Annotated in this window: 95 protein-coding genes and 2 pseudogenes (1 of these 97 running past the window's edge); 33 read left to right on the forward strand and 64 right to left on the reverse strand. The window is 60.6% G+C overall.

Annotated features, from left to right (window positions below):
• Positions 1-621: 621 nt before the first annotated feature.
• The 21 genes from EKH49_RS01790 to EKH49_RS01885 all read right to left on the reverse strand — a co-directional run bounded on the left by EKH49_RS01790 (position 622) and on the right by EKH49_RS01885 (position 23,440).
• Positions 622-1,227, reverse strand: a complete 606-nt coding sequence (locus EKH49_RS01790) for a TetR/AcrR family transcriptional regulator (protein WP_161567421.1) — start codon at positions 1,225-1,227, stop codon at positions 622-624.
• Between the two features lie 151 nt (positions 1,228-1,378).
• The gene (locus EKH49_RS01795; RefSeq protein WP_161567422.1) at positions 1,379-2,269 is read right to left on the reverse strand and encodes a MaoC family dehydratase; all 891 of its coding nucleotides are present in this window, start codon (positions 2,267-2,269) and stop codon (positions 1,379-1,381) included.
• A gap of 141 nt (positions 2,270-2,410) precedes the next feature.
• Positions 2,411-2,743 (reverse strand): hypothetical protein, encoded by a 333-nt coding sequence (locus EKH49_RS01800; RefSeq protein WP_236640979.1) that lies wholly within the window; start codon positions 2,741-2,743, stop codon positions 2,411-2,413.
• A 296-nt stretch (positions 2,744-3,039) separates the two neighbouring features.
• Complete coding sequence (locus tag EKH49_RS01805) at positions 3,040-4,527, reverse strand: MFS transporter (RefSeq protein ID WP_161567423.1); 1,488 nt, start codon at positions 4,525-4,527, stop codon at positions 3,040-3,042.
• Between the two features lie 116 nt (positions 4,528-4,643).
• Entirely contained in the window at positions 4,644-6,110 is a 1,467-nt protein-coding gene (locus EKH49_RS01810) for an aldehyde dehydrogenase family protein (protein WP_128469433.1), read from the reverse strand.
• Complete coding sequence (locus EKH49_RS01815; protein ID WP_066142220.1) at positions 6,107-6,541, reverse strand: Zn-ribbon domain-containing OB-fold protein; 435 nt, start codon at positions 6,539-6,541, stop codon at positions 6,107-6,109. The genes EKH49_RS01810 and EKH49_RS01815 overlap by 4 nt, the downstream gene beginning before the upstream one ends.
• A gap of 18 nt (positions 6,542-6,559) precedes the next feature.
• Positions 6,560-7,765 carry a thiolase family protein gene (locus EKH49_RS01820; RefSeq protein WP_066142225.1) on the reverse strand — a complete coding sequence of 402 codons (1,206 nt, stop codon included), beginning with the start codon at positions 7,763-7,765 and terminating at the stop codon, positions 6,560-6,562.
• A gap of 45 nt (positions 7,766-7,810) precedes the next feature.
• Positions 7,811-8,623 carry a VOC family protein gene (locus EKH49_RS01825; protein WP_128469434.1) on the reverse strand — a complete coding sequence of 271 codons (813 nt, stop codon included), beginning with the start codon at positions 8,621-8,623 and terminating at the stop codon, positions 7,811-7,813.
• 49 nt (positions 8,624-8,672) lie between these two features.
• Complete coding sequence (locus EKH49_RS01830) at positions 8,673-9,278, reverse strand: TetR/AcrR family transcriptional regulator (protein ID WP_128469435.1); 606 nt, start codon at positions 9,276-9,278, stop codon at positions 8,673-8,675.
• Positions 9,279-9,359: 81 nt separating this feature from the next.
• Positions 9,360-11,528, reverse strand: coding sequence for an acetate--CoA ligase family protein (locus tag EKH49_RS01835; RefSeq protein ID WP_128469436.1), 2,169 nt, complete (start codon positions 11,526-11,528; stop codon positions 9,360-9,362).
• A 120-nt stretch (positions 11,529-11,648) separates the two neighbouring features.
• Positions 11,649-13,856, reverse strand: coding sequence for an acyl-CoA dehydrogenase (locus tag EKH49_RS01840; protein ID WP_128469437.1), 2,208 nt, complete (start codon positions 13,854-13,856; stop codon positions 11,649-11,651).
• Positions 13,857-14,289: 433 nt separating this feature from the next.
• Positions 14,290-16,374 carry an ABC transporter ATP-binding protein gene (locus EKH49_RS01845; RefSeq protein ID WP_128469438.1) on the reverse strand — a complete coding sequence of 695 codons (2,085 nt, stop codon included), beginning with the start codon at positions 16,372-16,374 and terminating at the stop codon, positions 14,290-14,292.
• On the reverse strand, positions 16,375-18,108 hold the full coding sequence (locus EKH49_RS01850) for an ABC transporter ATP-binding protein (protein ID WP_073706950.1): 1,734 nt from the start codon (positions 18,106-18,108) through the stop codon (positions 16,375-16,377). It lies immediately after the preceding gene.
• Between the two features lie 256 nt (positions 18,109-18,364).
• Positions 18,365-18,769, reverse strand: a complete 405-nt coding sequence (locus EKH49_RS01855) for an MFS transporter (protein ID WP_330857398.1) — start codon at positions 18,767-18,769, stop codon at positions 18,365-18,367.
• A 64-nt stretch (positions 18,770-18,833) separates the two neighbouring features.
• Positions 18,834-20,072 carry a M20 family metallopeptidase gene (locus EKH49_RS01860; RefSeq protein ID WP_236640980.1) on the reverse strand — a complete coding sequence of 413 codons (1,239 nt, stop codon included), beginning with the start codon at positions 20,070-20,072 and terminating at the stop codon, positions 18,834-18,836.
• 145 nt (positions 20,073-20,217) lie between these two features.
• The gene (locus EKH49_RS01865; protein WP_128469440.1) at positions 20,218-20,868 is read right to left on the reverse strand and encodes a 4a-hydroxytetrahydrobiopterin dehydratase; all 651 of its coding nucleotides are present in this window, start codon (positions 20,866-20,868) and stop codon (positions 20,218-20,220) included.
• 166 nt (positions 20,869-21,034) lie between these two features.
• Entirely contained in the window at positions 21,035-21,262 is a 228-nt protein-coding gene (locus EKH49_RS01870) for a hypothetical protein (RefSeq protein WP_128469441.1), read from the reverse strand.
• 196 nt (positions 21,263-21,458) lie between these two features.
• A complete protein-coding gene (locus EKH49_RS01875) occupies positions 21,459-21,707 on the reverse strand; it encodes a hypothetical protein (RefSeq protein ID WP_128469442.1) in 249 nt (82 codons plus the stop codon).
• Positions 21,708-21,734: 27 nt separating this feature from the next.
• Entirely contained in the window at positions 21,735-21,890 is a 156-nt protein-coding gene (locus EKH49_RS16480; RefSeq protein WP_161567424.1) for a hypothetical protein, read from the reverse strand.
• A gap of 25 nt (positions 21,891-21,915) precedes the next feature.
• Positions 21,916-22,182, reverse strand: a complete 267-nt coding sequence (locus EKH49_RS01880; protein WP_128469443.1) for a DUF7218 family protein — start codon at positions 22,180-22,182, stop codon at positions 21,916-21,918.
• 163 nt (positions 22,183-22,345) lie between these two features.
• Positions 22,346-23,440: a hypothetical protein gene (locus EKH49_RS01885; RefSeq protein ID WP_128469444.1), complete on the reverse strand. Its 1,095-nt coding sequence runs from the start codon at positions 23,438-23,440 to the stop codon at positions 22,346-22,348.
• Positions 23,441-23,690: 250 nt separating this feature from the next.
• On the opposite strand from EKH49_RS01885, the gene bcp reads away from it, so the two are divergent.
• Entirely contained in the window at positions 23,691-24,167 is a 477-nt protein-coding gene (gene bcp, locus EKH49_RS01890) for a thioredoxin-dependent thiol peroxidase (protein ID WP_128469445.1), read from the forward strand.
• A gap of 82 nt (positions 24,168-24,249) precedes the next feature.
• Here bcp and EKH49_RS01895 read toward each other — a convergent pair whose 3' ends face one another.
• The gene (locus EKH49_RS01895; RefSeq protein ID WP_128469446.1) at positions 24,250-25,626 is read right to left on the reverse strand and encodes an NAD-dependent succinate-semialdehyde dehydrogenase; all 1,377 of its coding nucleotides are present in this window, start codon (positions 25,624-25,626) and stop codon (positions 24,250-24,252) included.
• 256 nt (positions 25,627-25,882) lie between these two features.
• Here EKH49_RS01895 and EKH49_RS01900 point away from each other — a divergent pair, with 256 nt between their 5' ends.
• The 3 genes from EKH49_RS01900 (at position 25,883) to EKH49_RS01910 (ending at position 28,782) form a co-directional block, all read left to right on the forward strand.
• Positions 25,883-27,277 carry a cryptochrome/photolyase family protein gene (locus EKH49_RS01900; protein ID WP_128469447.1) on the forward strand — a complete coding sequence of 465 codons (1,395 nt, stop codon included), beginning with the start codon at positions 25,883-25,885 and terminating at the stop codon, positions 27,275-27,277.
• Positions 27,278-27,700: 423 nt separating this feature from the next.
• The gene (locus EKH49_RS01905; protein WP_128469448.1) at positions 27,701-28,111 is read left to right on the forward strand and encodes a DUF4383 domain-containing protein; all 411 of its coding nucleotides are present in this window, start codon (positions 27,701-27,703) and stop codon (positions 28,109-28,111) included.
• 227 nt (positions 28,112-28,338) lie between these two features.
• Positions 28,339-28,782 carry a hypothetical protein gene (locus tag EKH49_RS01910; protein ID WP_128469449.1) on the forward strand — a complete coding sequence of 148 codons (444 nt, stop codon included), beginning with the start codon at positions 28,339-28,341 and terminating at the stop codon, positions 28,780-28,782.
• A gap of 60 nt (positions 28,783-28,842) precedes the next feature.
• Here EKH49_RS01910 and EKH49_RS01915 read toward each other — a convergent pair whose 3' ends face one another.
• Complete coding sequence (locus EKH49_RS01915; protein ID WP_128469450.1) at positions 28,843-29,904, reverse strand: 2,3-butanediol dehydrogenase; 1,062 nt, start codon at positions 29,902-29,904, stop codon at positions 28,843-28,845.
• 189 nt (positions 29,905-30,093) lie between these two features.
• Here EKH49_RS01915 and EKH49_RS01920 point away from each other — a divergent pair, with 189 nt between their 5' ends.
• The 7 genes from EKH49_RS01920 to EKH49_RS01950 all read left to right on the forward strand — a co-directional run bounded on the left by EKH49_RS01920 (position 30,094) and on the right by EKH49_RS01950 (position 37,981).
• The gene (locus EKH49_RS01920; RefSeq protein ID WP_128469451.1) at positions 30,094-30,624 is read left to right on the forward strand and encodes a very short patch repair endonuclease; all 531 of its coding nucleotides are present in this window, start codon (positions 30,094-30,096) and stop codon (positions 30,622-30,624) included.
• A gap of 74 nt (positions 30,625-30,698) precedes the next feature.
• Positions 30,699-31,982 carry an MFS transporter gene (locus EKH49_RS01925; protein WP_128469452.1) on the forward strand — a complete coding sequence of 428 codons (1,284 nt, stop codon included), beginning with the start codon at positions 30,699-30,701 and terminating at the stop codon, positions 31,980-31,982.
• Positions 31,983-32,198: 216 nt separating this feature from the next.
• Positions 32,199-33,743, forward strand: coding sequence for an ABC transporter substrate-binding protein (locus EKH49_RS01930; RefSeq protein ID WP_128469453.1), 1,545 nt, complete (start codon positions 32,199-32,201; stop codon positions 33,741-33,743).
• A 1-nt stretch (position 33,744) separates the two neighbouring features.
• On the forward strand, positions 33,745-34,698 hold the full coding sequence (locus EKH49_RS01935) for an ABC transporter permease (protein WP_236640981.1): 954 nt from the start codon (positions 33,745-33,747) through the stop codon (positions 34,696-34,698).
• Positions 34,691-35,542, forward strand: a complete 852-nt coding sequence (locus EKH49_RS01940) for an ABC transporter permease (protein WP_236640982.1) — start codon at positions 34,691-34,693, stop codon at positions 35,540-35,542. Before EKH49_RS01935 ends, EKH49_RS01940 begins: the two co-directional genes overlap by 8 nt.
• Complete coding sequence (locus EKH49_RS01945; protein ID WP_128469455.1) at positions 35,535-37,073, forward strand: ABC transporter ATP-binding protein; 1,539 nt, start codon at positions 35,535-35,537, stop codon at positions 37,071-37,073. Before EKH49_RS01940 ends, EKH49_RS01945 begins: the two co-directional genes overlap by 8 nt.
• 68 nt (positions 37,074-37,141) lie before the next feature.
• Entirely contained in the window at positions 37,142-37,981 is an 840-nt protein-coding gene (locus tag EKH49_RS01950) for a transporter substrate-binding domain-containing protein (protein ID WP_201739537.1), read from the forward strand.
• An 88-nt stretch (positions 37,982-38,069) separates the two neighbouring features.
• On the opposite strand, the gene EKH49_RS01955 is transcribed toward EKH49_RS01950, so the two are convergent.
• The 5 genes from EKH49_RS01955 to EKH49_RS01975 form a co-directional block, all read right to left on the reverse strand.
• On the reverse strand, positions 38,070-39,143 hold the full coding sequence (locus EKH49_RS01955) for an alkene reductase (protein ID WP_128469456.1): 1,074 nt from the start codon (positions 39,141-39,143) through the stop codon (positions 38,070-38,072).
• A gap of 144 nt (positions 39,144-39,287) precedes the next feature.
• Positions 39,288-40,682 carry an ABC transporter ATP-binding protein gene (locus EKH49_RS01960; RefSeq protein ID WP_128469457.1) on the reverse strand — a complete coding sequence of 465 codons (1,395 nt, stop codon included), beginning with the start codon at positions 40,680-40,682 and terminating at the stop codon, positions 39,288-39,290.
• Positions 40,679-41,437, reverse strand: a complete 759-nt coding sequence (locus tag EKH49_RS01965; RefSeq protein WP_128469458.1) for an energy-coupling factor transporter transmembrane component T family protein — start codon at positions 41,435-41,437, stop codon at positions 40,679-40,681. The genes EKH49_RS01960 and EKH49_RS01965 overlap by 4 nt, the downstream gene beginning before the upstream one ends.
• Before the next feature lie 7 nt (positions 41,438-41,444).
• Positions 41,445-42,251, reverse strand: a complete 807-nt coding sequence (locus EKH49_RS01970; RefSeq protein ID WP_128469459.1) for an ECF transporter S component — start codon at positions 42,249-42,251, stop codon at positions 41,445-41,447.
• A 116-nt stretch (positions 42,252-42,367) separates the two neighbouring features.
• Complete coding sequence (locus EKH49_RS01975; protein ID WP_128469460.1) at positions 42,368-43,426, reverse strand: nucleoside hydrolase; 1,059 nt, start codon at positions 43,424-43,426, stop codon at positions 42,368-42,370.
• Positions 43,427-44,085: 659 nt separating this feature from the next.
• Here EKH49_RS01975 and EKH49_RS01985 point away from each other — a divergent pair.
• Complete coding sequence (locus tag EKH49_RS01985) at positions 44,086-45,129, forward strand: DUF3320 domain-containing protein (RefSeq protein ID WP_269088411.1); 1,044 nt, start codon at positions 44,086-44,088, stop codon at positions 45,127-45,129.
• A 36-nt stretch (positions 45,130-45,165) separates the two neighbouring features.
• Positions 45,166-47,508, forward strand: a complete 2,343-nt coding sequence (locus EKH49_RS01990) for a HelD family protein (RefSeq protein ID WP_128469462.1) — start codon at positions 45,166-45,168, stop codon at positions 47,506-47,508.
• A 127-nt stretch (positions 47,509-47,635) separates the two neighbouring features.
• Here the strand turns inward: EKH49_RS01990 and EKH49_RS01995 are convergent, their stop codons facing one another.
• From EKH49_RS01995 to EKH49_RS02030, 6 genes and pseudogenes are all read right to left on the reverse strand, one after another.
• On the reverse strand, positions 47,636-48,964 hold the full coding sequence (locus tag EKH49_RS01995; protein ID WP_128469463.1) for a hypothetical protein: 1,329 nt from the start codon (positions 48,962-48,964) through the stop codon (positions 47,636-47,638).
• A gap of 3 nt (positions 48,965-48,967) precedes the next feature.
• Positions 48,968-49,867, reverse strand: coding sequence for a hypothetical protein (locus EKH49_RS02000; protein ID WP_128469464.1), 900 nt, complete (start codon positions 49,865-49,867; stop codon positions 48,968-48,970).
• A gap of 5 nt (positions 49,868-49,872) precedes the next feature.
• Entirely contained in the window at positions 49,873-51,831 is a 1,959-nt protein-coding gene (locus tag EKH49_RS02005) for a hypothetical protein (protein WP_128469465.1), read from the reverse strand.
• 47 nt (positions 51,832-51,878) lie between these two features.
• The gene (locus EKH49_RS02010; RefSeq protein WP_128469466.1) at positions 51,879-54,578 is read right to left on the reverse strand and encodes a Z1 domain-containing protein; all 2,700 of its coding nucleotides are present in this window, start codon (positions 54,576-54,578) and stop codon (positions 51,879-51,881) included.
• A gap of 315 nt (positions 54,579-54,893) precedes the next feature.
• Positions 54,894-56,469: pseudogene (locus EKH49_RS17140) on the reverse strand (IS1634 family transposase); the annotation flags it as partial.
• Positions 56,470-56,711: 242 nt separating this feature from the next.
• Positions 56,712-58,340: a hypothetical protein gene (locus EKH49_RS02030; protein ID WP_128469470.1), complete on the reverse strand. Its 1,629-nt coding sequence runs from the start codon at positions 58,338-58,340 to the stop codon at positions 56,712-56,714.
• A gap of 410 nt (positions 58,341-58,750) precedes the next feature.
• Here EKH49_RS02030 and EKH49_RS02035 point away from each other — a divergent pair, with 410 nt between their 5' ends.
• On the forward strand, positions 58,751-59,713 hold the full coding sequence (locus EKH49_RS02035) for a DNA cytosine methyltransferase (protein ID WP_128469471.1): 963 nt from the start codon (positions 58,751-58,753) through the stop codon (positions 59,711-59,713).
• A 1,324-nt stretch (positions 59,714-61,037) separates the two neighbouring features.
• Here EKH49_RS02035 and EKH49_RS02040 read toward each other — a convergent pair.
• The 4 genes from EKH49_RS02040 to EKH49_RS02055 all read right to left on the reverse strand — a co-directional run bounded on the left by EKH49_RS02040 (position 61,038) and on the right by EKH49_RS02055 (position 64,200).
• Complete coding sequence (locus tag EKH49_RS02040; RefSeq protein ID WP_128469472.1) at positions 61,038-61,844, reverse strand: alanine:cation symporter family protein; 807 nt, start codon at positions 61,842-61,844, stop codon at positions 61,038-61,040.
• Positions 61,845-62,028: 184 nt separating this feature from the next.
• A complete protein-coding gene (locus tag EKH49_RS02045; protein ID WP_128469473.1) occupies positions 62,029-62,721 on the reverse strand; it encodes an MFS transporter in 693 nt (230 codons plus the stop codon).
• The gene (locus EKH49_RS17025; protein ID WP_128469474.1) at positions 62,658-63,143 is read right to left on the reverse strand and encodes an MFS transporter; all 486 of its coding nucleotides are present in this window, start codon (positions 63,141-63,143) and stop codon (positions 62,658-62,660) included. Before EKH49_RS17025 ends, EKH49_RS02045 begins: the two co-directional genes overlap by 64 nt.
• A complete protein-coding gene (locus EKH49_RS02055; protein ID WP_128469475.1) occupies positions 63,115-64,200 on the reverse strand; it encodes a carboxylate-amine ligase in 1,086 nt (361 codons plus the stop codon). The genes EKH49_RS17025 and EKH49_RS02055 overlap by 29 nt, the downstream gene beginning before the upstream one ends.
• Before the next feature lie 420 nt (positions 64,201-64,620).
• On the opposite strand from EKH49_RS02055, the gene EKH49_RS02060 reads away from it, so the two are divergent.
• Complete coding sequence (locus EKH49_RS02060; RefSeq protein WP_128469476.1) at positions 64,621-65,415, forward strand: PRC and DUF2382 domain-containing protein; 795 nt, start codon at positions 64,621-64,623, stop codon at positions 65,413-65,415.
• 222 nt (positions 65,416-65,637) lie between these two features.
• A complete protein-coding gene (locus EKH49_RS02065) occupies positions 65,638-66,105 on the forward strand; it encodes a DUF4383 domain-containing protein (RefSeq protein WP_128469477.1) in 468 nt (155 codons plus the stop codon).
• A gap of 357 nt (positions 66,106-66,462) precedes the next feature.
• Here EKH49_RS02065 and EKH49_RS02070 read toward each other — a convergent pair whose 3' ends face one another.
• Both EKH49_RS02070 and EKH49_RS17030 read right to left on the reverse strand, forming a co-directional pair.
• Positions 66,463-67,017 carry a type 1 glutamine amidotransferase domain-containing protein gene (locus tag EKH49_RS02070; protein WP_083586724.1) on the reverse strand — a complete coding sequence of 185 codons (555 nt, stop codon included), beginning with the start codon at positions 67,015-67,017 and terminating at the stop codon, positions 66,463-66,465.
• A gap of 131 nt (positions 67,018-67,148) precedes the next feature.
• The gene (locus tag EKH49_RS17030) at positions 67,149-67,283 is read right to left on the reverse strand and encodes a hypothetical protein (RefSeq protein WP_256370181.1); all 135 of its coding nucleotides are present in this window, start codon (positions 67,281-67,283) and stop codon (positions 67,149-67,151) included.
• A 42-nt stretch (positions 67,284-67,325) separates the two neighbouring features.
• On the opposite strand from EKH49_RS17030, the gene EKH49_RS02075 reads away from it, so the two are divergent.
• Positions 67,326-68,132 (forward strand): Na+/H+ antiporter NhaA, encoded by an 807-nt coding sequence (locus tag EKH49_RS02075; protein WP_236640983.1) that lies wholly within the window; start codon positions 67,326-67,328, stop codon positions 68,130-68,132.
• A gap of 51 nt (positions 68,133-68,183) precedes the next feature.
• Here EKH49_RS02075 and pstS read toward each other — a convergent pair whose 3' ends face one another.
• On the reverse strand, positions 68,184-69,326 hold the full coding sequence (pstS, locus tag EKH49_RS02080) for a phosphate ABC transporter substrate-binding protein PstS (RefSeq protein WP_236640984.1): 1,143 nt from the start codon (positions 69,324-69,326) through the stop codon (positions 68,184-68,186).
• A 179-nt stretch (positions 69,327-69,505) separates the two neighbouring features.
• Between pstS and EKH49_RS02085 the strand changes: the two genes are divergently transcribed.
• From EKH49_RS02085 to EKH49_RS02100, 4 genes are read left to right on the forward strand one after another with little or no spacing between them, the layout of a single operon-like run.
• Complete coding sequence (locus EKH49_RS02085; protein WP_128469480.1) at positions 69,506-70,222, forward strand: ATP-binding cassette domain-containing protein; 717 nt, start codon at positions 69,506-69,508, stop codon at positions 70,220-70,222.
• Entirely contained in the window at positions 70,219-70,893 is a 675-nt protein-coding gene (locus EKH49_RS02090; protein ID WP_128469481.1) for an ATP-binding cassette domain-containing protein, read from the forward strand. Before EKH49_RS02085 ends, EKH49_RS02090 begins: the two co-directional genes overlap by 4 nt.
• A 42-nt stretch (positions 70,894-70,935) precedes the next feature.
• Entirely contained in the window at positions 70,936-72,456 is a 1,521-nt protein-coding gene (locus EKH49_RS02095; RefSeq protein ID WP_128469482.1) for an ABC transporter substrate-binding protein, read from the forward strand.
• A gap of 14 nt (positions 72,457-72,470) precedes the next feature.
• Complete coding sequence (locus tag EKH49_RS02100) at positions 72,471-74,276, forward strand: ABC transporter permease subunit (RefSeq protein ID WP_128469483.1); 1,806 nt, start codon at positions 72,471-72,473, stop codon at positions 74,274-74,276.
• Positions 74,277-74,285: 9 nt separating this feature from the next.
• On the opposite strand, the gene EKH49_RS02105 is transcribed toward EKH49_RS02100, so the two are convergent.
• From EKH49_RS02105 to arsB, 3 genes are read right to left on the reverse strand one after another with little or no spacing between them, the layout of a single operon-like run.
• Positions 74,286-75,722, reverse strand: a complete 1,437-nt coding sequence (locus EKH49_RS02105) for an FAD-dependent oxidoreductase (protein WP_128469484.1) — start codon at positions 75,720-75,722, stop codon at positions 74,286-74,288.
• Positions 75,723-75,764: 42 nt separating this feature from the next.
• Positions 75,765-76,178 (reverse strand): arsenate reductase ArsC, encoded by a 414-nt coding sequence (locus tag EKH49_RS02110; protein WP_128469485.1) that lies wholly within the window; start codon positions 76,176-76,178, stop codon positions 75,765-75,767.
• An 11-nt stretch (positions 76,179-76,189) separates the two neighbouring features.
• On the reverse strand, positions 76,190-77,245 hold the full coding sequence (arsB, locus tag EKH49_RS02115; protein ID WP_269088412.1) for an ACR3 family arsenite efflux transporter: 1,056 nt from the start codon (positions 77,243-77,245) through the stop codon (positions 76,190-76,192).
• Positions 77,246-77,401: 156 nt separating this feature from the next.
• Here arsB and EKH49_RS02120 point away from each other — a divergent pair, with 156 nt between their 5' ends.
• A complete protein-coding gene (locus EKH49_RS02120) occupies positions 77,402-77,776 on the forward strand; it encodes an ArsR/SmtB family transcription factor (protein ID WP_128469487.1) in 375 nt (124 codons plus the stop codon).
• 45 nt (positions 77,777-77,821) lie between these two features.
• Here EKH49_RS02120 and EKH49_RS02125 read toward each other — a convergent pair whose 3' ends face one another.
• Together EKH49_RS02125 and EKH49_RS02130 are read right to left on the reverse strand one after the other, a co-directional pair.
• Positions 77,822-78,037 carry a CDGSH iron-sulfur domain-containing protein gene (locus EKH49_RS02125; protein ID WP_128469488.1) on the reverse strand — a complete coding sequence of 72 codons (216 nt, stop codon included), beginning with the start codon at positions 78,035-78,037 and terminating at the stop codon, positions 77,822-77,824.
• Positions 78,034-79,080 carry an iron-containing redox enzyme family protein gene (locus tag EKH49_RS02130; protein ID WP_201739538.1) on the reverse strand — a complete coding sequence of 349 codons (1,047 nt, stop codon included), beginning with the start codon at positions 79,078-79,080 and terminating at the stop codon, positions 78,034-78,036. Before EKH49_RS02130 ends, EKH49_RS02125 begins: the two co-directional genes overlap by 4 nt.
• Positions 79,081-79,411: 331 nt before the next feature.
• On the opposite strand from EKH49_RS02130, the gene EKH49_RS02135 reads away from it, so the two are divergent.
• Both EKH49_RS02135 and EKH49_RS02140 read left to right on the forward strand, forming a co-directional pair.
• Positions 79,412-79,846 (forward strand): hypothetical protein, encoded by a 435-nt coding sequence (locus tag EKH49_RS02135; RefSeq protein WP_236640985.1) that lies wholly within the window; start codon positions 79,412-79,414, stop codon positions 79,844-79,846.
• A 229-nt stretch (positions 79,847-80,075) separates the two neighbouring features.
• A complete protein-coding gene (locus EKH49_RS02140) occupies positions 80,076-81,296 on the forward strand; it encodes an MFS transporter (RefSeq protein ID WP_236640986.1) in 1,221 nt (406 codons plus the stop codon).
• Between the two features lie 88 nt (positions 81,297-81,384).
• Here the strand turns inward: EKH49_RS02140 and EKH49_RS02145 are convergent, their stop codons facing one another.
• Both EKH49_RS02145 and EKH49_RS02150 read right to left on the reverse strand, forming a co-directional pair.
• Positions 81,385-82,428 carry a hemolysin family protein gene (locus EKH49_RS02145; RefSeq protein ID WP_128469490.1) on the reverse strand — a complete coding sequence of 348 codons (1,044 nt, stop codon included), beginning with the start codon at positions 82,426-82,428 and terminating at the stop codon, positions 81,385-81,387.
• On the reverse strand, positions 82,425-83,771 hold the full coding sequence (locus tag EKH49_RS02150; RefSeq protein WP_128469491.1) for a hemolysin family protein: 1,347 nt from the start codon (positions 83,769-83,771) through the stop codon (positions 82,425-82,427). Before EKH49_RS02150 ends, EKH49_RS02145 begins: the two co-directional genes overlap by 4 nt.
• Positions 83,772-84,122: 351 nt before the next feature.
• Here EKH49_RS02150 and EKH49_RS02155 point away from each other — a divergent pair, with 351 nt between their 5' ends.
• Positions 84,123-85,355 carry a glutaminase gene (locus tag EKH49_RS02155; protein WP_128469492.1) on the forward strand — a complete coding sequence of 411 codons (1,233 nt, stop codon included), beginning with the start codon at positions 84,123-84,125 and terminating at the stop codon, positions 85,353-85,355.
• A 10-nt stretch (positions 85,356-85,365) separates the two neighbouring features.
• Here EKH49_RS02155 and EKH49_RS02160 read toward each other — a convergent pair whose 3' ends face one another.
• Positions 85,366-87,252 (reverse strand): glycerophosphoryl diester phosphodiesterase membrane domain-containing protein, encoded by a 1,887-nt coding sequence (locus tag EKH49_RS02160; protein ID WP_161567426.1) that lies wholly within the window; start codon positions 87,250-87,252, stop codon positions 85,366-85,368.
• Between the two features lie 284 nt (positions 87,253-87,536).
• Between EKH49_RS02160 and EKH49_RS02165 the strand changes: the two genes are divergently transcribed.
• Both EKH49_RS02165 and EKH49_RS02170 read left to right on the forward strand, forming a co-directional pair.
• The gene (locus tag EKH49_RS02165) at positions 87,537-88,703 is read left to right on the forward strand and encodes a YkvI family membrane protein (protein WP_128469494.1); all 1,167 of its coding nucleotides are present in this window, start codon (positions 87,537-87,539) and stop codon (positions 88,701-88,703) included.
• Between the two features lie 309 nt (positions 88,704-89,012).
• Positions 89,013-90,452, forward strand: a pseudogene (locus EKH49_RS02170) (IS1380 family transposase).
• Positions 90,453-90,634: 182 nt separating this feature from the next.
• On the opposite strand, the gene EKH49_RS02175 reads toward EKH49_RS02170, so the two are convergent.
• From EKH49_RS02175 to EKH49_RS02210, 8 genes are all read right to left on the reverse strand, one after another.
• Positions 90,635-92,602, reverse strand: a complete 1,968-nt coding sequence (locus tag EKH49_RS02175; protein WP_128469495.1) for an acetoacetate--CoA ligase — start codon at positions 92,600-92,602, stop codon at positions 90,635-90,637.
• Positions 92,599-93,207: a cupin domain-containing protein gene (locus EKH49_RS02180; RefSeq protein WP_128469496.1), complete on the reverse strand. Its 609-nt coding sequence runs from the start codon at positions 93,205-93,207 to the stop codon at positions 92,599-92,601. Before EKH49_RS02180 ends, EKH49_RS02175 begins: the two co-directional genes overlap by 4 nt.
• Positions 93,207-94,223, reverse strand: a complete 1,017-nt coding sequence (locus EKH49_RS02185; protein WP_128469497.1) for a fumarylacetoacetate hydrolase family protein — start codon at positions 94,221-94,223, stop codon at positions 93,207-93,209. Before EKH49_RS02185 ends, EKH49_RS02180 begins: the two co-directional genes overlap by 1 nt.
• Before the next feature lie 83 nt (positions 94,224-94,306).
• A complete protein-coding gene (locus EKH49_RS02190; protein ID WP_161567427.1) occupies positions 94,307-95,137 on the reverse strand; it encodes an ABC transporter substrate-binding protein in 831 nt (276 codons plus the stop codon).
• Positions 95,134-96,165: a fumarylacetoacetate hydrolase family protein gene (locus tag EKH49_RS02195; RefSeq protein WP_128469499.1), complete on the reverse strand. Its 1,032-nt coding sequence runs from the start codon at positions 96,163-96,165 to the stop codon at positions 95,134-95,136. The genes EKH49_RS02190 and EKH49_RS02195 overlap by 4 nt, the downstream gene beginning before the upstream one ends.
• Positions 96,166-96,194: 29 nt before the next feature.
• On the reverse strand, positions 96,195-97,133 hold the full coding sequence (locus EKH49_RS02200; protein WP_128469500.1) for a VOC family protein: 939 nt from the start codon (positions 97,131-97,133) through the stop codon (positions 96,195-96,197).
• A gap of 59 nt (positions 97,134-97,192) precedes the next feature.
• Positions 97,193-98,698 carry a bifunctional 3-(3-hydroxy-phenyl)propionate/3-hydroxycinnamic acid hydroxylase gene (locus EKH49_RS02205; protein WP_128469501.1) on the reverse strand — a complete coding sequence of 502 codons (1,506 nt, stop codon included), beginning with the start codon at positions 98,696-98,698 and terminating at the stop codon, positions 97,193-97,195.
• 102 nt (positions 98,699-98,800) lie between these two features.
• Positions 98,801-100,177 carry an aldehyde dehydrogenase family protein gene (locus EKH49_RS02210; protein WP_128469502.1) on the reverse strand — a complete coding sequence of 459 codons (1,377 nt, stop codon included), beginning with the start codon at positions 100,175-100,177 and terminating at the stop codon, positions 98,801-98,803.
• Between the two features lie 171 nt (positions 100,178-100,348).
• Between EKH49_RS02210 and EKH49_RS02215 the strand changes: the two genes are divergently transcribed.
• Both EKH49_RS02215 and EKH49_RS02220 read left to right on the forward strand, forming a co-directional pair.
• A complete protein-coding gene (locus EKH49_RS02215) occupies positions 100,349-101,362 on the forward strand; it encodes an ornithine cyclodeaminase family protein (protein WP_128469503.1) in 1,014 nt (337 codons plus the stop codon).
• A gap of 40 nt (positions 101,363-101,402) precedes the next feature.
• Positions 101,403-102,422, forward strand: coding sequence for a dihydrodipicolinate synthase family protein (locus EKH49_RS02220; RefSeq protein WP_128469504.1), 1,020 nt, complete (start codon positions 101,403-101,405; stop codon positions 102,420-102,422).
• A gap of 258 nt (positions 102,423-102,680) precedes the next feature.
• Here EKH49_RS02220 and EKH49_RS02225 read toward each other — a convergent pair whose 3' ends face one another.
• Together EKH49_RS02225 and EKH49_RS02230 are read right to left on the reverse strand one after the other, a co-directional pair.
• Positions 102,681-104,042 (reverse strand): MFS transporter, encoded by a 1,362-nt coding sequence (locus EKH49_RS02225; RefSeq protein WP_128469505.1) that lies wholly within the window; start codon positions 104,040-104,042, stop codon positions 102,681-102,683.
• A gap of 12 nt (positions 104,043-104,054) precedes the next feature.
• Entirely contained in the window at positions 104,055-105,314 is a 1,260-nt protein-coding gene (locus EKH49_RS02230) for a substrate-binding domain-containing protein (protein WP_113607300.1), read from the reverse strand.
• A gap of 158 nt (positions 105,315-105,472) precedes the next feature.
• On the opposite strand from EKH49_RS02230, the gene EKH49_RS02235 reads away from it, so the two are divergent.
• The 4 genes from EKH49_RS02235 (at position 105,473) to EKH49_RS02250 (ending at position 111,046) form a co-directional block, all read left to right on the forward strand.
• Positions 105,473-106,948, forward strand: coding sequence for a sugar ABC transporter ATP-binding protein (locus EKH49_RS02235; protein ID WP_128469507.1), 1,476 nt, complete (start codon positions 105,473-105,475; stop codon positions 106,946-106,948).
• The gene (locus tag EKH49_RS02240) at positions 106,945-107,904 is read left to right on the forward strand and encodes an ABC transporter permease (RefSeq protein ID WP_128469508.1); all 960 of its coding nucleotides are present in this window, start codon (positions 106,945-106,947) and stop codon (positions 107,902-107,904) included. The genes EKH49_RS02235 and EKH49_RS02240 overlap by 4 nt, the downstream gene beginning before the upstream one ends.
• A complete protein-coding gene (locus EKH49_RS02245) occupies positions 107,901-108,920 on the forward strand; it encodes an ABC transporter permease (RefSeq protein WP_128469509.1) in 1,020 nt (339 codons plus the stop codon). Before EKH49_RS02240 ends, EKH49_RS02245 begins: the two co-directional genes overlap by 4 nt.
• 797 nt (positions 108,921-109,717) lie before the next feature.
• A complete protein-coding gene (locus EKH49_RS02250) occupies positions 109,718-111,046 on the forward strand; it encodes an NADH:flavin oxidoreductase (protein WP_128469510.1) in 1,329 nt (442 codons plus the stop codon).
• A gap of 128 nt (positions 111,047-111,174) precedes the next feature.
• Here the strand turns inward: EKH49_RS02250 and EKH49_RS02255 are convergent, their stop codons facing one another.
• The 5 genes from EKH49_RS02255 to EKH49_RS02275 form a co-directional block, all read right to left on the reverse strand.
• Positions 111,175-111,600 carry a hotdog fold thioesterase gene (locus tag EKH49_RS02255; RefSeq protein WP_128469511.1) on the reverse strand — a complete coding sequence of 142 codons (426 nt, stop codon included), beginning with the start codon at positions 111,598-111,600 and terminating at the stop codon, positions 111,175-111,177.
• On the reverse strand, positions 111,597-112,817 hold the full coding sequence (locus EKH49_RS02260) for an acetyl-CoA C-acyltransferase (protein WP_236640987.1): 1,221 nt from the start codon (positions 112,815-112,817) through the stop codon (positions 111,597-111,599). Before EKH49_RS02260 ends, EKH49_RS02255 begins: the two co-directional genes overlap by 4 nt.
• Positions 112,818-113,082: 265 nt before the next feature.
• Positions 113,083-113,664, reverse strand: a complete 582-nt coding sequence (locus EKH49_RS02265; protein WP_128469512.1) for a TetR/AcrR family transcriptional regulator — start codon at positions 113,662-113,664, stop codon at positions 113,083-113,085.
• 126 nt (positions 113,665-113,790) lie between these two features.
• On the reverse strand, positions 113,791-115,026 hold the full coding sequence (locus tag EKH49_RS02270; protein WP_128469513.1) for an NAD(P)/FAD-dependent oxidoreductase: 1,236 nt from the start codon (positions 115,024-115,026) through the stop codon (positions 113,791-113,793).
• Positions 115,027-115,034: 8 nt separating this feature from the next.
• Positions 115,035-115,343, reverse strand: the 3' portion of a protein-coding gene (locus tag EKH49_RS02275) for a 2Fe-2S iron-sulfur cluster-binding protein (RefSeq protein WP_128469514.1). It continues 9 nt past the right edge of the window; only the last 309 of its 318 coding nucleotides appear in the window; its start codon lies off the right edge, out of view; it ends in the stop codon at positions 115,035-115,037.

The following is a 115,343-nucleotide window of genomic DNA, read 5'->3' on the forward strand; positions in this document are numbered from 1 at the left end:
GGAGACCTGGAAACCGGAGCACGGATTCCTGATTCCGATCTCAAATCAGTTCCGCTCAGCACGGCGCGGGACTGGGATATCCAGGGAACAGAAACTAGAACCTTATTCCAATTCAATCGCCATTTGGCAGGGATTTCCCGGCGTGAGCGGACGCGGGTGGCGACCTTTGCAGCAATCCAGGAAACAGGACTTAAGCCTGCTTCGACCACACTTCAGCTCGCGAACAAAAGGCACTGCCGCGAGCGAAGAATCGAGAATCTTCCAGCGTCGACGGGGTGTGAAAACCCAGCGGAGCACGGTGAATGCGACCCCACGGGAACATTGCAGTCCCGGCCACTGGGACGAAAAATCCCCCGGAAATTTTTCCGGGGGAAGATCGGTGGCAGAAAACTGCCGAAACTAATGGATCGAGGGGGGTTGTCCTCGTAACAAACCCGTCGATTCGAGCCTTCGGGAGGCGGTCCGCGTTGCTCCTCGGACGAATGCCGGCCGTTGGTTCCCGCTGGCTGGCCATGAGCTATTTCTTGGTTCCATGAGTGCATGTGCCGGCCAGCGGTTCGGCAGTTTCATTTAGCCACGCAAGAGCAGCGCCCTGGCCTGCAACATGGCTTGGCCGTGGGGTCAGCGGGTTGCTGCGGCCCCGTCGAGCGCTTCGCGGATGAAGCCGTAGACGATCTCGCGGCGCCGTTCGGGCGTCATCCCGGGAACCACCATGCGGTCTTCTGTGAAAACGATCTCCCGGTGCAGCACATCCATGAGCAAAATTGCTTTCACCTGCTCTTCGTCACTCATCTCCGGGAGCATGGCCAGCTCTATGGTGCGGCGGCGATGGTAGTCGATCCGTTCCTTGATTTCCTGCGGCAGCCAGATGTTGCTGCTGCTGATCCCCAGCACGGCCACGGCATGGGAGTGCGAGAGCAGGACCTGCGAGTAGTTATAGAGGAATTCCCAGCGCTGTTGCGCGTCGGGGAACCTTTCGGGTGCCTGTTCCAGCAGCCCGTCAACCGCATCCAGCAGCGGAGAAAGTATCCCGGAGAGGATATCGACCTTGCTCTTGAAGTGGTAGTACAGCGCCGCCTTGGTGAAATCCAATTGTGCGGCGATGGCGCTGAGCGGTGTCCCCGCATAGCCGTGTTCAAGGAACAATTCGGTGGCTACTTCAAGGATCTTTTCACGGCTGCCCTGCTTTTCGCCGGACGCCTTCGTGCTGCGCTGCTCAGTCTTCACGTTTGTGGTTCCTATGCTGTGGACTCTCAACCCGATCATATCGGGTGCGTTCCGTGAAACTGAGTCGTCGATTCTCCCGTAAAAATAATTCGCCGCACCCGGCCCGCCATCATCGGCGGCCGGGTGCGGCGTTAGGTCCAGGCACTGCAAGCTAGTTCGCGGCAGCATCTTGGAGTTCGGCGGCGCCTTCCGCAACAACGGCGGCAGAGGTGGCAACACCCCGGTCCAGCACGATCTTCCCGTCGGCGAGCACCTGGAACAGCGCACCGTCAGCGGTGTTCCAGATGCGCGTTTCCAATACCTGTCCCGGGAAGACCGGAGCGGCGAAGCGTGCGGTGATCGAACCCAGGCCGCGCTCGGACAGTTGCTTGTTGCCGCGCAACAGCGCGAGGGCGGCCATGCCGTAGGTGCATAGGCCATGCAGCACTGGCTTCGGGAAGCCAACTTTGCTGGCCATCACCGGGTCCGAGTGCAGCGGATTGCGGTCGCCGTTCAGGCGGTAGAGCAGTGCTTGGTCGACGCTCGTTGCCTGCTCGATGACCGACTCGGGCTCACCCTCAGGCCACGTCCAGCCACCGGCGGCCTCCGGGCGCGGGCCGTAGCCGTTTTCGCCGCGGACAACCATGGAGGTCACGCTGGTGGCGAGCAGTTGGCCCTCGGGATCCACCAGTTCGGTGGTCAACTCGATGATGGCGTTCTTGCCTTGGTCGTAGACGGCACTCATGTAGCTGCGCGGGGTGACAATTCCCTGCGCAGTGAGTTCGCAGTGCAGGACCAGCGACTGGCCCCCATGGAGGATCTGGTGCAGCTTGAAGTCGCCGAGATGGTCCATGGACCCACCGCTGCCGCCGAGGATGACGGCGAAGGTCGGGAAGACCTTTTGCTGGACGCCAAAGGAGTTCTCCGTCGTGTACTCAATGCCATCGGTGGCATCGGGACGCCCAGCGCCGATGCTCAGCGCGTAGAGCAGTGCCGCGTCCCGGTCCCAGCTGACGGGTTCCCCGACGCTGACCTTGCCGATGTTCTCAGTAAAAATTGCCATGCTGTTGCCCTTCCGGCCCATTGCTCTATGACGCGTGTCACTTATTTCTAACAAGACTATAACTAGATTCTAGTTTTCGTCTATGGGTTGAAAGGAATTCAGGGCATCGGCATCGGGCCACTTGGACGGCGAGCACGGACCTCAGCCCAGGACGCCGGCACGGCGGGTCCTGCCGTGCACGATCGCCAATACCGTCCACAACAGCACGGGGACCACCGCAAGCTGCATCGCAACAGACTCAGGAAGCCGCATGGCAGCGGTGGACACGGCCAGCACCGCAAGGAAGGTCGTGGTGCTGGCCGCGATGCCCACGATAAATCCGGCCGAGTTCGGTCCGCGGCTCACCCGCGCGGTCGCCACGATGCCGATAGCTACCGCAGCGCCGGCAGCTATCCACGAAGCAATACTCGCACCGAAGGCGCCCAACGCCACAGCACCGGCGGCCACGATTGCCGCCATCAAGATTTTCGTCATCACCGACATGCCTACTCCGCTTCCCGCGCATCTGATCTATTCGGCCGCTTGGGCATCCATCCACGAGTTGGAACATCCCTGGATTTGCCTTGCCTTCACAATGTATCTAACTTGGTTGGTTTATTCCAGATCAGTTCAACTGTGTTTTCAGCTTTACCCTCCTACTTAAGTAGGATCGCGCTGACGCCGGGGATTTGGTATGTCCGCATCAGGTGGCGCACAACAAAGACCGGCCCAGCTCCGTTGCGAAACAGAGCTGGGCCGGTCAGGTTCGAAAGTGCAGCGGCTAGCGGCGGCTAGACCAGATCATCAGCTGGTTCTGCCTGCTTTGGCAGCTGCATGGCGGCATCCTGCGGCACCCAGACCTTCGGGGTGCGACTGAGCATGAACGCGAGCACCAGTGCGGCCAAGCCGAAGATGGCCACGAAGCCGAAGGCCTCGAACACTCCCTGCTCCCCCACCGCAGTGGTCACCGGATCCTGGTGGCGGGCCAGCAGGTAGGCGCCGACAGCGGTCGCCACGGACTGGCCGATATTGCGCACCATGGTGTTGGTTCCGGCGCTCTCCGAAGTGTGCGTCTCCGGGACCGCCTCGATCAGCACGTTAGGCAGGGCACCGAAGGTCAGGGCAATGCCCACCGAGTTGACCGACATGGCCACCAGGAAGACCAGCAGGTTGCCCAGGAAGAACATGATCGCGGCGACAGCAGCCAGCATCAGCAGCAGGCCGGTGATGAACACGAAGCGGGCATTGAACGCCTGGGCGAGCTTGCCGCCCAGCGGGGAGAACAAGTACCCCAGCAGTGCGGTGCCGCCGCTGAACAGGCCCGCTGCGGTGGCGGAGAAGCCCAGTCCGAAGCCCATTTCCGCCGGGTACTGCAGCACGTACTGGCTCGGCACCGCCATGCCGCCGATCGGTCCGACCGCGGCCAGGAAGGTGGCGGCCATCGCCAGGGCGATCTGGCGGTTCTTGAACATCTGCAGGTTCACAATCGGGCGGTGGCAATGCAGTTCCCACCAGACCCAGACGGCGACAACCACCAGGCCGCCGAGCAGCAGCCCGCCGCCTTCCAGCGAGGCCCACCCGGCCTTGGAGCTGTTGGACAGGCCCAGCAAGACGCCCGAAGCACCCATGGGCAGCAGCAGCGCGCCGGCGATATCCAGCCGTCCGGCGGTGGTTGCGCGCGGCTTGTCCCTCGGCAGCACCACGAGCACCGCGATGACTGCCAGCACCGCCAGCACACCGGCGAACAGGAAGATCCCATGCCAGGAGAAGGTGTCGATCATCAAGCCGGCAATCAGCGCACCGCCGGCACCTGCGATCAGCGCGGAGGCCCCGATCATGGAAACGCCCACGGGCAGGCGCTTCTCTTCGAGGTGCTCGCGAGCCAGGCCGAAGGCCAGGCCCATGACGGCACCGGCCGCACCCTGGATGCCGCGGCCGAGGATGATCATTTCAAGGCTGCTGCCGACCAGCGAGATCAGCGAGCCGATGGCGGCCAGGGCCAGCACCACCACCATCACCCGTCGTCTGCCGTACAAATCGCCGAAGCGCCCGCCGAGCAGCGCCGCCGACGCGGACACCAGAAGGTAGATGGTCACGACCCAGGCCACGGCGTTGGCATCCACATGGAAGTCGGCCATGAGCGTGGGGAGGGTTACGTACATCATTGAGAGCTCGAACGCTGAAACAATCTCTGTCAGCACCAGGACCGCGACTACCGCCACGAATCCCGGAGCCGATGCACTTCTCGCACTCAGCTTTGGCTCTTTAGCCTCAGACATCATTGTCCTGCCTTATCCGCGCCCAGATGGCGCTCTGAGGGGTCACCTAGGCACCCTCCGGACAGGACGCCCGGGCAAGGCCATGCGGTGATGTTCTTGCCCGAGCGGGCAGCTGCTTAGCGGGTTGCGATACCCACCGACTTGGTCCAGAAGAACTCTTCCAGACCTTCAAGTCCGCCTTCGTTGCCGATGCCGGAGTGGCCGATGCCGCCAAAGGGGCGCTCGGCCGTGGCATTGAAGGCGCCGTTGACTGCGATCTCGCCGGTCTCCATCGACTCGGCCAGGCGCAGCCCCCTTCCCAGATCCGAGGTCCAGATGTACCCCGAAAGTCCATAATCCGTGCCGTTGGCAATCTCCAGCGCATGCTCCTCGTCGCGGAACGGGATCACCGCCAGCACCGGGCCGAAGACCTCGTTCTGCGCCAGCGACCCGTCGGGGTCCACGTCAGCCACGATGGTTGGCGGGAAGTAGAAGCCGTCGGCCAGTTCCCCGCCCAGGCGCTGTCCGCCGGTGACCAGCCGGCCACCTTCTTGAAGTGCCCGTGCGACCATCGAGTCCATGCGGTCGATGGCGGCCTGGTTGATGACCGGCCCGCACATGGTGTATTCGCCGGACGGATCCCCAATCGGGAACTGCGCGGCTGCCTGCACCACCTTGTCGATGAACTGCTCGTATACCGATTCCTGCACCAGCAGGCGGGTGGGCAGCGCGCAGGCCTGGCCGCTCATCATGCCGAAGGCGAAGAACGCCGCGTGCCCGGCGGCCTTGTCCAGGTCGGCATCCTCGAAGACCAGGTTGGCGGATTTGCCGCCCAGCTCCAGGATCATCGGCTTGAAGGTCTTGGCGCAGGAGGCGGCGATCGACTGTGCGGTGGCCGGTCCCCCGGTGAAGGTGATCTTCTTGACCAGGTGGTGCTCGACCAGCGCGGCGCCGGCGGCCGGGCCGCCCGGAACGATGTTGATCACGCCGTCCGGGATCCCCGCCTCGCGGGCCAGGTCCGCGAAGACTGCCGGGGTGAACGGGGTCAGCTCGCTGGGCTTGATGACCACGGTGTTGCCCGCGGCCAGCGCGGCCGGGACCTTCATCGCTAGGGACATCAGCGGGGCGTTCCAGGTGATGATGGCGCCGATGACTCCATAGGGCTGGCGCAGTGTGTGGCCGAAGGATCCGCCGGCTCCGCCGTTGCTGGTGATCCGGCCCAGCGGCAGCTTGTCAGCCCAGCCGGCGTAGTAGCGGGTCCACTCCACCGCGGCGGCGACCATGTTGCCGGCGGTGATGCGCGGAGCCCCGTTATCGGCCATGCCGGCCGCCACCAGCAGTTCGGTGTTCGCCTCCATCAGCTCGGCGAGCTTCATCAGCTGGCGCGAACGCTGCCCGGCAGGCAGGGCCCGCCATTCGATGAACGCCGCATGGGCGGCCTGCACGGCTTGGTCGATCTGCCCGGTCGAGGCCATCGGCACCAGGCCGTTGGCCTTCCCGGTGGCCGGGTCGATGTGCTCGTGGGTGCTCTCGCCGTCCGTGATCACCTGCGCGCCGATGCGCAGGGACGGGGAAGGCAACTGGATGCCAGTTTCGATGCTCATGATGAGGCCTCCGGTTCGTAGCGCAGCATGGTGATGTCTCCCTCGGGGTGGTCGCAGAAGACCGGGCTGACTCGCATGCCGATCTGAAGCTGTGCCGGGTCGGCGTTGATGATTTCGGTGGAGAACTTCGGTCCCTCATCCCACTGCACGATGGCCAGGATCATTTGACCGGCCGAAGCGAAGTGCGCCGCCGGCGGTCGGGTGGCCACGGTGTAGGAGTACAGCGTGCCGGCACCTGAGATCTCGCGCCATTCAAGGTCGTCGGCCAGGGTGCGCGGGGCCAGCGGACGCGGGTAGAAGATGTATTCGCCCAGCGACGGCGAGTACTGGATGCGGATCTTGCGCTCGGCCAGGGCATCCCAGAACGGGCGGGTCAGCGGGGTCGGAACCGGCAGCGGCCGGGACAGGGTTTCCGGGGTGTAAGTGGTCATTGTTCTGTTCTTCCCTTTCTAGTCGCCCTGCAGGATCAGTGCGGTCTGCTCGCTCATGATGCCGCCGTTGCCGCTGACGAATGCGCGGTTGCAGTCGGCAACCTGGGCGGCGTTGGCGCGGCCCATGATCTGGCGCGCCCCGTCGATGACGTGGTGCATGCCGCCTGCCACGCCGGCCTGGCCGAAGGACAGCTGCCCCCCGGCGGTGTTCATTGGGAAGTCTCCGCGGAAGGTCAAATCGTGGTTGGATACGAAATCCATGCCCTTGCCCTTGGGGGCGAAGCCCGCGTCTTCCAGGCTCATCAGCACCGTGATGGAGTAGCAGTCGTAGATGGAGACCATGTCCACCTCGGAGCGGGTGATGCCTGCCATGGAGAACGCCTGCTCGGCGGCGTGCACCATCGGGGAGGTCATCAAATCACGCGCGTAGGTGGGGGTCTTGTACGGCACGCGTTCGCCGAAGCCGGTGATCCATACCGGGCGGTTCTTGGACTTGCGTGCCAGGTCCGCATTGCCCACCACCACTGCCGCACCGCCCTGGCAGGGCATGACGATTTCAAGCATGTGCAGCGGGTCGGCAATCATCGGCGAGTTCAGCACATCAGCCACGGTGATCGGCTGGCCGTGGAACACCGCCTCCGGGGTGGCGCAGGCGTTGGTGCGCTGGTCCACGGCGATCTTGGCCATGGCCCGCTCGTCGTAGCCGAACTCGTAGCCGTAGCGCTTGGCGATCTGCCCGTAGGGGCCGTTCTGCCCGAGGTTGCCGTAGGGGATCTCGAACTCTGCCTGCGGGGAGCCGAAGGCGTTGGAGGATGCGCCGAAGTGCATCTTGTCATCCATCACGAACGGCTTGCGGTCATCCATCGGGAAGTGATGAGTGCCCGGGAAGGTCACCAGCACCGCGTCGCACAGGCCCAGCTCCACGGCTGCCGCCGCACGCCAGATGCCGGCGGCGGATCCGGCGCCGCCCAAATCCACGATCTCCGCGAAATTCGCATCGATGCCCAGGTATTCGGTGACGGTGGACGGCACGAACATGTCCGCCTCGCCGATCATCGGGGTGACCACGCCGTTGACGTCCGTGGCCGACAGCCCGGCATCATCCAGCGCTGCCTTGGACAATCGCGCCCACTGTTCCAGGTTGAACGAGGGTTCGCGGGTGAGCTTTCGCTGCGGTGGAAGTTCGCAGTAGCCGAGGATGGCTGCTTCGCCTCTCAGTCCCATGGGGTGACTCCTTAGTGCTAATTCTTTGAAAGTGAAGTTCTTGTGTCAGGCGGCGTGCGCGCGCTGGCCGGTGAGGATGTCCAGGCCCAGGGCCTCGAATCGGCTCCCGGAACCGTGCAGCGCCTGCAGCAACCCGGCGTCCAGGATCGGTACGGGTGTTGACGGGTCGGTGAAGGACAGCTGCTGCAGGCCCGGCGGGATGCTTTCGTTGACTCGCAGCACCAGACTGGAGCCCAGCGGCCAGGAGAACAGCTGGGTCTTCGGATCGTCTTCCAGATCCGTGATCTGAGCGCCGAGCACCGTGCCCAGCACCAGCCGGGCTTGGACCGCGTCGTGGATGCTGCCGGTAATGAAATCAAGGCGCTGCGCCGGATTCTGCTCTGCGGGCTGCTCATCCCAGGGGCAGTCGACCGCGCCGGGTGCGGTGACCTCGTCGTTGCCGTCCAGGGCCAGTTCGGTCTGCACCAGCTGTACCAGGAATCCCAGTCCGGTGTCCTTGGGGTGCAGGAACAGTTCCTTCCACCACTGGTTCTCCAGGTTTTCCAGGATGGTGCGCACCCCGGCGGAGCGGGCGAGATCCTTGGCGGCATGGATATCCGCGACCTTGAAGGTGATGTGGTGCGGGTTGGCCGCGCCTGCGCTGCGGGCCAGGTGCTCGGCGATAAATCCGCCGCCGCCGGCCGGTGGCTGCAGCAGTTCCAGACGCATGCCCTCGGCCAGTTCCAGCTGGCAGGGGCTGAAGGAGCCCTGGTGGAACCCGGAGACCCAGCGCGCGCCGAGCGTGCGGTGCACGCTGTGGCCGGCGGATTGCCAGGACGGCACGGCAAAGGCCACATGGTCCAGTTCGTGGGCGCTCATGAGGCACCCCCGGCCAGGGGATCAGTAAAGTAGGGGAAGGGGCCAGCCCCTAGGCTTCGGCCTGCTCCAGACGGTGCTGGATGAGCGCCACGAAGCGGTCGAGCACCCCGTAGGCCTGTTCCATGGTCTTGTCCTGCAGGATCACCCGCGAGACGACGTCCAGCAGCAGCGCCCACACCATCACGGTGATGTCCGCGGCTTCCGCATCGTCCAGCACGCTCATTTCCGCGCGGATCGGTGCTTCCAGCGCCTCGCCGAGGCGAGCCATGACCGGTGCGACGTCCGGTGCGGTGCTGCTGCGCAGCTGCAGGATCGCCTTGTAGAAGTAGGGGTGCTTCTCGAAGCTGCTCAAGGCATTGCGCAGCCGCAGCGCGATCGCTTCCATGGTGGACAGCCCGGTATCCGTGTCCACCTTGCGCTGGGCGAAGGGCAACGCCCAGTCGTAGACCACGTTCGCGTACAGGTGCTCCTTGGAGTTGAAGTACCGGTACAGCGTGCCCAGTGCGACGTTCGCCGCGGAGGCCACGTCGCGGATCTGGATCGAGTCGTAGTCCTGCGCACGCAGCAGCTCCTTGCCCGCATCGATGATGCGCTGGCGCCTGACGGCCTGGTAGACCGGAAGCTCTGTCTGCTCCGTGGAAATGGTTCCTGCCATGTTGTGCCTCGTAAGTGGTGTGTCCCGTGGAATCCAACGGTATCACCAAGTTTTGGGCGAATTGACTGCCACCAGTAATCATTACCGGTCCTTCCAGCGGATCAGCGCGTCCAGCGCCTCGATCTGGTTTCCGGCAACCCGCAATGGATTGATTTCAAGTTCTTCCAGCTCCTCGCCCAGAGATTGGGCTACCTCGGTGATCTGGAAGATCACCTGAGCGAGCTCGTCAAGGTCGGTGGCCTCGCTGCCGCGGAAGCCCTTGAGCAGCTCGATGCCGCGCAGCGAATCGAGCATGCGGCGGATCTCGGCGGGGCTGACCGGCAGCAGACGCAACGCGGAGTCCTTGAGGATTTCCACCAGCACGCCGCCGAAGCCGACGGCCAGCACCTTGCCCCACTGCGGGTCGGTGATGATGCCCACCAGCAGCTCGTTGCCTGCAGGACGCATTGGGGAGACCGCCACGCCCTGGACTTTCGCGTCCGGTGCCAGCCGGGCCACCGAGGAGACGATGAAGTCATAGGCTTCGGACACCTCGGCGGCGTCCTTCAGCATGAGGCGCACGCCTCCGACCTCGGTCTTGTGGGCGATGTCCTCGCTGGCGACCTTCAGCACGACTGGGTAGCCGATCTCCTTCGCGGTCGCGACAGCCTGGTCTGCACTGTTGACCACGCGGCCCGGTACATAGGGCACGCCGTGCGTGCGCAGGAAGTCGCCGGTCTGGATTTCGGTCCACTGCTCGGCGCCGGCGGGCTTGGCGATGGCGTCCGGGGCCTGCAGCTGCGGTTCGGCGGCCAGCTGCGCGGTGCGCTGCCCCCACCAGACGCTGTGCCCAGCGGCTTCGATGCCGCGGTCGAAGGAGTCCGAGGCGTGCGGCAGGCCGTGCCCGGCAGCGAAGTTGCGCGCGAATTCGTTGACTTCGGTGGGAAGGAAGCTCATCGCCACCACCGGCTTGGCCGAGTTCTTCAGCTGGCGGTGCAGCCCTTCCTGGGTGGGCTTGCCCAGATCCACCATGAACTGGTTATTCGGCCAGGAGGTGTTCAGCACGACGAAGTCGAAATTCTCGTCATTGATGAACGCGTCGCCGGCCTTCGTGAGGATCGAGGGGTCCACCGAGATGTAGCCGGTGGTGTCCATCGGGTTGTTCACCGCGGCGAATTCCGGCAGGCCGTCCTCGCGCAGCTGGCGCACCGTGGATTCGGCAGGGGTGGGCAGCTGCAGTCCGGAGGCCTCGGCCTTGTCGGCAACCAATGCGCACATCGCACCGGATCCGGTGACCACGCCGAAACGCGGGCCGGGCAGCGCGCCGTAGGATTCCAGGATGCCTGCGGTGGCGACCAGGTCCTCGATATTCGCCACGCGGATCACGCCGAACTGCTTGCAGACCGCGTCGAAGATCTTGTCGTCCCCGGCCAGCGAGCCGGTGTGGGCGGCGGCGGCCTTGGCCGAGGCCTCGGAGGCGCCGGCCTTGAAGACCACAATTGGCTTGCCGGCTTCGCGGGCGCGGCGGGCCACATCCAGGAACTGCGCGGTGTCGGTGACCTGCTCCAGGTAGGCGGCGATGACCTTGGTGTTCGCATCATTCACCAGCATCGACATGACGTCGATGGCGGAGATCATCGCTTCGTTGCCCACGGTCACGGAAATCGAGGTGCCAACCCCGCGGCTTGCCATGTACGGCAGCAGGTAGATGGCCAAGGCGCCGGACTGGCTGGCCACGCCCACCCCGCCGGCCACCAGCGGCAGCTCGGTCATGTGGGCGAAGGCCGCCACCTTGGCGTGGGCGTTGATGAAGCCCAGGTTGTTCGGGCCCAGGATCAGCTGGTCGGCTTCGCGGGCGCGGTCCACCAGCTGCTGCTGCAGCGCTTGGCCTTCCGGGCCTGCTTCGCCCAGGCCGGAGGCCAGCACGATCAGGTTGCGGATGCCGCGGGCGATGCACTGCTTCTGGATCTCGGGCAGCGAGTTGGTGCCGGTGAGCACGATGGCCAGTTCCGGGGCTTCGGGAAGCTCCGCGATGCTGGCGTAGGAGGCCTGGCCGTGGCATTCTTCGGCACGGCGGTTGACCAGGTACAGTTCCCCGGTGAATCCGGCGGCCCTCAAATTCGAGTGGGCGAAGTGGGACCAGGTGGATTTCGTGTTCGCACCGATGATCGCGATGGAACGTGGTTCCAGCAGCTCGCGCAGGCGCTCCGGCGAGAGCGTCTTTGCGGTGAAGCTGTCATCGGTGATCAGTTCATTGGTCACAGCGGTCATGCCTTGGGTATCCTTTCACGGCGCGCTCCGTCGTCATCGGCGGGCGCATTTCGGGCTGGAAGCGCTCAAAGGGATAGTTGAGTCTCGGGTTTGCGGGGTAGGTGCGATAGCGGGCTGCGCCTAGCTGCGTGGCAGCCCCAGGATCCGCTCAGCAATCACATTGAGCTGGATTTCGATGGTGCCTCCGCCGATCAGCGCGGACGGGACGGAGAGCTGCGAGTTAACGGCGGCGGCCGGTGCGTGGGCGAAGAGCGCGGCGGGTCCAGTGAGCTTCAGCAGGTCCCCGGCGGTCTGCCGGGCCAGCCGTCCGTGGGCCACCTTGGCCAGCGAGGATCCGGCGCCCGGCTGCAGGCCGTTGACCTGGCGCAGTGTTTCGCGCAGGTTCATCGCGCCGATGGCGGTGCTGATTGCGGCCGCCCGTCCGAGCACCTCCAGCGCGTTCTTCCGGGTTCCGGCGAAGTTCTCTCCCGAGATCAATTCGCGCAACCCGTCTTCGGTGCCTACCGAGACGCCGGAAGAAATCTGGGTGCGCTCGTTCTGCAAGGTGGTGGCGGTGATCCGCCATCCCTGGCCTGGCTCGCCGAGCAGGTAGTCGTCAGCGACGAACACGTCATCGAGGAACACCTCGTTGAATTCGGCTTCGCCGGTGGACTGGCGCAGCGGGCGCACGTCCAGGCCGGGAGCCGACATGTCCACCAGGAAGTAGCTCAGGCCCTTGTGCTTGGCGACCTCGGCATCGGTGCGGGCCAGGCAGATGCCCCAGTGGGCTTCGTGCGCCCCGGAGGTCCAGACCTTCTGGCCGCTCAGCTTCCAGCCGCCGTCCACCTTGACGGCACGGGTGGACAGGCCTGCCAGGTCGCTGCCCGCTCCCGGCTCGGAGAACAGCTGGCACCAGATCAATTCTCCCTTCAGCGTGGGCAGCGCGAATTGTTCCTTGATGGCTTCGGAGCCGAAGGCGAGGATGGTGGGCATGGCCCATTCGCCGATGACCGAGGAGGGCTGGAGCATGTCGCGGCGGGCGTATTCCTGGGAGATGATGACCTGTTCGGCCGGGGTGGCACCCAGTCCATAGGGGGCCGGCCAGTGCGGGGCGGCCAAGCCGTTCTCGGCAAGGAAGCTGCGCCGCGAACCGCGCGAGTACCAGCGTCCGGCTTCGTGCTCGTTGCGCAGTCCGGCAGCGGTGTCCAGCAGGGCGGCGATGCGCGTGCGGAACTCGGGGTCCTGCTCGTCCAGTTCCACCTCGATCTTTCGTTCGGTGTGCAGCGCGGCCCCGCCGGCCGCTTCCAGTGCACCGGAGAGCGGGGAGTTCAGCGCGTTCAGGCTAATCGCGCGGCGCCAGTACAGGTGGGCGTCGTGCTCCCAGGTGAAGCCGATGCCGCCGAGGATGGTGATCGCTTCGGTGACTGCTTCAATGGATGGGACAATCGCTGCTTCCAGTGCGCCGGCGGTGGCCAGGTGCTGCTGGGCTTCGTCCTGCCCCACCGAGACGACGGCGGACCAAGCGGCGGAGGTGGCCATTTCGGCGGCGATGGCCAGGTTGGCGCACTTGTGCTTGATGGCCTGGAAGGAGCCGATGGGGGTGTTGAACTGTTCGCGGATCTTGGCGTACGCGGTGCTTTCCTCGCTGGCCCAGCGCATGATGCCGGCGGCTTCCGAGCCGGTGAATCCCGCGTGCAGGGCGGCGATCTTGCTGGCGCTGGCATTGCCCAGCACCGCGTCGGCGAGGATCACGACATTGTCCAGGACCAGGGTGGCTGCGTCGCGGCCCAGGTCGGTGCCTTCGGCAGGGACCAGCGAGACCCCGGCGGCTTTCGCTTCGATGACCGCGTAGCGGGTGGTGTCTTCGGCGGTGAACCCGAGCACCAGGTATTTGGCGGCCAGTGCGCCGATGACCTGAAGCTGGCCGGCGACGGCCCAGCCTTCGGAGATCTGCACGACCTTGAGCTGGTCGGTGGCCAGCACCAGGGTTCCGGTGGCTCCTTCTGCGAAGTCCTCGAGAAACGGCTGGTTGTAGGCGTTCGGTTCGGCCAGGGTGACTGCTGCGCTGGCGAGCACGGTGGGCAGGAACGGTCCGCCGACATAACGGTGCCCGAATTCCTCGATGACGATGGCGGTTTCCACCAGCGTGCCGCCCTGGCCGCCGAGCTGCTCGGGGATGTGCAGGGCATGCAGGCCGGTCTCCAGCAGTTCGGTCCAGAAGCTTGGAAGTGCACCGGTGGCCAGTTGCTCGTGCTCGTCCCGAGTAGTCAAGGTGTCGACGCTGCGGCGGGTGAAATCAACCACGGCCGACGCGAGATCAATCTGTTCCTCGGTCAACGACAATGCCATGTCCAGTGCTCCAATCAGGGGACTTCGCTCCCCCGTTCGGAATGTGACCGGGGTTACTTATCTTTAATAACTGAAACTAGACTCTAGTTTAAGTTTGTTACCTAGGCAACACCTTTCCGGAAGAAAAAACTCCTTGACATTTGCGGGAACTCGAGGGGCCTTCGCGAAGATGATTGTCCACGCGCCCCGGGCCGCTACGGCACGAGAAAACTGCCTGTGCATTCCGTCGGCTTTCGCAAGAAGCACTGCTTCAAGGCTTACCGAAATCGCTGCTACCGTTGGATCCCGCGATGCGTTCGCACATCCTCCCGACGCCATGAATCCGGATACAGAAAATGGGTACGGAAAAGCCGCGGCCGGATGGACTTGAGTCCATCCGGCCGCGGCTCTCATGGCGCCGTTGCCAGCACCAGTTGCCAGCTGCCGCTAGTTCCTATGAGTCGAGGTTCGCCCCTGGCTCGGGAACCGGCGCATCGGTCAGCGGCATTCCGCCGGTAGCAGGCACCGCAGCCGTATCCGGGTTCGCATCCACGTCCTCGGCCGGGCCGGCAAACTGGGACTGGTACAACCGGTAGTAGGTGCCCTTCGTTCCCAGCAGGTACTCGTGGTTGCCCTGCTCCACAATCCGTCCAGCCTCCATCACCAGGATGGTGTCCGCATCGCGGATCGTCGACAGACGGTGGGCAATCACGAAGCTGGTGCGGTCGCTGCGCAGCGCGGCCATGGCCTGCTGCACCAGCAGCTCGGTACGGGTATCGACCGAGCTGGTCGCTTCGTCCAGGATCAGCAGCGACGGGTTCGCCACGAACGCGCGGGCGATGGTGATCAGCTGCTTCTCGCCGGCCGACACGTTGGTGCCTTCCTCGTCGATGATGGTGTCATAGCCATCGGGCAGGGCGCGCACGAAGCGGTCCACGAAGGTCGCCTTGGCCGCCTCGATGACTTCCTCATCGGTCGCATCCAGCCGGCCGTAGCGGATGTTCTCCATGATGCTTCCGCCGAACAGCCACGCATCCTGCAGCACCATGCCCACCTTCGAGCGCAGGTCGGCGCGCGAGAGCTCGGTGATGTCGCGGTTATCGAGCATGATCTTGCCCGAGTTCAGCTCGTAGAAGCGCATCACCAGGTTCACCAGCGTGGTCTTGCCGGCGCCGGTCGGCCCGACAATGGCCACCGTGTGGCCAGGATCCGCATCGAAGGACAGGTTCTCGATCAGCGGCTTGTCTTCGCTGTAGGAGAAGGACACGTTCTCGAAGGAGACATGGCCATCGGTACGGGCAGGCAGCGTGTCCTGCGCGCGGTCCGGCTCCTGCTCTTCGGCATCCAGCAGCTCGAAGGTGCGCTCGGCCGAGGCCACGCCGGACTGCAGCATGTTGGCCACGCCGGCAATCTGGCCCAGCGGCTGGGTGAACTCGCGCGAGTACTGGATGAACGCGGTGGCATCGCCCAGGCTCATGGTGCCCGAGGCCACGCGCAAGCCGCCCACCACAGCGATGCCCACATAGGCCAGGTAGGAAACGAAGTTCATCACCGGCATGATCATGCCCGAGACGAACTGGGCGCCGAAGCTGGCTTTGTACAGCTCCTCGTTGCGTGCGGTGAAGCGCTCTACCATGTCCTCTTCACGGCCGAAGACCTTCATCAGCTCGTGGCCGGAGAAGGATTCCTCGATCTGACCGTTGAGCGCACCGGTGTTCTTCCACTGCGCGGTGAACAGCTTCTGCGCCCGGGTGCCGATGACGCCCGCGGCGACTGCCGAGAGCGGCAGGGCCACCAGCGCGATCAGCGCCATCTGCCAGGAGACCACGAACATCATGATCACGATGCCCAGCACCGTCATGATCGAGGAGACCAGCTGGCTCAGCGCTTGCTGCAGCGCGTTCTGGATGTTGTCCACGTCGTTGGTCACGCGCGAGAGCAGGTCGCCGCGCTGGCGCGTGTCGAAGTAGTTCAGCGGCAGCTTGTTGATCTTGTCCTCGACGTCCTTGCGCAGGTTGTAGACCACGCGCATGACCAGCTTGTTCAGCAGCCAGCCCGAGGCCCACGAGAAGAGCGAGGCGATGAAGTACATGGACAGCACAATCAGGATGTACTGCGAGAGCTGGGTGAAGTCGATGCCCTGCCCGGGGACGAAGTCCACCTTCGAGAGCATGTCGGCCTGGGTGTCCTGCCCGGAGTCGCGCAGCTGCGCAATGACCAGTTCCGCGGGCGTGCCCTCGGGGATGTTCTTGCCGATCAGCCCGGCAAAGATCACGTCCATGGCCTTGCCCAGGATCCGCGGGGCGATCACCGAGAGCACCACGTATACGGTGATCAGGGCGAAGACCAGCACCATGCCCAGCTTGTATGGGGACATCAGCCCGATCAGCCGCTTGGCCGATGGCCAGAAGTGCTGGGCCTTGCGCACCGGGGCGCCGCCGGACCAGTCGTCGGCTCCCGCCGCGGCTTCGAATTCATTGACGTCTGCGAGCTCGCTTTCGAGCTGCGCCGAATCGATATTCTTCTGCTTCTTCGCCACTTAGGCCACCTCCTCCACGCTCAGCTGGGATGCAACGATTTCCTGATAGGTTTCCGAGGTTTCGAGCAGCTGCTCGTGGGTTCCCCGGGCGACGATTTCGCCATGGTCCAGGACCAGGATCTGGTCTGCACCGGTAATCGTCGAGACGCGCTGGGCCACGATGATCACCGCGGCGTCCTTGGTCGGTTCGGCCAGGGCGGCACGCAGCTTGGCATCGGTGTTCACATCCAGCGCCGAGAATGAATCATCGAAGAGATAGGTGTTCGGCTTGGCGGCCAAGGCCCGTGCGATGCACAGGCGCTGGCGCTGTCCGCCGGAGACGTTGGTGCCACCCTGGGAGATCTTGGAGTCCAGCTGGCCCTCGCGTTCTGCCACGAACCCTTCGGCCTGGGCGACCCGCAACGCTTCCCACAGCTCGTCCTCGGTGGCCTCCTGGGCGCCGAAGCGCAGGTTGCTCGCGATGGTTCCGGAGAACAGGTAGGGCCGCTGCGGCACCGCGGAGATGTTCCGTGAAATGGTGTCGCGGCCCAGGTCCTTCAGCGGCACCCCGCCGATGAGGATCTCCCCTTCGGTGGCGTCGTAGAGCCGCGGAATCAGGTTCAGCAAGGTGGTCTTGCCAGCACCGGTGGACCCGATGATGGCAGTGGTCTGCCCGGGCTTCGCGGTGAAGGAGATGTCCGAGAGCACCGGAGCCTCGGCCCCCGGGTATCCGAAGGTGACGTTCTTGAATTCCACGGTGCCCGGGGTGGGCAGCTCGATCTGCCTTTCGGCGGCGTCGAGCATGCTCGGCTCGCTGTCCAGCACCTCGGCAATGCGGTCGGCGGAAACCATGGCGCGCGGGACCATCATGGCCATGAAAGTGCCCATCATGACTGCCATGAGGATCTGCAGCAGGTACTGCAGGAACGCGGTCAACGCACCGACCTCCACGTCGCCGTTGTCCACGCGGTGACCACCGAACCAGAGCACGGCGGCGGTGGACAGGTGCAGGATCATGGTGATCGCCGGGAACATCAGCACGAACAGGTTGCCGACCTTCACGCCCAGGTCGGTCAGCTTCTGGTTGGCATCGGCATAGCGTTCGGTTTCATGCTCTTCGCGCACGAAGGCGCGCACCACGCGGATGCCGGTGATCTGCTCGCGCAGCACGCCGTTGATCCCGTCGATGCGGGTCTGCATGTCGCGGAACAACGGCATCAGCTTGATGACCAGCAGGCCGACGACAATGAGCACCAGCGGCACGGATACCCAGACGAGCCAGGACAGCCCCGGGTCTTCGCGGATCGCCATGATCACGCCGCCGATGGACATGATCGGCGCGGTGATCATGAAGTTCAGCGCCATCAGGGTGAGCATCTGGATCTGCTGCACGTCATTGGTGCCGCGGGTGATCAAGGTGGCGGCACCGAACTTGTTGACGTCCTGGGCGGAGAAGGTGGCGACCTTCTCGAAGACCGCCTGGCGGACATCGCGTCCGACGCTCATGGAGGTCTTGGCGCCGAAGTAGACGGCGGCGACGGCGGTGGCCACCTGGATCAGGGCCACCACCAGCATCAGTCCGCCGGTGCGCCAGATGTAGTCGATATCGGCATTGACCACGCCGACATCGATGATCTTGGCGTTCAGGCTGGGAAGGTAGAGCGTAGCCATGGTGGTGGCCAGCTGCAATATGACTACTGCGGCGATCCACCCGGCATAGGGTTTGGAGTGTTTCAAGATGAGTTTGAGAAGCATGTGGAAAATCCTCGCTGGCATCATGCTCTCCGGCATGCTGGGCCTTCGGATTACGGGCAGCGTGATTGAAGAGCGATTGCCAGTCTAGCGCTCCGCTTGGACACTTAGTATCATCCTTCCGATTGATATTTGCCAACCAGTGATTAACGCTCGATTAACCTCAGGATTCCGGGGATGGTGGCGTTAATCATAGATTATGGAATTAACGCAAAGCGGCTTGGTTTCCGGCGGATTTTCATCCACCGGAAACCAAGCCTCAGTTACGCCTGCACGCTGCCGGGAACCTCGCTGGCGCAGTTCCCTCGGATGTACTTGGACAGGGCCACGGACGGGCGTAGGCGGCGGACAGGCCCTGGACCACGCGGCCGCCCAGCAGCATGGCGCTGGTCAGCCCGCCCAGGTTCTCCGGGGTCAGGGCGATCAGCAGCGAGCCGGCGATGGAAAGGCAGATGCCCAGGTAAAGGATTTTCGCCCGGCCCAGCCGGTCGGCCAGCCCGCCGGCGACCAAGATGAAGATGCCGGAGAACAGCGAGGTGATGGACACCGCCAGATTGGCCAGCGTTTCTTCGACGCCCAGCTGGCCGCGGATCCCGGGAATGACGTTCAGCAGGGTCTGGGCGAAAAGCCAGAAGTTGATGACTGCCAGGACGATGCCCAGCAGCCATTTGTCGGTGGGCTGCTAGGTAGTGGCGCCCGTGGTCGGTGCTGCGGACATCGTCTGCTCCCTACTCTTGTGCTCCGTTGCCCAGGTAGGCCAGTGCGGCCACCACCTGGGTGCTGGTTGCTGTTTGAAGGGTTGGGTGGATCACCGGTGCGAAGAACGGCGAGTGGTTGGCAGGGATATCGGAGGCGACGGTTCCCGCGGCCACCGCATCCTTGTATTTCTGCGGATTCACGCAGCCCACCGTCCAGTAGGCATAGGGAATGCCGAAGGCATCCGGAATGGTGCTGAAGTCCTCCGAGGCGGTGGCCGGGTCCGCATGGTAGACCTGCCCCTCGGCGAAATGGGCTTCGAAAGCCTCAGTGATCTTGGCGTTGGCCGTCTCGTCATTGCTGGTGAGCGGGAACTGGTCGTAGAACTCGAATTCCGGCTCCTTGGGCGAGCCGGCAGCTTGGCATTCGCCGCGCACAATCCGGTGGATGGAGTCGATGACACGCTGGCGGATGGCCGGCTCGTAGGTGCGGATATTCAGCAGCAGCTGCGCACGATCCGGGATGATGTTCGCGGTGGTGCCCGCCGTCAGCGACCCGACGGTGAGCACCGCGAAGTGCCCGGGCTGGGTTTCGCGGGAAACAACGGTCTGAAGCTTGAGCACAATGGAGGAGGCGAGCACCACCGGGTCCACCGAGTTATGCGGCATCGAGCCATGGGCTCCGCGTCCATGAACGGTGATCCGCAGGCAATCCCCGGCCGAGAGAATCGGCCCGGCGGTGGTCCCGATCATTCCGGCTTCGGCAGGCATCACATGCTGCGCCAGTGCCACCTGGGGCTTGGGGATCTTGTCCACCAGCCCGTCTTCCACCATCGCCTTGGCGCCGGCAGCGGTTTCCTCGGCCGGCTGGAACAGGGCAATGTAGGTGCCGGACCAGGCCTCCTTGTTCCCGGCGAGATACTTTGCCGCACCGAGCAGGGTGGCCATGTGCATATCGTGGCCGCAGGCGTGCATGGCGCCCGGAACCTCGGAGGAATACTCCAGCCCGGTGTCCTCGGTGACCGGCAGCGCGTCCATGTCGGCGCGAGCCAGGACTACCGGGCCCTCGCCATTGCGCAGGACGCCCACTATTCCGGTGCCGCCGATCAGCTGGACTTCATAGCCAAGATCTTCAAGTTCCTCGCAGATCCGCGCCGAGGTTTCATGTTCCTTCAGCCCCAGCTCGGGATTGCGGTGGAAATGCTTGTAGAGCTCTTCTTGCCATGACAGCTGTTCTTCGATCGAAGCGGTGATTTCCTGTGCAGTGCCCACTGGGTCCCCTTCTCTTCGCGCCCAGCTGCGGTTAGCCGACATGGCCCAGCTGGCTTCCGTGATTTCAATCTATCCCCCGGCTGGCCAGGCAGTCCAGCAACCGGTTGAATGCAATATTCGGCAACTTCGGCGAGCGCCGGCGGTGCTAGCGGTCCTGCTCGGTGCAGATGCAGAACCTGTTGCCCTGCCGATCCGTCGCCACTGTGAAGCTGGGCGCGTATTGGCTATCAAGTTCCGTGCTTTCGCTGCCCAGCGCTTCGAGTACCGGCTGGCTTTCGGAGAACGGGACCCAGACATCCAAATGCAGCCGGTTAGGGTTGGGGTCTTCTGTTTTCTGGAACCAGATGGCAGGCAAGCGGTGGTTCGGGTCAACTAGGCTGCCGTCCTCCTGCTGCTGGTATCCCAGGCCGGCAGCCCACTGCGCGGCGATCTGCTGCGGGTCGGCTGTGTCGATGCCGATTTCCACCGTGCGGATCAGTTCCGGACGGGAGGTGGCGCCAAGTGCGCGGGCCTGTTCGGAGATCCTGCTTGCAAGGGCGATATCCCGGGTGGTCACCCGTCCTCCGGCGTCATGGGAGGTGGTGGTGACGAAGACGCGGTTGTAGCGCCAGTCCACGTCCGGGTGGTGGTTGTCCATTTCGGCGGCCCCGGCAATATCGCTGAAGAGTTCGATAGAGGATGCCGCTGTTTTGGTCTGGAAAACGGCGGCTATGCCGCCGGGGATTTCCCGCCAATGCGGCAGGTCCTCAAGATAGTCGCTGATCTGCTGGTCACTGAGAATGTCGTTGCTGCTCATGCGTATCTCCTCCTTCAAATCACGATGGCACCGGCGCCGCTCCAGCTCAAGGAGATTTCCTGAATGCACAGGTTTCCACCAGTGCCGGTGCCACGTTGCCGAATCCAATCAGCCGGCTCACGCAGATTTGTGGAAAATTTCCTGACGAATCTTGGTCTCTGCGCTATTAGAGCTCTTGGTCTTCCTGGCTGTACTGGTCATCGGTTGATCCGTCCAGATCCGGGTCGATTCCCTGTTCTTCCTCGGGCTCGGAAGCTTCCGCTGGATCCGAGGGCAGGTGCTCGTCATCCGGCTGGCCCAGCGGCCAGGTCTTCTCCACCAGGTTCTGGTCCGGATCCTTCAGCTTGTCCACTGCATTGCCAATCGCGTCCTTGGCCTTGTCGATGAATCCCATGATTCCTCTCCTTCCCGGTGGAGTTTTCCTTCCCTCTACCGAATACCAGTGATATGCCTTTGCGGCACAGGGTTAATAGGTTGTTGCCAGATTCGGGTCAGCGCCCAGCAGGATTAACTGCGCGAGCTTCCGGCAATGCACGGCGCTGTGCCGGAAGCTCCGGCTCTGTTCATGGAATCATTCGACACCAAGGGCGTCACCGTCCGTTGGCGTCGGTGCCGGCGTGCGGATCATCCAAGGGGCTTGGCCCCCGGATGACGCGGTACATCCCGTAGCTGAATACCATCGCTCCCCAACCGACAACGATCCACAGCGGTCCCGAGGAGCTCTCGGGTTCTGCGATCAGCGCATAGATGGCGAATCCAATGGCAAACAGCCCGCCGACAATCACCAGCCAGAATCCCGGCCGGTGGCCGCTCGTCTTGCGTGCTGGGTTTTCCGTCATGGCATGTCCTTTCCGGGCCAAAGGCGTTCAGCCCGCGTCGAAACGTTCCTCATCCTGATCGGACGAGTCGCTGGTGTCCTCGTTGATCTGGCCACGGCGCGCCACGCGTTCCTCGCCAGGTTCGGCTTCTCCATCTGGTTGCGTGGTGCGTGCCGGGTTTTCCGGTTGTTCGCGTCCGCTCATGCTGCGCGCCTTTCCTCGCTCGCGGCTATGAGTTGCGCAGGGCTTCGATCAATTCAGCCTTGCGCATCGTCGAGCGTCCCTCGATGCCGATCTCCTTTGCCCGGTCCTGCAATTCTTGGACCGCCCAGTCCTCGTAGTCTCTTGCCTCGCCGCCGCGCTTTCCCACGGCGGAGCGGCCGTCACGGGCGGCGGCGTTGGCGATGCGGGCCGATTTCTGCTTCGAGTTGCCTTCCTCGCGCAGTTCCTCGTAGAGTTCCTCGTCCTTGATGCGGCGGTTGCCTGTCCCTGCCATTGCGTTCCTCCCTCGTGCGCTTGGCCAACTGGCTGGACCGTAGGATTGCTGCGGTTGTGATTCCACGGTACCTGCGCGCGAACGCGGACGACAGGGGTGCGGCCGGACTCTGCGCTGGATCCCAGACTTGCCCAAAGCGCAGTCCCAGCCATTGCTCCATTGATCATTGCTCGTCGTCGTTGCCGATGGTGAAGACCATGTTGCGCCGCTCGTATTCGCGCTGGCTGAAGGTGGCCCGCTGCACGTTGGCCACGTCATCGAAGCTGGAGCCGATGGCACCACCCATGGTCCCCAGGGAGGAGGCGAGCCAGGCCAAATTCACGTATTCAGTTATCGTGACTCCGTGGCGCAATTGATAGGCCATGTATTCCTGGTCAATGACGATCAGCGACCCGGCGAGCAGCGCCAGGAACATCAGCGCGTACATCGCCGCGGCGGCAAAGCCGACCGTCAGCACGGTGGCCACGTTGTACACCACCAGCCGTTCGCGGCGGCGGCTTCCCTGCGGGCTTTCCCACAGCCGGTTGTGCAGCAGCAGCCAGAGAGTGAGGATCAGGATGCTGGAAACCATGATCAGCGCCAGCCTCTGGCTGGAGAGGTAATCGGCCATAGACCAGATGCTCGTGTAGAACACGCCGAAGGCCCCGGTAGCGACCGCACCGGCCATGGCCGAGGAGAGCTTGGGCACCAGCCGCCAGGGACGGTTGCTGCGCACCATGCCGGCAATAAGCAGCAACCGTCCACGCACCCCCTCGATGCTGGTGATCCTGTTGTGTTCGTTCTCGCCATCGCTCCGGCTGGCATGCACTCGCAGGGCGCGCGCCAGCAGCGTGGGTCTTGCGGCGGGAAGCTGCCCGGTAGACAGTTCCCTTACCAGCTGGGCCAGTTCCTTGGCCACGGTGCGCCGGCTGGCCAGTCCCAGACTGGGCATGCTCAGTACCGCGGAGCACTCCTTGATGCTGATCACCGAGCGCACGGGACGGCCATGCACATAGTGCGGCACATCGGTCAGGTAGATGATGTAGTCCCAGCCGTATTTCTCGCGCAACCGCGGGACCTTGTCGTTCAGCGCCACCCGCCCGGTGGCACCTGTAGGCAAGGTGAACGGGGAGACATCCACTTTCCAGTCGTATTCGTGGTCATCGAGCCGGTTCAGCGCTGTTGCCAAGCGGTGCGAGAGGCGGTTGGCCAGTACCTGCGCGATTCCAGGGTCGGCTATCAGCCCCACCGTGCGCTTCTTGAGCTGTTTTTCTGCCATGGGCACCTCATTGCTGTTCGGGTCCAGGCGCGGCCTGCTTCGAACCCACCCTAGGGATTCTGAGCCAGGCATGCAGTCGGTTCCAGCGACTTGGCAGTCCACACTGGGACCGTTCACAAATCTGGGGTATGGGCCCAGACAGCGCTGAACCGTGCACGCACACCCGCACGTCGCCTTCGGCAGACTCTGGAAAACCGGTGACCTAGGACATAGAATGGAAACAAATTACCGCAATATGAAAGTTGGAATCATGTCCGAGCAGTCCACTGCCCTGCAGGCCGGCCAGCAGGCCCCTGCCTTCTCGCTGCGCAACGGCGAAGGCCAGAACGTTTCCCTGTCGGACTACGCCGGCCAGAACGTCATCGTGTACTTCTACCCCAAGGCTGCCACCCCGGGCTGCACCACCGAAGCCTGCGATTTCCGCGACAATCTCAACTCGCTGCGCAGCTCCGGCTACGCGGTGCTGGGAATTTCCCCGGATGAGCCGGAAGAGATTGCGAAGTTCGCCAGCGACGAGGCACTGAACTTCCCACTGCTTTCGGACCCGGGCAGCGAAGTAGCCAAGGCCTACGGCTCCTATGGCGAGAAGACCTTCGGGGAAAAGACCTTCGTGGGCACCCTGCGCTCCACCGCGGTTATTGGCCAAGACGGCACCATCAGCCAGATCGAATACGGCGTTGATGCCCAGGGGCATGTCAGCCGCCTGCGCGATTCGCTGGGCATCTAGCACCAGCAAAAGTGCCGTGAACTGCAACGGTCCTGCCTTCCGAGTTTTTCGGAAGGCAGGACCGTTGCAGTTTTTCGGCGGCTTAGCGGCCGGCGATCTTCACCAGCTTGTGGTTGATGAATTCATCCATGCCGCACTTGCCCAGCTCACGCCCGATGCCCGAGCGCTTCACTCCCCCGAAAGGCAGCTCAGGGTAGGAAGCGGATGGCTCATTGATGGCCACCATACCGCTTTGCAGCTGCAGTGACACGCGCTGCGCGCGTTCCATGTCCTGCGTGTGGATGGAAGCTCCCAGCCCGTAGTCAGTGTTGTTGGCCAGGGCCACGGCTTCCTCTTCGCCGTCCACCTTGTAGAGCACGGCGACCGGGCCGAAGAGCTCTTCGGAGAACGCGCGCATCTCGGGAGTCACCCCGGCCAGCACGGTCGGTTCGTAGAATGCGCCATCGCCCTGGATCGGCTTGCCGCCAGCCAACACCTGGGCACCCTTGTCGATGGCATCCTGCACCTGGGCGGCCAGGCCATCGCGGGCAGCGGCAGAAGACAGCGGGCCGAGGAAGTTCTCTGGCTGGGACGGGTCACCCACAGTGATCCCGGAGACCTGCTCCACCAGTGCCTTGGAGAAGTCCTCGTAGACCGAGGAGTCGACGATGAAGCGCTTGGCGGCATTGCACGCCTGCCCGGTGTTGCCGAACCGTGCTCGCATGCCCAGCTTGGCGGTGCGCGCCACGTCTGCGTCCTCGAACACCATGAATGGATCCGAGCCGCCGAGTTCCAGCACGACCTTTTTCAGGTTGCGTCCGGCAATTTCCGCCACGGCAGCGCCGGCACGCTCCGAACCGGTCAGCGAGACGCCCTGCACCCGGCGGTCCGCGATCATGTCCGCAACCTGCTCATTGGTGGCAAAGATGTTCACGTACGCGCCCTGAGGCGCACCGGCTTCGCGGAAGATCTCTTCCATGGCAAGCGCCGACTCCGGGCACTGCGGAGCGTGCTTGAGCAGGATGGTGTTGCCGTTCATCAGGTTCGGTCCGGCGAAGCGGGCCACCTGGTAGTACGGGAAGTTCCACGGCATGATGCCCAGCAGCGCGCCAACTGCTTCCTTGCGCACCAGTGCCTTGCCGCCGGAGGCGATTTCCAGCTCTTCGTCTTCCAGGTACTTCGGGCCGTTCTTGGCGTAGTAGCGGTAGATTGCCGCCACGATGCCGATTTCACCCAGCGCCTGCTTGATGGGCTTGCCCATTTCGCGGGTGATGATCGCTGCCAGCTCCTCGGCACGTGCCTCGTAGATGTCGGCTACGCGCTCGAGCAGGGCGACGCGCTCCTCCAGCGCGGAGACCGACCACTGGGTGTAGGCGTTATGCGCCTTGGCCATGGCTTCCTGGATCTGCTCATCGGTGGCGGTCGGGTAGGTTGCCTCGACGATGCCGGTGGCAGGGTTGGTTACCGCATACATGCTCATGCCGCTCCTTGGATTTCGCATCGATTAGTGTCCACTGCCCAGTCTGCCAGCAATGGCCGGGCAGTTGGCAAGCAGATGCGGCTGGAAGTCCAGCACTACAGCGCCAGCCGGGCTCAAGGAGTCCTTCACCTGTCGCAACCAGAGCCGACACGCTGCGTTACGCGGATGTTCCAATACAACATACAGGCTGAAAACTAACTGGATTTAATTAGCTAAGCTAACTACCTACGTTGCGCATCGAAAGGGAAGAACTCAAATGGACCACTCGCCACCGCCAGTCCAGCTCATGTGGTTCCGTGATGACCTGCGCACCGCAGACAATCCGGCGTTAGCTTCCGCCTTGTCTGCAGGACCAGTGATCGCGGTATTCATTCTTGACGAGGATTCCCCGGGCATTCGCCCATTGGGTGGTGCGGCCAAGTGGTGGCTGCACCATGGGTTGGGAAGCCTGCGGGCGTCATTGGAGGAGCTGGGCATTCCGCTTGTCCTGCTCAAGGGTTCGGCGGACGAAAAAATCACGGATTTGGCCAAGCAAACCAAGGCCCTGGCTGTTCACTGGAATCGGCGTTACGGTCAACCGGAACGCGAGGTGGATACCCAAGCCAAGACCGCACTGCGCGACCTCGGACTCGAAGCGCACAGCTACCCGGGCACGCTTTTGCACGAACCATGGGAGCTGATGACCAAGAACGAAACCGGCTACAAGGTCTTCACGCCCTTCTACAACGCCCTGCGCGACAGCACCATCAGGCCCCCACTCCCAGCACCTGCAGCCCAAGATCACGTGACCGAATCGGCAATCCCCTCCGGTCTCGAACTGGAAGAACTCGAACTGCTGCCGGCAACAACGGATTGGACCGCAGGATTGGCAGAGCGGTGGGAACCCGGCGAAGCGCCTGCGCGCCAACGGCTCGAAGAGGTCCTGGAATCAATTGCCGAAGACTATCCGGTTCACCATGACCGGCCCGATCTGGACGGAACTTCCGCCCTGTCCCCTGCGCTGCGTTGGGGGCATCTGGGCCCCCACGAGATGTGGGATGCTCTGGGCCGGCTTGCCGCTGAGAATCCCAAAGCAGCCGAAGGGGCCACCGCAATGCGGCGCCAGCTGGCCTGGCGAGACTTCTGCTGGCACCTGTACTACCATCACCCGCACCTGCCGGAGCGGAACCTTCGCGCAGAGTTCGACCACTTCAACTGGGCGTGGCCGGAGGACGATCAGCAAACCGCAGCCCACGTTGCTGCTTGGCAGCGCGGCAAGACGGGCTTTCGCCTGGTCGACGCGGGCATGCAGCAACTCTGGAAGACCGGATGGATGCACAACCGGGTGCGCATGGTTGCAGCCAGCCTGCTGGTCAAGAACCTGCAGGTGCATTGGAAGGTCGGCGAGCGCTGGTTCTGGGACACCTTGGTGGATGCGGACATTGCCTGCAATACCGCCAATTGGCAGTGGGTTGCCGGCAGCGGCGCGGACGCTGCGCCGTATTTCAGGGTCTTCAATCCGGAATTGCAGGCCAAGAAATTCGACCCGCAAGGAAGCTATGCCTCCCGATTCGCACCGCTAGCCGCGGAGCCCATCGTGGACTTGAAGCAATCACGTCTCGATGCCTTGGACGCCTATGAGCAGATGAAACTCCGACGCGATGCAAGCTGAAGAACTCCTTCCCGGCCTCGGCGCGCTGGCACGTTCCGGGCCAACTGGACAGGGCAGCTGCGGCACCTGCGGTAATTGAAGCTACGGCCGGCGTCCAATGGATAAATCATTCCAGCGTTCGGCTGCAACCAGGGATCGCGTCGCGAGACATCTCAGCAGCGCTACGCCTCGGTCCCTCACATTTCCCGAGGAACCAGCCAGCAGGAAGACGAATCCCACGGATCGACCAGGATCTTCACTTGCTGCGTGTTGTTCTGATCCGCTGCCTGCCTGCGGCTTCGCTTGCGTCCAATGCCTGCAAATAAGTCCAGCCAAGACCAATCCGTTTGCCATTTTCCTCCGAAGAACCATTACAGGGGTCCTCCCGGAACCCGCAGAACTCGATGCGGAACAGAATCCGTGTCCCAGGAAGGACTGATTGCCATGCGCACTTCGCCTAACCGCTTGCTCGCAACGATTTTCGGAGCCGTGTATCTCCTAGTCGGCCTGCTCGGATTCCTTGTCACTGCCGGCGTGGATTTCTTCGCCACAGAGGGCGGGAAGTTGATCATCTTCGAGGTCAACCCACTGCACAATGTCATCCACCTGGCTATCGGCGCAGCACTGCTTATTGCAGGGCTCGGATCCGTACGTGCTGCCAAGCTCGCCAACACCACGGTGGGCGCCGTCTATCTCCTCGTAGGCATTTTGGGGCTCTTCTTGGCTTCTACAGCATTGAACATTATTGCCCTGAACGGTGCAGATAACGTCCTGCATCTGGCCAGCGCACTTGTCCTGCTGTCGGTAGGCCTGTCCCAGGACCGGACTCCACCAGCCCATACTGCACGGTCATGAATTCCCCCGAGGCGACGGCCCCTGCCACCGAACCTGACGTGCAAGGGCGAGATGCAGCTGCGGGCTCCGTTGCCTTCGGCGGCCTATACGCCGGGATCGCTGCTCTAGGAGTCGCGGCGCTGGCCGCGGCTTCCTCCGCCAGCTTGGCATCGACGTTCGGGATCGGGTCCGCCCCGGCACCATGGTGGGCGTGGCTCGGCGCGATAGCATCCGCGGTGTGGGCAGGCATGGCGCTGGTCTACGCCGCGGCCAGCCTGCTGAAGGCAGCGCCCCCTGCCGTGAATCTCGCCGTCCCTTGCCTGGCGCTCGTCTCCTCCGTGCATTTGGCCAGCATTGCTGCTGGTCTTTGGGGGTTCCCGGAGGGAGCGAAAAATCTGGATCTCACCATTGCATCCTTGCTGCTGCTTGAACTGTCGGTGCTGGCGGTCTTCATGTGGCAGCGCAAGCGGCGGAAGAACTTTCCGCACCGGGCAGTGCGGTCCAGCAGCCTAGTTGTCCTCGGAGGCATGTTTGCCAGTTCAGTTGCGGTTGCGGCGGTTGCCAGTTTGGGGTTGGCAGCCTCGTCCGCCGGAGAACTGGCGGTACCGCATTCAGAGCACGGCATTCATCATTCGGGAGACATCGACCCGGGAATCATTCAAAAGATGAAACAGGCAGAACACCACCACTAGCCGCAGCCCGGGGGGCCAGTGCCAGGTATCCTACTGGCCCCCATAGCCGAGGATTGCTGGCTAGGCCCGCGGATCAACGATGATCTTCACGTGTTCCTCGTTGTTGTTGATCAGCTGGTCAAAGCCTTCGGAAATAAGCTCATCAAGTCCGATTCGCCCGGTGATGAACGGGGCCAGATCCAGCTTGCCGCTTTGCACCAGGGCAATGGTGTCCGGATGGTCTCCCGCGTAGCCGATGGTGCCGCGAAGGTCGATCTCCTTCAGCACCAGCTTGGGCATGTCCACTGCCGGCTTATGCCCCCAGATCGAGACGTTGACGATCACCCCGCCGGGCGCCACCGCATCCAGGAGCATGTCCAGCACCACCGGGACCGAGGAGCACTCGAATCCGGCATCCGCCCCGCGTCCTCCGGTCGCCTCGCGCACCTTCTGCGCCACGTCCCCGTCTCTCGGGTCGAAGACCTCATCGGCAACCCCGGTTTCACGCGCCTTGGCCTTGCGGGCCTCGGAAAGTTCCGAGATGTAGACCGTCAGTCCCTTGGCCTTGAGCACCGCTGCGGTCAGCAGTCCGATCGGGCCGGCCCCGCCCACGATGGCCACCTGCCCGGCTTGGGCGCCCGAGCGGACGAAGGCGTGGTGGGCCACGGACAGCGGCTCGATCAGCGCGGCTTCATCCAGTGGGATCTTGCCGATGGGATGCACCCAGCGGCGTTCCACGACGATTTTCTCCGATAGCCCGCCGCCGCGGCCGCCCAGGCCGATGAAGTTCATGTCCCGGGAAAGCTGGTACTGCTGGCCTTCGCCGGTGTCCACATCCTCGTGGATGATGTAGGGTTCCACCACGACGTTCTCGCCGACTTCGAGGCCGGTGACGCCCTCGCCCAGGGCGGTAATGGTTCCGGAGAACTCATGGCCCATGGTCACCGGCGCGCTCTCCCCCGAGATCGGGTGCGGATGCCCGGCCGGCGGGATAAAGATCGGGCCCTCCAGGTACTCGTGCAGATCGGTGCCGCAGATGCCGCACCAGGCCACGTCGATGGCCACCGTTCCGGGCTTCAGCACCGGCTCATCGATGTCTTCGATCCGGATGTCCTTCTGGTCGTAGTACCGTGCTGCTCGCATGGTCCCCCCTCGATTCTTCCTGCCGGTTCCCGGCCAGCCGGATGCCGGCCGGCTCTTCCATCACCCAAGCTACAGCGGCCATCAAGGTTTGGGAACCGTTGCAAGAGGTTTCACCCGAGGGCTCCAGCAAACCATCCAGTCAATGCCCAGCCTGCGGCGCACGGTCTGGCTGCCGGCGCACAATGGACTATGGACATCATGTCGGCGGCGCAGCGTTCGCGGCTCATGTCGCGCATTTCCAGCAAGAACACCGGACCGGAATTGGCCCTGCGCCGATTGCTGCATGCCGCCGGGTACCGCTACCGTGTGCATGGCATCCTGCCCGCACGCCACGTTGCCCAGTTGCGCTCTTCGCATCCGGAGATCCCGTTGCGGGGCGGTAAGCTTCCCGGATCCCCGGACCTCGTCTTCAGTGCCCGGCGCAAGGCGATCTTCGTCAACGGATGCTTCTGGCACGGCCACGACTGCCCTGTTGGCCAGCGCCGCCCCGCGTCCAATACCGGCTATTGGCATCCCAAGCTGGATGCCAATATCGCCCGGGACCAACGCAACCGCAGTGACCTTGAAGCGCTCGGCTGGGAATCGCTGGCATTCTGGGAGTGCGAACTGAAAACCATGGATGACGTCCTGCGCAGGGCAGCAAGCTTCCTCGGCCCCGTCCGCATCGCACAGCGCGGCGCCACCGCGCAGGATCCGCCCCAGGGCACCGGCGTTGGCTAAGATCGGAGAGTCCACCCTGCCGATATCGAGGCCGCCGCTAGCGGTTAGCCGAACCAACACGTTCCCCGAGGTCCATGAAATCCAGCACCCCCCGCTTCGAAGTCCCGGTGCTCCTGGGAACCCAGACGCTGTTCAATATCGGCTTCTACGCTGTGGTTCCCTTCCTTGCCGTAGTGCTAGCCAACGACTTCCTGCTGGCAGGTACCGCGGTGGGCCTGATCCTGGGTGTCCGGACCTTCGCCCAGCAAGGACTCTTCCTGGCCGGAGGCAGCCTGGCCGATCGCTTCGGCGCCCGGCGCATGATCCTCATTGGCTGCGCGGTACGCGCCGCAGGGTTCTCCACACTGGCGGCCTCGCTGGCCTGGGGAGAACCGAAGCTCTGGCTATTCATCCTCGGCACATTGCTCACCGGATTCGGCGGAGCGCTCTTCTCCCCGGGCCTGAGCATCCTGGTGGGCGCGGCCCAGACCGCACGCGACAGGGGCCAGGCCACAGGAGCCAAACGTGCCTCCCTCTTTGCCTGGCTGAGCATTACCGGAGAGATCGGCGCCGTGACCGGACCGCTGGTCGGGGCTGCACTGTGGGGCTGGGGGTTCGCAACAGTTGCAGGCTTCGGGGCGCTGTTCTTCATCGCCATCGGATTGTTCCTCGCTGCAGCCTTGCACCGTCCCGCCCCGGACAGTTATTCGCGCGATCGCTCGGAAAGCCCGGCACAGCCGAAGCACCAGCCCGGCAGCCTGCGGCGCTGCCTTGCGGACCGGAAGTTCGTGGCGTTCTGCGCCTTGCATGCCTCGGACTTGCTGGCATACAACCAGCTCTATTTGGCCATTCCCCTGGAATTGCAACGCACTGGCATGCCCACCCAGTGGCTGGGACTGGTATTCGCTTGGATCTCTATACTGACCTTGGGCTTGCAATTGCCCGTCGCCTGGATCGCTGCACGGATCGGCGCGGCGGCGACCCTGCGTTGCGGGTACTTCTCGAGCGTTTTGGGATTTGGCGTGCTGGCGTTCCTCCCGGCCTCTGCCTTCGGCGAGCAGACTGGTCCGATCCGCATTCTGTGCGCGGTCACTCTGCTGGCTTTGGGGCATATGAGCGTGCATCCCACGGCCTTGTCGTTGGTTCCAAAATTCGCCGGGCACCGCGCCACTGGATCCTACTTCGGCCTGCTCGCCAGCTGCGGCGGCCTGGCTGTGCTGGTGGGGAACATGCTGGTCGGCTGGCTGCTGGCGCAGGCCGGCCAGGATCTCATCCCCGGCTTCCTGCCTTGGCTTTTCCTCATGCTCCCCTTGGGCCTTGCTGCTTGGCTCGCCGCATTACTCGTGCGACGCTCAGGTGTCCTTGCCCAGGGTGCATGAACTGCGACACATGACGCTTAATCTGCGAAAAATTTCCATACGGCACCCCAACTTTGCACTACTCAGCTTCAACTCTTACAGAACGCTGCGCGGGTGCTTTCCTTCCGGTTTTCAAGCGGGGTAATTATCAGCAAGACAAGGCCGCTAATTAGGGTACGCTTACCAAGGCACTATTGCATTAGATGCCAATCCATCACGTAATGCCGAAGGATTTCCATGAAACTTGGACGATTGAGCGCTGCCGCAGGATTCGCGGCCCTTGCCCTCGCGCTGGCCGCCTGCAGCTCCACCTCCGCCAGCTCCGCTCCGGAGAAAGCAGCGGACCCGGAGGCCCGGGTAGTCGTGGCCAACTTCCGTGCCCCGGTCTCCAATTGGGCGCTGGAAAGCGACGACGCCTACGTGCTCTCCATCGCCGGCTGCCTGGAAACCCTGGCCAAATACGACCAGGGAACCAAAACCGTCGAACCGATGCTCGCTACCTCCTGGAAGCAGGCCTCGGACACCGAATGGGACTTCGAGCTGCGCAAGAACGTAGAATTCCAAGATGGCACCATCATGGATGCCAAGGCCGTAGCCGCTTCACTCAACCATGTGCTCAAGGCGACCGCACCGGCCCGTGCGGTGAACCCCAAGACCATCAAGAAGGTCGAAGCCCTCGACGCTGATACCGTGCGGGTCACCACCCCCGGCGCGGATCCGCTGCTGCCCTACCGCATGGCCAGCGTGAACGCAGGTGTGCTCTCCCCTGCCGCGTACACCGGCAAAGGCATCGATCCGATGAATCATTGCACCGGGCCTTTCGCCCCGGTCTCCGAAAAAGCCGGGCAGTCCCTGACCTTGGACCGCAATGAGAATTACTGGGACGGCGAAGTGAAGCTGGCTGGCGGAGAAATCCGCTACATCACCGAAGGCGCCACCCGTGCCACCCAGGTGCAGACCGGCGAAGCGGACATCTCGATGTCCATCCCGGCCACCAGCCTGGCTACCCTGGAGGCCGATGACAAGATCAGCGTGCTCAAGGCCGATTCGCCTCGCACCTCGACCCTGTACCTGAACAACTCGCGCGCTCCATTCGACAACCCGGAGCTGCGCAAGGCCGCCACCATGGCCTTGGACCTGCCGGCCATGGCCGCGAGCATCTACGAGGGCGCTGCGCAGCCTGCCACCGGCCCCTTTGCCCCGAGCGAGCCTTGGGCCAACCCTGACCTGGCCGTACCGCAGGTGAATATCGAAGAAGCCAAGAAGCTGGTGGAAGCCTCGGGATACCAGCAGGAGAAGCCGCTGGAAATCATTGCGATCACCGAACGCGCGGAGTTCGCCGGGGTAGGCGCCATCATCCAGGAGCAGTTCAAGCAGATCGGTTTGCAGGCCAACGTATTGACCAAGTCCTACGGCGCCGCGGAGCCCGATGTGCTGGCCGGCAAGTACGACATGATCCTCAGCCAGCGCAACCGGATGATCGACATCGCCGACCCGATCGGCTTCCTGCAGTCCGACTACACCTGCGAGGGCGGCTACAACCTGAGCCAATACTGCAACGAGGACTATGACAAGCTGGTCGGCCAGGCTCTGGTGGAGAAGGATGAAACCAAGCGCCACGACCTGTACCGCAAGGCAGGCGATATCCTCGCCGAAGACGCCGCGAACGTCTGGCTGGTCAACGAGCAGGCTATCGACGCCGTGGGAGCCAAGGTCCAGGGCTACGTCCAGGACCCGCTGACCCGCTACGTGCTGACCAAGGATCTGGCGAAGACCAGCTAGCGTGTCTCCTCTAACCACCATGCTGCGCCGGGTCCTGGGACTCGGCGCAGCAGTCCTGCTTTCGTCCTTCGCGGTATTCCTGGTCCCCTTTGTTTCCCCCGGGGACCCCGTGCGCTCCTTGCTGCGCGCCCGCATGGACATTGGGGCCGCCGACGAGGCAACGGTGCAGGCCTACGCAGAGCAATTCGGCCTGCATGACCCGATGCTGGTGCAATTCGGAAGGTGGCTGGGCCGGTTCGCCACCGGAGACATGGGCATCTCGCATATCAGTGGTACCCCGGTAGCCGACCAGGTGCTCCCGGCCATTGGCGTCACCCTATCCTTGGCCGGCAGCGCCCTGCTGGTGGCCATAGTGGCCTCCATCCTTTTGGGCGTCGCTTCGGCAACCCGCGCCGGGCAATGGCCAGATAGGCTCATCACCTCCATCACCCATGCGCTCATTGCGATCCCTGAATACGCGCTGGCTCCGCTGCTGGTGCTGCTCTTCGCGGTGCGCTTCTCGCTGCTGCCCTCGGCCGGGTTCGATTCCCCTGCCTCGTTGGTGCTCCCGGTCTTCATTCTGGCCTTGCGCCCCATCAGCTTCTTCACCGTCGCGGTGCGCTCGGGGGTGTGCCAGGCTTTGGACTCCGAGCATGTGCTGGCGGCCCGTGCCCGCGGGCTGAGCAGCACCCAAGCATTGGTTCGCCATGTGGTTCCCCATGGATTGCTGCCGTTGTGGACCATGGTGGGTGTCTGGTTTGCCGGGTTGCTGGGCGGGTCGGTCATCGTGGAAGTCATCTTTGCCATTCCCGGCATGGGCAGACTGATTTTCGACTCCATCGTTGATGCCGATATCCCGGTAGCCCAGGGCGGCGTGGTGGTTGTCGTAGCCTGTGCCGTGGTGGTGTCCGGAATCGTTGACCTGGTGCACAAGATCAGTGACCCCAATGTGAGGATTGGTGTACGGCATGGCTAGGAATCATTCCAGGGAAATCCTGCTTTCCCCTCCCGCGTTCATATTGCTGGCAGTGGTCATCCTGACCATCGCCGCCCCGTGGATTTCCCCTTATGATCCCAACGCCCAGAGCCTGGCGGACCGGTTGCAGGCACCCAGCCTGGCCCACTTGCTGGGCACCGATGCCCTGGGCCGCGACACCTTGAGCCGGGTGCTGCATGGTGGCCGGTTCTCGCTATCGGTAGCACTGATCACCACGCTGTTCTCGCTGCTGGTGGGCACCGCACTGGGCCTGCTCAGCGCGGTGCGCGGCGGCTGGCTGGATGAGCTCTTCCTGCGCGTGAACGACTTGCTGCTCGCGTTGCCCGAAATCGTGATTGCGCTGCTGATCATCGCGGTCATGGGTCCCGGATTCTCCACCATGGTGCTTTCCGTGGGCGTCGTGGCATGGACCCCCACGGCACGGTTGGTGCGCTCCATGGCGGCCCAGGCATTGAGCACCCACCATGTCGAGGCCTCCAAGCATGTGGGTGCTTCACGCTGGTTCATCCTGCGCCATCATGTCCTGCCCTTCGTCGCGGGTCCGGTGCTGGCCCAGGCCGCTTTGCGCTTCGGCCTGTTGCTCGTATTGCTCGGCTCATTGTCCTATCTGGGCATCGGAGTCCAGCCGCCGCAGTCCGACTGGGGTTCGATGCTGGCCGAGGCCCAGCCTCATGCGATCCGCTCCCCGTGGGGCATGACTGCGCCGGGCGCAGCGATCTTCCTGGTCAGCTTCTGCGTTACCCTGCTGGGCAATCGCATCACCCACGTGCTGGGCGGGCAGGACGTGCTTGCTACCGAGGCCAAGGCGGAAATCCATGACTAGAGAACTTGAATTCATTGATCTCTCGGTCAGCTCCGGCGATCAGCGGTTGCTTTCCGAGGCACGTGGCGCCTTGCGAGCCGGGGAACTGGTGGCGGTGGTAGGGCGTTCCGGTTCCGGCAAGACGCTGCTCACCAAGGCGATTATCGGCCTGCTGCCCCAGCAGCTGCGTGCTGAGGGGAAGATCCTGCTTGATGGCCAGCGCCTTGACCAGCTGGACGAGAAAGCCATGGACTCGGTGCGCGGACGACGCATCAGCATGCTGTTCCAACAGCCTAAGCGCGTGATGAACCCGCGGTTGACCATCCGCGCGCACCTGCTCGAGGCCTTGGGAGCCCACGGCTGGGGCAAAGCCCGCCAGCATGAGGATCGGGTGCTGTCCTTGCTCGAGGAAGTAGGCCTGTCTCCCGCCAAGCAGATTGCCGGCAAACGCCCGGACCAGCTCTCCGGCGGGATGGCCCAGCGCGCCATGCTTGCCATCGCCCTAGCCGCTGATCCGGAGTTCATCCTGGCCGATGAACCGACATCATCTTTGGATTCGATCCTCAAGTCCGAGGTGCTGCAATTGCTGCGCCGCAAGCAGCAGGAGCGCGGCGTAGGCGTCCTGTTCGTTACCCATGACATCGCCAGCATCCAGCACATCGCGGATCGCGTTGTAGTAGTCAGCGACGGTCAGATTGTGGACCAGTGCCCTACCGCGCTGATCTTCTCCAAGGACCGCCACTCCAAGACACGCGAGCTGGTCGAAGCCAGCTTGCCTCCTCTGCGCACGCTCCGTGCGACGGATTCGGCATGCTTGCTCGAGGCGGTGGACGCGGGCAAGAACTATACGCGCCGCGCAAAAGGCCCGGCAGCATTGAACCCCACGAGCTTGCGCCTGCACGGTGGCCAGGTCGTGGGTGTGGTGGGCCGCTCAGGTTCCGGCAAGAGCACCTTTGCCAGGCTGCTGGCCGGGTTGGAACAGCCAACCACCGGTCGGATCATTCAGGCGCGCCATAATGGCGAAGCAACCCGGGTGCAGGTCATTGCCCAGGAACCGTATTCTTCCTTCGATCCCCGGCTTACCATCCGCACTTCGATGAGCGCGGCGGTGCACCGGCTGCCGGCAATCCAGGCCGGTGAGCGCATGGCGCAAGCCATGGCCCAGGTGGGATTGCCCGAGCAATTGCTGGATCGCAGGCCGGGCCAGTGTTCCGGCGGCCAGCTCCAGCGACTGGCTATCGCACGTGCGCTGCTGACCGAGCCGCAGGTTTTGATCTGCGATGAATCCACCTCGGCACTGGATTCGGTAGCCCAGCGCCACATCCTCGACCTGCTGCTTGATTTGCGCGAGCAAATGGGGCTGAGCCTCGTGGTCATCTCCCACGACATGGACGTGATCCGCTATGTGAGTGATGACGTGGCAGTGTTCTACGAGGGCGAGCTGGTGGAGCATCGCCCCCTCGACGATTTCCTGGCTGACCCGGAACACCAGCACAGCAAGGACCTCGTGGCCGCGCTGGACATCACCGCTGCGCTTCCTTCCGCCAGCTGATTTCCGCTTCCGCAAGAAAACCCGGAAGTCTTGTGCCCTGATTCGGACGGCTTATAGATTGATGGACTATGACCGACAGTTCACAGAAGAATCCGTCCATCACCCGCCGGTTGCCATTGCTGTTCCTATGCGCGGCCTTGTTCCTTTCAGGCTGTTCGGCTCCAGCCCCGGAATCCGGCGACGACCAGAAGCCAGCTTCCGACAGCACCCGGCTGGCCAGCGTAATTGAAGCCGGAACGCTGAAGGTCTGCACCACCGGGGACTACCGGCCGTTCACCTACCTCGACCCGGAGACCGGGGAATGGTCGGGAATCGACATCACGATGGCCAAGGATCTTGCCGAGTCCATGGGCGTCGAACCCGAGTTCATCCAGACCTCATGGAAGGACTTGATGCCGGACTTCCTCTCCAAGTGCGACATGGCAGTAGGCGGGGTTTCCATTTCCATGGAACGTGCCCAGCAGGCCTACTACAGCGAAGCCACACTGGACGAGGGCAAGACACCCATCACCCTGTGCGAGAACGTGGAGAAGTACGACACGATCAAGGAAATCAACCAGCCCGGGGTCCGTTCCATCACCCCGATCGGCGGCACCAACGAGAAATTCGCAGACTCGAATTATCCCGACGGGGAAATCATCCGCTTCGAGGACAACAACAAGATCTTCGATGAGATCATTGCCGGACGGGCGGATGTGATGACCACCGATGCCTCCGAAACCCGGTGGGTGGCCAATGAGCATCCCGAGCTGTGCGCAGTGCACCCGGACAAGCCGTTCAACTTCTCCCAGAAGGCCTACCTGCTGCCGCTGGGTGATGACGAGTTCCAGGAGTACGTGAACCAGTGGCTGAACATGGCCAAGAACGACGGGGCGCTCGCCGCGGCCGAGAAGCCCTGGTTTGGGTAGGTTCGAAGCTAGAACATGACAATAAACCGGCGGCTCCACCCAATGCAGATTGGACGGAGCCGCCGGCGTTGCTATTCAGCTGGCGTGATCAGTTCTCCCAGAACGGGTAGTCGATGTAGCCCTTGGGACCTTCGGTGTAGAAGGTCGCGAAATCCGGTTCGTTCAGCGGCAGCTGTTCTTTCCAGCGGCGCACCAGATCCGGGTTGGCAATCGCAGGGCGGCCCACGACAACGGCTTCGCCCCAGCCTTCGGCAGCCACGCGAGCGGCTTCCTCATAGGTGGTGATCTCAGCGAAGCCGGTGTTCAGCAGCACCGGACCGCCGAATTCCTTGCGCAGCGACTGGACCAGCTCGCCGGCTGGGTCATGGTGCAGGATGCTCAGGTTGGCCAGCCCCAGTGGCGCGATGCCCCGAACCAGCGCGGTGTAGGTAGCCAGCACATCCGCGCGATCGCTTTCCACCGCACCCTGGACATTGTGTTCCGGCGAAATGCGCAAGCCGGTCTTGCCAGCGCCAATGGCGTTGGCCACCGCGGTCACTACCTCGATGACAAAGCGGGCCCGATTCTCCGGGGAGCCGCCATAGCTGTCGGTACGGGTGTTGGCCGAAGGTGCCAGGAACTCGTGCAACAGGTAGCCGTTGGCACCGTGAAGCTCCACGCCGTCGAATCCGGCGGCGATGGCGTTGCGCGAAGCAGTCACGAATTCCTCGATGATCCGTGGGAGTTCTTCAGAACCCAGTGCATGCGGAACCGGGTAGGCGTGCTTTCCGGTGTAGGTGCGCGACTCGCCCTCAACCGCGATGGCACTGGGTGCTTCGACGTAGTCGACACCGGTGGTTTCCGGGTGGGTGACGCGGCCAGCATGCATGACCTGGGCGACGATGAGGCCGCCTTCGGCGTGCACCGCGTCGGTGACCTTCTTCCAGCCGGCAATCTGCTCCTCGGTGACTAGGCCCGGCTGGCGGACGAATCCCTGGCCGGCAAAGCTCGGGTAGGTGCCCTCGCTGACAATCAGGCCAAGGGATGCGCGCTGGCGGTAGTACTCGACAACGTCAGCGTTGGGCACGCCGTCCTTACCTGAACGGGAACGGGTCAGTGGTGCCATGACCAAACGGTTAGAGAGCTTGAGGTCGCCGAGGGCGAGAGGGGAAAACAGATCCATGGGATAAGACTCCTGAAGTGGAATTTGTAGTTGCATAGTCCAACTAGGTTTTCCGTGGAGGTATTCCAGTTCGGCTGGAAATATGAGCTGGCTAACGGCCAGGGCAGTCTGTTGAACAAGGTCCAGTGAGCAGTTTCCCCGCTGTTATCGCGGCATTCTGTGCACCCGATCGGCAGTGCGCGCCATGAACTGCTCATCATGGGAAGAGAACAGCACCGCTCCCCCGCGTTCAAGCACCGAATCGATGACCTCGTTCAGGATTTGAAGCCCCGCCGAATCCAGCGCCTCGGTTGGTTCATCCAGCAGGAGCAACTGCGGTTCGCGCACCAGCACGGTAGCCAAGGCAACAAGCCGTCGGGCCGAAGCCGGCAGCTCATAAGGATGGGTCTGGGCATAGGATGCCAAACCCAATTGCTCAAGAATTTGCGGCACCCGGGCGCACTGAATGCCCTTCTTGGGAAGGCCAAAGGCAATCTCCCGGGTCACCGTCCGCTCGAACAGCTGGGCCGAAGGATTTTGCAGGAGCATCCCGGAATCGGCTGCCACCCGCAACTTGCCGGCAATTGGCTTGAGCAGGCCCGCGGCGGCTTTGAGCAGTGTAGTCTTGCCTGTTCCGTTGGCACCGGCAAGCCCCACGCATTCTCCTGCACGGACTTCGAGATCGAGGTCGGAGATGACCGGGGCACTCGCGCCCTTGTATCCGAGTTGCACTCCGGCAAAGGCCAGCAGGGGCTTTGCGAAGGCTAGTGCGACGGATGCTCGAGTCGGACTGGAAGACAACGAAGTAGTTCTGGCGGTTTCAGCCGCAGGCCGCAAAGTTCCGTCCGCCAAATTCCACAGGGCATCTGCTTCAGCTTCCCATGCTTCAGTGGTGCGGGTTAACACCACTAGCGCGGTGCCTGCGGCACGCAGCCGGGTGATCATCTCCGTCACTGCTTCGATTGCCTTGGAATCCAAGCCTGCCAGCGGTTCATCCAGCACGATGATGGTAGGCATGGCTGCTGACAGCGCGGCCAGGGCGACCAAGCGTTCTTGGCCTCCTGAAAGCTTGGCAGGATCGCGTTCCAGCAGATGCTCCAAGGACAGCCGTGCTGAAAGCTCGGAGATGACCTCGGCCATCTCTTCGCGGGGCATTCCTTCGTTCTCCCGCGCGAAGACCAGCTCTTCTGCAACTGTCTGGCGAATCCTCGAAAGGTAGAGAGCGGCATCCTGGGGCAGCAATCCCACGTGCCTGGCCCAGCCGGCGACGTCGATTCGCGCCGAATGCTCCGGCGAATAATCAATCCGTTGACCCGCCAGGATAAGTGTTCCCTCGCACCGATCGGCTCCCGGCCGCGGAAGCATGCCGGCCAGCACCTCGCCCAATGTGGACTTCCCGGAACCCGAATCCCCCGCAATGACAGTCAGGGACCCCGGAGATAATTCCAGCTCGATTGCGCGCAAGGTATCGCGATCCGCGTCTGCGTAGCGGAAGCTTCCCAGCCTGAGGTGCAGCGCCGCGGTGGTTCCGGCGTGTCCACGGTGATCCATATCCATCATGCGGCTCCTCCGAATGGCATCAGAATCGCTACCGGCACCAGCACCGAGCTCAGCAGGGCAACCCAGCGCACGCCCCGCTGGATCTGCGAGTCTGCGACTAGGCGCAATCTGCTGTGCTCACCGCGGGCCGGGAAACCGCGCGCGGCCAGATGAACCGAACGGTCATGGGCATCCTGCACCGAGGAAAGTACCAGCGGCACAGCACGCAGCCTCAGGCGCTGCAGCCACCCGGCCAACCCACGGCCGGTCCCTGCCTTCCGCAAGGCTTGGGCTTCGCCGATGGCATGCTGCTTTTCCATCATCTGCGGAAGAAGGAACAACGTGGATGCCAACAGGTATCCCGCCTGTGGTGGAGCGGGAGACAAATCAATGGCTGCCACCAGTTGGTGCTTATCGATGAGCAAACCGCAGAGCAAGCCGACCACCACCAGCACCGCTGTGCGCAAAGCCAATGCCGCTGCAATCTCTACTCCCTCACGCGTCAGGCTGATTGGTCCCCAGGCAGCAATTACCGGGGAAGAATCCCGGGACGCCAATCCATGGATCATCAGCAAGGACAGCATGGTTGGAAGCATGATTGCACCGCTGAGCGCCGCGAGCTTGCGAGCCTTGCCAGCCACCGCGCCAATGGCCAGGCACATCACTATCACCGCGCAGCTCAGCCACCAGACGCTGGCAGCCGTAGCTACGGCAACCGTGAACAAGGCGAGGCAAAGCACGGTAAAAGGGTGCAACTCGGTGATGCGGCGCTTCATCGGTGTACTACTTGTTTCCGCTCTTGCCCAGCACGTTGTATCGGCGGATGAATTCGAAGGAACCGCTCAGGCGCTTCGGCAAGGCGAAGATCAGCAGCGCCGCGATGAGGAAGACAATGGCCTTGTCTCCTGGATCCGAGATCAGTGCCTGCTTGGTGACTGCGGAGAGCAGCGAATCACCCATGGAACGGAAGGCTGCAACTACTGCGCCGGTACCGACTCCCGAGGTTCCGCCGTAGACGAACGCGGCTACCGGGGAAGAGATCACGCCCACCAGCACACCGGAAACCAGACCTGCGATTGGGGCAAGGTATGGCCGGCGCAAGGCGCCGTAGCGGGCGGCAGTTCCGGCAAGGAAACCGACCAGCGCGGCTCCGGCTGCGAATGGCAAGACAGTGGGAGCGAACAGCGACCAGATCAGGGTGCTGAGCACGCCGGTGGCGGCTCCGGCACGGCGTCCGGCCAGGAAGCCCACCAGTACGGTGCCTATGGAGTCCAGGTAGAGCGGGACCATGACGGATCCGACGAATTGGCCGAGGATGATGTTCAGTGCCAGGGCGACCGGGATCAGCGTCAGGGCAGAAACTGGCAGATCCGGCAAGACTGCGAGCAGCAGCAGGATGGCAGCGATCAGGTAAGCGGCGAAAGTTGCCAGAGCAACTCCCTGGCCCAGCCCTTCGACGATTCCCGCCGGTTGGGTGATGACCAGAAACAGGTAAGTTCCAACGAGAAGCAAGGTTCCCGCGGCACCAAGCACCCGGCGGCGCAGGAGCTGGGTAGGTGATGCTTCGGGCAAGAGAAGATTCCGTGACATGATGAGGCAATCCTGGGGATACGAGTTAATTGCGCGCAGGATTGCTCCCGCAACGCGCGAATGGCGGGTCTATGTCACCTCGACCCGGTAGAAGAGTCTAGCCCACCTGCCTGCGCTCAGGAATTCTCATTGAGTTTTCTTGCAAGCGCACCGAGTCGTTGGACCAGCTCGGCAAATCCCGCCTCGGGATTATTTGCCACGACCACGTGTGCATTCGCCGGTTTGCCCCACAGCCCGCGGAAGTCAGCCACTGTCGTGCCAAAGAGCAATGGTGAATCTGTTTCTACGTCCACCGTTGCGGGGCGGGTCTCGTAGTCCAGCGTGCCGGCGGCAACGCCAGCGGCAAAGAAGTCGTGCACGTGGGCGATATAGCCCTGGTCGTATTGGCGATGGAACTCGAAGTAGAACCGCAGGGCGTCGGAGAGATAGCGCACCAGTGGATTCGAGGACTTGCTCAGCGTTCCTTCCGAGTCGCTAGCCTGGACAATTTCCGGTTCAGCGCATCCGGCTTCAATGGAGAGCTTCGTCAGGAAGTCCGGCTGCATTTCGAAGCGCTCCGTGGTGTCCAGAGAGCAGACAATCGGTAGCTTCGATGAATCCAGTCCTTGTTCAGCTGCAGCGGTGTAGGCCGCAAAGACTTCCTTTGCTGCATGCGGGTCCACATGGGTGTTCCACTCGGCCGTCGGCGTGGTGTTGCCCTGGTAGTAGAAGGCACCGCCCATGATCACTACCTTGCGCAGCAACCATGGAAGACGTGGTTCGCGGCGAAGTGCCAGAGCGAAGTTGGTCAGTGGCGCGGTGAGAAGGACAGTCAGTTCGCCCGGGGTGCGCCGCGCAGCTTCGATCCAAAAATCGATGGCATCGAGATCCATTGACGCTGGGGTCGCCGGGGCGGGAAGAGTCGCGTAGCCTACGCCCTGTGGACCATGGGTTTCCGGCGTCGTCACCAAAGGGATTTCTAAAGGTTCACGTGCTCCGATGAGCACAGGAATATCCGACTTACCGCAGAGCGCAAGCAGTGCGCGATTGTTCGAAGCGACCTGCCGGGCATCGACATTTCCCGGAGTGCTCGTGACAACTTCCATCTGCACATGCTCGCAGGAACTCAGGTAAGCGAGAGCCAAAGCGTCATCGATACCGGTGTCGCAGTCGAGCAGAAGACGCACTTGATTCATATTTACCTTCCCAGAGGCTCCGCATTTCATGTTGATTCAGGGGCAGCTCTTTGCAGAGCACGGTGCTTAGAGAGTAATTCATTGCACCAGCCCTATTCTCGCTTTCGGCCACCAAAATCGCAGAGGCATCCAGACAATCGTATGGCAGTGAAATGACATACCACGCACGGACCAGATGCACCCTCCATGTCGCTGAAGTCCGGTTGCTGCTTGGACAAGAGCCTCGACACTACGTCATCAAAAAGAACCTGCCTTGCAGTGGCAGGATCTGAAGTATTCATAGTGGCACGGGTAAAACTAGGCGGCGGTGTAGCTTCCATCGACCGGGATCGTTGCGCCGGCGATGAACTCGGCCTTGTCGCTGGCCAGGAAGGTGATCAGGTCGATGACCCCTGGGCCTCGCCCAATCCCCGGATCAAATTAGACAAGTATACGTCGGACGTGAGGCATCTGGAATCCCGCATCAAAAGTCCGATTGGCATAGCCTGAAACGACATAAAACGAAACTATAACAACGACATTGACTAACGGAATGCAGATGGTGCCGTATTGACAGTCATAAACCCACCGCCTCGTCAGAGCGCATCCCTTAGTTGTCCCTCCTATGCACTAATCTTCATTGCAAGATAAATCTAGCGATGAGGGCCAACATGTATTCTATGACCGTATCCCGAGTACTGGATCTAGTGAGCAAAGAGCTCGATCCATACATTCAAGAAAGGCTTACTCCCTATCTTGGAGGTCTTCATTGGATAAATATCCTGCAACAACTGGATAATGCGCGAGGGAAAAATACCACTTTATGGGTATACAAGTCATCAGACCTCTCCATGCAACTACGAGTGCTCACTGAGCGATTAGGAAATCTGGGATACCCGTTCGACTTCCAGGACAGAAACCGTACGTGCAGTTCCTACGGGTCAGTACTTCGCCTCATTCGGAATCGCTGGGCTCACAACGATGAGTTTCAAGCTTTCGATGCACTGCAAGCGATTGAAATTTCGTATGCTCTGCTTATTCATATCGGGGCCAACGAGACTGCCTCTGCAGTATCTGATATTCGCACTGATCTTTTGGATTCTATGGGGAAGAACGAAAATCCTAGCGCAGGTCCCGACGAGCCTGATACTCGCAGGGTCAAAGGTGAACGAGGCGGTACGTCAGAGAAGAAACCTGAAAATCCATCATCACTGGGATACGTAAACGATTGCGAAGAGTGGCAACAGGTAATCATTGGAGAACAATCTGAATTAGATTCCATGCGCAGCGTCCGGACGAGGGAGATGGTCCGGAGTCTCATTGAAGACATCGTAGATGTCGAAGGACCTGTGAGTCCTGCGCGTGTAGCACGCCTAGTGGGCCAGGCCTTCGGATTTTCCCGCCTTTCAAAGACAAGGATTGCGCAGATCACTAGGCAATATCAGAACGCCGAAGTTACTCAAGATCAAAATGGCTTTCTGTGGCCCCGCAGCATGACTCCCGAGAATTGGCGAATCTTCCGTACACTGGGACATCGAGATTTTCTGGAGATTTCACCTCATGAACTCGCCAACGCATTAGATTTCTTATGCGACTCTGAAAACAAGCGAGATTCACCAGATAAAATGCGTAAAGAACTTCTGAAATTGTATGGTCGACAGCGAGAAACTGTGGAGATTAGAAAGCATTTAGACTCGGTTATCGCCAACCTCCAATCCAGATAGATTCAGAACATAAGATTCGATTTCAAGGAAGTTATCATGACATCATCAAGCATGGAACTAAGGGCTGAACAGGCCTACTTCGATGAGGCTATGGAATCACATGAGGCTAGTTTTAATCTTTCCTCGTCCGATGGAAGCGGAGTTGGGACCGCTGCTGAACGCCGAGCACTGAAGAAGCATCTGGACTCTAAAATCCGTTTATCCAAAGATGATGCCGTCGCGTTCCGTCGCTACCAGATGGAAGACGAAGAAACATACTATGTCGGAAAGACGCCGATCCTAGACGAAGACGGCGACTACATGGTGATTTCATGGAAATCACCTAAGGGTGGCGAGCTCTATCAATCGTCCTCGCAGGAGCCGAATGGTGTTGTAGCTCGTCGTGATTACACGACCACCGGCAATCACATTGATCAGTTATCTGATCGGTTCTACAAAGAATTGGCGGAAAAGGTTTCATCGCTAGTCGATGAGGTTAAATCAGATCCAGTATTGCTTGCAGGGCTGGAATCTTCACGCACTGGAAAAATGCAGGATATTGTCCAGACCATTCAGGCATCACAGGACAAGCTCATCCGTTCAGACAAAGACCAGCTGCTCATAATCCAAGGTGGTCCAGGAACCGGGAAAACCGCAGTCGCCCTTCACCGTGCATCCTGGCTCCTGTTTAATTATCGCGACGACCTTTCGCCCGAGGACATGATGGTAGTCGGTCCGACACCTTCATTCACTCGATATATTCAGAACGTGCTTCCTGAACTTGGCGATGATCACGTATATCAAACGTCAATCATTGAACTCCTCGAAGGGAAAACGATAAAGGTCAACGGGACAGATCAGGAAAGCGTTGCTCGTGTCAAAGGTAGCGATGTTATGGCAGACGTGATCGCTCAAGGCCTAAACAATAGAATTAAATTACCGATCAGTCCTCTACGAATTAACCGTAAGAATTCCGCCTCATCGTACGTCATCGCTCCCGAGCAATTGCGCTCCTCTCTTGATGAGCTGCGCTCTAGGCCATATTCAGAAGGTAGAAAAGCACTCCGGGCAAGACTGCTCGAAGAATGCGCAAAAGCTAGTGTCACACGGTCTAGTGCCATAAATATTGAGAACCAAGTCAGCCTGCAATCGCTTGAATCTGCTCTGGACAGGATCTGGCCACGCTTGTCTCCCGAACAATTCGTTCGCGACCTGCTTGGGTCTAAAGCACGGTTGCAACAGGCAGCCCAGAATCTGATTAGCGAAGAACAGGCGGGGCTTCTGTATAGAGCTCCTGCAGAACGAATGGCTGAGGAGCCGTGGACGATAGCAGATCTTGCGCTGATTGATGAGGCCCGTAGCCACATGAATGCTGATGTAAAACTTTGGGGACACATTCTCCTTGATGAAGCCCAGGATCTAACCCCGATGCAACTTCATGCGATTCGACGCAGAAGCCTCCACGGATCCATGACTGTCGTCGGTGATTTGGCTCAATCAACAGGCGCATTTCCACGCGATTCTTGGGATCCAATACAACAAGCTCTCCGAACCAGCTTGCCGTCGAGAATCGAGCATCTTGACTATGGCTATCGCGTTCCCAAGGAAGTTTATGTAATTGCTGAGCGTTTATTACCATTGGCCGCACCCGGAATCAAACCACCGAAAATCATACGAGAAGTTGCGACCAAACCACGCCTGCTTGAAGTAGTGCCCGGTCGATTCCACACAGAAGTAGCTGCGAAAGCCGGCGAGCATAGCTCCAATGGAAGATTTGTAGGCGTAATCGCTCCAGCAGAACACTTTGACGCCCTGAGAGAAGCATTCGACCAGCAAGACGTTCAGTGGGATGATTCGACTGTCGGTGGCTTAGGCCGTTCGATTAACCTCGTCACGCCCGAAATGTCTAAAGGCCTGGAATTCGATGCTGTAATCATCGTTGATCCTCAACGCATCCTCGAGACAGACGACCAGTGGGGCGCACGACTGCTTTATATTGCACTCACCCGCACAACTAGATATCTTGACGTGATAGGAACTGCGGGCGAAGTGCCACAGATCCTGCGGGGAGAACATTTCGATTCTAGTTTGATTGACGGCGAGCCCGATGTCATACCATCAGAACAGTCGGATGAAAATGATAGCCAAACCGTCACTCTTGATACTGATGATGATATTAAATCAAATCATAAGGTTGCTTCCAACGAAATCCCAGCCACCGAGGATCTCGATACCACAAATCTAAAAAATATAGAAATATCTAAATTCAACGCTATTGAGAGCGAGCTTCTGAAAAAGAATTCCCAGTATCTCTGTGACATTCTCCTGGGCACCTACACTGAAAAAATGGCAAGAGCAATACTTCTTGAGGCAGCACAGATGCTTCCAGAGGCCAACTAATAGCACAATTGAATCGTTCTTATCAACGTATCAGAAAATTAGACCACGTTGATAAGAACGATTTATCACTAAAATGTCATAACGAATATTTCTTTTTGCACATCATCCGCATTTCAGGAGGAATTTATTACTGTTTGATTTTTCGCATAATCTCTTCTGGTTTCATGATTCCACGTTCCAGTGCAGTAGCCATGTAGCGCATCATCAGCGTCGCCGCGATAGGGTTCGAACTCTTTTTACCCTCGAGGAATTCTTCAAATACCTGCAACGCGCGGTCGTCGAGTAAACCTCTAAAATCAAGCTTGTTGTATATTTTGCGCCAGGTTCTTAATGTGAAGGAATTAACTAGACTAACATCGCCAGGGTTGCCAACCGGAGTTTGCAAAGTCTCAGAAATCCCGCCGTTTGTTTCAACGGCACTAAGCTGCGTCTCATGTTCTACAGCTTCTACAGCGGTCACTTCGGCATATCTAGTTTGGCGAGCCTCGTCCGATGCGATTCGCAATTCTTCGCTAGTCGCTTTGAAACTCTCGAAATGACGACGGACCTGGGACGGCTTACTAATCTGTACATTTTCGACCGTTTTCTCTTCGGACATGCGGAGTCCCGCCATGGCATTCGTAGAGGGACGCGGTTCTTGTTCCGTTGCATCCTCTGCGCTATAAGTTGAGCCGTCTCCATCGACGGTCGGGCTATCCATTTGCGCACGTCGCACGGGTGCGCCTACGCCTAAAGCATCGGCTGCATAAACCGCAACTTCATGGACAAGATTCCGAAGCTCGGTATCCGGCAGTAAGGCGAAGGGAACATAAGAAGCAACAGCCTGAACCTCACGTAAAAAACGACGGTAGAACACGCGGCTGACGTCAGGTGTTTGCATCAAGGTATTAATAATCGCATGGCACAAATTTGGTGTGGTGCGCGCTACTACACGGTCAGTTATTTGAAAATGCAGATCATCGCTGAATACGGAGAGTCCCTCGTCCAATATTGATCCATAGATTCGGCGACGAACCCAAAGGTTCTTCAGGTAGGTACGCCGAACCGGCCCAATGTGCCTGTGAAGATTATCTTCATCTGTGAATGAGTACCGGGTGTTGCATGTATTAGGAAAGACGATTAATGAAAGGAAATACCACACCTCCGGAGAACCAGAATCACCAGGAATCATTTCTAGATTCTCCCACAGCGCCTTCCCCAGCCGTCTGTCATATTCGTCTGTCCAAGTGCTTCCCGAAATATTCTCTTCAATACCAGACAGTGCCTCGAAGACACCAAGGCGTAGCTTTTGCAGATGCTCAACAGATACAGGCACACCACCTGTAGGTTTGGTAGTCGCCTTTCCGAAATCAATTGTCCCCTGAGGATCGTCGAACCTTTCAAGTTTTCTACCCCGAAGATCCTCGGCAATCAAAATTGCCTCAGACTTCTCTAGACGTGGATATAAAAATGCCATCTTCTAAATCCCCTTCGCGAAGTAATTAGATCCCGCATCTAATTGCATCATCAAGAATAATGGGTTTTTCTCGAACTCGGTGATTACAGCATCTAACGATCTTCCAAATAAGTCCATGACTTGCTTAGAAACCACCTGACCAACACTTCCAGGTGAAAAATCGGATTCTCGACATTCTTCCCGCAATGCCTGATCGCCTGAAAGTTTCATCAGAGTCACCAAAAGCAAATCGCGTGTAATCGCTGTTATCGCAGTACTATTCAACGCGTCTCCGTCAGAATTGCGCAGGATTTCCGAAATTTTCTTATCTGAATTAATATACAGACGAGATGAGTTTGCGTATAGATCATCCATTGATTGTGGCGTCAGCTCGAATCGCCAAGGAGCGCTTGCCCAATTGGCTTCGGAGAAACTCAGAATTGAAGTTGGAAAGTAAAATAATGAGTTTTCGAGCACAACAGATTTCGTGGGGCCGTCAAGCAGAACCACCTGCGATATCGGCCTATCGAAGAACGGAACCGCTACCGGCCCGACTAAAGACGGCTTAACTTCGAGCGATTCTGACACCATGTTCCCCGGGACATTCACAGTGGCTGAGAATCTCCTTGTTCCTGCTTCCGTCAGCATATCCGCTGTCGCAACTTCATGCCCACGCCACATAGTGGAAGGACAGTGAACATCAATTGCCAACATAAACTTCTCTACCCCGGCCAGCTGTTCCGGTGTAAGGGCAATTTCCGAAAGTTCCACGGAAACCTTAAATTGCAGGTCTACATCGTAATCCCATTTAGCTGACAAGTTCTCCAGGCTACAGTCCTCGGGGTAAATAATTTCTAATTCGTCCCACAGGCAGGCTGATGGCTTGATCCTCTTATAAGGATATGCCGTCACTCGATTACTCATGATTATTACTTTGGCTCCAACTCAAGATCGAAAGAGAAATGTCCAGGCGAAGATATATCGAAATTGATCTCATCAAAATCGCTTTCCATGCTCAAAATGGACGTTCCGTCAGGCTGCACAGATTGTTCGAGAATTCCTGCAGGCCACACAAATTCGAAATGGTCGTCTCTTCCTGCAGCCTTAGCGTTACCCTCTATTCGGACCTTGGGCTTGACTGAGAATTTACGCTGGTTAGACCAATCTCCGGAGAACTCAATTTCCACACTATGTGTATTTCGTCGACCCGTCGTTGATTCTAAACTGATGTCGACAACTTGGATTTGCCTGTCGAAACGCTCACCACCAAGTTGTCTTTTGGCGCTCCGCCGTTGGTTACCAGATTCCGTGCCCGAAGCACCACTCTGGTGTGCAGTGTTGTTACCCGGGCTTCCGACAGGAGAGCCACCTCCAGTGAATGCCACAAGTCTGCCGAGCTCCAGCGCCAGCGCGGAAACCGATCCGACTCCAGAAGGTACTTTGACTGGTTCGTTCGATCCTAGGTATTTCAGAACTGCTTCCCTAATGCGTTGCAATGAAACATTAACTCGCATTTTTGCAGGACCTTGCAGACTGCCTACGATCCAATCATCATGCGATGAAGGCTCAGCTGCTGCGAAGTCGGAATCAAATTCCGGACAAGGCTTGAAAACACCTGTCCAATAGAGCATCTCCTTTGGGTGGTCTTGCAAATCGGATATGTACTTCACTATCAGTTCGGCGCCATCTCGCATCAGTGCAACGGAGTCTTTAGGGATGTCCGTCCCTTGCAGTTCAGTAGTCTCGTAGTCTGCAGTACTAGCAACATTGATGTTAGTCGTCATCGCCACATGCCCAACGACCTCCCGCTTTCGCCCGACAATAATTTCAAATACTTCTACATTCGGATTCGAAAATGCTGTTTCGCTGGTTTCATGTACATTTCGCACTGCCTCAAGACAAGCTACATATGAGCCAACATATGGATAGTTTTTAGCCATATGTTCAGTAATCTCAACGCCATTTGTAAATATTTGCATTTTCCTGTTGTCATTCATTCCGACCAATTTGGGCCATAAATGCTTCAGTACTACGTCGGTCAGACGTTTGCCGACCATACCTATTACAAATTCTTTATCGTTTGACAACGACGTCTCTGAAATAAGTTCGTCCTCTACAGGATTCCCTATCATGGCTTGCTCGTCAGGATCCACAATGAGTATTGATGTTCCTGTTTCGCCACTACGAAAAGCTCTAGAAAAGAGCGCTTCCCCGAGTTCCTGCGCCTCTCGTCCGATCAGGGGTTCGAGCCTTTTCTCGCCTGTTTCCGAGTCTTCTACCTGCTTTCCCCACCAGTGTCTTCCCACATAGCTACGCCCATCAATGTCGAATTCTTTGGAAACACCACTGGCAATTAACCTATGTTCCATGGAGCCAAATTCGTTATAGCACACTGTCCAATACACGATTGCTTTGGCTTCACTCGATTTAAAGACACTGCTCTTTCCAAAGCCGTAGTTGCCACCTGCCGCTTGATCTTTATTGCTTGAACCAATCATGTAAATCAGGTCAATAAAGTTAGTTGGAACTCCTTCGGGCACAGTAAGATCCGCGCGTACAGGTCCGTTTAGTCCTGTCGTACCTCGGTCCCAAATTTCAAGTACATCTAACTCTCGCTTCATCAGAGACATTGGTAGGAATGTGTACTGACGACCGTTGCTGAAGACTCTATCCCCGAGTAAATCTCGCTGTTCATCTGTTAGCACTCGGTAATCTATGCCGAATTGAGGGATGCTACCGTCGTTCGATGCGTCCCATGAATTTTGTGCTGATTCGCGAACCAACAGTTCAAGATTTTCCACCCCCGGAGTTCCTAGAAGTTTCTCGGTGCCTTCGGATGTGAAAGTACCCATTCCTGTCGGTTGGGAGTACCAATCAAGTTTTTGCATTTGGCTGTTCTTTCTAATCAAGTTGCGCCTTCGACACAACTCGTGAACTAGTTGATGGGAGCAGGGACATAATCAGACTCTTTGTCTTCAGATGTACGTTCCGGGTAATCATATTCGTCGTTTTCATCATCGTCGTACGCACCGCCAAGTACTGGAACGACACCGACATACTTCGCGTCGCTGACTCCAACGGACGGCAAGACCAACCCCATGCCAATAACGTCAGCTTCTGCGTTCATACCCCTGCGGACTACCTCACCGAGTACAGTTTTTTCCGACGACATCCGGGTTATTGGATACAAAATGAGAAGTGGTTTATTTCCTTCACGTTTTCGAATTATCATTTGTGCTTCAGCGGTGTTCACGTTTAATTCTTCAGCGCTCTCGCCACGCGCGTTAGCCTTCACGATGTAGTCAATTAATGGATCCGCCCCCGACATCAACGTTCTAACGTCGAAGTAACCCTCTTGATCATTCTTATCAATGGTGCGGCTCCCCATCGGAATCAGCGCTTCCGCAGTAAATGCGAAATCAGCTCGTCCTCGGGACGACCCTCGCAACACGACATTCCAGTTACCAGTTACGTGTTCTTCGATCCAGGGAACGGTGATGGACGGTTGCAGAAGCTCGTGCTTCTCGTAGACACGATATTCCTTCAAGAAGCAGATGACCGCTTCTGCAGAGACATCTTCAAATAGTTGAGAGGAAGATCGTGGGTCAGTAAACGAAGACGTTGACGACGGGGCTGCCTCGCGGACCAACTTTCTGGCTGCCTGTTGGTTTTGAATCAAGAAATCTTTATTGTTCTTAGGGAACATCGTTGTTTGTCTACGTGTTCCGCCTAGAGCAATCTTGATGTTCTTGGTAAAGAACATTTTGCTCTTGCTTGTAATTTGCAAATTACCCGCACGAGCGCGGACTTCTGGACCCACCGAGGCAGGTGTATGCCCGGACTCAGCAAGCTCGACTATTCGAGCGCGTAATTCGTTTTCGACCCCGGCAAGAAAAGCGAAGTCTTTGGCTAACTCATCAGTCGTCCAAAGTCTGACTAAATCCAAATAACCAGTTCTGAAGCCGAACCAACGTCCCATCTGTAACAACGTGTCGTACATCCTTGAAGCACGCAGGAAGAAGGAGACAACTAGGCCTTCCAGCGTCAACCCTCGTGAGAGGGTATTACCACCGACAACGATCACTACCTGGGGATTATTCTCCTCATACTTGATTCTGAAGTCGGATTCACCGTTGTCGGCAACGACAGATGACTCGTCAAAGAGTGCGATAATCCTGTTCAAATAAGGGAGAAGTTCCGTAAACTGCGGACATAACATGGGCCCCGTAGACGAGGCGGAAATTTTCGCTAGTTCGCGGGTATAGAGTGCCTCGAATTTTTTATAATCATTTGACTCAGCTTCTTCTTGAACTGACCCAATGAAGGCTAAGACAAGATCACGAATCGTGAAGTGCGCGTCAGTCCAAGTTGCTGCATGAATGAGCATGCTTGAATGCTGATCATGCTGGCCACGATAGTGACGAATCGCCGATGCAAGAAGGAACCATCGAATCGATTCCTCTAAACCGGGTTGCATCGTCGGCGAATACACCGAACCTGACTCTCTGCGTACCTTGGGAGATTTCGGAACGAGAACCTGTGCCTCAGCTGACGCCACACTGCGTACCAATCCATAGTCAGCTGTCTCTTGGCCATCATCGTCAATAAATTCACCACTCACGCCAAAGAACTCCTCGCTGCCTGAATAGCCGACTGGCTTAGGCAATGGAATTATAAAGTCCGAAGGATATAGGGCAGCTTCATCGTTAGGATCAGAGAATATATTGGCGAATGGCGTCGCCGTATATGCCAGATAGGTTCCCCGACGCACTGTACCGGCAATACGTACAATAAGATCGTTGATCGCCGAACGGGTTTCTTTATCCGCTTTAGTATTTGGTGAAGCTTGGTCAGATTCATCATCAATAATGAGGACTGGCAAATGCTCTAGCGAGCCAGAAGAGTCGAGCCCCTGCAGCAGTTCGAGAAGGTGCTCCAACCGGCGGAGGTTCTTTTTCACAACAGCAGTGACCACTTTCCCACCGTGTGAATTCGAATGGAATGAATTCGCTAGCGCCTGCATTGTCGGCTTCGTGCTGCGATAGGGTGCAATATCTCCAAGTACATCCGTCAATGCCACAACTTTATTTTCATCAATATGTGCAAATAAGTCTTTGTCCAAACGTTCTTGCGTTTGCTCCCGTAGGTTGTCGTACATTCCTGCTAGAACGATGATAAAACGGTACCCGGAGTCAACTGCCTTCGCCGAGACGGCAGTAAAGTTCCCTGTTTTTCCAGACTGAACCCGGCCCACAACGAGGCCTTTGGCCTTTGCATTTTGTACAGCAGGGTTTGCAAGATTCTGAACAACCTTATTCGACATTTCATCTACAGATTCGACAGCCTCACCAATTGATCTTCGGAGATGATCTTTCACTCTGGACCAGACGGTTCCATCTTCATCCTTCGGAACGTACCAACCTCCACTACCACCAGATACTGGGCCTCCGCTTGTATCACCCGGACCGGGGCGGCGTCTTTTTTCATCCTCGATAATTTCCTCCAAGAAGCGAGCGATTACCGGTATAAAACCGTACTCTTTCAAAAGTGACTTGGCTGCTTCGATCCGTTGAACCATTTCTGCTTTGGACCGGTCTGAAACCAGTTTCAATACGTTTTCTTTCGTAAGGTCCATCGTTCCTACTCCCGTAAGTTACATAGGCGAAACTGCGGATGATTCGCTGTTAGTTTTTATAGAGCATACGCTTCAGAGCCGACATTATGGAAAATCGTTAAAATAGCAATATCACGCTAGACGCTTTACTCGATGGATACGTTGGATTGTTTGATCCGCTTCGTCATTAAAGGGTGACATAATTGTTCGATCATGCTCGTCTCAATGGTTACTTCGCGTCTCTTTCCGGACGTCCTCTCCAGGGTCCTGGCGCGAAGGATCGCTCGCTTTACCTATTACGCACCAAAGCCTTAGTAAGTATTTTTCGTCACGCTTGAGCCTCGCCAATAACTCCCGGAGCTCGGCAGAAACGTCAGCAGGGATCACCAAATAATCACCATTGACCTGGATTTTCGCCGAACGAACACTCTTCATATCGGTGATGATCCGCTTCAAACTCATTCCGGAGAACTCCTGCAAATGCCGGCCAATCGCCAACGCAGCGAACACCACGGTCAGATGAGCATCGATGGCGTCCTCGTCCCGATGGAACACGGGACGAGCCGAAAGATCACTCTTGGTCATGCGGAACGAAGCTTCTACCTGCCAGAGGTCATGATACGAGTCTATGACCTGCTGGCCTTTCATCACTGACAAGCCGATATTCGTGACATAGCCCTTCAAACCGGCCAGCATGCGAGCCCGTTCAATCCGATCCTCATCGACTTCAGGCTTCGCTCCTGTCGTTTTCACAAACCGGGCCTTACGCATCTGGCTCGTGCCCTCAGCGATGCCCATGGCACGGCGTTCCATCAGATTAATGTTGCGATTATCCGTGATGAAACGCTTCGAGGGCCCTTGGTAAATCACGCGCGGTTCGCGACCTTGCTTGCCGGTGCCCATGACACGCTTCGAGTCCAGGATCTGGCCGTTAGCGAAGCAATTGCCCTTCGTATCGAAATGTTCTTGCAGGTCATATGGTGCTTTGGCCATGCGTGAGCCAACAATGAATTTGAACCCGGCGTCTTCCAATGCGGTCAAGTTCGAGGCGGAGAGCATGCCAGCATCAGCAGCAACCGCCATGTCGGTGATGCCATGGTGTTCCTGAAATGCTTAGACGACCGGAACGATCGTGGTGGTTTCGGCCTTGTTCCCGGCAAACATATGCATTTCCAGCGGGAACCCCGCGGGGTCCACGAGCAGCCCGACTTGGATTTGCGGGTCGATCCGATGTTCTTTGCTCATGCCGACTTTGCGGAGGTCATCTTCCTTTTTCGCTTCGAAGTGAAGTGTCGTGACGTCGTACATGATCATTGCTCCGAGCCCCACTGATTGGGATCGGTAGGCGACCATCGCCTTGGCCAGGGTGTCCTTGTAGTTCAGATCGTGGCAGCGATGCAGGCTGCGGAAGAGCGTGCGCAAGGACGGATACGGTGCATCGATGTCATCGAGCACCCTGATGGTGTCTGCTTTGGATGTCGGCTCGATGAGCCTGGCAAACACCATGGCGCGAAACCCCTCGTCACCAAGGACTTCGAATCCAAGCCGAGCGCAGGCTGCGGTGAGGATTTCCCACAGTTCGGCGGCCGGGGATGCAACAACTTTCGCGGTGCCTGGCACCGGATCGCGGTCTTCCGCGGTCAGCAGCTATGGCGGGCAGTTCGGAGTTGTTGGTCCAGTCAGCGACCTCGACCAGGGATGCGGGTTCTTGCTCCACATCGCCGAGGTCGAAGGAGAGCCGCCCGGGATGCAGGCGTTGCTCGGCGGTGCGTAGCAGCAAGGCCAGTTCGGCGTCGGAGTTCGCTGAGCCGAAGTGTTCCACGGAGGTCGTGGTGCGTCCGGCTTGGTCCACGATTTGCACGGCGACGGCGCCTGATGCGGTGCGGACTTTGCGGATGAAGCGGGAACCCATGACTCCAGGGTATCGGGAACCTATTTATTAGTAAGTATTTCGACCGCAACGCGAAAACATAACATCAGGTCATGAACTTCTTGAGGTTTTCAGGCAGAAGTCGCGGCACGATACAGACCAACGGACACGACTAATAGTTACCAAATAATGGATTACCTAGACAATATCCACTTCTACAGAGCGCAACGGACCTTACTTATTTCCCTGACGACCATCCTGAACCCGATACCCTTCTAACCGGCTCAAGCTTCGTCCGTCGAAGTTGGCGTCCACAATTGTCTGAACAAATCTTGTTTCGGCGGCCACAAGAATTCCAGTTCTTCTTCTGTGATTTTTATGAATTCCATACCGACTCGTCTATTCCCAAGTCGCGTTAGTTTAATGCAATCCAATTCGAGCTGGTCGAGCTTATTTCGGTCTAAAAGCTCGTACTCCCCCAGCTGGAACACTTGAGACAATATCCATCCGCCCAGGGTGTCCTGATGATGTTTTGACATTAATTGTTTGTTGCCATCGCCCGTTAGGATAGCATCCATTTTTTGGCCGGACTGACTTAAAACTAACTCAAAAGTTCGATCGTCAATATTTTCGAATACTGTTTGCCACTTCGAACCAACCCTCTTAAGCTTAGAAATGGGTTCGCCGTTGTCGTTGACTCCAAAGAATCGAGGAAATTCCTCGTAGAACTTTCGCGGTTCAGGAATCTTGATTTCAACCTCATTCACTGGGCGCCTGGTGCCCGATCCTTTGTTCTTGGAAGCTCCGAGACGAACATTCAGGCCGGACTTTGCATCCACTTCCCCGGCAGGAGTTTCACCGTATTTAGTCAGCCTGAAAATCGGGAAAATGACAGGCCGTTCTACTTCTTTATTCGAAGCCCGGCGTGTCATGTCAGCAGTCAAGTCGGGCGCCCATGCTTTATTCTTCGAACGCGATCTCGGCGAACCATCAGCAGGAACCATCGATACATTTTCGACGTCTAATTTTGGTTGCTGGACAACCACCGGCACAACAGTTTCTACAGTAGATTTAATAGCACGGCGACGACCTCGGACGACGTCGCTGTTCCCTCTTTCAGGGTGGCCTGGCGACAGCAGTTCAGCGAAACCGCTTTCTAGAAGACGCATCAAGGATGCATACGGATCATCAAGTTGCCTGACCGCAAACTCATCGACTATGTCTCCACCATTATTGATCGCCCTCGTATGCACAAAACGCATGTACAGGGTTGAATCAGCAGGTGTGTACTTGTATTCATTCTTGCCATCATTAAATAGAAGAGAAGAAATCCGCTTTGATTCGTTAGGCGCTTTATAGCTGAGATTGCTCTCATCCATAAATGAATAATCCGATTCGCCTACATATACTCGACCGTCTTTTAGCGGCGACAAGTAGTGGTAAAAGATATTTGCGAACGCATCTTCAGGTGCGATTCCGACACCAGCTAACAAATTTTGCGTCGACCTCAGTTTTTGGTTTCTAAGTTCAGCAATTCTGGTGACAAGCCTTTGATACTCGCCATCTTTGATCCATGAAGTCCAGCCTTCCGTCGTCGCCACACTTTTGAACTGCATGATTTTTTGCATCGAACTAGACGAGTTAAGAAACGTCTTAATGCCGACCAGATCACGCTTTCCAGAAACAGAGCTAGGAATCATCACGTCATACGGGTCATTTCCCTTGTCCACAACAGTTCCATTGAAGAATCGGGCAAATACAGTTTCTTGATACTTGGAGGATATGTACGCTGTCTGATCTGCTGTGCCGTCAGCCTTCTGCCGAAATAAAGCTGACAAAGCTCCCAGAGCCTTAATTGCCGCTACGTACTGCTCACGGCTATCCGAACTGTACTGTTGCCAAATAGTTGTCAATGGAACTCTCGATCTATGGCTTGGGTCGGCGTTTATACAAGTCATCGTAGATAAGCCTTACCCCAATTTGCAACGCTTCCTAAAACGCAAACTACGGAGTCCTGCACTTACCTGCCAGGTATTTATCTCAGGCTCCGCACAGTTGCACTTCCCGGTCCAGAGTGAAACACCATCGAGCAATGTTTCACCGTTAGGAACCGCAAGTCACCACAGATCACGGCAAACACAATGTCAGCTCCTTACGTTGGCATCTCAACGTAGCTTGAAAAACCGATACTGCTGCAACCGATTACCTCGCGTCCTTCGCACCTCGCTAGCTAAGAGTTGTGCTACCAGACACGATCGGATGAATACGGTGAGTTTGATGACAGGGGCGGCAATTCTCGTATTTTTGTTCTAGAATGTAGCTGATGAAAAACAACAGTGAACCCCGTGTAGCAGGCTTCTTCGCAGGCGTCGGCGGTATTGAACGTGGATTCGATCGCGCCGGCTTTAATTCCGTATGGTCGAACGAGCTCGACCCACAGGCATCGAAAACGTATTCGACGAATCATGCAAGTGAACTTGTCGTGGGCGATATCGGCAGCGTCGATTCCTCGGATGTCCCTACTGTTGATGTCATCGTGGGAGGCTTTCCTTGCCAGGCTTTTTCTGTAGCCGGCCACCGCAAGGGATTCCAGGATGAACGTGGCGAAGTTTTCTTTGAACTAGCGCGGATTATTCGCGAAAAAAAACCGAAGGCCATCTTCATTGAAAACGTGAAGAACTTGCGCGGACACGACGGTGGTAACACGTTTAAGGTCATCACGGCCAACCTTGAGGATGCTGGTTACCACTTGACCAGTAAAGTTCTCAACGCAGCCGAATACGGCAACGTCCCACAGAGCAGGGAACGCATTTACATTGTGGGATTCCGCGATGAACAAGTGGCCAAGCGTTTCGAGTGGCCTGAGAGAATTCCTCTAACCAAGAAAATCTCAGACATAGTAGACCTCGACAAAAAGGTCGACGACAAGTTCTACTACACGGCCGAAAGTTTCCCTCGTTACGCTGAGATCGTTGACGAGATAACGGACGCTTCGACAGTTTACCAGTGGCGTAGGCAGTATGTCAGAAAGAACAAATCCAATTTGTTCCCTACGCTGACCGCAAATATGGGGACTGGTGGCCACAATGTTCCACTTGTTCTCACCAAACACGGAATCCGAAAGCTCACGCCTGAGGAATGCTTCGCTGTACAGGGATTCGAGGACATTCGCCTCCCCGAAGGCATGGCTCGGTCTCATCTATACAAACAGGCAGGAAACTCCGTCGTTGTTCCCGTAATTGAACGGATCGCGCGCCAGATGAAGATTGCTTTGGCAGGAGACTAGTCTTGTGAAGCCCCAAGACAAAAGTCGCCCCGAAGGGCAGCCAGCTTAGACACTTGCTGGCAATAATCTTCGGGGCGATATTTGTTTATCGGTCTTCTGGATCAAGTTAGAACTTGACGACCATCAAACTTGGTAAACACGTCTTCCAAATATTCAGGAATCTCCGTCCCGCGGTCACCACTTGGTCATTGACCAGTACTTTCGTGGGTCCAATGACCTCCAGATCGGTGATCAAGCACTTCAGCGGACACCTAGACGACTTCCACAAGTGCCAACCCATGGCCAGCACCAGGAACACCAGGCTCAAATGAATAAGCATCAATCGGTATATCTGTCTAGCCCACAAATCCGACTTCGTCATCCTGAATGACGTCTCCACTTGCAACTGATCGTGTTCATGACTAATCACCTGCGTGGCAGACATCGATTCGACAGACAGGTCTGCGACTTCAAACTTGAGCCCGGCCAGAGTCTTGGCTTGCAAGATGACCTTCTCATTCAGGCCTTTCCATTTACCAGTCACCCGAAAACGTGTATCCGGTACCGCCGACGTTCGGGAAGGTCACGAGATCACACTTTGCTACTCTGGCATGAGATTCAACCGTCCCGTGAATCACCGCTACCTCTTCAATGCCATAGGCACCCGCCGAGAAACTTACAAATAATGTCCAGCCTCATTAATTGGCCTCTAAAATTCTACGAGATGGCACCAGCGCGGCCAGCTCCAGGTATATGCGTGGCCCAATGCATTCTCCACAACGGTTGGGCCCCGACCTAAAACGGCATCAGACCGAGTTGTCTCAAGCTCTGGAAATAGTCGGCCAACCGGCCTTCTGTGCCCCGCATCCGCGAGTGTCAAATACTGATTCAGGTAATTTGGACGACATCGCCGTCGAACAGTGACCGGCCCCCGCAGAATCGACTACGCAATGGTCTTCACCGACATCATCTTCTTCTTTTCACGTGGCAGGTGCTAGAAAACTGTGACTCGAGACTACAGCGTCAACCAGCCATCCAATCGCAATTATGTGCCTAGGAGAGACCAGTCAAGGCGCTGCATCATTTGGACTGCGCTTACAGTAACACGAACTCCTTATTTCCTGAGCGGGAGCACGGGTTCCAAATTCTGGCCATGCAGGTTTGCCCCTGACGGCATGGACAACCTACAGGACGCAGACGCTGCCCTTCCCAGAGCTGTAGCAGGTGACCGGATCATCAGGCCATCAGACGGTACTCACCCAGAATTGGCCCATACCCTACGGGCCAACAAAGAAGCGAACTCCATCGCGCCTGTCTATGGAGTTCGCTTCGTCTTGTAAAGGGATTATGCCTTGTCTGAGACCAACGACTTGTCGCTCTCCCCAGAGATGGGATTTCCAAGCAACGTGCTGCGTTCTGCCAATGGCACCATCTGGAGCACTCCAGTCTTCAAGTCATCGCAGTGGCCGTTCAGTTCCTTGCGGATCACGTTGGCCATGAAGAACAGGCCGAGGACGTTGGGCACAGTCATCAGGAAGAACACCGCATCGGAGAACCTGACGACCGCCGATAGCGATACGGCTGAACCGATGACGATCGTCGCCAACCAGACAAGGTTGTATCCGTGGCGAACGACCGCAGATTGACCAAAGAGAAACCCTGCGGGCAGCTGCCCATAGTACGAGTAGCTCAGGATCGCTGAGAAGGCGAAGAGCAATACGCTGACGGTAAGCAGGTAAGGGAACAGCTCGTTGACGGTGGCGAACGCAGCAGTGGTCAGCGCGATGCCGTCCTGTCCCTGGTCTGTGTACTGTCCGGTGACAATGATCGCCAGCGCTGTCATGGTGCAGACCACCACCGAATCGATGAATGATCCCCCTGCGGCAACGATGCCTTTCCGGGCCGGCCGCTTGTTCTTGGTAGATGAGTGCGCCATGCCGGCGGTTCCCGCTCCGGCCACATTGGAGAACAGGGCTCGCTGGATGCCGATGATGGCCACCCCGATGACACCGTCCTGGACGCCGTCCCCGGTGAACGCGCCCTCGAAGATGAGGCTGAAGGCCCGTGGAATCTCACTGAAGTTGCTGAAGAGGATGACCAAGACGCAGCCGAAGTACAGTACCGCCTTCCCCCGTATGATGCGTCCGGTCAATTGGCGATCGGCTTAATGCCACCGAAAATGGCAATACCGGCCACAACGGCAACGTTTGCCCCCAGGGTCCAAATCTCTCCGGTGAAGAAGCTTTCCTCTCCACCGGTCATCAAGACGAGCTGGGCGCTGAGCTGATTGGTCTGGACTAAATCGCCGCTTCCAAGAGCTGTTGAAATCCGCTAAGTCACAGATGCTCCGGTCCTGCGTCCTCCCCCGAGCCGCCGGCGCTCGCCCCATCATGCGGATACAGGTCCGCGCCGGTGCGGTCCTTCAACGTCAGCGTCGCGATCAGCGAAGCTCCCACCCAGACGAACAGGTACGTGGAGACCGCCACCGTGGTATCGAACTTGCCCACCAGCGCCGCGGCAATGGTCGGGGCGAAAGCGCCGCCGACTACCGAGCCCAGCGCGTAGCTGATCGAGGAACCGCTCAAGCGGATGCGGACCGGGAAAAGCTCTGCATACAGCGCCGGCAACGGCCCGTAGGAGAAGCCCATGAAGGCGCCGAAGGCCACCAGCGATACGGTAACCCAGGCAAGGTTCCGGGTCTCGATGAGCAGGAACAACGGGAAGAGCCAGGCCAGCAGGAGCACCCAGCCGATGACAAATATCTTCTTGCGGCCCACCCGGTCGGATACGACTCCGCCAGTCCAGGTCGAGACCAGCCAGGCCAGCGAGCCGATGGTGATGATGTTCAACAGGTCGCCTGCCTGCAATCCCAGCTTGTTTGTCGCATAGCCCAGGATGAAGCCACCGGTAAGCATATAGCCGGCGGTGTTATTTCCCATGAAAACCAAGGTGGCGCGGATGACCTTCATCGGATGCTTGCTGAACAGCGTGGACAACGGGGCTGACTCGGTCTGCTTGGTCTTGGCCATTTCCTCGAAGACGGGGATTCCTCCACGCGCCGGCGGATGCAGTAGGCGATGAGGATCAGCACGAAGCTGAGCAGGAACGGAATGTGCCAGCCCCAGGCGTTGAATTGCTCCGGGGTGACCACAGCGGCAATGATCGCGCTGACCGCTGAAGCCAGCAGCATGCCGGCCGGGACCCCGAGCTGAGGGAAGGCGCCGAACTTGCCGCGGGCATCATCAGGCGCGTGTTCAACTGCCATCAATGCCGCGCCACCCCACTCGCCACCGGCGGAGAAGCCCTGGACGATGCGCAGGAAGATCAAGAGAATCGGAGCCCACCCGCCGATGGTTGCGTAGGTGGGCAGCAGGCCCATCAGCACCAGGATGACGATCAGTACCGCTCGGCGGCCGTACTTGTCAGGCTTGCGCGAACAGCTTGGCAGCATCAGCGGCTACCTGCTTCGCACCGCCCTGGTTCCAGCTCTCGAGTTGGCGCGTGGCTCCATTTCCAAAATTGGCGAGCGAGTCCAGGTAATTGGCTACGAACTGTTCATCGCCATTGCGATGCAATGCCCGGCCCGTATAGTCGAGCACCCGCTGGATCACGGCGTTGTCAGGCACGGAGGTCCTGGATTCGCTATCGAAATAAGTGCCTTCCACTCCCGATTTCGCTGCTTGCCACAGGCCCAGGTCAAGCACTTCGGATGCTGCCGTGACGGCAGAGCCGTCAGTTTCCGAGGCGGTATCCACAATGGCCCGGATGAGCAGGGCCAGGGCCACGGATTCGCCGGCTGTCATCTGCGTGTCCGCAGCGCGGACTTCAATGGTCGGATGGTTCACCGGCAAGCGGGCGACCCAGCTAATGTGGCCCGGATCGAGCAGCGCCCTGGAAGCAATCATGTCCTCCACCCGCTGCTGGTATTCACGCACTGTCGCAAAAGCCTGCGGAATGCCTGTCGCAGACCATCTGCGGTAGTGCACCGTCCGCCATGACGCGAAACCCGTCAGTTCCCCGTTCCAGATGGGAGAGTTCGCGCCAATTCCCGCAATCAGCGGCAACCAGCCGCGCAAGGCATTCAGCGCCCGGACTCCGGCTGCGGAATCCGGGATATGCACATGGATGTGCAGCCCGTTGATGAAATGCTCGCGGGCGATCCCCGGGACGAACTCGTGGATGGTTGCGTAGCGCTGGCCCTTGGTGAACTCCGTACTGCTCGGGAGCTGCAGCGCCGTTCCCGAAGCAAAGGGAAGCACGTGGTGTTCGCTGCATATCCGCTCAATGGCGGCGCGTCGCCGCACCAGCGCTTCCAGGGCTTCGTCCGCGGAGGCGCGGATTCCGGTGACGATTTCCAGCTGGCTGGCCAGCAGTTCACGGTGGACCGTGGTGCCCGGCAGTTCCAGGCCAAGCAGCTGGGAGCTGAGCCGATCGGACATCGGCACCGGGGCGGCAGTTGCTGGATCCACGAGGAAGAATTCCTCCTCGATCCCAAAGGACCTGTTCATGGATGCTGGTTCGCCTTCCCTGGGCAGCAGTACGAACTGAACATTAGACCGCAGCTAGCCGGGACGGCCGTTCCAGGCACGAAACCCAGCGACTTTCCAGCTTCGCCGCAGCGACGCACGCTGCTGTCCACAGGCGCCCGTTCACCCTCCTGGCCCTACGCCCGATGGCTGCCCCGGGCACCTGCTGCCTGCTTTTCACAGCTGCTACCGAGCTTGCGGCCATGCAAGTACAAGCCCCGGCGCGGGCGCTTGCGTAGTGTGCGACGATCGATTCACCGCGGCTCGGCAAAGCACCGCAAGACGCAGAGTCGCGGGCCGTCACGCCCATTTGGAGGCGCAGCTTCACCCGGCCGGCTACTGGCCAGCCGGATCGAGATTACTGGATTGATCCGAAGTCGAACGCAGCAGGAGGACAGAGCCATGATCAGCACAGAACAGCTTCAGGAACTCAGCGCAATTGGCGGCACCGTCATTGGCCCCGACGGCCAGAAGATCGGCAAACTCGGCCAGATTTTCCTTGATGACCGCAGCGGACAGCCGGAATGGGCGACGGTCCGCACCGGACTCTTCGGCCTCTCCGAGAGCTTCGTTCCGCTCAGCCAAGCGACCGTCGCAGGCGATACGCTCTCGGTGCCCTATGACAAGCAGACCGTCAAGGACGCCCCGAACATCGACCCCGAGGGCCAGCTCACGCCAGGGCAGGAGCAGGAGCTCTACCACTACTACAGCCTGTCCTATCATGAAGCGGACCAGGCCGCCGTGCAGCCGGGCGTCCCGGACACCGATGCCCGCGCCGAGTATTCGCGGGAAGACGTGCGAGGTCCGGGAGCCGGCGCTCCCAGGTCCTCTGCCGTCCGTTCCGAGGAGCAGCCGCAGGTGGGTACCGAAGGCGTGGAAACCGGCAAAGTGCGCCTGCGCAAGCACGTAGCCACCCGGGATGCGGCAACCACCGTGCCGTTAAGCCATGGGGAAGCGCGGCATGAGCGCGAGCCCATCACGGATGCCGCAGCCGCCGGCACAAGCGGCGAACTGGCTGGGGACGAGCAGAAGGTGGCCTTGGACGAGGAACGCCCCGCTGCAAAGAAGGCTGTTGATCCGGTCGAGCGAGTCAGCTTGGAAGAGGAAGCAATCACCGAGGAAGAGCGCCGCGAAGCGCAATTGCGCATGGAACAGGCGCAAGCCGAGGGCTGGGAAGGCGGCAGGCAGACCCGCTAGCGCCGGAGCCGAACCTGCACGCAGCGGTGATCGGGGCGGAATCAGGCTTGCGCCGGATTCCGCCCCGATCCGCGCACCCCCATTGCTGGACGTTCCCTAGGTACTTGAAGACTCCCGTGCCATCCAGTCGGCGATCCCCTAGCGTGGCTAGCATGACGGCGGCCGGCATACCGGGCCAACGTTTCCTTCCGATCGCAACAGCCAGAATGAAGGAGCAAGATCATGGAACATCCAAAAGATCCTGTCATAGCAACACCTCCGCTGGTGCAAAAGGCCGCGCTGGCGGTCGGCATCGTGTTCTTCCTGGTCGGCGTCCTCGGATTCATTCCGGGAATCACCACCAACTACGAATCGCTCTCTGGTGCCGGCCACCACTCTGAAGCCAAGTTGCTGGGAATCTTCCAGGTCTCGTACCTGCACAATGCCGTGCATCTGCTCTTCGGTGTCGCCGGCTACCTGATGGCTCGGACCGTGCCTGCTTCCCGCAGCTACCTCATCGGCGGCGGAATCATCTATCTGGTCTTGTGGGTCTACGGGCTGGTCATTGATTTCGACAGCGCCGCCAACTTCATCCCGCTGAACGATGCCGATAACTGGCTGCATCTGGGGCTCGGTGCGCTCATGATCATCTTGGGATTGCTCCTCTCCCGCAAGACGACCGGACAGCCTCGGGACCCGTACGCGGCATGACAAGACGATGCATTGACGAAGCGGGCACCCCGGCATGCCGGGGTGCCCGCTTCGTCAATGCAGTTCATGGCAAAGCCCTCAGCGCCTTCGCTACACGCAACGGTTCGAAAAGCCGAGACCGCCAGACACCGGGAATCCCAGGAATCCAGACGAGTTCGCTGTCGCAGGATTTCCAGCAGGCGCAGCGGAACTCACCCGCTGTTTGCGGGAGGATTTCAATACTCAGCTCTTCCTCGACGGCGGTTCCGTGCCCTTGGATCACCAAGGACTTGGATGCCGGGCTCTGGTCTCAGCACAGCCAAGCCGCCGTCCGGAAAGCTGGCTCGTACGGCGGCTGGACCGGCTGTCCGCCAACTGCTAGGAGCTGAGCTCCTCGGCAATGGCACTGCTGAACGCGTCAAGGTCGTCCGGATTACGCGAGGTAATGAGCACGTAGCCGTTCGCCGGGCAGCGGAAAACCTGTTCGTCCTTCCAGGTGCCGCCGGCATTGACCACATCGGTCTTGATCGAGGTGTACGAGGTCAAGGTCTTGTCCTTGGCCAATCCGGTTTCCACCAGCAGCCATGGCCCATGGCAGATGGAAGCGATCGGCCGGCCCGAACCGGCAAAGGACTTGGCAATGCGCTGGGCGTCGGCGTCCAAGCGGAGGTTGTCGGCATTCAGCGTTCCGCCGGGGATCAGCAGCAGGTCGAAATCCTGCTCGTCCACTGCCGCCAGTGCTTCGCTGGCTTCGAAGACCTCTCCCAGATCCCAATCCCCAACCAGCGACTTGACCTGGCCGGCCTCCGGGGCCGCGATCACCACCTCAGCACCGGCTTGGCGCAAGTGCTCCACTGGCTTCTTCAGCTCATCCTGCTCGACTCCGCGGTTGGAAACTGCCGCAAGGACTTTCTTGCCTGCTAGATCTGGCATATTCATGCTCCTTTCATCGACCACTGCCCACTGTGCTTTGCGCAACCAACGAAGGCAAGCCGCACTCAGGAAGCATCAAGCTGCCGGCTGCGAATGGGGGGACATTGCCTGCTGCGCAGGGCATAGGATGCTCAGGCGTTGGCCGGCTGGCCCTGCTCCTCGGCCAGGGCTTTGGCCTCCTTCTTCTCGCAAATGTGCTTGATGCCGGTGAATGCCAGGGCCAGCACGAGGATGGTGTAGAGGATGACCGTGATGGAGCTGTCCACCAGAATTCCAGCATCGCCTTCGCCATCGCGGTCATCGTGCTAGTGGGCAAGTCCCTGCCCCCGGCCCTGCGCACATTCCTGCTCACCCTCGCGGTGGTCGATGACCTGCTGGCCATTTCCATCATCGCCATCTTCTACACCGAGGACCTGTCCTGGCTGCCGCTGCTCCTCGCACTGCTTCCGCTAGCCGCGTTTGCCGCAGCCGTGCAGGGCGGTGTCCGTGCCTGGTGGATCCTCATCCCGCTCGGGGTAGCCGCCTGGGCGTTGGTGCATGCCTCGGGAATCCATGCCACGGTGGCCGGCGTGCTGCTGGGCTTCATGGTTCTGGTGGTTGCTACCCAGCGAGCCCATGTCCGTGCCGGCACCACCGAGCAGGGCGAAGCGATCCACGAGGGCTTGGCCGCCCGCTTCGCAGATCGCTGGTCAGTTCCAGCATCCGTTCCCGTCATTTCGGTGTTCGCGTTCTTCGCTGCGGGAGTTCCGGTCGGGGGCTTGGCCGGATTAGACGGGTCGCTGTTGAGCCCGGTCGCTCTGGGCATCAGTGCCGGATTAGTCCTGGGCAAATCGATAGGCATCACAGCCGCCACCTTCCTGGTAACCAGGATTCCCGGTATCAAGCTCGATAGCAGCATCAATTGGCCTGATGTGCTCGGCTTGTCCTTCGTGGCGGGCATCGGCTTCACTGTCTCACTGCTGGTCGGCGAGCTGGCCTTCGGCCAGGGCGGAGCAGAAGCACAGCAGGTGAAGGTCGGGGTGCTGTGCGGCTCACTGCTGGCCGCATTCATTGGCGCGATGCTCCTCGGGGCGCGAAATCGCCTGTACCGAGCGGCAGCAACCTGGCGCGCGTAGCAAGGCTTGCTGCATCCGCACCTCGGCCGGATGCAGCGGGGTCCGCCGGATTCAGGAGCGCACAGTGATCGAGTCGATGGCGTCGCGGGCTTCCTTTGCCAGTTGCTGTGGCATGGGCGCGCTCTTGGCCGAGTCGGCCGCCGTCTTCTGCCCCTGATCACTGACCACGTACTGCCCGAAGGTCTTGACCAGTTCCACGGTCTGCGGATCCTCATAACCACTGCAGAACAGCAGGTAGGAGACCAGCACCATCGGGTACGCGCCTTCGGCGGTGGTCTTCCGGTCAAGTTCCAGGGCGATATCGTGCTCCCCGCGTCCTTCGACACGCTCGGATTCGGCCACGGCCTTGGCTGCGGCTTCCCCGCTGACAGCCACGAATTCATCTCCGACCTTCAGCTTCACCTTGCCCAGCGACTGATCCACCAGCGAATCGTCGGCGTAGGCGACCGCTCCGACAGCGCGGGTCACGGTGGTCACCACACCGGCATTGCCCTGGGCTTTCTCCAGGCCAGTGGCATCCGGCCAGCCGCCATCGGGCTCATGGGTCCATACCTCGGGAACCACGCTATGCAGGTATTCGGTGAAATTCTCCGTGGTGCCGGAGTCATCGGCACGGGCCACCCCGGTTACCGGGATGTCGGGCAGCTGAACCTCGGGGTTCAGCTTGGCGATGGCAGGGTCCTGCCAGGAACGGATCTCGCCGGAGAAGATCCGGGCGATCGTTTCGGCATCCATATTCAATTCCTTGATGCCCGGCAGGTTGAAGGCGATGCTGATCGGGGAAATATACGCCGGAATATTGATCGCGCCCTGCGGCCCGCAGGTTTCGATGGAACGCTGGACTTCCTCGTCCTTCAGATACGCGTCGGATCCGGCGAACTCGGTACCGCCAGCCAGCAGTCCTGCGCGTCCGGCGCCGGATCCCACCGAAGCGTATTGCACCTGAACCTTGGGGTGCAGGGTGGAGAATTCAGTGCTCCAGGCATTCATGGCTGAGTTCTGCGCGGTGGATCCGCCGCCGGTCAGTGTGCCTTCCAGGTTGGAGGTATTCGCTTCGGCGGCCTTGCGCTGTTCTTCGCCCAACGGATAATCCGAACCGCAGCCCGAGAGCAGCAGGGCCAGGCCTAGGCTGGAAGCGGTGATTGCTCCTGCCCAGCGGGCAAGTGAATGAGGGGCAAAGCGGGTGGGGCGCACAACAGCTCCTGGATTATCGGGGTGCGTTTCAACTAGTTCGTAAACTCCAGTCAAACATCTTTCCAACATTTTTGCGCTTCTCAAACCCGTCGGCACCTATCCCACCGCATTCCCAGCCGCTTACGCCGGTTCGGGTGATTTGCCTCGCCCCAAAAGCTTAAGTGATAATGATTCTCATTATGACTTATGTGAATTCCCCATCGGCCGGCCAGCCTGGCGCCCAGCAGCCGCCTGCTCCGGTGTTCCGCCTGCGCAACGCACGCCTGGAACTGCCCGCGGAGAACCGCGCACTGCTGGAAATCCAGGAGTTCACGCTTCTTCCCGGCGAGCGCGTGGTCATCACCGGCCCCTCGGGTGCTGGCAAGTCGCTGCTGCTGTCCATGATCACTGGGCACTGGGCACCCGGATTGGAATTCTCCGGCACCCGCATTGCCGGGTCGCCCCGCATTGGATGCATACCGCAACGCGGCCAAGATGCCCTGCACCCGCTGCTGCCGCTGGGACGGCAGCTGCGCAAGGCCACCGGCGCCAGCGCGCAGCAGGTTGCCAGCACGCTGGACGCCGTGGGACTTGGTGATCCGTCATTGCTCGCACGGCGTCCCGCTGAATTATCCGGAGGGCAGGCGCAACGCGCCGCCATAGCGCTGGCAGTGCTCAGCGAGGCCCCGGTGATCATTGCCGACGAACCAACCAGCGCACTTGATGACCGCTCCCGCGATCTGGTCCTCGACCTGCTGGGTACGGTCCTGGATGAACGGCAGGCACTGATGCTGTCCACCCATGACGAGGCCGCAGCCCGGGCACTGGCCACCCGGCACCTCGTTCTGGACTCCGGAAAGATCGCCAGTGCCAGTCGCAGCACCGCCGCACCGCGCGGGGAACGAGTTCCAGCTTGAGCATCCCCGCACTGGAAGCATCCAACCTCAGCGCACGGCGCGGGCACGGCGAAGCCCGCCGGCTGGTCCTGGATCCCATTGGATTCACGCTGGCCCGGGGCGAAGCCGTGGCCATCACCGGCCCATCAGGCGCCGGCAAATCCACTCTGGCCAACATCGTGCTGGGCCTGGGGCTGCCGGACTCCGGGGAGATCCGGGTGCTGGGCGAGCCGTGGAGCACACCGAAACGCAGCCATGCGGCGGCACGCCGCCGGCTGGTCCAGGGCGTGCCGCAGGATCCCGCCGCCGCCTTCGTGCCGCGCTGGAGCATCCGCACGTCGCTGCAGCACGCCATCACCCGGCTGCTCCCCTCCGCCCACCCGGCAACGCTCATTGCCCAGGCCGCCGAGCTGGCCCAGTTCCACCCCGGGCTGCTGGACCGCCGCCCGCATCAGCTCTCCGGCGGGCAGCTGCAGCGGGCCGCGCTGGCCCGCGCCGTGGCAGTGAAGCCGTGCGTGCTCGTGGCTGATGAACCGACCAGCGCCCTGGATCCTGGCACCGCCCAGGCCGTTGCCGGCCAGCTGCTCTCCACCGCCGCAGCTTCAGGCATTGCCCTGCTGCTGATCACCCATGACCCGCAGCTGGCAGCACGCTGCGCGCGCACCATCAGCATCCAACCGCCTGCCCAATAAGCCACCTGACCGCTCCCCCTATCACCCAAGGACACCGCACCCATGAATCGACTCCGCAAGAAAACACTGGCCTTGCTCGCCATCCCGCTGGCCGGAACGCTGGCCCTCAGTGGCTGCTTCTCCGCGGCGGCCGAGCAGGCCGGCAGCACCGGCCGCATCTCCGTGGCCCACATGCAGCCTCCCCGCTCCGGGCTCAGCCCGCTCAGCGATGACGCGTTTAAGCTCTCGCGCTGGTCCACCGCCGAAACCCTGGTCACCCTCGATGAGTCCGGGGATGCGCAGCCGGCCTTGGCGACCAGCTGGGAACGCATCGATGACCTGGTCTGGGAATTCACCATCCGGAAGGGCGTCACGTTCCATAACGGGCAGCCACTGGGTGCCACTTCGGTGGCGAACTCCCTGCAGCGGGCCATCGATTCCACCCCGGTGCCGCGCATCCTGAACGGCACCGCGCTGGACGTGGAGGTGCTCGGGGAGCACGGGCTGCGGATCACCACCGCGGATCCCGACCCGCTGCTGCCCCAGCGGCTCTCCAGCCCGCAGCTGGCCATCTTCGCGCCCGAGGCCTACACCGACAGCGGGGTTGACCCGGCAGGCCACGGCACCGGCCCGTTCCAGATCACGGCAGTGGACGGGATGTCCGGGGCCACGCTGGACCGCTACGAGGATTATTGGGGCGACAAGGCCGAGGCTGCCGGCATCGACGTGAAGTTCGTGCCCGATGGCACCGCGCGCACCGCCGCGCTGCGCACCGGGGAAGCGGATATCGTCGAGGCCATCCCGGCCGGCCAGGCCGCCTCGGTGGACCAGGAGCTGCTCACCGAAGTGCCCATGCCGCGCACCAATACGCTGTACCTGAACACCGCCAAGGGTCCCTTCGCCGACCCGGCGGTGCGCGCCGCGGCCCGGGAGGCCATTGACCGGGCCGCCATCATCCAGTCCGTGTACGAGACCCGGGCGGACCTCGCCGACGGCCTGCTCGGCCCGGCCCTGCCCTACGCCGCCGGGCTGCGCGAAACGGATGAGTACCGGCAGCTGCTGTCCCAGCGCGCCGAACCCGCGAAGGTCCAGGACGTGGAAATCACCCTGGGAACCTTCACCGACCGCGCCGAACTGCCGGAGGTCGCGGTGATCCTCCAGCAGCAGCTGGAAGCCGCCGGATTCATCGTGAAGCAGAATGTGCGCGAGTACCAGTACATCGAAGCCGACGCGCTGGACGGGGCCTTCGATGCCTTCATCCTCTCCCGCGCCACCGTGCTCGATTCCGGGGACCCGGTGGCGTACTTCGCCTCGGACTTCACCTGCGAGGGCGGCTTCGCCATCGCCCAGCTCTGCGACAAGGACGTGGAGCAAGCCATCGACCGGGCCGCGCAAACCGATGCCGGGGAGCAGCGCCAGCAGCAGATCATGCTCGCCGAGGCCCGCATCCTGGGCACCGACGCGGCCATCCCGCTGCTGCACGAACGGGTGATCCAGGGCGAGAGCCCTGCCGTGCACGGCGCCGCGAAGGATCCGCGCGAACGCGAGCTGGTCACCGCGCAGACCCGCCTGGGCAGCGAGTAGGGGCCGGGCTGCCGATGAACTGGTTCTCCCGCCACTGGCGGCGCGGCGCCTGGGCGTCCTTCGCCTCCTGCCTGCTCAGCGCGCTGGCGCTGCTGCTGGTGGCCGGCGCCCTGCCCTGGCTTTCGCGCACCGATCCGGCCGCGGCGGTGCTCCGTGCCCGCTATGCCGAACTGGAACCCACCGCACAGGCGCTGGCCGCCGTGCGCGCGCAGCTGGGCCTTGACCGCGGACCGCTGGCCACCAGCTGGCACTGGTGGTCCGGGGTGCTGCACGGGGATCTGGGCAGCTCCTGGGTCAGCGGGGCGCCGATCGCACCCGGAGCCTGGCGGGCCCTGTCGGTCTCCGCCACGCTCACCGCCTTCGCCGTCCTGGTGGCGCTGGCTGTGGCCTTTGCCCTGGTGCTGCCGGCGGCGTTGCGCGTGCTGCGCAACCAGCGGCAGTCCGGGTCCGGTCCGCTGGGCGTGGCGCTGACCTCCTTGCCGGAATTCCTGCTGGCCAGCATGCTGCTGGTGCTGGTAGCGGTGCAGCTGCAATGGCTTCCGCCCTATGGGTGGACCGGGCTGGACACCGCTATCCTGCCCGCGCTGGCGCTGGGCATCCCGGCTGGCGGGTTGCTGGGCCGGCTGCTGGCAGATGCCATTGCCGCGGTGGCCGGCGAACGCTGGGTCAGGATCTGGCACCTTGCTGGGGCGCCGGCGCCGGCCATCCTTTCCGGGGTGCTGCGCCGGGCCGCGGCCGCGGTCATCGACCAGCTTGGCCTGGCGTTCATCGGATTGCTCGGCGGCGCGGTGGCCATGGAGCAGGTCTTCGCAATCCCCGGGCTCGGCCGCTACCTGCTCGGGGCCGCCAATGCGCAGGACATTCCCGCGTTGCAGGCCGGCCTGCTGCTGATGGCGGCCTCGGCCGTGCTGATCGGGGCGCTCACCGCGGCAGCTCGGCGCGCGCTGCGCGGAGGCGCCCTGCCGCCCGGGTCGCTGCCTGCCCCGCCCGAGGCCCGCGGCACCGGCAGGATCCAGCGCTGGACCGCGGGGATCACCTGCGCCGCGCTGCTGGCCATCCTGGCTTCCGGGTTGTCGCGCGATCCCTATGCCATTGCATTCCGGCGGCTGCAGGCCCCGGAACCGGGCCTGCCTTTCGGCGCGGATGCCAGCGGCAGGGATCTGCTGGCACGGGTAGCCCACGGAACCCTGGGCACGGTGGGCCCGGCACTGCTGATCGTGGCCGGCGCGATCCTGATCGGCCTGCTGCTGGCGGCGGCCGGCGAGATCTCGCGCGGGCCGGCGGTAATTGCCAATGCGACGCCGCCGATTCTTGCCGGGGTGGTCATCGCGGCCCTGATGGGCCCGTCGGTGGGCGGTGCCGCGCTGGCCGTGCTCTGGGTGAGCTGGCCTCCGCTGGCCACCCATGCGGCCTCGCTGCTTGATGAGGCGCGGGCCATGCCGCATATCCGCTGGCTTCCGCTCTCGGGGGTGCCGCGGAGCAGGATCTGGATCCAGCATTTGCTGCCGGCGGTGATTCCCGCATTGCTGCGGCACGGGATGCTGCGGCTGCCCGGGGTGGCTTTGGCCTTGGCTGCCCTGGGATTCCTCGGGCTCGGGGCGCAGCCGCCCACCCCGGAGTGGGGGCTGCTGCTGGCCGAAGGCATCGGCTATGTCGAGCGGGCTCCGTTCACAGCCATCGCCCCGGCTGCCGCACTGGTGCTGACCTCCGTGTGCGCGGTGGCGCTCGCAGGGATTCCGGCGCCGCGGCGTGCCGGTTCCCGCGGCCCTTCGAAGAAGCTGGAGGCGCAGTCCGGGAGCTCCCAAGTGCCGGTGAGCTGAACGGCGGGACTACCGTCCCGCCGCCAGTTCGCTATTGCCGTGCAGCGTTCCGGTGGACAGCCCAAGGCTCACCGGCTGCGGCGAACTGCAGCAGCCGCTGGATTCGGCAGGCTCGGTCGATTCGGTTCCGCAGGAGTTTTCGCTGGCCGGAGCGTCGTAGGAGCCGCCCAGGTCCGTTGAGCAAACACCTGTTTCCGGCAGCTCCAGCTCCACCCGGCCGGCCGCCTCCGCATCTCCGGAGAGGGCGGCGGCAATGGAGCGCACCTGCTCGTAGCCGGTAGCCATCAAGAACGTCGGGGCCCGCCCATAGCTCTTCATGCCAACGATGTAGAAGTCCTTTTCCGGGTGCGCCAGTTCCTTGGCGCCGTGCGCGCTGACCGTTCCGCAGCTGTGGAACTCCGGATCGATCAAGGGACCGAGCTGGCGCGGAGCCTCGACGCATTCGTCCAGCTCCAGGCGCAGTTCGGAAAGCATCTGCAGATCCGGGCGGAAACCGGTGGCGGCGATAATGCGGTCAACGGCCAGCTCGCGTCCATCAGCCAGCACGACTGCCAGCTGCTCCCCTGCGTTCATCGACGCGACGGAGACATTCTCCAGCAGTTCCACGTGGCCGTTTTCCACCAGCCGGCGCAGCGAGGTGCCCAGCTGGCCCCGGGCCGGAAGCTGGTCGGCGGCTCCACCGCCGTAGAGCCGGATCGGGTTGGCTTCCCCGCGCAGGCCCCAGCGGATCCGGGTATCAGGGTACTGCTTCTGCAACCGGCCCAGGGCGATGATGGTGTTCGCCGCCGAATGCCCAGCGCCGAGCACCAGCAGGTCCTTCCCTGCCAGCTCGTTCTCATCGGCGCCCAGCGGATCGGGAAGCCCGCCGGTGATGAAGCCCTGCTCACGCGCTTCGGCTTCGCCGATTGCCTCGATGCCGCCACGGCCTACCGGGCTTGGCTGGTTCCAGGTTCCGCTAGCGTCAACTACGGCGCGGCCGAGCAGATCCACCAGGCCGCCAGGGGTTTCGGTGCGCACCAGAAACGGCGCGTCGTCGCGGTTCGCGGTGCGGGCCTTGTCGGCTCCGCGGCCGTCGGGCAGCACGCGGCTGATCTTCACCACGCGGTGGCCGTAGCGGATGCGTGGCGCCAGTTCCGGGTGGGCTGCCAGCGGCTGCAGGTACTCGCTGACCAGTTCCGCACCGGTGGGCAGCTTGGTGATACGCGGCGCTTCCCAATCCCCGGCATATCCTTCGCTGGGGGTTTCCAGCAGTCGTCGGGAAGCGGCATCGATATTGAAGCGCCATGGGGAGAAGAGCTTGATATGGGACCACTGGGCAATGGCGGCACCGGCGCTGTCCCCGGCTTCCAGGACGAGCACGTCCTGCCCGCGCTCGCGCAGGTGGGCTGCGGTGGCCAGCCCGATGGGACCGGCGCCAATGACGATCACTGGAAGGTTCTGGTTCATGGATTTCTCCTTGGCTGCTGGTTTCCGGGTGGCGGGTGCTGTTTAGCTGGCTGGCAGCAGTTCGGCGATGAGCTGCTCTATCCGGGTACGGATTTCATCGCGGATCGGGCGCACGCCGTCGATGCCCTGGCCTGCAGGGTCCTCCAGCTTCCAGTCCTCATAGCGCTTGCCCGGGAAGAATGGGCAGGCGTCCCCGCAGCCCATGGTGATCACCACATCGGAGTCCTGCACCGCTTCGGTGGTCAGCACCTTGGGAATTTCCGCCGACATGTCGATGCCGACTTCCTTCATGGCCTCGACCGCCGCCGGGTTGACCGAATCAGCGGGAGCCGAGCCGGCCGAGCGGACCTCGATCCGCCCTCCGGAAAGGTGGGAGAGGAAGGCCGCGGCCATCTGGGAACGTCCGGCGTTGTGCACGCAGACAAAGAGAACTGAAGGCTTCTCGGTTGCAGTCATGGTTATTTTCCTCAGGCAGAAGTTGTGACGGTGCTGGATGAAGGGAAGAATTTCCGGGCCCACAGGGCGACATAGACCAAGGCGACCAGGATCGGCACCTCGATCAGCGGGCCGACCACCCCGGCCAGGGCCTGTCCGCTGGTGGCTCCGAAGGTCGCGATGGCCACCGCAATGGCCAGCTCGAAGTTGTTCCCGGCCGCGGTGAAGGCCAAGGTGGTGGTGCGCGGGTAGCCCAGCTTCAGCCAGTGGCCAATGAGCATGCCGGCGCCGAAGACCACCACGAAGTAGACCAGCAGCGGGATCGCCATGCGCAGCACATCCAGCGGCTTGGAGATGATGTTGTCCCCCTGCAGCGCGAAGAGCAGGACAATGGTGAACAGCAATCCGTACAGCGTCCACGGGCCGATCTTCGGCAGGAATTTGCCCTCGTACCAGTCGCGGCCCTTGGCCTTTTCGCCCAGCGTGCGGGTCAGGTAGCCGGCCACCAGCGGGATGCCCAGGAAGACCAGCACCGAGGCGGTGATCGCGGCAATGGAGAATTGCGCGCTGGTGGTTTCCAGTCCCAGCCAGGAAGGCAGCACCTGCAGGTAGAACCAGCCCAGGGCACCGAAGGCGATGACCTGGAATACCGAGTTGATGGCCACCAGCACGGCGGCCGCTTCGCGGTCCCCGCAGGCCAGGTCATTCCAGATGAACACCATGGCGATGCAGCGGGCCAGCCCCACGATGATCAGCCCGGTGCGGTATTCCGGCAGGTCGGCCAGGAAGATCCAGGCCAGCACGAACATGAATGCCGGGGCGAGGATCCAGTTGATCACCAGCGAGGTGACCATCAGTTTCTTGTCGGCCAGCACGCGGCCGGTTTCGTTGTAGCGCACCTTGGCCAGCACCGGGTACATCATGACCAGCAGGCCGATGGCGATGGGCACCGACACCCCGGCCACGGTGAAGCGGTCCAGCAAGGCGCCGAGCTGCGGGAAGATGCGGCCCAGGCCCAGGCCGACGGCCATGGCGAGCAGGATCCACAAGGCCAGGTAGCGGTCCAGGAAGGAAAGTTTGGCCGCCACGGGGGCCGTGTCTAGCGCAGGGGCAGGTGCCACTGAATCATCACTCCAAGAATAGACATCGACGATTATCGATGTTTTGAGTATGATGAAACATATCGACGTTTGTCAATCTCTGGCGCCGGCCAAGACGCCAAGACAAGAAAAGAGCCGAGGTCCATGAGCACAGCCACCGCGAATCCTGCCGACGGCACCTGCACCGCGCCGGCTGCCGATGCCTGCTGCGTGCCATCCCCCGGGGAGGCAATCCTGAGCGCCGAGGAAGCCGAACTGCTGGCACTGCGATTCAAGGCGCTGAGCGACCCCAACCGCCTGCGCATCCTGTCCATCGTCTCCAGCAGCGTGTCTGCCGAAACCTGCGTCTGCGACCTGCCCGAGCCGCTGGGCCTCAAGCAGCCCACCGTCTCGCACCATTTGAAGATTCTGGTGGATGCCGGGATCCTGCACCGCGAGAAGCGCGGGGTCTGGGCCTACTTCTCCGTGGTCCCCGGCGCCTTGGAATCCCTGGGCGCCAGCTTGGCGCCTAAGCCCTAGGCGGGTTTGCCACGCGGCCCTTGCTTGCAGGCACAGGCGAGTGCCCTATTTCGGGCGCTCGAACTTCATGAGCTTGTGCGTGCCATCGCAAAAGGGCTTGATGGCGGAGCCCCCGCAGCGGCATAGCGCTACGGGCCCTTGCCGGGCTTCGATGGATTGCCCTTCGGCATCGACGATTTCAAAATCTCCCCTGAGCAGCAAGGGTCCCTGCGGGCACACTGTAATGGTGGCCGCTTCCGAGGCGCGGTTCCCGCCGCTCATGCGACTGCCCCAGCTCCGACCTCGGCCTCGGCCCCGGCAAGCAACGCCGATCTGCCAGCTTCCCACGCGTCTAGATACTGTTCGCCGGCCAACGCATCAACGGCCGCCGCGGCTTGGGCTCCGAACAGTATGTCGGGGACCAGCTCCGGTTCGTCTTCAGCCAGTCCCCCGGCCAGGTCGCGGCCAGCGATCTGCTCATGGACCGCATCAGCTTCCACATGCTCATCGAAGTAATCGGTGACCGCGGATTCATAGCCCAGGCGCCGGAAGCCGCGGGCATAAGCCGCCTGGGGTATCGAGGAAGTCATCTCGTACAGCGCCAGGTGGCCAGTGATGGCTCCCCGATGGCGCCGGTGCATGCCGAAGAGCGAAATCATGTTGACCGCAGCCAGCGTCACCGCCGGAATGCGGTCGATGTAGGCGCCGAAGTCATCACGCAGGCCGACCCCTCTCATCGTCTGCCTGAACAGCTCGCTATGCATTCGAGGCAGATGCCCATTTCCGTATTCATCGGCCTGGATCTCCACCATTGCAGCTTTTGCACGTCCCTCGAGTTTCGGGATCGCCCAGGTGTGAGGGTCAGCTTCCTTCAGCTGGTAGATCGACTTCAGAATCAAGAATTCGCGTGCCTGGGCGGCATTGGCCTTGCGCTGGATGAATTTCGAGACTGACGGCCCGGCATCACTCGCAGCGAGCGCGAACAGGGCTTGGGCCACCTCGGAGGAGCTGGGTTCCACGCTTGGAACCGGACCTGCAGCCTCGCGAAGCGCTTGCTCGAAAGCCTCCTCGATCTGGGTCCGCAGCGAAATCAGCCCAGGGTTCCATTCCCAGCGATCATCGACGCCTGCGAATCCCCGATAGTGCAGCTCATAGAGCATGAAAAGGCTCAATTGCAGGTCCCCGTCGTCAAGCACATCCGAAGCCGAAGCCAACCGCCCGGTTGCGACCGTTGCCAGGTAGGCTGCGTGTTCTCCCGAGGGGTTGCACAGCAATGCGTTGGCCAGCTCTCGGGACAGGTCTCCGCGTGGTACGGGCAGATGCATGACGCTCCTTCGGTGTCGCTGGTTGCTTAGCCGGCAATAGCGGCTTGAGGATGATCGTGCCAGCATCCCCCGGATATCACCACCATTAGGAGGAAAGGCCAAGGTAAGCCGCCAAGGCAGGCAATCGATTGGACTCCGTCGCCTGGCCGGGTGCGGCTGCGCTCCGCGGAATTCGTGTCGACCTGCTTGGCATGAGGTATCCTCAGAAGAACACTCCACGATGATCACCGAGCGCCAAAGGCGAAACCCGGGGATCCCTCGGCTCAGCGCCACAGGGTTTCGTGGGCGGTCACCTTTCGGAGAGCTGCCATCAGCGGAGGATTATATGAACATGCCCGAACGCCGTATTCGCGCCATGCAACGCGTCGACGAACTTTTGCATTGCCCTGAGGCAAGAACCCTTCTCACCTCGTACGGCTGGTTCGAGGGGACACCGGTGGTATTCGCCCAATACGCTGATCCAGTAGATGAAGTCATGGGCTTCGTATCGGTCCATGGCCGGGCAGTGCTCATGGTTGTCGATGACGGCCAAACCGATGAGCTGCAGCTATGGCACATCACGGTGCCCAGCCCGCTTTTTCCCAAAGTTCCGCCACTGCCAGCGGGAACCACAATCAGCGAACTGTGCAACATGCACCGCACGGAGAAATTGATGCCGTTTCGCGTAGCTTTTTGGTCCCATAGCGCGGCACTGCACGAAATTCCCTGCTTTGTCCGCAACGACAGGCCTGTCCAAGCAACCCGGTCGACGACTGACATCGGCTAGCCCGGCGGGCCAGCCCGGACCGCCATCGGAGCACTCCCCTCCCGCCACGCGCCAGCCTGATTGCTGATTCCGCCCCGGGATACCGGGTCCAGGCCGGAACCGCCCTGCACGGTCATTCCCGTTCAATGACACGAATGCCTTATCGCTGCCCTGCCCGTGCCACAATCCGAAGTGGAAAGTAGCGCCGAGCACCAGTTGGCGCGTCCTATGCGAGGAGGCATCGGCGGCAGTGCAAGCCAAAATGGAACAGGTCCAGCAACGGACCAACGCGGCCTGGGTCATCATCGTGGCCTCCGGTGTGATGGCCGGCCTGCACATCTGGAAGCTCGCCCCCGCGCTGACCGTCATCCAGGACGAACTGGGCTTCTCGCTGATCTTCTCCGGCGTGTTGCTGGGCGTGGTCCAGGTGGCCGGCATGGCCGGCGGCTTGGCCGTTTCCCTGCTTTCGGAAGTCATCTCCCAGCGCCGCACGTTGATCCTCGGCTTGCTGCTGCTGGTGCTGGGCAGCACGCTGGGCGCCTTGTCCCCCAGCGCGCCGCTGCTGCTGGCCACCCGCATCCTGGAAGGCGCGGGTGTCATCATGGCCACCGTCATGGGGCCCGGACTCGTGCGCCTGCATGCCCCGATCAGGAACCTGAACATGGCCGTGGGGTGGTGGGCCGCCTACATGGGCATGGCCACCTTCATCGGCGTCTTCTCCACCGCACTGGTGCTCCAGCACCTGTCTTGGCACCTGTGGTGGGGCCTGCTCGCGTTCATCACCCTGTTGCCCATTCCGCTGATACTGAAGTTCGTGGCAGCGGACAGGCCCTCGGGTTCCGCGGCCCTGCGCGAAGCTGCCCGGCGCATTGCCATCACCGCCCGGGCACCGCGCGTGTGGATCAGCGGGCTGATTTTCGGCTGCTATACGGTGCAATGGATGGCAGTAGTGGGGTTCCTGCCCACGATCTACGAGGAATTCGGCCTGGATCCGGTGGCCGGTGGATTGGCCTCAGCCGTGATCGGCGGGCTGAATGCGGTGGGCGCGATCATCTGCGGCGGGCTGCTCCAGCGCGGGGTCAACGGGCGCACCCTGCTGGTTACCGGCTTCGCCCTGATGTCGCTGACCTCCATCCTGACCTTCGCCATCGACTACCCTACGGAGCTGCTGCTGATCCAGATGGTCTGCGTCGGGTTCTTCTCGCTGGCCGGGGCCACCATCCCTACCACCATGACCCGCGTGGTGGTCGACCTGGCACCGCCGGGCGGCTCGGCGCCGGCGTCGATGGGGTTGACCCAGCAGATCTTCAATATCGGCAATTTCACCGGCCCGATGCTGCTGGCCGCCATGGCGACACTGACCGGAGGCTGGAATGCCACCTGGTGGCTGACCACGTTCTTCGCACTGCTCGGGGCGGCGCTGACGCTGGTGCTTTCGCGCCGGAATTCGCCGTTCGCCACAACGCGCTGACGGCCTGAACCAGCAGGGGGCTGGAGGCTGAACGGTTTCCCGTCCTGCCTCCAGCCCCATTTCACTGCTTTCTTTCTGCGTTGCGCCGCTAGTGCGCGCTGCGGTGCTCGTCCCTGATCTGGCCGACCAGCTCGGCGAGCATGTCCTCCAAGGTCACCATGCCGGTGACCTTTCCGGTTCCGCCCTCGCGCACCAGCGCCAAGTGGGCACCGGAGAGCTGCATTTCCTGCAGTGCGGTGCGCACGCTTTGCTGCGGGGCGAAGGACGGCAGCTCGCGGATGCCGCTGGGCTGCAGCGGGCGCTCGCGGGTTTGCGCATCGGCACCCAGCACGTCCTTCACATGCACATAGCCCACTGGAGTGCCATCGGCCTGCACCAGCGGGAAGCGGGAGAAGCCGTGAGCGGCCGCCGACTCGATGCCGGCCACCGTGCAATCCACCGGCAGGGTCTGCACCTCATCGAAGCTGATCGCCACCGACTCGATGCTGCGCGCATCGAAGTGCAGGGCGCCCATCAGCAACTGCTCGTCCTGCTCATCCAGGACACCGCCCTCGCGGGATTCGGCCACCATGGAGGAAACCTCGTCGCGGGTGAACGTGCTGGCCACCTCGTTCTTCGGGGCCACCCCGAAGATCCGCAGGACCAGGTTGCCCATGGCGTTCATCAGCCACAGCACCGGGCGCAGGATCTTCACCAGCACCACCATGCTCGGGCCCAGGATCAGCGCCATGCGTTCCGGACCGGCCAGGGCCATGTTCTTCGGCACCATCTCGGCGAGCACCACGTGCAGGTAGGTCACCACGATCAGCGCAATCGCGTAGGACAGCGCATCGATCATGCCCTCAGGAATCCCGATGGCCTCGAAGGGACCTGCTACCGCGTACTTCACCAGCGGCTTGGTGACGTAGCCCAGTGCCAGCGAGCACACGGTGATGCCCAGCTGGGCGCCGGCCATCACCAGCGAGACGTTCTCGATGGCCCACAGGGTCAGCTTGGCGCTGCGGCTGCCGGCCAGCGCCTTGGGCTCGATGATGCTTCGGCGCGCAGAGATCAGCGCGAACTCGGCGCCGACAAAGTAGAAGTTCGCCGCAAGCAGCAGGACCGTCACAAGAATTCCGATAAGATCGCTCATCGCCCGGCCTCTTCCTCATCAAGTTCGGACACTTCCACGTCAACGATCGCGATCCGCTGCTCATCGGTGGCGTGGATGGTGAATACCAGCTGCTTGTCCGGTCCGCCGGGAACGCCGGGCACCACGAGGGTGACCACGTCGCCGACCTGGCCGAAGCGTCCCAGCTGCACGGTCAGCAATCCGGCCAGGGTCTCATAGTCCGAGTCCTCGGGGATCTGGCAGCCCAGCAGCTCGCTGGCTTCATCCGGGCGCAGCGCCGCATCCAGCCGCCAGGCATTCTCCGAGAGAACCTGGACGCTGGAGTCCTGCGGGTCATGCTCATCGCGCACTTCCCCGACGATCTCTTCCACGAGGTCTTCGAGGGTCAGCATGCCGGCGACGTCGCCGGTCTCGTCGATCAGCACCGCCAGTTGCATGCCGCCGCTGCGCAGCTGGTCCATCAGCTCGTCGAGCTCGATGGTGTCCGGGACCAGCAATGCATCCTGGGCGTAGTCCCCCACCGCGGTGTGCGCGCGCTGCTCGAAAGGCACGGCGAGCAAGGCGCGGATATGCACCAGTCCCAGCACCCGGTGGCCGTCCTCGGCCACCAGCGGGAAGCGCGAATGGCCGGTTTGCGCGGCCAGCTGCAGCACGTCTTCCACGCTCTGCTGCGCGGTCACGGTGGCCATCCGCGAACGGGCGGTCATCACGTCGTGGCCACGGCGGTTGCCGAAGGCCACGGTGCGGCGCAGCATCTCCGCGGTTTCCGAGGGCAGCACGCCTTCGCGGGCGGAGTGCCCCACCAGCGCGACGAGTTCCTCGGCGGAGCGGGTGGAGGCCAGTTCTTCCTGGGGCTCGATGCCGAACCGGCGCACAATCCAGTTGGCGTTGCCGTTGAAGAATGAGAGGAAAGGCTTGGTGACGGTGCTGAAGCCGCGCTGGAAGCCCACCACCGCCTTGGCGGTGGCAAAGGGCTTGGCAATGGCCAGGTTCTTGGGGACCAGCTCGCCGAAGACCATGGTCAGGATCGTGGCCAGCACCAGCGCGATGGCAACGGAGACCGTGCGGGCCAGGGCCGCGTCGAGGCCTGCATCCTGCAGCGGGCCCACCACGAGGGCGGCGATGGCGGGCTCGGCCAGGAAGCCGATGCCGAGGTTGGTCAGGGTGATGCCCAGCTGGGCACCTGAAAGCTGGGTGGACAGGGTGCTCATGCCCTTGAGCACGCCTTGGGCGCGGCGGTCGCCATCGGCGGCGGCCTGCTTGACTTGATTACGGTTAACCGTGATCAACGCGAATTCCGCGGCTACGAAGAGCCCGCATCCGAGAATGAGGAGCACGGCCAAAGCCAGAGAAATCCATTCCATTATCTGCACCCCCTGTCCTTCGAAGCCTGGCCGGCAATCCTGCCGGGCAGAGGGCTGGAACTATGAGATCTACTGTCGCCTGAAGCGTCCATCATTCCCTTCCGATCGGAGTATCTTCCTCCGATCTGCTGTGTTCCAATAATTATCCAGCATGCCGCTGCCCATTTTGCTTGAAAGTTCCATTTGTTTGCCAGATCCCCGGCATCCGCATAGCAATTTCACAAGATGGCGGCGCATCCGACTCCCGGTTCAGCGCAGAGGGCACCGCGCAACCGGCCTCGGACGACTAGATTGGAGTCAGCACCGGCACGGCTGGGGCTGACGTCCGATTCGATCTTGAGGATTGCACCCATGCAGAATCCGATTCCCGATTACCTGCGCGAAGTGCTCGACGCGTTGCGCGATGACACCAGCGGCGAGCGTGCCGGCTACATTCCCGAGCTGGCCGAAGCCAATCCCGACTATTTCGCCTTGGCCGTGACCACCGCCATGGGCAGCACCTACACGGCCGGGGATGCAGGCATCGAGTTCACCATCCAGTCCATCTCCAAGCCCTTCGCCTACGCCGCGGCCATCATGGACCGCGGCCTGGAGCAGGTGCTGGAACGCATCGGGGTGGAACCCTCGGGCGAGGCGTTCAACGAGCTGTCGCTGGAGGCTAGCACAAACCGGCCGAAGAATCCGATGATCAATGCCGGGGCCATCGCCGCCCACGGGCTGCTGGTCGGTGCCGACGCCACCGGCGAGCAGCGGGTCGCCCGGGCGCTTGAGCTGTTCTCGGCACTGGCCGGACGGCAGCTGCGCATCGACGAGGCGGTCTTCAACTCGGAGCTGGGCACCGCCGACCACAACCTGTCCATGGCCCATATGCTGCGCAAGCACGGGATCATTGCCGATGACCCGCATGAGGTGGTGGCCGGCTACACCCGGCAGTGCTCCATTCTGGTCACCGTGGCCGACCTGTCGGCGATGGCCGCCACCCTGGCCAACGGCGGGGTGCAGCCGTGCACGCACGAGCGGATCATGGATGAGGACACGGCCCGGCAGGTCATGTCGGTGATGGCGGTGGCCGGCATGTATGACGGAGCCGGCGACTGGCTGACCCGGGTCGGGATTCCCGCAAAGAGCGGGGTGGCCGGCGGGCTGGTGGGCGTGCTGCCGAACCAGGTGGGCATCGGCGCCTTCTCGCCTCGGCTGGATCCGCACGGCAACAGCCAGCGGTCGCGGCGGGCCTTCGAACGGCTGTCCACGGATATGGGCATGCACCTGCTGGCCCCGAGCCATGGACGGCTCGATGTCATCGATGTGCGGCGCGGGGGCACCCGCGAGACGTTCACCTTGCAGGGCAATGTGCAGTTCACCGCCGCCGCCGAGCTGCTTGACCTGTTCGCCGAATCGGATTTCGACGGGCCGGTGCACGTGGATATCTCCCGGGTGTTCTCCTTCACCGACGTGGCCCGGCGCATGACCCTGGAGGGGCTGCGCCGGCTGCGCAATGACGGGCGCCGGGTGTTCCTGCATGATCCGCTGCAGTCCCTGGCAGATCCGGATCTGGGTGATGGCACCTATCCGGAGACACCCTGAACAGCGGAATCTAGCGGAAGATGTCCAGGTAGGCCAGCGTGGAGCCTACGCGGTAGTCCGCGGCCGGATGGTTGGCCACCAGGTAGCGGTCGCGGATGGCCAGCTCGACATTGTCGGTGACGATGCCGTCCACGCCGGCGCCCAGCAGCTCGCGGATGCTCGACTCGTCATTCACCGTCCAGATATGCACCTCCCGGCCCAGCGCATGGGCCTGGGCCAGGAACTCGGGGGTGAAGGATGCCTGCTCCAGCGTGTAGAAGTCGGCCTTCGTCTTCGGCAGCCCGCCCATGCTCATCGCCACGGTCAGCCCGACCCGCAACTCGGGGCGCCGCTGCTTGATTTCCTTGACCGCACGGGGGTTCAGCGAATGGTAGATATTCTCCGTGGCGGTTCCGGCGGCATCGGCCTGCGCCAGGAAGCGTGTGAGATAGTCCCTGGATTCATGGCCGGTGACCTTCAGTTCCACGAGCACCTGGATGCCCAGCAGCTCGGCGCGCTTCAGGTATTCCTGCATGGTGGGGATGCGGCCGGTGAAGCCGCCTTCGCGGACCGTGACCTTCCGGACGTCGGCCAGGGTCATCTCATGGATGTTCTGGTTCACCCCGGCCACCACCAGCAGGTTGGTGTCATGGCTGGCGACGAAATGCCCATCCGCGGTTTCCTGGAAATCAGCCTCGACGATATCGGCCTGATGCGCCGCAGCGGCGTCCAGGGCGGCCAGCGTGTTCTCCACCCCGCCGGCCGAGTAGCCGCGGTGGGCCAGGATCTTCGCTTCCCCGGCTCCGGTTGCGGTCTGCCCCAGGGCCGGGGATGCGGCCAGGCTGCCCGAAAGCGCCAGTGCGGCAGCCGCGGATCCGGCCGCGGCCTTCAGCACGAGGGATTGCGCGCGGCGATGCCGTTGCGAGCGTTCCTGCAGGGTGACCGGCAGCTCCAGGTGCTCACGGCACAGGGCCACCACGACCTGGATCGCCATCACGGTTGCCGCCCCGATCAGCAGGAAGCCCAGCGTGTGGCCCACGCCGATGCACAAGGTCGCGACCAGCGCCGAGTCCTGCTCGCTAAGCAGCCCGGTGGCCAGATCCGAGATCCATACCAGTACCTCGACCAGCAGCGAGGCGCTCAGGGCGCTGGCACCCAGCGGGATCCCGATCAGCAGCAGGTAGCGCAGGCTGTTGCGGCGGGTGGCTTTCAGGCTGGCGCCGAGGGCGGCCAGTGGCTTCTTCGGTCCGACGGCCAGCAACGGCAAGGTGAGCACCAGACGGAGGTTGGCATAGATGATCGCGCCGATCATCAGCAGGTAGAGGCCGGTGCTCAATGGCGCCTTGAGGTACTCGCGGGTGATGAACGGCGGGATGCCCACGCCCTGGATCAGCACGGACGACAGGCCCAGGCCCCCCAGGGGCAGGGCGAGGAAGAAGTACGCCATCATGAGCGGCGAGGGATAGGACAGCATCCGGCGCAGGCAGGAGGCGGTTTCGCGGCACACGGCCCGCAGATTGGGAGTCTGCCCGGATTGCTGGCGGTTGACCATCACGATCAGCGCCACGAACTGCACGCTCACCGCACCCAGAGCCAGCACCGCAATGGCCAGCAGGAGCAGCACCGAGACCGGGTGGGCCAGCAGCGCGGTGTAGGTGCGGTCGGTGACGTTGCCCAGGTTACTGCTTTCCAGCGCCAGCCCGAAAAGGTACTTGATCGCGGGGATGACCAGCAAGCCATTGGCCGCCTGCAGGGCGGTGATGACCGCAAGGTAGCGGAGCACCCGCACATGGCTGAGCTTCAGCACGCGCAGCAGGAATCTGAGGATCTGCTTCAGGAAGGGCAGCCCGCGGCCCGAGGGCAGCGCAGCGGCAGGAAAGTTCGCACTGTGCTTGCTCGATGGAATCCTGGGGGCCACTGCTTGATTTGCCTTTCCGCCCGCCGGGAACGCCTCGGCGGCTGCTTGCAATTCTATCGCCGCCATCTTCCGTTCGCCGTGCGCCTGCTGGATGAAAGCTGAACGGCCAGGCCACCCTGCCTGCGGGAGCCGCCTCCCTTGCTGGCACAACCTGCGCGTAATCTTCCGCAAAACCATTGACCACCAGCTCGATCTTTCCTAATGTGTGAACCAGATCACTGATATATCAATAACATATTAATCAATATCCCCAGTCAACCAGAAGAAGGCAGATCGGATTCAGCATGACAGACAGAACCGCAGTGCAACCGCTCGGAGCCAGCACCCGCAAGCTGAGCCCCAAGCGCGTCCTGACATTCGCGGGGGCAATCATTGCCTTCCTGATCGGATCCGGGTTCGCCACCGGCCAGGAAATCCTGCAGTACTTCACGTCCTACGGCTACTGGGGAATCTTCGGCACCGGCGCCCTGGTACTGGCGCTCATGTCCTACGTCATCATCGAGTTCTTCGTGGTGGGCCAAGCCAAGAAATTCGACAAGCCCTCGCAGATCTTCCACTACTACTGCGGGAAGCACCTGGGCAGCTTCTTCGACTACTCCTCGATTCTCTTCGTCTTCCTGAGCTTTGCCGTCATGGTCGCCGGCGCCGGCGCAGTGTTCGAGGAGCACTACGGACTCTCGCGCTTCATCGGCGGCGGCGCCCTGGCCATCGTGGTCGGTGCCAGCGTCTGGTTCGGCCTGCGCTCGCTGGTGGACATCATCGGCAAGATCGGCCCGCTCATTGTCGTGATTGCCATTGCCCTGGGCATCATGGGCATTGTCCGCGGCAGCGACGGCATCAGCGCGGGCAATGCGCTGCTGCCGGGCCTGGATGTCACCCAGGCTTCCAGCAACTGGGTGCTCTCCGCCCTGTCCTACGTCGGGTTCTGCATGCTGTGGTTGGCCGCGTTCCTGACTGCCTTGGGAAAGACGGCGCGCAGCCGCAAGGAAGCGCTCGCCGGGGGAAGCCTGGGCGCCATCGCCTTCTCGCTGGCATGCATCATCGTGGGCTTGGGCCTGCTGGCCAACATCACCAAGGTGGCCGGGACCGAGATCCCGATGCTGGTGCTGGCCGCCGATATCAGCCCGGTGCTCGCCTCCGGAATCTCGGTGATGATCCTCGCCGGCATCTACACCACTGCGGTTCCGCTGTTGTGGACGGCCTCCTCGCGGTTCTTCGCGGACAACACGCCTCGATTCCGCTACAGCACCGTGGGCCTCGCGGTTCTTGGAACCATCATCGGCTTGCTGGTGCCATTCAGCCAGATGGTCAACGTGGTGTACGTGGTCAACGGCTATGTGGGCATCCTGCTGCTCGTGCTCATGCTGGTCAAGACCGCCACCCGCGCGTGCCGCGATAGGCTGGCGCCGGCAATCGGCCGCAATGCGAAAACTAGCCGAGATCTCCTCTAATGTTTCTTGGGGGATCTGGGCTCGATGAGATGCCTTGCAACCTACCGTTCACGTTTCCTGAATTGCCCCTCGGATATACTCCCATGACACCCGGCGGGGTACATCCGGCATGAAGATGCCCAACCACAGATAGGTCGTCGAAAGCAAAATACGGCCGTCCGCATAGTCGCAATACCCTACTGCGGCCTAGCCCGGGTGTTTCATGATGGTCCGCGTCATTAACGGTCATTAAAGACGAAAGAGTGACCTGAACTGGGAAAATAAAGGTGTCTAAGCCAATATTCCATGAGTTCAAGGATCACTCTTTCAGTGAATAATCATACCGGTCTTTACCCGCAGCTCCCAACCATCACCACGGCCCAGAATCTGGTGTCCCACGCAGGACTGTCCACGCTGACCGGCCTGCTCAACAGCCTCGGGTTCCGGCAACTGGCCGAGGACCGGCTCGGCCAGTTCGTCCCCGCCACCGCCGTCCATCGGCCGGTGAAAATGATCAGCGACCTGGTGTTGATGCTCGCCTCTGGAGGGGAGCATGTCACCGATACCGACCAGCTACGCGTTGCCCCGGGCGTGTTCGGGCAGGTGGCCTCCGAGTCGACGTTCAGCCGTTTCTTCACCCGCCTCGCCGAGCAGCCCGGCGCGTTCGACTACGCCTTCGCGACCATGCAAAGGGAGGTCCGCTCCCAGCTCTGGACTGCCGCAGGCCAGCGCAGCCCGGCCGTCCGGGCGACCCGCGCCAGCCCTCTTATTGTGGATATTGATGCCTCGTTGGTGCACGTGCACTCCGATAAGGAGCACGCCAAAGGCACTTATAAGCGCGGGTACGGGTTCGCGCCGATGATCGCCATGACCGAATTACGGCCAGGGCCACGGCACCGGCGAGGTGCTGGCGGTGAGGATGCGCCCGGGCAATAAGGGAGCGAATTCCGCCGCTGACCATATCAGCATCCTCACCGAAGCGCTGGCCCAGCTGCCCGATGATTTCTATGACCAGGACGGGACCCTGGTTGGCGAGAAGATCCTGTTCCGCACAGATTCAGCTGGGGCGTCCCGCGAATTTTTGCACCACCTGAATGCTCTGGGGTTGCAGTTCTCCACCTCGTACGCGCTGCCGGTGGTCAATGAGCGGTTCATCGGCTGGATCAATGAGAAGAAGTACTGGGAGCCGGCACTGACCGCTACCGGGCAAGCAGCGTGAGGATGCGTGGGTGATCGACGCGACCAAGATCTTGGGGTTGAGGGATTATCCGCCGGGCACCAGGATCTATTTGCGGGCTGAGCCCTAGCATCCTAAGGGCGAAGGCCAGCTTGTTCGATACGGACGGGAATCGGGTGACGGCGTTTTTGACCAATGCTCCGCGGTTTGATCCGGCGTTCCTGGACGTGCGGCATCGGGCGCGGGGCCGGTGCGAGAATCGGATCAAGTCGTTGAAGGCTGCCGGGTTGGGGAAGTTGCCGTTCTTCGCGTTCGGAGCGAACGAGGCGTGGGCGAATTTGGCGATGTTCGCTTTGAACCTGGTTTCGTGGGTGCGACTGGCCGTGCTGCCAGCCGAGCACATAGCTGGGTGCTGGGATTTGAAGCGGTGGCGGTACCGTATCTGGTCGCTGGCCGGGAAACTGGTCACTGGCAGCCGCCGGCCGCGGCTCCTGGTCAACCAGGACGCGCCGGAAGCAGAATTGGTACTGCTGCTGCAGGAGCGGATCAGCAGGCTGGCTGGCCAGTGGCGACACGGGCACTTGGCAACCTGAGCTACCGCGTTCTGTTCTTAATTCCTTCAACAGCAGTATTTTTCGGCGAGTGGTGGCCGGCACGTGCGTCAGTGGTTGGCGCTCTTCGTCGTGCCCCGGAACCGGGAAACCCACCAGTGCGTGGCTTACGCCAGGCGTTGGTGGGTTTCCGGACCGTCATGAAATAGTTGGGCTAGTTCTTATTAATTCACCGATTGCTTCTCCAGCGCAAACTCGGAGTACACTTCCAGCAGTTCTGGATCATCCACTGCACCCAGATCTGCAACCTTATCAAGCGGGGTCCCTTGAAGCATCCGCTTGACCGGAACCTCGAGTTTTTTGCCAGTACGAGTATGCGGAATAGCTCGCATGAACACAATCTCATCTGGTAAGTACCGGACCGATAGATTCTCCCGGATGGACCCGATGATTGCATCCTTAGCTACCTCTGGATCTGCCCCATTGGTCAATTGAACGAAAAGCGGCATATAGTACTCGGTACCCAGCTCCACCCCAACAACCAAGGCTTCGACAACCTCAGGCAGAGATTCAACAGCAGCATAAATATCTGCTGAGCCAAGTCGCAATCCATTACGGTTGAGCGTTGAGTCTGAACGACCATGGATGAGGATGCCCCGACGGGTGAACTCAATGAAGTCTCCATGGCGCCATACTGCAGGATACGTACTGAAGTAGCTCTCATGATACCTAGTACCGTCATCTCCCCAGAAACTCAGGGGCATTGAAGGCATCGGCTGAGTGACTACTAGCTCGCCCTTGCCCGTAGTCGGGTCGCCTTGCTCATCCCATGATTCAACCCGCACGCCCAACGCTGGCGCTTGGATATACCCAACGTGGACAGGCATAGTCGGAGATCCACCCACGAATATCGAAGCAATATCCGTTCCGCCGCTCATAGAAGCCAGCCAGATGTCTCCCACATGTGCGTAGACCCAGCGGAATCCATCCGCGGACAGCGGAGAACCCGTAACTTGCAAGCTCTTCAAGGACATAAGATCATGCTGGTTCTTTGGCACCAAATCCGTATTGGCACATGCATGGACAAAGCCCGCACCCACACCCAGAACCGCAACACGCTCGTCCGCAGTAATTTGCCAGACCCTATCCAGTGAAGGGAAAACCGGGTTGCCGTCAATAAGCACGGCCGTTGCTCCCACACCCAGAGCACTGACCAGTGCATTCCAGAGCACCCAGCTGGTCGAGGCCACGTTTAGGTAACGATCTCCTGGCCGCAGGTCAGAGTGAATCAGAAGCATTTTCAGCTCCTCAAGCAAGGCTCCGCCATGACCGTGCACAATACCCTTAGGAATACCCGTAGTACCGGAGGAGAACAGCACCCATAGTGGGTGGCTGAACTCAACGTCCGCAAAACGCAGTTCTGCAGGTTCTGCTACCGCCTGTTCCCAGGTGTTTGCCGGTACCTTAGTGTCGAATGTAGGAATCGAAGTGTGTCGCTCAACCCAGATAAGCTGTTCCACGGTGGGCAACTGAGCGATAATTTCATTCAGTTCATCCCGACGGTCACGGTCCTTGCCACCCAGCATATAGCCAGGCGCTGCGAGCACTACTTTCGGTTCCAGCTGAGCAAAACGCGAAACGACTGCGCCGGCACCAAACTCGGGGGCGCAAATCGACCAGATGGCACCAAGCGAAGCTGTGGCGAGCAGACCCACCACTGCTTCGGCGACATTCGGGAGGATCGCAACAACACGATCACCCTGACTCACGCCTTGCGTACGCAAGTACTGTGCGAGGGCCGCAACTTCGCCGCGCAAAGACTCCCAACTCGTTTCCTCACGCCCGCCATCCTCCGAAATGGCAATTAACGCGGTGCCCTCATGACCATGAAGCAGGTGCCTGGCAAAATTCAGCGTACGTCCGGGGAACCATTTTGTGTGGGGCATTGGGTCTTGGCTTACAACGTCACCGGCCACACCCCCAAATTCCACTCCAGCGAATTTGGCAAAAAGTTCCCAAAATTCTGCAGGCTCATCAACTGACCACTGCCAGAGTGAATCATAGTCATTTTTGGAGTCATGTCCATGCTGCGCAACGAACTCGGCAAACCGTGCGACACCGGTCTGCGTAATTCCTGCGCTATCCGGCTGCCAAATCATTTCACCATCTGCTGCGGCGATATCGATAATCATGATGCATCCATAGACGTTGAATTTACTCGACGCTGACTCGCAATCTCTGAAGCCGAGATCGGTTCGGTGCCAATCAACACAAACAGGACTCTTGCAGTTTTGTCAGTTCGATTTGACCATGCGTGGCTGGTAGCGCGCTGGATTGCGACATCTCCGGCCCGCATGGTGGCCTCCCCCTCGTCAACCAGGAGAGTGATTTCTCCTTCCAGAACTACCGCGTAATCCAAGGATTCGGTGCGGTGGAACCAGAAGTGCTTTCCCCCGCTGCGTTCGGCACCCGCATCGGCTTCTTCGTGACCATCCAGCTCGTCAAAAATCGCCGAGTTGGCATCCTTGGGGTACACAGAATCTGGCGGAAAATCTGCGATCCGCATAATCGTCTCTCCCGGAGCCGGGAAACTTGGAATCTCGGTGTCGGCGCCGGCCATGTCAGTGTCGCTGACGTGGTCGATGATACCGGCTTTGGTCATCCACGGAACAGTGGCTCCAAAGCCTGGAATCGTGTCCGAGGAGAAATGGTGCGGTGCGTCTGTGTCCGACAGGATGACGGCGAGACCTTGGTCATTGTGGCCGGTAACTACCCGGCGAACTGGTGGGCGGGACATTACGCAACCCAGTTTTCGTGCGGGTACTGGCGTGGCTCTGGCCACCAAGGGGCTTTTTCGCGTTCGGCCGAGATGGGGGTTCGCAGCGTGCCAACGCCTTCGAGCTCGAGCTCAATGACGTCGCCCGGCTGCAGGAACGTGCCGATTTCAACGCCCGCGCCGAATCCCATGGTGCCGGAACCGATAAGGTCCCCTGGCTGCAGGCGGTCCGAGATTGAAACATAAGCAAGAAGTTCTGCTGGGGTGTAGACGAAGTCCTCCACCTTGGTCTCGGAAAGTACCTTGCCGTTGACCCGGACCTGGCCTTTGAGGCCTTCAATGGATTTGATTTCGTCCATTGTGGTGACCCATGGGCCGATGCCGTAGCCGAAGTCCTTGCACTTCTGCGGGCCCATGCCGATGGCCATTTCCGCGCCCTGGATATCGCGGGCGCTGAAGTCGTTGAAGACGGTAATGCCGAAGAGGTGCTCCATCGCGTTAGCCGGGGTCAGGTTGCTGCCGGACTTGCCCACGACGTAGCCGACCTCCAGTTCCCAGTCCAATTGTTCGGTGAAGTCAGGGTAGGGCAGTTCCTGGTTATGTCCGTAGGACATTGCGGTGGTGCCCTTGAAGAAGCCCGGGCGGTCGTAGATCGAGCGTGCCGGCTGTGCCTTGGCAACAATCCGGTGGAAGTTCTGGATGTGCTTCTCGAAGGTCAGCCCGTCGCGGATGACCGGGGAGTCAACGGCCGCGCGCCAAGAGACTTCATCAATGGCAAAAGAAGCATCATCGGCTGCAGCCAAGGCGTCGTGTGCGGCGTCAAGGAAGATGGAACCTCCCCCGATTCCTGCGGCCAGGCTTCCGGGAAGCACCGCCAGAGCAAGCGCTCGGGCGCGCTCTGGTTCGGCACCCTTGCGCTGCAAGGTCAATGCATAGGCCCTCGCCAGGTCGATAACTCGGCCGGAGTCCGGCTGCGCGGCAACCAGACGGATCTGTTCACCATCGGGGGTGTCTACTGCAATGCGTCCAAATTTCATGGTTTCTCCTGATTAGTAATAGATTCGATACGTACAGTATCGCATTGTGCTTAGGGAAATACAATGCTTCGAAAACTCATGGATCAGCTGGCCCGCAGCAGCGGTCCGGCTTCGCATAATTCCGCCAGCGGCTTGCGGCCCGAGAGTATTCCAAGTCCACGGCGAATCTGCGTAAGCAACTCCAGGCCTATGGGATCCACCGTCAATGTCCTCGCCCGCGCAGCCCATGCAGTTGCCGCGGCGGCCTGATAGCCATGACGCTCAAGCAGCGCCACGCCGGCTTGCTCGTCCATCGATTCACCAGCTGCGGCACCGCGTGCCAGCGCACGCAGATAGCCGGTGAGCTCCTTGGATCCCAATAACTCAGTACGCACCACCAGACCTTGGCCCGGCAGCTGCGGCAGAAGTTCATTCACCTGCGACACACACCTCATACCGGCTTGTTCAGCAAGCTTGTCGAATGGCGGGCCGAGCAGGCTCGCGTCGATTTCTCCAACCAGCAGTGCTTCAAATCGTTCGCGTACCCCGCCGATCACCACATAATCCACGTCGATTCCTGCGCTGCCCAGCAGATGCCGGGCAAGCAGGGCAAAACCGTTATCCGGGGCGTCCACGGCGAACCTGCATCCAACCAGATCCGCCATAGTTGCCATCTCGTCACGCGCATAGATGCCCAGCGGGGTGGTCGTCTCGACTTGAGCAATGAGACGCACGTCGGCGCCGGCCCGGTCCCATTCGAAGACGTTGTCCATGGCGGTGATGGCCACATCAATGGTGCCGTCCAGCAGCCCGGCGAGCTGCTCGGCGCTGGAGGTGGTCCGGGTGGGCTGCACCTCAATCTTTTCCAGGAATCCCAGCTCGGCCGCCAGCAGATAGGGTACCGGCGGTACGAAGTGGCTTTGGCGCAGTATCACGAGGCGGCCCCACCGGCTGCGGCAACCGCGGCCGGACGGTCTGCGTACCAGGGAGGCAGCTGCCCGGAAGGGCCGCGGACCGTCGAGCGCTGGGTGCCGAGACTGGTGATCTCCGCTTCCATCACATCTCCATCGCGCAGGAATCGGCCCCAGTGCGATCCGTTGCCCGCAGGCGAACCGGTGATCAGCACATCCCCGGGCTGCAGTACTGCAACCGAGGATGCGTAGGCGATCAGGCTCGGGATGTCGAAGAGCAGGTCATCGGCCAGGGCATCTTGCATCAGCGTGCCATTGAGGCTCAACTGGATTCGCAGCTTTGCCGGGTCCGGCACATACCGCTTCGGCACCACATAGGGACCAGTGGGGAAGAATGTCGGCTGGTTCTTCGACCGGAACCAGTCGGTACCCATCATCGCGATGTCGGTGCGCGGCACGAGAGCGCGCGAGGTGACATCGTTGACGATGGTGTACCCGGCGACGTAATCCATGGCATCTGCTGCCGCAACCCGGTGCGTCTTGCGGCCGATGACCACACCTAGCTCCAGCTCCCAGTCGACGTTGCCGCCGACATCGGGCAATTGCACGTCGTCATAGGCGCCGCAGACAGCCGAGGGTATCCCGGTCCAGACATATGGATCACCTGTACGGCCGCGTTCATCGATTTCGGCCGCGGCGTCGGCCGCCAATTGATTCTCGTCGGCACCTTCTTTCCCCAGCTTGTGGGCAACGCTCATCTGGATGACGTGCTCACGGTAGTTCGCCCCGGCGGCGATAATGGTGCCCACCGGCTGCACCGGTGGGTGCACCTTCAGGCCCTTGAGCGCACGGCCGCCGGCGGCGGCCGTGTCAAGCTGCTCGAGCGCATCCAGGTGGGAATCCCACTGGGCGAAAAGATCCCCAATCCGGGTGATGCCCGGCAGCACGCTGCGCAGGTCCACGACCCGGTCCCCAAAGACGGCCCCGGGAAATTGCTCCGTGCCATCTTCGAAGGTGCCCAGCTTAAATCCGCTGATGCGAGTTTCCCTCATGAGTCCTCCATGTTGCATGATGTTCTTGCCTATACCGGTGGCGGGACGAAAAGACCCTTGTCCTTGTCGTTGAACATTTCCTTGGCAATGAATTCATCCATGTCCCCGCCGGTGCCCCACTGGTCCGAGGTCATCGGATCAGAAGTGTCGTAAATGCTCGGGTGCCAGGTGTCCTCATCGATCGAATCAAGTTCGGTGGTGAATTCCATGGTGTTGCCGTTGGGATCATGGAAGTAGGTGAAGGTGTTGTCCCCGGCGCTGTGCCGTCCCGGACCCCAGATCTTCTTGAATCCCGAACGCAGCAGCTTGCCGCTACCGCGCATGTACTCGTCGATCCCGCGCAGTTCGAAGGACGCGTGCTGCAGCGAGGCGTGCGGGCCGCGGGCAATGGCAATGGAGTGGTGCTGCGAGTTGCATCGCAAGAAGTAGAACAGATCCCCCATGCGCGGGTGGTTCAGCGTGTCCGAGAGCCGGAAGCCCAAGTGCTGCTCATACCAAGCGAGCATCTTCTCCGGTTCCGGCGAGTTGAGCACCACGTGGGATAGGCGCACCGGGATGGCTTCGCGTTCCTCGATCTTGCGGTGCTTGCGCACCTCGACATCCGAGGAGACCTCGATGGTTCGTCCTTCCAGGTCGAAGAAGCGGAAGCCGTATCCCCCGCCAAGCGTTTTGAGGTCATCGGGTTCGCCGATGAGCTTGACCCCTTTGGCAATGAGGTCAGAGGCAAGCTGGTCCACCGCGGCATTGTCCGCAGCGCCGAACGCGACCATGTCAAGGCGCTTTTCTTCGGCCTCGCGCACACGGACCGAGTACTGTTCCGGCGAGCCCTCGGCGGCAAAGTACGTGACTCCGCCGTCGTCCTGCATCTCGGTCAATCCCCAGTGGTTCTTGTAGAAGTCAACCTGTTTTTTGTAATCTGGCACCGCGATATCGAAGTGGCGCAGGTGTGTGATTGGGCTGAAGGCCATGATGTGCTCCTGTAATTCTTTCCGCCTGGGCGGAAGGTGTGTCTTGAGAATTTTTTGGGCTAGAGGTTCGCCGGCACGTCGTGGCCGACCTTCGGGATGCTGGCAGCGATGCGTTCGAGTGCTTCGGGGGTATCCCCGAGGCCCAGGATGTAGCGGTCCGGACGGACCACCACGACCTTGGCGCCGGCGGCCTCAAGAATCCGGCCGACCTTGGCAGGATCGAACAAGACGACAACAAAATCGTTGTCCTCGAGCTGGCTGCGCAGCACAGCCGGCACAGCGGAGTAGATCTCCGGGGTCGTGGCCACCAGGAAGCGGGAACCGACCATGTCATCCAGGCGCACCCCGTCGGCGAGGATCGGCTGCGTGGCCAGATGTCCGGCGCGGCTGTCGATTTCCCCCTCGTGCAGGCCCGGTCCCAGCGGGGGTGCGACGGGTGCCGAGGCCGCGGGATTTGCGCGGATGAAGGCATCGCGCTGTTTGGCGACTTCGGCATCGGTGGTCTGCAGGAAGCCCGCGGCATTGGCAGCCTGCTCCACCCAGAACCGTGCGTGCGGCAACCGTTCTGACTCGTAGGTGTCAAGCAGGCTGTCATCGGCAGCGCCGCGCTTGACTGCGTCCAGCTTCCAGACCAGATTGGCGACGTCGCGCATTCCGGCACACAGGCCCTGCCCGAAGAGCGGCGGAGCCTGGTGGGCTGCGTCGCCGGCCAGGAAAATGTTTCCGGCACGCCACCGCTGGGAAATGCGTCCGCGGAATGTGTAGGTCGCCAGGCGGTCTGCAGTGAATTTACCTGCCGGCAGCACGCCGCGGCTGAGGCGCTCGAGGCCCGCCGGAGTAGTAATTTCCTCGGGGTCATCCCCCGGCATGAGCATGAACTCCATGCGCACACGTTTGCCGGGGAGCCGTATCCACAGCGCAGGGCGGCTATGGTGGCCCAAGAAGATCATGTCCGAGGATAATCCGGGGCTGTCTTCAAGGATCCCATCGGCGACCAGCCACTGCGCATCTTCGCCGATTTTTTCGGTTTCGATGTTCAGCGCTTTGCGGCTCTGCGAGCGGGCCCCATCAGCTGCGATGGCCCAACGGGCCCGGATCAAGGATTCTTCGCCGTCCGCGTTCTGCACCGCAACTTCGACGCCTTCGCCAACATTGCGCACTGAAAGCACCGTCATGCCGCGGCGCAGCTCAACGCCTGGCAGCTCCTCTACGACCTCATGCAACAAGCATTCGATCTCAGGCTGGTGGAAGGTCAAATCGTCGTGCCATCCCTGAGCCCCGAGCTGGCCGGTTGGCACGGAAATCAGAACTTCGCCCGCCTCGTTCTCGATATGCATCGAGGCCATCGGCAGTGTGGCCTTGGCGAAGCGCTCTGCCACTCCCAAGGATTGAAGAGTACGGAAGATCTCTCCATCAAAGTGCACGGCGCGTGCCGTCGGCCACGCCTGAATCTCGCGCTCTACTCCGACGGCACTAAGGCCGGCGCGGCCCAGCAAGGCCAGGGCAGTAACGCCCACCGGTCCACCGCCAACCACCACCACGTCAACTTCAACGATCTTTGCCATCCCGCTCCTTCAAGTTCAGTACGTATCGTTTCGAATAAATGTAACACCGGTCACGACCGCACACAAGTGGCTAGGCCGGCAGGACGCCACGAAGGCTCCTATCTAGGCCTTCCATACCGTTTTGAGGTTGCAGAATTCGCGAATTCCTTCGGCGGCGAGCTCGCGGCCAAAGCCCGAGCGCTTAATGCCACCGAATGGCAGCTCTTGATTTGAGACCGTCATCCCGTTGATGAACACCGCTCCTGCCTCGAGTCGCTCCAGGAACCACTGCTCTTCGGCGGCATCATTGGTCCACAGCGCACTGGAGAGGCCAAAGGCGGTCTGGTTGGCAACCTGTAGTGCCTCTTCCCGATCCCGGACCCGGTATAGCGAGGCCACCGGACCAAAGGCTTCCTCCTGGACCAGCCGCATTTCGTCAGTCAGCCCGGCAATTACCGTAGGCGGGTAGAAATATCCTTCACCCTGCGGGGCGGAGCCCCCGACCAGCACCTGCGCACCCAAGGCCACCGCATCATCCACGAGACCTGCCAATTCATCGCGTCCATCGGCGGTGGCCAGTGGCCCAACTTGCGTCGCCGGATCCATTGGGTCGCCCACCACGAGCTCGCCCATCAGCCGGGCAAATTCTGCAGCAAATTCGTCATAAACATCGGTATGCACAATAAAACGCTTCCCTGCGATGCAGGATTGGCCGTTATTGCTAATCCGCGCCCTCACTGCAGTAGCCGCCGCAGCAGGAACGTTGGCTGAATCCATGACAACAAACGGATCCGAGCCACCCAGTTCGAGCAAAGACTTCTTCACATGATCCGCAGCAATCGAAGCCACCGAACGCCCTGCAGGTTCGGAACCGGTCAGGGTCACGGCCTTAACCCGCGGATCCGCGATAACCGGGGCGACCGCGCCGCCACCGATGAGCAGTGTGCGGAATGAGCCCGCAGGGAAGCCCCCTCGTTCAAAGAGAGTGTCCAGGTAGATTGCCGACTGCGGCACATTCGAGGCGTGCTTGAGCAGACCGGTATTGCCCGCCATCAGCGCAGGAGCCGCGAAGCGGATGACCTGCCAAATGGGGTAGTTCCACGGCATCACGGCAAGCACGGCGCCTAATGGCTGATAAGTGGTCCACGCCTTTGAAGCGCCAACAACCGAGGGGTCTTCCAAAGGAGTATCGGCCAAGAACTTTTCGGCATTCTCGGCATAAAAATGCATGGACGCCGCGGACTTGCGCACTTCGGCTACCGATTGCGCGATGGGCTTGCCCATCTCCAGAGTGATCAGCCTTCCCAGCTCTTCGGCTTCAGCTTCTAGGAGCCGGGCGGTTGCTTTCATCCATTCGGCCCGCTGCGCGTAGCTGGTTCCACGCAGGATCTTCGCTGCTTCGTCAGCATGGGCGATGCGGCGCTCCACTTCTTCGGTGGAGTGGGACTCAAAGACTTGTTCGGTGACGCCCGTGGTTGGATTCACTGTTGAGATTGCCATGGTTTTCAGTTCCTTTGATGGGGTAAGTTTTCGCCATTTTCGAAAACCCGTTGCTCCGAGTATATGAGATACGATTCGTATCGGATAGTATCTATCCTAACGCCATGTGATGTGGTGCACACGATTGAGCATGCTTCGTCGTGTTCCAGACTTTCAAAGGAGTGAACGCCCGTGAGTGCAGAAGGAAATCTGCCGCAGGACCTTCCGCTGTTTCTGACCGACGCTGATGTCGCTCACCTCTCGGATTGGCCCAGTGCTATTGAGGCAATTCGCGAGGCCTACAGCACCGACAATGACGAGCTGCGAACCCCGGGACGAATTTTTGCGCAGTCCCCGCAAGAGTGGTTGCGCATCATGCCTTCGGCCCCTGCCAGCGGCAAGGTTTTTGGCGCTAAGTCCATCGCCGGATCTTTCACCGGTGGGCTCACCGTCAGCTACCTGATCTCCTTGTTCGATAAGAACACCGCAGACTTGGTGGCACTGATAGACGGCAACCGGGTAACCGGTTTGCGCACCGCCTCAACCACCGCTGTTGGAGTTTCCACTATCGTGCCGCAGCGCGCACTGCGCGTAGGCATTATTGGCTCGGGATTCGAGGCCCGCTCCCACCTCACCGCATTCTCCTACCTGATGAAGTTCGCAGATATCCGCGTGTTCAGCCCCACTGTGGTCAACCGCGAAGCTTTCGCGAAGGAATTCGACGGTGTTTTTGACGCTCCGGCACTCGCTGTCAGTTCGGCTCGCGAGGCTGTCGAAGGCGCAGACCTGATCCTCTGCGCCGCACGCTCGCGCGATGAATCGCCCACAGTGCAAGCCGACTGGGTGGGCGCCAACGCTTCGGTTGTCTCCATCGGTTCTACTACCCCTGCCCAACGTGAACTACCCGTCGAACTGATTGGCCGGGCAAGCACCATCGTGGTGGACACCTATGAAGAAGTAGTCCATGACAGCGGCGATATGATCGCCGCGCGCGCCGCCGGCATCGATGTCGACGCCGTAGTACTGCCATTGCAAGCTGCGCTGAGTGCTGAAAGCCAGATCGACACCGAGGCGGGGATCAGGATTTACAAGTCCACGGGTTCTGGCCTGCAGGACATTGTTGTCGCGGAGATGCTGCTGAACCGAGCACGCACTGAGGGTGTAGGCACGGTCCTGCCCGTCGGCATCGTTACCAGCCGTAAATAACTGACTTTTAACACACCAACCCAAAAATAAGGAGTACCTCATGGTGGATTACACCAAGTCCGAAGCTCGTTCCTGGGCCCGAGAGAATTTCACCGGCACCGTCGCGGTGACCCACCCGTCTTTCACGCCAGATTTTTCTGCAATCAATGAAAACGCAATTCGCCATGACATCCTGCTGCTCAAGGAACGCGGTTATGCTGGTTCGCTGATTGTGGCCGAAGCGAATGTGACTCCAGAAGAAAACGCGCGGATCACCGCGATTGCCCGCGAAGCGGCCGGTCCGGACTTCGCATTGTTCTTCCACGCAATCTTCGGCACCCTGGAAGAGAACATCTACGCCGCAAATCTGGCCGAAGCCGCGGGCGCAGACCGCACGCTGCTTGCGTACCCAGCATCCTTCTGGCCAACAAATTATGATCAGGTGTTCGACTACACCAAGAAGTTCACCGATGAAACGAACATGGCAGCCATGCTCTTCCCGCTGCCAGCGTGGGGATTTGAACGCATCCACCCGGCCGGCATGAGCGTTGAGTTTGTACGCCGCGTACTGGACGCGATGCCAAGCATCGTGGCGATCAAGGCAGAACAGGGTTACCCGGGCATTCCAGGCGTCATGGAGATGTACCACCACTTCCGTGACGAGGTCGTTATCTCCTGCCCCATCGAGGCCGAAATCATTCCACTGATGTCAGTCCTGGACATGCAGTTCTCCGGTACTGCCAATACCAACTGGATGGGAGACTACTACCCACGCGCGTTCGAGCTGGCCCGCACCGGCAAGTGGGAAGAAGCCATGGAACTGTACTGGAAGGTCCAGCCAGCTCGCGCGGCAAACGGCGCAGTCTCCGCGACCTCCACCCCGGGTACCAATATGATCAACCGCACCCAGTGGAAGTACCAGGAATGGCTCTCGGGCTTCAATGGCGGTGCACTGCGCCCACCTGCAGCCAAGCTTCCTGACCGCTTCATGAAGCAGCTACGCGCAAGCCTGGAAGCTTCCGGCCTTCCGGTCACCGACTCACCAGATGAAGAGTTCATGCGCGGACGCGTCTCCGCCTAACAGCCAGCGCACTGCAGCACGACGGTTCATAAGCCCCCTGAGGAATCGCAAACCAGCTCTTTGGATTTGCATACTTCCCCAGGGGGCTTTCAGTGTGTGGCAACAACACATGGCCCAAGCCGGAATACCGTTTTTGTTTATCCTGATGTGCGTAGCCCGGCGCGCAAAAGGCTCCCGTTGCGGCGAACTATCGTGAAGATATTTCGCCCCAACGGGAGCCTCAAAGCTCGCTCGGACTATGCGCCATCGATCAGGGGGTCAATCCTCCACACTTTGCAAGGACGTTTTTCTTTTCGGCTCTGGTTTGGCAGCGTTCGAACCATCAAAGGTTTCTTCCGCTGCTTGGAAGTGCCTGGACTGCTGACGCAATCCGGCCAACGCACCAAGCAGGACCCCGATAGGCAGTAACAGCACCAAAAAGATTCCGGACAGGCCCATGCCGGTGGCGATCAGTGTTCCTCCAACTACCCCGCCTGTCGCGGAGCCGAGTCGGCCACCGAATTCAGTGACTCCCATGCCCAAACCACGCGCGCTCTCCGGGAAGCTCATGGCCGCTAGAACTCCACGAGTTGGCCCAAAAGCACTGGGCAAAATAAAGCCGGTAATCCCCAGAATGACTAGCAATGAACCAAAACTTGGTTCACGCGCCATAGAAACCACCAGTGCCATGACCGCGGCCAGGCACAAGGCACCACCAATCACCGTGAATCGGGACCCACGTGCCAGGAGCAACCCCAGCACGATACTTCCCAGCACGCTGGTGAACCCGTAGAGGCCCACAATGGTGCTGCTTTGCACCGTGTCCAAGCCAGGAACGGGCAACTGCAGTAGCGTAGGCAGATACTGCGCAATGAGCAGCTGAGTGCCCAACGAGAAGAAGCCAAAGATCCACAGCAGCAAAGTGGTGGTCACGAACTTCTTCCCCAGCACCGTGCGGACCGAGATCCGATCTCTTGCCAGCACTTTCACCGGCGTAGTCCCAGCCAGCTTCGCCGCACGGCGCGCCGGTGACTCAGGTACTACGAAGGCCAGTACAAGGATAATCACCAGTGGGATCACCCCACCAACTATCAGCAACGCCCGCCATCCTACGGTGGGCAGCAGCAAACCTGCGAGGGTGGCGCCAACGGTAGTTCCCAGTCCAACACCGGCATAGGCCGCTGCGAGCAGGGCGGCCCGACTACGTGCCGGAACCAGATCCGCCAGCAAGGTGTTGCCGGAGGCCATCGCAGCACCCATTCCTACACAGCCAAGAAGACGCCAGATGACAAATTGCGTAAAATCTGCGGACGTACCTCCCAGCGCGGTGGCGGAGCCGAAAATAACGACACTGAGGATGAGAATAGTCTTGCGTCCCCACCTCACTGATAAGGCACCGGAAATAATGGCGCCCAAACCCATCGCGAGGAATCCCACGGCGACGACGAAGGCGATGCCGCCGCCCACCGAAACTCCCCAATCTTTGATGAGCGTGGGGAAAACGTGGCTGACTATCGTCACGTCCATGCCGTCAGTCAACAGCACCAGCGTAATCATCGTGAAGTAGAGCCAGTGGCGTCCGGTCAGACGTTCACGGGGTGCATGCGCAGCAGGCACAACATTCTCAGTGTCGTGATTCATGCCTAGTTCGCCTTATTTGCCGGGATTCGAAAAGAACTGGTCAAGCTTCTCGGTGGGCAGATAGTCATCCGGGCTTCCGGCCAGATCGGTCAGATCGCTAGGTTCCCACGTGGCGTCAGCAACCTGCTCAAGGTTCTCGCGCGTCACAAGCACCGAAGGCTCCACAATCTGGTTGATCTTCGGGCCTTCACCCTTCAGTATGCGCAAGGCCACCTCAACGGAAACTTCGCCGGTGCGAACTGATGGAGTAGTGGTTCCAAAGTACGGGTACTCGGGATTGGCCAAGGCCCAGGAGGCAAAGCCGTGGCTTGAACCGTCATCTGCAATCGGTGGAACGTCCATGCCAGCTTCTTCAAAGGCATTGCGAATACCAACACCCATGGTTCCGGCCTGCATGACCGCATCAACGCCCGCCGGGTTAGTGGCAAGGAACTTCTGTACCTCAGCCTGCGCGGTGGCCGGCTGGAAGAATCCGGTTACCGAACCAACGACCTTTACATCCGGGCAAGTCTCCAAAATGGCGTCCATGCCAATATCGGCCAAGGTGGAGCTTGGAATGCCTGGGATACCGGCAACTCGAAGCACGTCGCCCTTGCCGCCAATGGAACGCATAGTTCCGGCGGTGACTTCGGCAATCGCCAATGGCACATTGCGCGTTACGGTGACGGCATATTCGGAGTCGATAGGCACCTGGGCGGCAACCAACGGGATACCGGCATCAAAGGCCTGTTTTGCCAGTGCAACCGATGGTTCCGGAGCGATTGCCGTATAGATGATAACATCCGGCTTCAGGGCAAGGGCCTCATTGAACTGCTGGAGTTGCAGTGGCACGTTGGATGGATCATCCGGAGCAAATTCGCCCAGAACCTCAACGTCCGCCTTCTTCAAGCTCGCACGAATCGACTCGGACATGGAGGCAATAAAGGGGCTGGCAGGTGGCATCCCCACCACGGCGGCGGTGAAGCCCTCGGTCTTCTTTGACTTATAGTCGGCCCACGCCGACGTGCGTACCTCGTCCGGATGCAGGGAGTACCCATCAGCGATTTCTGGCGAGAAATCTTTCAACAGACCGTTGGGATCATTGGCTGCACCTTTGGGAACCGAACCACATGCGCCGTCTGCGACAGGCCCGGATTGGTTGCTTGCTGCCGCACCGTCGGCGGCAGGATCCGCACTGGTGCCTCCCGCACAACCCGTCAAGGCCAGGGCACTAATTCCCAGAATCGCTGCCCCAAGCTTTGAGATTCGTGGAATTTTGGTGTTTTTCTGCATATCGAACTCCTCATCGAGTGAAACGCTTCGTAGCGTATCGCATAAGACTAGACACATGCGGTACGGTTCGTCTAGTTTCGAATGTAGCGGGCATCACAAATTTTCACAAAAGGGGACCACCAGTGACACATCAGCCAGCAGGCCTAGAGCTCAAAGGGGTGAGCAAACGCTTCGGCGCTACACAAGCACTGAGCGACGGCCAGCTCCACCTCCGACCCGGTGAGATTCACACACTCTTGGGCGAAAACGGTTCGGGCAAAAGCACCCTCGTAAAGATCATTGGCGGGGTGCACCGGCCAGATTCGGGAACCCTGACTTTTAATGGCGAACCGGTCTACAGCCGCTCACCCAAACAAGCGGCGGACTTGGGAATCGCTACGGTATTCCAAGAAGTCTTAACCGCCGGGAGCCAAACGGTACTCGACAACGTCTGGCTTGGTTCACACGGCATTTTTCGACACAAATTAAGCCGCACCAAACAGCGCATGCTTGCCCAGGAAGTACTCACCCGCATCGTCCCAAACATTGATTTGGACCAGCCGGCGGGACAACTTTCACTGTCCGAACGTCAAGCGGTGTGCATCGCCCGGGCACTGGTCCAAGGCCCGAAAGTTCTTGTACTGGACGAATCGACGGCATCCTTGGATGTACAAACCAGGGACCGTCTCTTTGCTGAGATGCGTCGACTCACTACACTCGGCACCGCGATTCTCTTCATTTCCCACCGGATGGACGAGGTGGCAGAAATTTCGGATCGAGTCTCAGTGCTGCGCTCAGGGCACAGCGTCTTCACCGTTGAACGCGACAACCTGTCAATCGACGCCCTTATTTCCGAAATGACCGGACGCTCCGATCACGAGGTGACGGTACGCCAACCTCATACGCCCGGAGAATTGCTCCTTCGAAGTCTTGACCTGCGGCTGACGCCCACGTCGACAGCCATCAATCTGGAACTGCGCGCCGGTGAAATCGTGGGACTGGCCGGGCTCGAAGGCCACGGCCAAGATCTATTCATCAAACGCCTCGCAGGTGTTGCCTCCGGTCCGGGAACGGTAGTGCGCACCGGGGAGAAAGATACGCAGACACCGCTGACTGCTCGTAATGGCGACCGCCTCGGCGTGGCTTATCTGCCACGTGAACGCCGCGGCGAATCGCTATTCGAGTCGATGTCCATCCAAGAGAATTTCGCTCTGCCCACGTTGCATCAAGATCGCCACCGCGGGCTGCTGAACACTAAGAGCATCTCCCAGAGATTCAACGCATTCGCCCAATCGCTGGCACTTCGCTTCGGCACCGCCAAAGACGCGATTTCCACCCTCTCCGGAGGCAACCAGCAAAAGGTCTTGCTCGCCCGATGGCTCGCCACCGACCCCAAGGTATTGCTTCTGAACGACCCGACTCGCGGAGTAGATATCGGCACCAAACGGGAAATCTATGCAATCTTGGACCGACTCAGCGCCGAAGGGCTCAGCGTAGTGGTGCTCTCCAGTGAAGTCGACGAACTCGTTGACCTGGCGGACCGAGTTTTGGTCTTCCGCGATCAGCAAGTATTTGCCGAAATCGCCCATCCCGAGCTATCCACCGAATCAATTGTCGCGGCCTACTTCGGCCAGAAATCAGAGGTGCACTCATGAGCCGCGTCCAACAGCTCCTCCAACGCTGGCCTTTCGCCTTTGCACTGCTGCTTGCACTCGTTTTGCTGGTACTGAATCTCCTTATTTCCCCGTCCTTCTTATCCCCGCAACGGCTTCCCGCCACGCTTTCCACACTGGCCCCGTTTGTGCTCGTAGGGTTTGCCTCAACGCCGGCCATCCTCTCTGGAGGCATCGATATTTCGGTGGGCCCGCTGGCAACTTTCATCAATTGCTTCTTTGTCGCCATCCTGATTCCCGCGGGGCTGGGCAACTGGCAGGTGGCTGCGCCCCTCGTGCTATTGCTGGCCGCAGCCATCGGGGCAATCAATGGGGTACTGATCGCAGTTTTGCGCTTGCACCCCGTGGTCGCCACCACCGGAATGCTCTTCCTGCTCATCGGATTGTCGCTGACCATCGCGCAGAACCCGATTGCAGCCCCGGATAACTGGACCGAGGTCTTCGCAGGCAGCGTTGGAATCATTCCTGGCGCACTGATCTCCATCGGTGCCGCCGCTCTGATTTGGTTTGGACTGCGCCGTACTGCCTTTGTCAGCAACCTGCTGGCCACGGGCGAAAGTGATATTTCGGCGTTCGGCTCTGGAGTGAATACCACCGCGGTGCGCATTCTCGCCTACTCGGTAGGCGGCTTGTTCGCCGGTATCGCCGGTATCGCGCTAACTGCCATTGTGCAGTCCTCACAGTCTTCCTTGGCCACCACCTACGCGCTGCTGGGAATGGCGGCGGCGGTGCTTGGCGGGACCAGCCTGGCCGGAGGCCGAGGCGGGTTGCTCGGCGCACTGTTCGGGGCCATCTGCATCTACCTGCTCCAACAGCTGCTGACCGCCTCCGGCGTCGCACCTAGCCTGATTCAGTTCGCCTACGGCGCTCTGCTCGTCGTAGGTGTCGTCTTGGGAGCCACGTTACTTACTCCACGGTTAAAGAAGGTTCGATCATGAGCAAGAGCACCACCATCAGAAAGCAAGCGGCCTCGGCAGAACGCCGCCTCGGCCCGAAGATCAAGTGGATACTTGTTGAGCTGCCAGTATTACAAGCCTTGGTCTTGCTCGTCTTGGCGGCTTGGCTATTGATCAGCATTCCCTCCATCTTCAACCCACGTTCGGTGACCTCGTTGCTGTTGATCGCATCCTTGCTGGCACTATCGGCGATGGGCCAAACATTAGTCGTCATACTTGGTGGATTGGATCTTGCAACGCCTGGCTACATACTCTTTGGCGCCTTCATGGCAGCCAATGCCACGGGCAAACTGGGCTTGCCGCCAATGCTGGCAATACTGCTCACCATCCTCGCGTGTGGTGGCGTCGGCGCCCTGATTGGCTGGATCTGCCATCGTTTTGCCGTCCAACCACTGGTAGTCACTCTGGGCACCGGCGCAGCTCTAACCGGCGCCACGCTGTTCTTGGCGGATGGCGATTATTCCTCGGTACCCCATGATTCGCTGCGTTCCCTGGCCAGCCTTCGCGCAACGACCTTCGGGCTTCCGTTCCCACCAATCATTCTGATCGTGTTGCTGCTCGGTGTCGCCCTGTGGGTCTTCTTGAACCGCACCGCCGCAGGACGCCGGCTTTATGCGACGGGAGTTAACTTCAGAGCCGCGGGACTGGCAAGAATACGAACCTCAATCGTCTGGGTTCTGGTCTTTGCCGCTTCCGGTGCCTTCGCTGGCCTTGCCGGGGTATTCATTGCCGCCTATAGTTCGGGCTGGTCACAGACCATCGGCGATCCCTACCTGTTTTCCGGACTAGCGGCGGTGCTGGTTGGTGGAACGATCTTCGGCTCAATCCACGGCAGTTATACCCGCACGCTGCTGGGCGCACTGATTCTCACCTTGCTTTCGACGATCATTGTGAGCAATGGATTATCCGAGGCGCAAAGCCGCATCGTGTTCGGCGTCATCATCCTCGCCGTGGTTTCGCTCTATGGACGCGAACGGCACGTACGCAACAGGTTCTAAGCAAAGTCTCGTTTTCGCACAATACAAAGCAGGCGGTTGCCCAGGCCATTTGGCCGGGGCAACCGCCTGCTTTGATTCGTCTGCTATAACTCCCGCGGTTTGTGGGATCCCTTAAGAGAGCCCACACCAAAGCTCATCAAGTTCAGCCCCAACGATGAGCAGCCCGAATTCCCCTGCTGAGACTTGCCCCATAGCGAGAACGGAGTATCGACCGGAGCAAGATGGATTAGGACCAGATGCTTGGCCCCGGCAATTTCCGCCACGTCGCGGCCACGGTTGTAACCGAAGCCATCAGCACATTCTGAAGTTCATCATTGAGCAGAGAAGGACGACAGTCACAGCGGTTTGGATGATCGTTGGCATGGCATCCAGTCCTACTTCCTTGAAGAAGCCTTGCACCTTGGCGACATCCACGTGTGCGGCGTCGACTGTGGTGGTGACTCACACGGCGAAAGGCACTGTTTCTGATTCGGTGGTCGAATGAGCCTGCTCCAGCAAAACATCCTTCCATCAAATGCGCCCCGGCGGTTAACGCAAAAGAGTGGGTGGAGGCTAGCGGCTTAGGGCACATTGTCAACGTCGGCCCCTTGCCCCTCCGGCGATTTGAGGCCATTACCCCAAGTCGGCGATTCGTTGGCCCATTTTCTGCCAGCTGAGCGGAAGTCTTCAGCAGGTCATAGTCTGAAAAATTCTCGACAATGATATGCACCAGGTCACAAACGCGATACGATACGAAACGAGTCGAATTCAATTACTGATGAGCTTTCCGAACGTTTGCAGTCCTTTCAAGGAGAAAAATGTCTACCGAGACCAGCACCGTGTCCGCCTCCAAGGTTCTTTCCAGCTCCTGGAAAATCGACGGGCTGACGATCAAGAACCGCTTTGTGCTCAGCCCGATGGCAGTGCTGCAGCCAACCAAGGACGGAAGTCCCAGCGAACAGACCATCGCTTTCCTCACCACCCGCGCCAAGGGCGGCGCGGGTCTGCTGATCGTTGGCGGCACCGTGGCCACCGAAAGCGGATATGCGGAGGCACCCTTCCAGCCACTCATGCGTTTTGATAATGACCGGTTCATTCCAGGACTCAAGAAGATGGTAGACGCGGTCCACGCGTACGGCGTTCCTCTCTTCGCGCAGATCTTTCCGGCCTTCGGCGCCATGGGAGTACCGGGAGAGGGACGCACCACCCGCGCCGCCAGCCCGAAGCCGGTGCGCATGGCGGCACCGCGCTTGCCCCATGGAATGTATATCCCCGGCGGACGGACCACCCCAACTCCTGAAGAAATCACTAGGGAAGAGCTGCTCGAGGTCCAGAACGAGACCGTCGCCGCGGTACTTCGCGCCAAGGCAGCGGGGTTCGACGGGATCGAGATCGGTGCCCATATGCGCTACCTCTACTCATCCTTTTTCTCCCCCCGCACCAACTGGCGCAGCGATGAGTACGGTGGCAGCGCGGAGAACCGCGCCCGCTTCCTAGCGGACACCATTAGAGCGATACGTGCCGAAGTCGGCCCCGACTACCCGGTGGGCGTACGCATGAGCGTGAACGACCATCTGCCCGATGGGCAGGGTCCGGAAGGTTTTGCCGAGGTCATGACCTATGTCGTCAAGGAAGGTGTCGGGTACATCGCGCTGACCGATGCGAATTACGAGTCGATGGACGACAATCTCCCGTCCTCTTCCGGACAGATGCTGGCGCACAGCGAGCCGCAGATCTTCCGCAAGTATTTGCCGAATGTTCCGCTCTTGCTCAGCAACACCTACGAACCGCAGCAGGCTGCGCAAGCAATCGAGGACGGCTATGCCGACGGAATTATGCTCGCCCGCCAGCTGCTGGCCGACCCCGAATTCCCCAATAAGGTACTCCAAGGCCAACAGGAAAAGATCAACTGGTGCGACCATGACAATTCATGCTTGCGTCGATTGATTCTCAACGTCCCGGTTCGTTGCCACCTGAACCCTGCCATGGGTCGTGAAGCGGCACTGGCCGGTGCCGAAGAATCCTTGGCTACCAAGCTGAAGCGTCCGGTAGATGCCTTTGTCATTGCCGCAGCAGGGTCGCCGTCGCTGATGGGCCTTGCCGACAAGCTGGCCAACGCCAAGATGGCCAAGGACGCCAAGAAGTAGTCCACTAGGAAACTGCATCCGGATTCCAGACGGAACTCGGGCGCAGTTTTGCTATGTGCTTCTGGTCATTGAAGTACAAAAGGCACCCGAGGAGATTGAGCATTCCTCGGGTGCCCTGTCGTTGGACATTACATGGTCGGTTCGGTCCCCGTGCGCAATGCTCGTCCACTGCCCCGATAAACCGCCACGGTTCGCTTTCCGGCACGCACCAGGACGTCGACAATCATTCGCCGCCCTTCATGGAAACTCACTTCGGCCTGCGCCACCAGCTCTTCGCCAATATGGGCCGGGCTGAGATAAGAGATATCGGCCTCGGCCGTGGCAATGCCCGCGCCGAAGGTGTTCGCAGCCATGGCAAATGCGGTATCCGCCACGGCAAAAACGTAGCCACCGTGGGCAATGCCGTGTCCGTTGGCCATATCGAATTCCACCTGCAAAACCGCGGTGGCGCGCCCTTTGCTGGCGCTCAACACGCGGATCCCTAGCCGTTCCAGACTCTTGTCTGCGGCAAGCATCGAGTGTGCCGGTTCGGCAATCTGGGCTTGCTGACTCATGATAAACGCTCCACAACCATCGCCATCCCCTGGCCGCCACCCACGCAAAGCGTCGCCAAACCGAGAGCTCCATCCTTGGCTTGCAATCCATTAACCAGAGTGCCCACAAGCCTGGTACCTGTGGCACCAAATGGGTGACCCAGAGCAATGGCACCGCCAAAGGGGTTGACCTTCTCCGGGTCGGCACCCAATTCCCGCACCGTAGGAACTACCTGTGCGGCGAATGCTTCATTGAGTTCCACAATGTCAATGTCATTGATTCCCAAGCCCAGTCGCTGCAGCAGGCGCCGGGACGACTCCACAGGTCCTAGACCCATAATTTCAGGGGACAGTCCGCTGGCTGCGCTGCCCAGAATACGTGCCAGCGGAGTCAATCCCAGTTCATCCGCGCGTTGTGCGCTCATCACGACTAACGCGGAGGCTCCGTCGTTCAACGGGCTTGCATTGCCGGCGGTCACTGTGCCGGATTCATGGAATACCGGTTTTAGTCCGGATAGCGTTTCCAAGCTGGTGCTGGGCCGCGGCCCGTCATCATCTTTCACCAGCATGCCGGCATCGGTGGTGAACGGCGTGATTTCCCGTGCGAAGTACCCGTCCTTAACTGCTTGGGAAGCGCGTAGTTGAGAGGTCAGCGCCCATTGATCTTGGTCCGCTCTTGTCGTACCTGTTTTCCGGGCAACAAATTCTGCGGTCTTGCCCATGGAGATGTAAATATCAGGCAGTTGGCCTGCGGTTCGCGGGTCGCTCCACTGCGCACCGGATTCAAAAAGCTCGTCAGCACGGTGGGCGGATTGCGCGAACCCGGGGTATGGAGAGTCGGTGATCGGTGGGGTGCTGCTCGTTGACTCAACGCCTCCGACCACGAACACCTCTCCATCCCCTGCACGGATCGCTTGGGCTGCCATAGCGGTAGCTTGCAACGAGGATGCGCAAAATCGATTCACCGTCGCCGCGGGTACATTGTCTAGTCCGGCGAGCACCATAATTCGGCGGCCCACATTGTCCCCTTGCGCGCCCTGCGGCATGGCGCAGCCGAAGTAGGAGTCGGCGATATGCTCGCCCTGAAGCTGCGGGAGCTTGGCCATAGCACCGCGCACTGCGGCTAACCCAAGATCTTCCGGGCGTTCCCCCGCAAGGGAACCCTTGCGTGCACGACCGATAGGCGTCCTGCTATAGGCGACTATCACCGCATCATTCGCTGCAATGGCTGTACTCACGTTGACGATTCCTTTCATGGCGGCAGCGTGCCTGGTTCAGCTCCGAAGACCGCGTGAAATGTTTTGATTGGCATGAAAATAGCTCTGGCCTGCGCCATAGAGTAGAAAAAGTTCAATCAATGCGCTCTGAAATAAATATATACGAACCGTATCGTATCCTACAAGGACAATGATCGTTTATGGCTAATGTGAACTTCTTTTCTCATGAAGAAATCCCTGCACCTTCACGCGCAGAGCTCGTGAAGGTGCAGGGATTTCTTGAGTCTTATTTTCTCACCGCGAGACCCTCCAGGGCGGTTTCCAAAATCTCGTTAACCGCGGCCGCGTCCAGAGGTCCAGACTCAACAAGCAGTCGGAAATACACTGGAGCATAAAGCATCTCGGTCACCATCATCGGATCAAGGTCCGAGCGCATCGCACCTTCGTCCATAACACGTTCAATGAGCGCACGTACCGCTGCCGCTCGCGGATTCCAGAAACGATCCTTGAACTCAGTCAGTGCCGCGTGATCCTGCTGGCACTCACCGACAAGCTGGGCCACCAGGCGGCCCTCGCCGCCGGCATAGACCTCCGTCAGGGATTTGAGGTGCTCGCGCAGAGCATCGATAGCCGGGATATCTTCACGAACCGGAGTGCGAGCTACGTGATTATCCAAGAACGTATCAATGACCACCGCAACCTTGCTAGGCCACCAACGGTAAATGGTGGTTTTGCTGACTCCGGCCTCGCGGGCGATACGCTCGATAGATAGTTTCTGAACGGAAACACCGGCGGACCCTGAATTGTCGAGCAACTTCATGGTTGCTTCGAGAATCGCTCGACGACTACCTTCACTTCTAATTGCCATGGCACAACCATACGCGTTTTCGCATTCAATACGAAACGTACACAATCACTCTGGCGCTTCCAAGATTTTGAGCTTCCGTCGGCTTCCACAAGGAAGAACCCAAACCAAACATCAGCGATAATCCGATCAGACGGCTCCTGCAATAACTCGCGCCCGATTTTTCAGCGCGAATCCTGCTTCTTCGGCCTCGGCACGGGTAATGCGGGTTCCTGCTCCGATCAGCTTCCGGGCTGCCAGATGATCTGCCGGCAAGTTGACCGATTCGACCGCCGCCAAGGCCTCACCTCGGAAACACAGCACCGAAAATTTCGCGGTCCGGGGATCGCCGAGCACCAGGGTATCGTCACCAGCTTGGCTGAGGCCAGCTATTTGCAAGCGGTAAGGTCCTTGGGTGGACCAGAACCATGGGAGATCCGCATAAGGGCTCTCGTCGCCGAGAATACTGCCGGCTAAATGCCTAGCTTGGTCCGTAGCATTTTGCACCGATTCAAGCCGTGTTCGGCCCGGCGAATGCACATTAGGGAAATTGGCGCAGTCGCCCAAGGCAAAGATGCTGGGATCCGAGGTGCGCAGGCACTGATCCACCACAATTCCGTTCGAAGTCTCCAACCCGGCATTTTCAGCCAGAGCTACGTTGGGCAAAACTCCAACGCCCACTAACACCAGATCCGCCGGGTATCGCTGCCCGGTGCTCGAGACCGCAGCCATTACTTCTCCCCCGCCCGCCGCTTCGAATCTTTCGATTCCCTCGTTCAGCCGCAACTCGACACCAAGGTCCCGGTGAGCTTGCGCGAACCACTGGCTCATCGGCTCACTGAGCGCACGGGCCATTGGGCGTGCGGCGAATTCCAGCACAGTTACATGGCAGTCGTGGGCTCTGGCGGCCGCAGCAAATTCGAGCCCGATAAATCCCGCCCCAACGACCACCACATTTTTGGCCGCGGGCAACGCAGCGTGCAGATCCTGCACATCGTCCAACGTGCGCAGCGAATGCACGCCATCGAGCTTCGAACCCGGACATTCAATGAGCCTGTTACGCGCACCGGTAGCGAGTACCAAATGCGTATACCCCAGGGAGTTTCTGTTGGACAGTGCCACCTGGCGGTTCGGACGGTCGATGTCGATGGCGCTAACGCCGTCGAGCAGGTTGATGCTCTTCTGCGAAAAGAAATTTTCACCACGCAGCGGCAATGGCTTGGGTGTGCCTTGCGGAGAGAGGAAGTCCTTGGACAACGGTGGCCGTTGGTATGGAAGCCCGGCCTCATCGGCAACAATTGTGATCTGCTCGGTATATCCGTTGCCGCGCAGCGAATCTGCAACCTGCAGCGCGCTTTGACCGCCGCCTATGATTACTACGCTCATGACTACACCTAGCCCGCGGGAATATCAACAATAATTTCGGGCAGCGATGCCCCGGTGCTGATCTGGCAGCCCAACCGTGAACGTTCGGTGCGTTCTGCCGCAGTGCAGTCAAGCATTTCGTCCTCGTCTGCTCCGAGTTCGGGAAGCGCGTCCGCATATTCCGGACGGATGTACACGTGGCAGGTTGCGCACATCGCCTGTCCGCCGCATTCCCCCACGATTCCGTCAATTCCATTGCTCACCGCAGCGCGCATCAAGGTGGTTCCCTGCTCAACTTCGAGTCGTTGCGCGGTTCCGTCTGGCTGGGTAAAGGTAAT

It is taken from the genome of Glutamicibacter sp. HZAU (assembly GCF_004100365.1).
GTDB lineage: Bacteria > Actinomycetota > Actinomycetes > Actinomycetales > Micrococcaceae > Glutamicibacter > Glutamicibacter nicotianae.

Bases quoted from the DNA above. Each gene is read 5' to 3' on its own strand.
- EKH49_RS01990 (WP_128469462.1), top strand. From the start codon at position 45,166: ATGACATCATCAAGCATGGAACTAAGGGCTGAACAGGCCTACTTCGAT.
- EKH49_RS02195 (WP_128469499.1), bottom strand. From the start codon at position 96,165: ATGAGGGAAACTCGCATCAGCGGATTTAAGCTGGGCACCTTCGAAGAT.
- EKH49_RS02220 (WP_128469504.1), top strand. From the start codon at position 101,403: ATGGTGGATTACACCAAGTCCGAAGCTCGTTCCTGGGCCCGAGAGAAT.
- EKH49_RS01995 (WP_128469463.1), bottom strand. From the start codon at position 48,964: ATGGCATTTTTATATCCACGTCTAGAGAAGTCTGAGGCAATTTTGATT.
- EKH49_RS02055 (WP_128469475.1), bottom strand. From the start codon at position 64,200: ATGAACAGGTCCTTTGGGATCGAGGAGGAATTCTTCCTCGTGGATCCA.
- EKH49_RS01830 (WP_128469435.1), bottom strand. From the start codon at position 9,278: ATGGCAGGAACCATTTCCACGGAGCAGACAGAGCTTCCGGTCTACCAG.
- EKH49_RS02105 (WP_128469484.1), bottom strand. From the start codon at position 75,722: ATGAACCAGAACCTTCCAGTGATCGTCATTGGCGCCGGTCCCATCGGG.
- EKH49_RS01945 (WP_128469455.1), top strand. From the start codon at position 35,535: ATGACTAGAGAACTTGAATTCATTGATCTCTCGGTCAGCTCCGGCGAT.
- EKH49_RS02085 (WP_128469480.1), top strand. From the start codon at position 69,506: ATGACTTATGTGAATTCCCCATCGGCCGGCCAGCCTGGCGCCCAGCAG.
- EKH49_RS01805 (WP_161567423.1), bottom strand. From the start codon at position 4,527: ATGTCTGAGGCTAAAGAGCCAAAGCTGAGTGCGAGAAGTGCATCGGCT.
- EKH49_RS02125 (WP_128469488.1), bottom strand. From the start codon at position 78,037: ATGAGCGGCGGGAACCGCGCCTCGGAAGCGGCCACCATTACAGTGTGC.
- EKH49_RS02060 (WP_128469476.1), top strand. From the start codon at position 64,621: ATGATCAGCACAGAACAGCTTCAGGAACTCAGCGCAATTGGCGGCACC.
- EKH49_RS02180 (WP_128469496.1), bottom strand. From the start codon at position 93,207: ATGTCCCGCCCACCAGTTCGCCGGGTAGTTACCGGCCACAATGACCAA.
- EKH49_RS02095 (WP_128469482.1), top strand. From the start codon at position 70,936: ATGAATCGACTCCGCAAGAAAACACTGGCCTTGCTCGCCATCCCGCTG.
- EKH49_RS02155 (WP_128469492.1), top strand. From the start codon at position 84,123: ATGCAGAATCCGATTCCCGATTACCTGCGCGAAGTGCTCGACGCGTTG.
- EKH49_RS02110 (WP_128469485.1), bottom strand. From the start codon at position 76,178: ATGACTGCAACCGAGAAGCCTTCAGTTCTCTTTGTCTGCGTGCACAAC.
- bcp (WP_128469445.1), top strand. From the start codon at position 23,691: ATGTCCGAGCAGTCCACTGCCCTGCAGGCCGGCCAGCAGGCCCCTGCC.
- EKH49_RS02150 (WP_128469491.1), bottom strand. From the start codon at position 83,771: ATGGAATGGATTTCTCTGGCTTTGGCCGTGCTCCTCATTCTCGGATGC.
- EKH49_RS02070 (WP_083586724.1), bottom strand. From the start codon at position 67,017: ATGCCAGATCTAGCAGGCAAGAAAGTCCTTGCGGCAGTTTCCAACCGC.
- EKH49_RS01970 (WP_128469459.1), bottom strand. From the start codon at position 42,251: ATGTCACGGAATCTTCTCTTGCCCGAAGCATCACCTACCCAGCTCCTG.
- EKH49_RS01825 (WP_128469434.1), bottom strand. From the start codon at position 8,623: ATGAGCGCCCACGAACTGGACCATGTGGCCTTTGCCGTGCCGTCCTGG.
- EKH49_RS02240 (WP_128469508.1), top strand. From the start codon at position 106,945: ATGAGCCGCGTCCAACAGCTCCTCCAACGCTGGCCTTTCGCCTTTGCA.
- EKH49_RS02010 (WP_128469466.1), bottom strand. From the start codon at position 54,578: ATGGACCTTACGAAAGAAAACGTATTGAAACTGGTTTCAGACCGGTCC.
- EKH49_RS01910 (WP_128469449.1), top strand. From the start codon at position 28,339: ATGGCGCTGGTCTACGCCGCGGCCAGCCTGCTGAAGGCAGCGCCCCCT.
- EKH49_RS01920 (WP_128469451.1), top strand. From the start codon at position 30,094: ATGGACATCATGTCGGCGGCGCAGCGTTCGCGGCTCATGTCGCGCATT.
- EKH49_RS02035 (WP_128469471.1), top strand. From the start codon at position 58,751: ATGAAAAACAACAGTGAACCCCGTGTAGCAGGCTTCTTCGCAGGCGTC.
- EKH49_RS01955 (WP_128469456.1), bottom strand. From the start codon at position 39,143: ATGGATCTGTTTTCCCCTCTCGCCCTCGGCGACCTCAAGCTCTCTAAC.
- EKH49_RS02210 (WP_128469502.1), bottom strand. From the start codon at position 100,177: ATGGCAATCTCAACAGTGAATCCAACCACGGGCGTCACCGAACAAGTC.
- EKH49_RS01985 (WP_269088411.1), top strand. From the start codon at position 44,086: ATGACCGTATCCCGAGTACTGGATCTAGTGAGCAAAGAGCTCGATCCA.
- EKH49_RS01930 (WP_128469453.1), top strand. From the start codon at position 32,199: ATGAAACTTGGACGATTGAGCGCTGCCGCAGGATTCGCGGCCCTTGCC.
- EKH49_RS01815 (WP_066142220.1), bottom strand. From the start codon at position 6,541: ATGACCACTTACACCCCGGAAACCCTGTCCCGGCCGCTGCCGGTTCCG.
- EKH49_RS01795 (WP_161567422.1), bottom strand. From the start codon at position 2,269: ATGGCAATTTTTACTGAGAACATCGGCAAGGTCAGCGTCGGGGAACCC.
- EKH49_RS01800 (WP_236640979.1), bottom strand. From the start codon at position 2,743: ATGACGAAAATCTTGATGGCGGCAATCGTGGCCGCCGGTGCTGTGGCG.
- EKH49_RS02265 (WP_128469512.1), bottom strand. From the start codon at position 113,664: ATGGCAATTAGAAGTGAAGGTAGTCGTCGAGCGATTCTCGAAGCAACC.
- EKH49_RS01820 (WP_066142225.1), bottom strand. From the start codon at position 7,765: ATGGGACTGAGAGGCGAAGCAGCCATCCTCGGCTACTGCGAACTTCCA.
- EKH49_RS02250 (WP_128469510.1), top strand. From the start codon at position 109,718: ATGTCTACCGAGACCAGCACCGTGTCCGCCTCCAAGGTTCTTTCCAGC.
- EKH49_RS01960 (WP_128469457.1), bottom strand. From the start codon at position 40,682: ATGATGGATATGGATCACCGTGGACACGCCGGAACCACCGCGGCGCTG.
- EKH49_RS02165 (WP_128469494.1), top strand. From the start codon at position 87,537: ATGACAGACAGAACCGCAGTGCAACCGCTCGGAGCCAGCACCCGCAAG.
- EKH49_RS01950 (WP_201739537.1), top strand. From the start codon at position 37,142: ATGACCGACAGTTCACAGAAGAATCCGTCCATCACCCGCCGGTTGCCA.
- EKH49_RS01870 (WP_128469441.1), bottom strand. From the start codon at position 21,262: ATGGGATTCATCGACAAGGCCAAGGACGCGATTGGCAATGCAGTGGAC.
- EKH49_RS02185 (WP_128469497.1), bottom strand. From the start codon at position 94,223: ATGAAATTTGGACGCATTGCAGTAGACACCCCCGATGGTGAACAGATC.
- EKH49_RS02225 (WP_128469505.1), bottom strand. From the start codon at position 104,042: ATGAATCACGACACTGAGAATGTTGTGCCTGCTGCGCATGCACCCCGT.
- EKH49_RS17025 (WP_128469474.1), bottom strand. From the start codon at position 63,143: ATGCTGCCAAGCTGTTCGCGCAAGCCTGACAAGTACGGCCGCCGAGCG.
- EKH49_RS01810 (WP_128469433.1), bottom strand. From the start codon at position 6,110: ATGAGCATCGAAACTGGCATCCAGTTGCCTTCCCCGTCCCTGCGCATC.
- EKH49_RS02205 (WP_128469501.1), bottom strand. From the start codon at position 98,698: ATGGCAAAGATCGTTGAAGTTGACGTGGTGGTGGTTGGCGGTGGACCG.
- EKH49_RS02100 (WP_128469483.1), top strand. From the start codon at position 72,471: ATGAACTGGTTCTCCCGCCACTGGCGGCGCGGCGCCTGGGCGTCCTTC.
- EKH49_RS02135 (WP_236640985.1), top strand. From the start codon at position 79,412: ATGCCCGAACGCCGTATTCGCGCCATGCAACGCGTCGACGAACTTTTG.
- EKH49_RS01880 (WP_128469443.1), bottom strand. From the start codon at position 22,182: ATGGCAGGGACAGGCAACCGCCGCATCAAGGACGAGGAACTCTACGAG.
- EKH49_RS02000 (WP_128469464.1), bottom strand. From the start codon at position 49,867: ATGAGTAATCGAGTGACGGCATATCCTTATAAGAGGATCAAGCCATCA.
- EKH49_RS01925 (WP_128469452.1), top strand. From the start codon at position 30,699: ATGAAATCCAGCACCCCCCGCTTCGAAGTCCCGGTGCTCCTGGGAACC.
- EKH49_RS01915 (WP_128469450.1), bottom strand. From the start codon at position 29,904: ATGCGAGCAGCACGGTACTACGACCAGAAGGACATCCGGATCGAAGAC.
- EKH49_RS02230 (WP_113607300.1), bottom strand. From the start codon at position 105,314: ATGCAGAAAAACACCAAAATTCCACGAATCTCAAAGCTTGGGGCAGCG.
- EKH49_RS01885 (WP_128469444.1), bottom strand. From the start codon at position 23,440: ATGGCAGAAAAACAGCTCAAGAAGCGCACGGTGGGGCTGATAGCCGAC.
- EKH49_RS01850 (WP_073706950.1), bottom strand. From the start codon at position 18,108: ATGCTTCTCAAACTCATCTTGAAACACTCCAAACCCTATGCCGGGTGG.
- EKH49_RS01875 (WP_128469442.1), bottom strand. From the start codon at position 21,707: ATGACGGAAAACCCAGCACGCAAGACGAGCGGCCACCGGCCGGGATTC.
- EKH49_RS02200 (WP_128469500.1), bottom strand. From the start codon at position 97,133: ATGGCCTTCAGCCCAATCACACACCTGCGCCACTTCGATATCGCGGTG.
- EKH49_RS02005 (WP_128469465.1), bottom strand. From the start codon at position 51,831: ATGCAAAAACTTGATTGGTACTCCCAACCGACAGGAATGGGTACTTTC.
- EKH49_RS01900 (WP_128469447.1), top strand. From the start codon at position 25,883: ATGGACCACTCGCCACCGCCAGTCCAGCTCATGTGGTTCCGTGATGAC.
- EKH49_RS01865 (WP_128469440.1), bottom strand. From the start codon at position 20,868: ATGAGCAGCAACGACATTCTCAGTGACCAGCAGATCAGCGACTATCTT.
- EKH49_RS01975 (WP_128469460.1), bottom strand. From the start codon at position 43,426: ATGAATCAAGTGCGTCTTCTGCTCGACTGCGACACCGGTATCGATGAC.
- EKH49_RS02120 (WP_128469487.1), top strand. From the start codon at position 77,402: ATGAGCACAGCCACCGCGAATCCTGCCGACGGCACCTGCACCGCGCCG.
- EKH49_RS02255 (WP_128469511.1), bottom strand. From the start codon at position 111,600: ATGAGTCAGCAAGCCCAGATTGCCGAACCGGCACACTCGATGCTTGCC.
- EKH49_RS02175 (WP_128469495.1), bottom strand. From the start codon at position 92,602: ATGATTATCGATATCGCCGCAGCAGATGGTGAAATGATTTGGCAGCCG.
- EKH49_RS02065 (WP_128469477.1), top strand. From the start codon at position 65,638: ATGGAACATCCAAAAGATCCTGTCATAGCAACACCTCCGCTGGTGCAA.
- EKH49_RS16480 (WP_161567424.1), bottom strand. From the start codon at position 21,890: ATGAGCGGACGCGAACAACCGGAAAACCCGGCACGCACCACGCAACCA.
- EKH49_RS01895 (WP_128469446.1), bottom strand. From the start codon at position 25,626: ATGAGCATGTATGCGGTAACCAACCCTGCCACCGGCATCGTCGAGGCA.
- EKH49_RS02270 (WP_128469513.1), bottom strand. From the start codon at position 115,026: ATGAGCGTAGTAATCATAGGCGGCGGTCAAAGCGCGCTGCAGGTTGCA.
- EKH49_RS02130 (WP_201739538.1), bottom strand. From the start codon at position 79,080: ATGCATCTGCCCGTACCACGCGGAGACCTGTCCCGAGAGCTGGCCAAC.
- EKH49_RS02145 (WP_128469490.1), bottom strand. From the start codon at position 82,428: ATGAGCGATCTTATCGGAATTCTTGTGACGGTCCTGCTGCTTGCGGCG.
- EKH49_RS01905 (WP_128469448.1), top strand. From the start codon at position 27,701: ATGCGCACTTCGCCTAACCGCTTGCTCGCAACGATTTTCGGAGCCGTG.
- EKH49_RS02045 (WP_128469473.1), bottom strand. From the start codon at position 62,721: ATGGCCAAGACCAAGCAGACCGAGTCAGCCCCGTTGTCCACGCTGTTC.
- EKH49_RS01965 (WP_128469458.1), bottom strand. From the start codon at position 41,437: ATGAAGCGCCGCATCACCGAGTTGCACCCTTTTACCGTGCTTTGCCTC.
- EKH49_RS02245 (WP_128469509.1), top strand. From the start codon at position 107,901: ATGAGCAAGAGCACCACCATCAGAAAGCAAGCGGCCTCGGCAGAACGC.
- EKH49_RS01940 (WP_236640982.1), top strand. From the start codon at position 34,691: ATGGCTAGGAATCATTCCAGGGAAATCCTGCTTTCCCCTCCCGCGTTC.
- EKH49_RS01835 (WP_128469436.1), bottom strand. From the start codon at position 11,528: ATGACCGCTGTGACCAATGAACTGATCACCGATGACAGCTTCACCGCA.
- EKH49_RS01840 (WP_128469437.1), bottom strand. From the start codon at position 13,856: ATGGCATTGTCGTTGACCGAGGAACAGATTGATCTCGCGTCGGCCGTG.